The organism is Pseudoalteromonas sp. MBR-15 (genome assembly GCF_053628915.1).
In genome coordinates, this window is the sequence record NZ_JBRJHH010000001.1 from 288,358 (window position 1) to 403,700 (window position 115,343).

Below are 115,343 nucleotides of genomic sequence, written 5' to 3' on the forward strand. Positions count from 1 at the left end.
AATCGTGCATGGGGTCACTTTAAGAAAGAGCTGGGTGAGTCGGTTGAAATCTTGCCAGCGTCACAGCGTTATGGTGATGAATGGTATTGTGGTACAGCTGATGCTGTGTTTCAAAATATGGATATTATTCGTCATGAGCTGCCAAAATACGTCATGATATTATCGGGCGACCATGTATATCGGATGGATTACGGTGGTTTACTCGCAAAGCATGTTGAAAATGGTGCAGACATGACCGTATGTTGTATCGAGGTACCGTGTGAGGAGGCCGCGAATACCTTTGGTGTCATGACTGTGGATGAAAGTAAGCGCGTTCGCCGGTTTGATGAAAAACCTGCGTCGCCAACCTCAGTCCCCGGCAAACCTGGCACGTGCCTAGCTTCAATGGGGAACTATATTTTTAATACTGAGTTTTTATTTGAGCAACTGAAAAAAGACGCCGAAACAGAGGGATCTGGCCGTGACTTTGGTCATGATATCATTCCAGCCATTATTGAAGAGCATAACGTTTTTGCGTATCCGTTTAGAGACCCAGGCTATGATGGACAACCTTATTGGCGTGATGTAGGAACACTTGATTCGTTCTGGGAAGCGAACATGGAGCTGGTTATGCCAGAACCGCAGCTAGATTTATACGACCCTAGCTGGCCTATTTGGACTTACCAAGAGCAACTTCCACCGGCTAAATTTATTTTTGATAATGATGACAGACGAGGTATGGCGGTCGATTCAACAGTGTCTGGCGGGTGTATTATTTCGGGGTCTTTGGTGAGAAAATCGCTATTGTTCTCTAATGTACATGTCCATTCTTATTGTCAAATAGAAGAGTCAGTTATATTACCAGGGGCTAAAATTCAACGTAATTGTCGCATAAAACGCGCGATTATTGATCGTAGCTGCGAGATACCCGCAGGTCTTGAAATAGGCTATGATCATAAAGTTGATAAAGAAAATGGTTTTAGAGTCTCGAAAAAAGGGATTGTCTTAGTGACGCGTGATATGTTGAATGAACTGGCAAAAAAGTTAAAACAACAAGAGCAAGATAACAAACGCCTTGCTTAAATATGGGTGGGGTGGAAGGTACTAATATCACCCCCCAGCACAAAAAATAGAAGTAAAAAGGAGTACGGCAAAGCATGCATGTATTGATGGTTGCTGCAGAGAATGATGCATTACCGAATGCAAAAGTAGGTGGTGTTGCCGATGTCGTAAGAGATTGTCCTAAAGCCCTTGTTGAAAAGGGGCTGACAGTTGATGTGGTGATCCCCGATTATGGTTTTCACGATTTAGAGCGTCATAGCCTAGGTGTGGTCAATGTGGCGTTTGCCGGACACATGCAACAACTCGAAGTGTGGCAACTTGCTCACTCTCAGAAAGGGGTTAGACAGCTGGTTATTTCTCATTGGGAATTTAGCCGTCACCATGGCGCTGTTTATTGTAATGACGAGGCAGGTCGCCCATTTGCAACCGATGCCAGTAAATTTGCCTTATTTAATGCCGCTGTGTGCGAAGCCTTATTACAAGGACTCATTTGTAAGCCTGATGTTATTCATTTACATGATTGGCATAGTGCGTGTGTTGCGTTGTTACTTAAAACAGATAGTCGCTATAACGATTTCTCCACCTTATTTTTAGCTTACACCGTACATAACCTTGCTCTGCAAGGGATCCGTCCTTTTAAAGGGGATACTTCGAGTTTAGAAGCGTGGTTTCCAAGCTTGGGTTATGATGGCCAAAAGTTATGCGATCCACGTTACCCTGACTGTTTCAACCCAATGCGCACAGCGATTAACTTGGTTGATAAAATACATTTAGTATCACCCACATATTGCCAAGAGGTGCTAAAACCAAGCGATCCTGTTAATGGCTTTTTTGGCGGAGAAGGGCTCGAACTTGATTTACAAGCTGCATATCAGCAAGGCCGTGTAGTAGGCATTCTAAACGGGTGTGAGTATCCAGGTGATGAACTATCCGATGTCAGTTTTGCTCATTTATATCAGCACGCTGAGTCGGCACTTTTTCAGTGGATGGCAAAAACGTCTGAGCTTGACCCAGCGCATTATATAGCACATCAGCGTGTGCTTAAGTTTAAAACACAGCCTTTCTCTGGCCCTTTAGTGACGAGTGTTGGGCGATTAACAGATCAAAAAGTGCTCCTGCTTTGTCAGCCGTATGATAAAGCATTAGTGCTAGATGAATTATGCCAGCGTTTAAAGCAACATGATGGGTATATGATTATTCTTGGCTCAGGTGATACTGAACTTGAAAAAGTGATGACCACAGTCATGGCCCGACAAGATAACTTATTATTTTTGAAAGGATACGCTCATTTTGTTGGCGAGTACTTGTATCATTTAGGCGATCTGTTTTTAATGCCCAGTTCATTTGAACCCTGTGGTATTAGTCAAATGCTCGCCATGCGCGCAGGTCAACCGTGTCTAGTGCATGGTGTCGGTGGACTTCGTGATACTGTGCAGCACCTTGAAACGGGATTTAGTTTTAAAGGTGAGAGTTTAACCGCTCAAAGTTACGAACTTATTACTGGTTTTACTGAAGCGCTTGCGCTAAAAAATGCAGATCCTAAAAAGTGGCAAGGAATTTGTGAACAGGCTAAAAATGCGCGTTTCTCGTGGCAATCAGTCGCAGATGGTTATTTATCGTACTTATATCAATAAAAACACCCTGATTCATGGCAATTAAGTGACTTTTATGTCAATTTCCGCTATTAATTACTTAGTGTTATATAAATGATAAAAAGTAGGTAAAGTGGCTGTATTTGTTGCTAGGCAAGCGGTCTTTAATCGTCGTCAACAAGTTGTCGCCTATGAGCTACTATTTCGCGATAGTGAAAAAAACAGTTTTCCAAACGTGTCAGAAAGCACCGCAACGGCACGTCTCATTATGGAAAATCAGCTCAATTTAGGTACCCGGCATATCACGTCGGGCAAAAAAGCATTAATTAATATAGGTCCAGAGTCTTTAAAACTGGATCTATGTGCTTTTTTGCCAACGAAAGATGTCGTTATCGAGCTGCTAGAAACGATGGAGCCTACCGATGAAAACTATGCGTTTTGTCGTGAGTTATTTCATAACAATTATAAACTTGCCTTAGATGACTTTGTGTACCAGCCCGAGTGGGACCGCTTTTTAAAGCTTGTTCGACTTATCAAGTTTGATGTAAAACAAACCCCATTTGAAGAAATTCTACCCGTAGTTAAAAAATTAAAAAAACACAAAAAAATAAAGTTATTAGCAGAAAAGCTCGAGACGGCAGATGATTTTGAAAAAGCCTACGAAATGGGGTTTGACTTTTTTCAAGGCTATTTCTTTGCCAAACCAACCATGATCCAACAGCGTGATATTGATTATAACTACGCATTGGTTTTATCAATTTATGCTGAAGTCATGCGTCCAGACCCCGATATTAGCGAAATAGCGGGGTTATTCTCGCTAGATACTGCTTTAGCTTATAAGCTCTTACGCTTAATAAACAGTGGTGTATTCCCTATAAAAAGTAAAATAGGTTCGTTAAAACAAGCGCTTGTTTATCTTGGTCATGAACGACTGAAAAAGTTTGTTAGCTTAATTATTACTGCACATAGCGCACAAACTAAACCTGCCGAGCTCACGCGGCTTTGTGTTGTAAGAGCTCGATTTTGTGAGCTAATAGCACAGCGTGTGGCTAAGCAGCAAACCGGAGAAGCGTTTTTAACAGGGTTGTTTTCATTACTCGATGCTATTCTTGACCAACCAATGGAAAAGTTGCTTGAACGTTTACCATTTCCAGATGAAATACACAGTGCATTAATGCAAGAAAAGAATATTCTTTATTATATTCTCGAAACAGTTAAAGCCTACGAAACTGGAAGCTGGTGGGCATTAGAACAAGCAGTGGCTTTTTTAACAATAGAAAGCGCAGACCTTCCCAAAATATATGAAAATGCTGTAAATTGGAGCGATAGCTGCAGACAAAATTTATAAGTGATATATGCGCAATATTAATATGGATGTGTTAAGAGGGATTGCGGTACTGGGTTTAATGTTCATGAATGCCTATTACTTTGGTATTTTTGAGTATGGCTATGTAACAAGTGCAACACCTTCTGTGGCGGATAAGTTTATAAATATTATTAATTTAGTCTTTATTGATGGCCGGTTTCGAACCCTCTTTTGTTTATTGTTTGGCGCAGCACTTACAATTCAATTACAGCGCTGGCAAAGCATAGATGCATTGCATAAGCGTTTAAAAGTATTAGCGTTTATAGGGTTGGCCCATGGGTTTTTACTTTGGGCTGGTGATATTTTATTCATTTATGCATGTGCAGGGTGGTTGGCACTCAAGTTCAGCCATGAACCGAATGATAAAATAGTAAGAATGGGCATGCTATTTCTGCTACTCGGTGCACTCTCCTCTTTTTTATTGGCATTTATTGAACCTGAACTGCTTCCTGTTACGCGTGACTCTGCGGCTTTTTTAGAGGCATACAATGCGGCATTTTCATCCTATTTAGCGGGCTTTATGAGTAATGTGTTGATGTTTATCATCATGATTATAGCTGTTCCGCTTATTACGCTGTGGATGGCTGGCGGGCTCATGCTGATTGGGATGTATTTGTATAAACAAAAGATCTTCGAAAATGGCCTTACTAGAGAACAGTTAAACTTTATTGTGCCTGCAGCGCTGGGCTTTACCGTTTTACGATTAGCGGTTGAACCAAATACACATGTACTTATGGTCGCATTGGCTGAGCCTTTCTCTTGGTTTGCAGCACTTGCGATGGCAACGTTGTATATTCATATACTCGTAAAATACGTTAAGAATAACCCCGAAAAGTGTTTAGTATTACAACAAGCAGGGCGTATGTCTTTAACCCTTTACTTAATGCAAACCGTGATATTTTTAGTGTGTTTTAAAGTCATGTTCCCTGAGTGGGTGTTGAGTTTTGATCGCATTAATTATTGGCTTCTTATTGCGGGTGTGGTTGTCTTTCAGCTGGTATTTTGCAAAGTATATACTCAACTGTTTCGATACGGTCCGTGTGAGACTGTGTGGCGAAAACTGTCACGATAATTACCCGTATACTACACTTTTAAAAAATAACGTGCTGGAATGAACATGCGGGTTATATTGAGTGTTTTAATACTGCTTTGCTCTTTACCACTTTTTGCTGTAGAGCAATTTTCGGTGCTATTTGTAAATCCCTCGGTAAAAGCGGAGCCTTTTTGGCAAAAAGTCACAGCAGTAATGCAAGCTGCGGCAACACACAGTAACGTCAAGCTTGATATTATTTACGGTGGTGGCAATCGGCATATTCAGCTAGAAGAGCTTAGACACTATCTTAAATACAACGCCACTCCCGACTATGTTGTACTGATTAATTACCCTGGGGGAGCAGATCAATCAATGAGCTTACTTGAAAGTCACAAGATAAAGTTCATCACATTAGAAGAAACCACCCTCGGCGCAGAGCGCCAGCAAATTGGTAAACCCTCAGAGCATTTTAAATATTGGCTCGGAGAGGTTTATCACGATAATTTTGAAGCGGGTATACAATTAGGAAAAGCATTGTTTGATAATGCTAAACAAGCAAAACAAGAACCCAAATTTGTGGCCATTAACGGTCACTATGGGACTGAATCAGATACTCGCAGTAATGGTTTAAGTCACTATTTACGAACCCAACATGTCGAGCTTGAGCAAGTTGTTTATGCAAATTGGAATAAAACCGAAGCCACTGAAAAAGTGCGCCGTCTATTGCACCGTTACCCACAAACGAATGTTATTTGGTGTGCATCGGATTTAATGGCACTGGGCGCACTTGATGCAGTTAAAGAAAAGTCAGGCAAACGCTATTTTATCGGCGGCATAGACTGGCTTGATGACAACTTAAGGTTAATTGAACAAGGGCGCTTAACAGCCAGTGTAGGCGGGCACTTTATGATGGGGGCGTGGGCGTTAATTAGTTTGGTCGATCATCATAATGGTCATCCATATTGGCAAACTCATCATGAAATTAAATTTAAATTAGGCGTGATCACGAACCAAAATGTGACAAGTTACCATTGGCTCAGTGATATCACGGACTGGTCAGTTATTCCATTCGATGCTTTTTTGCTGCGCAATACTCGCAATGCAGAGTATCGGTTTGATTTTGACACATTGCAGACGTTGCTCACCGAAAAACCTGCACTGCATTAAAGCGAGCCGTTAAACGAAGATTAATCTGCCTAGCGTGCTATAGGGTTCTGGTATAAACTAGCGGCTTTAAAATTAAGACAGAAGTGTGCCATGACAGAGTTAAAGCGATTAAATAAATTTATCAGTGAAACAGGGTTTTGTTCGCGCAGAGAGGCTGATAAATATATTGAGGAAGGTCGTGTTACTGTTAATGGTAATTTGCCAGAAATGGGTGTTAAAGTCAGTGATGCTGATGAAGTACTTATTGATGGTAAACCACTCAAAGCCAAACCGAAACGTGTTTATATTGCATATAATAAACCCGTTGGTATTACCTGTACCACTGAGCGAAAAATTCAAAGTAACATTGTAAAAGCGGTTAATTATCCTGAGCGTATTTTCCCAATTGGTCGATTAGACCGCCCATCTGAAGGCTTAATCTTTTTAACCAACGAAGGCGATATCGTTAATAAGATTTTACGAGCGGGCAATAACCACGAAAAAGAATATGTAGTCACTGTCGATAAGCCACTTAATCGTCAGTTTGTAAACAAAATGGCAAATGGTATTCCAATTTTAGATACCGTTACGAAAAAGTGCAAAGTGAAACAAACTGGCCCACAGCAGTTTACTATTGTGTTAACGCAAGGGCTAAATCGTCAAATTCGCCGTATGTGTGAATACCTCGGCTACGAAGTGGTCACGCTTAAACGTACACGTATTATGAATGTGACGTTAAAAGGCTTAAAAGTGGGGCAATGGCGCCATTTAACTGAGCAAGAGATGGCTGAAATTAATAACTCAATTGCCGACTCGGGTAAAACAGAGGAACGTTCAATTGACGATAATAAACAGCCAACTAAGCCAAGAACGCCTCAACCACGTTCAGAAGGCGAGAAAAAACGCGACTTTTCTAGCTATGTTAAAAAAGGCCGCACAGACTCAAAACCAGGCTCGAATAAAGCGAATCAAGGTAAACCTAGGTCAAACCAAATAAAGCGAAGTAGCACAAAACGCACTGGCACATTGAGCTTGAAAAAGTAAACGCTATAACGGCGTTTTGCTCAATTTTATCTTCAACTATTATGTGTTGTTGGTGCTCGCTTCACCAACAACACTGTACTTATCGCTTAACCCCCAATTTTGTACCAGGTATTGCTTCTTATATAGTTTTAAGTCGATTTAGATTACTTTCTCGATAACATAGCTGGTGGCAATACCTTAAAACCAGTAGTTGATGACTTTGCTTGCCAAGCTATTTTAGATAACTGGGATAGCACTGACTTAACTGAAGTTACCGCTTTTCTAAATCAGTTATGTGATGATCAAGTCGCTCAGGTTGCATCGCAACCAAGTAAGATGTTTTTTGAGTTCGACAATATGAACTGGCAATTTACACCTTATGCTGCACTTATGCTGTTAACGCTAAGAGCACATCATGGCCTTGAGAATCCTGATTTTGAGCATCCTGGGTTTGGTAATCTTACTTCTTTGCTATTAACGCAGCCTGTAGCGCCTCAAAAAGATGACGTGCTTGAACAGCTCGTAGCTAAATTACATGAGCAAGGCTTTGATGAATTACTTCAACACCGTGAATCTTTGGGAACTGTTGTCAGAAGCTAGTAAACTAGAAAAAGTATCGTTTACATAAAAGCAATCTACCTGATTTACATGGGTAGATTGCGTATCGCTTTTATCATTTTTAATGATGAGCAGGCATTAGAATAGCGTGTGTGATATCTTCGAAACGAATGACATGCCCGCCAAATTCATTTTGAAAGTTTATCGCATCTTGTTCAGTTGCAAAACTGGCCAATGTATTCCCCATAGCGCCTTGTTGAGATGAGCCCGCAACATACCAAGCTTTTCGCGCATTTATAAAGTAATTATCGGCGGGTTTATGCCAGGGTGTTTTACTCATGTCATGTACAAAAATATCGCTTACATTACGTGTGTTTTCAGGTTCTAGGTAGTAACTGAACATATCTCGTGTTGAACAAAACTTATGTATTTTTTTGCCCGAGCCCGAGTTTGTATCAGTTTGCAGTAGTTCAGCCTTCGGGCCTGGAAATTCTGAAATCAACATACCGCATAAATGACATTCATCGGTTGCTTCAATTGCAACTGCTTGGCTGGGTGTTTGTTTAATTTCACTCTCCCCACAGGCACAAAGCATGAATAGAAGTGGCAGTATCGGCAGTAAGGTTTTAACGTTCATTACATTCTCTTTTTAGTAAATAGTGTGATGGCTAAAATTAATGGCAAGATAACCCAGGCGACGAGCACGCAAAGCAACTGAGTAAGCGACAGGCTTGAGCGTATTGCAATAGCAAGAGCCCCGTTTACATCTGCGCTGTCTAAGCCTGCTAGATTCACTAATCTAAAAATATCAGCGGGATTCAACATCATCAGAAACGTGAGTGATTGTTGGCTTATACCATCTTCTGTGCCTACGAGAAGAGCGAGTAAACCGAGATCAAATATGAGTGCGAAAATAAACCAGACGATTAAAGCAGCACCGGCAGCTTTCGACTTTTCACTCACCGAGATGCTAATTATAAAGGCAATAGCAATGAAGCTAAGGCCTAACATAACGGCACTGGCTATGAATAATGAAAATACAGTAATAATTTCAGTTTGCTGAGTATGGGCATATAAAATGACACCAGATGCACCAAAGCCAATTAAAATTGCCAGTGCAATGATACTTCCTTGCCCTATAAATTTTCCCATTAGTAATTGGGTTTTGTTGATAGGGTAGGTAAGTAATAAGAGTAAGGTGCCACTTTCTAGCTCACCTACAAAGCTGTCGTAACTGAGTAACAAGGCGATTAAAGGAATAAGAAAAACAGCTAAACTTGCTAAGCTTGCTACAGTGGTCGAGGTTGAGGTTAACCCTGTTTCACCTGCGACCGCTGAGCCAAAATAGGTCAGCCCTACTGATAATAAGGCAAAAATAATTGTAATTGAGAGCAACCAACGGTTGCGAAGACCATCGCTAAACTCTTTTGCAGCAACAGTGAAGACTGATTTCATATGCTTCCCTTTTGTGGCGCTTGAGATAAAATTTGTTGATAAACCTGATTTAAATCGGGTTGTTCAATGTGTATATCATCTAAATGACGGTATTTAACGAGCTCGCGGAGAACATTCATTTTATTCTCGTCTTTTACCAATAAATCGGTATCGTGACAGAGTTCAACATGGGTCATTAATTGTGAGTCATTAACGAGCTCAGAGGGGGAAACACCGCGAGTTTTAATGCGTATATCTAAGTTTGCATGTGCGCGTAGACTGGCTAAATTACCGCAAGCAAGTTGTTGCCCTTTACTCAGAATAATCGCACGGTCAATATGGCGCTCAACCCCTGGTAACACATGAGAGCACAGGATAATACTGGTGCCGTGTGCTTTAAGGTTGTCAACTTGTTGGTAAAATTCAGTTGTTGCAACCGGGTCAAGCCCAACCGTTGGTTCATCTAGTAATAGTAATTTAGGTTTACCTAAAAATGCCTGGGCAAGTCCTAAACGTTGACGCATTCCTTTGGAATATGTTTTAACCGCGCGGTTCATTGCCTCTGTTAATCCTACTTGCGCTATTAAATCTTTTGCGTGTTGTTTGTTAAAACCTTTCAGTTTTGCAAAGTAATTGAGTACTTCTATTCCTGTTAAATGCTCATAAAAACTGACATTTTCAGGCAAGTAACCGACTTGGGATCGAATATGCCATGCGGCTTTGGAGTCTGGTTTAGCACCGAGTACATCGACACTGCCATTTGTTGGCGATGTGATACCCAGAATGAGTTTCATCATGGTTGTTTTGCCAGCACCATTATGACCAAAAAGGCCGAGCACTTCACCGGGCGCGAGCTCGCAGCTAAGGTTATTGACTGCTGTGAGACTGCCATAGCTTTTTGTTACTTGGTTCATTGAAACCACGGGCGTGTTAGTCATGTTGTTTGTCCTTGATATCACTCTGCGATTTAATAACTTGAGGTGAGTGTGGGGAGCGCATTAATGGGTAGCTGTCTTTAACACCAGCAGGCTTTAATACAGGAAATTGGCGTTGTACCCAGCGCAGTGTTAATACCGATGGACTATCCATTAGCATTTTCATTTCTGGGTATTGCCAAACCAATTTATCAATTCCGTCGTTGGGTTCAAAGGCAACATCACCCACGCCATCATTATTCATATCCCAGCCTAAATAATTGCTCCAATAGTTACCGCGGCTATCGTGACTCCATTCTTGTTTTTTATTGGAAACGTATTTGACTTGCGTGGGGTTATTTATAAAGCTGTTGCCATACACTTGCGTATGCTCAGAGCCTGCAGTGAGGTGAATACCAATTTCTGTGGTATCAACCACGTTATCGACAATGTTGTTATACGCTGAGTTGTATACAAAAAAACCTTTTCCGTCTCGCCCTAATACTTTGTTTTCGGGCTTGGTCCACACATTAGAAATGTGATTGTTTAGGATGTCTGACGAGGTAATAAAATTCATTAGTAACCCATAATCTTCACTGTTAGTCGTTCGATTACCTTGGATCACTAAATTGCGCGAGCTCATTAAGGCATAACCAGCCCGCGTATTGTATGCGTTATTATTGAGTACTTTATTGTCGTGGGAATACATGTAATGAACGCCATAGCGTAGATCATGAAGCGTGTTATTTTCTAATACGTTATCTTGGCTTGATATTATGTACAGGCCATCGCGCGTGTAAGAGACATCATTTCCTTTAACCAGTACATGTTGCACATTGGAGAGCTGAATACCATTGCCGCGATCTGCTGAACGCAGGGCTTTATTGCCAACAATCACGTTATTTAAAACCTGTACATGCTGGCCTTTTTGTAACCAAATACCAAAACCATCGCCTTTAAGGTGGTTATTGGCAATCATTAGTTGCTCTGCTTTTTGATCTGAATAAATACCGGAATGTTGTTCGGTTAAGTTATTTCCCCAATTCACTATCTCGAGATTTTTAATCGAAATATGTGAACTTTTTAACAGTAATGCGTGGCCTTCGCCTAAAGCATCAATGACAGCACCTGTTTCACCAATAAGGTGGATGGCTTTATTGACAACAAAATTTCCTTGGTAAATACCCTTCGTTAAAACAATTGTGTCGCCTGCTTTTGCGCTATCTAACTGCGCTTGTAAATCATCAGCTGCAGAGAGTCGCGTACTCACTGCCAACGAATAACATGAAAAACAGAGCAGTATTGCTCCACATAAACGGTGTAACCAAATTAACTGCACTCAATAAACCTTCTATTTGTAACGATAAAGGGTATGGGAAAGTCCCATACCCAAATACGAAGCTTACGCTTCAACTAACATGCGGCCTCGCATTTCCATATGCAGTGCATGACAGAACCAGTTACAGTAGTACCACTGCACACCCGGTTTATCAGCGATAAACGTTATGGATGCCGTTGCTTGCGGTGCAACTTCCATCTGCACACCATGATTGGTCATACAGAAACCGTGTGTCACGTCTTCAACTTGGTCTAAGTTAGTAATAACCACAGTGACTTCGTCACCTAGTTTCACTCTAAACTCAGTCATGCCAAAGCTAGGTGCAATTGAGGTCATGTAGACACGTACTTTTTTGCCGTCTCTCACCACTTTGTTATCAGCGTAAACATTAACACCGTCTGCTTTTGCCATTGCGATAGTATCGGCAAAGAAAGGATCGTTTCGCTCCCACAGTTTATTTGGCTTCACCTTAGAGCGGTGAACAATGATACAGTCGTGAGGTTCAGCGAAAGTTGGGCCATCGTGAACCAACTTCATTTCATCACCTGAAATATCTATGAGCTGATCATTTTCTGCACGTAATGGCCCGACAGGTAAGAACCTATCTTTTGAGAACTTACACAGTGCAATAAGCCATTTACCATCTGCATCACGGGTTTCACCTTGAGAAGTATGGTTGTGCCCCGGCTGATAGTGAACATCTAACTTCTGACGTATGTAGTTCACTTTCTCACCATTGTATGCCTTGATAGCATCTTCAACGCTCCACTTCGCAATTTGGCTGTCGATAAACAGCGTGGTGTAAGCGTTACCACGGTTATCAAATGCGGTATGAAGTGGCCCTAAGCCTAGTTCAGGTTCTGCAACGATGGTGTCGCGAGGCTTAATTTTGTTATCAAATAGGTCATCTAGTTTCTTAATTGAAATCACAGAAACAGTCGGTGATAACTTACCATTAGCAACAAAATAGTCGCCATTGGGTGAGGTATTTAAACCATGTGGTGATTTAGGAACCGGAATGTACGCTGTGAGTGTTGACCCTTTACGGCCATCTAACACTGGTACATTATTGCCATTGTAGGTTTTAAATTTGCCTGCTTTAATGGCGGCTTCGCATCGCGGTAAGTTAAATACAACAACATGGTCACGTTCAGATGAGATCATATCACCGAGTGTGACTCCCATTTCTGAGTTATAACAGGTTGATGCAAAATACTTTCCGTCAAAATCGGCGTCGGTGTTATCTAAATTACCATCCACCATTACTTGGAATGCGACTTCCATGGTTTCGGCATTAATCACATTAAACAATGAACGATAGGTGCTAATGTCGTCCATTGATGCTTTGCCATCGTTGTTCATGGGAATTTCGAATTCGCCATTACAAATCACATATTTAGTGTATGGAACCTTTTGCACACGCAAGCCATGGATTGCTTGAACATTAGGAACGGTTAGCATTTTATCGGTCTTCATAACATCACAGCGAATACGTGCTACACGACTGTTGGCCTTGTCGTTAATGAACACATATTTACCGTCGTAACGGCCATCAGTCATACTCATATGCGGATGGTGTGAGTCACCACATTGCAGATGTGCGCTGTCGCCTTTGATGCGTTTAGATTCATTCGTCAGACCCCAGCCTGTTGCGCTGTCGGTATTAAAAACAGGAATACGCATGAGTTCCCGCATTGACGGAATACCTAAAATACGCACTTCCCCCGAGTGGCCTCCACTCCAAAAACCATAATATTCATCTAGTTCACCTGGGTGAACAGTGGCACTGTTACTGCCTGCTTCTGCGGCTTGTGCCTTAGCCATTGATGCGAACATAGTAGCTGACATAGGCGCTGCAACTACACCTGCACCTAATAAAGCACTTTTAGCAAAAAACTTACGTCTGCTTTCGTCTTTCAGCTGTTTTTGTTCTGGGAGCTTTTTCCTATCACTCATGGACTTCCTCCGGTTATTTCATTGTGCTTGGTGATGGGCGTAGTTAGCTAACGTCCACCGTGGGTATTTCTTTTTCCTGAAATTTATTCTTCTTCCTGGCAAGTTTCTTTAGTGGTGGACATTTCTGTTCATTAAAATAGGTGACTTGACAGTCAAGACAGTAGTGACACTCGCGCATATTGATTGAACCATCAGGGTGAATAGCTTGTATTTCGCATTCTTTAGCGCAGGTTTTACATGGCTGACCACACTCAGGCCGACGTTTTAACCAACTAAACAAGCGTAAATTAGAGCCCACAGAGAGCGCTGCGCCTAATGGACATAAGTAGCGACAAAAGAATTTTCGGTTAAATAAATTAATTACCAGCAAAGACACGGCATACAACACAAATGGCCATTGCCTATCAAACTTGAGTAAGAAGGTGGTTTTAAATGGTTCAACTTCAGCCATTTGCTCTGCAACAGCCATAGAGTCAAGAGACATGCCGAATAAAGCCAGTAAAATAAGGTACTTAATGGCCCATAAACGTTCATGCACTGCAAAAGGGGGCTCTATTTGCGGCAGCTTCACATAGCGTGCAAATACATTTAGTAGCTCTTGCAAAGCGCCAAATGGACATAACCAACCACAGTATACGGCGCGCCCGAACATCATAATGGTCACCGCAGCAGCACACCAAAGAATGAAAATAACGGGGTCGAGTAAAAATAAATCCCACGAAAAATCAGACATCAATGCTTGTAAAAAAGTGAATACGTTCACTACAGAGAGTTGTCCGCCCCAGCTCCAGCCGATAAACACCACCACCACGATAAGGAATATGTGTCGGAAATTGTGTAAAAAGGTTGGGTGACGCACCAGAATATCCTGAAATATTAAGGTAGCGCCTAATAGAAGCATGAGGAACAGCAGAATAATCACTTCCACTTGCTTGTCTTGCCATACTTGTTGCGTCAGTGATAATTCAGCTTCTGGTTCAGGCATAGCGGGGCGACTGACATATTTATCTAAAGTATGATAATCGCCTTTAAAACTCGTGAATGTGCTGTCGATAGCGCCCATTTGACGGCGTACTAATAGCTCTAGTTGCCAATCGGCTCCGGGGTTAAACTCATCGTGAGCGCGTGCGATAAAAATAGACATTTCTTTGAATTTGGGTGCGCCTGTGGCGTAAATATCAGTGACGCGAAAGTGGTCTAAATCGTGGAACGAAATGGTATCGCCATTTTGCAAAAGTTGAATACGGTCAAAAATACCGCCACGAACGTAGCCTGAGCCTTTAAAAGAATAGCCATTTCCTAGCACAATAAAGGCATGCTCACCGGGGGCTAATTGCGCCATAAGCCATTGGTACTCACTCTCACCAAGTAAGTTTATGCCTATGTGAGGAATATTAGCTTGTGCGTAATAAAGTTCAGCGAACATAGCGCTTTTTTGTTCAGGAGCAGCTGCATCAATGTGTTCTGCTTCTGTGCCTACAAACGCCTCATCAACGGCCTCTCGACTTAGGTACAAGCGGCGAATAGACCCGTCACCCGTTAACGCTTGCCAACTTGCTGGTTGATAAACATCGTGCTTTATAGTGGCCATTGGTAAGCGATTTAAAGCTTCAAGATCAATTATGTTTAAACGTGCGGCGATTTTTTTTGCTGACTTAGTTACCGCATCATTCATGACCATGACCGTGACTGTGGCACCAGAAAGTCCATCAATGTTGACGATATTATCTGAGCTGCTGCCTCCTACTTTAAGGCGATCGCTAACATGTAAGCCCGTGTATTGATCAGTAAACTCCCATAGTTTTGATTCTGGGATACCCGTTAAAATAATCGGCTCGTGATGCTCTAATACCTTCACCCCTAAATAATTACCTTGGGGGTCAATGGTAACGAGCATATTCACTGGCTCGCCCGAATAAGCTGGAATTTTGGCAATATCATTGGTTTCAAAAGCGTAGCCCAGTACGTTTTTGTCTTGATAAACGACCCATGCGAAAGGCGCACTTTCGTCGTTAGATATCCGCTGTTTTTCACCAATATGTGTCGCTTGGGGAAAAATTTCCTCAATGAATGGCATGGGATCTTTTGGTGGGCTTACAAACACCGCCTCGCAGGGTAATGTAAGTATAATTAACATCATCGCGCAGAGGTACAAAAGCCAGGTTGATTTTATATTCATAACAGCACCAACAATTCCTTATAAATGGCTTTATTTAGGAAAGTTATATTGTTTTATTTTTCTCATTAATAACCTTACTCTTCTTTACAATGATTTTAGTGACCTTGATCAATTTTTGACTAGATAACATTTAACTACATGTGTTTTTTCGAGTGGGGTTAATGTGTTACAGAAAATTTAATAATTAATTTAAGTATAAATTTTAGAGAGATGATATACCTAGTAAGGAGTACCTAACTAAGAGTAGTGTAAGGAATATTTTTTAGTGCGTTAGGCTTAGTCTTGATTTTATAAATAAACTGGTAAAGAAGGATTAATCGGTTTTGAATTTGGTTTTTTTATTCATGCCTTTGTATTTTTAATCGCATGTAAATAGCGGTTGCATGGTTTTTATTGTTCATTTAAATACAATTATTTGGTGTGTTTAACCCAATGTATGGCGTTTTATATTGGTGTAAAAATCACTGTTTAAGAGTGTTTAAAATACATTCGTACATACCATGTATATACACTTTTAGGTAATTAAATACAGTCGTACCGCATGACTAAAAAGGGGGTGGTGATGAACACCAAAAAGCGGTTTATTTCACCGTCAGCCATGCTCTTTAACAGCCTGCGGCCAGATAACCTGCTTGAACAATAAGAAACTGCATGCCTTGGTGGCAGTGATTACAAGATTAAAGAGGGGCTGATTGTTTCGCTCTTTAAGATTCAAGGGTTGGTAAAAAGAGAGAGCGGAACTTATTACTAGCTATAGTATTAGAGCTAGTATAAGCCCATGCATTAATAATGATGAGCTTGAAAGGTTTTATGGTAACTTAAAAACAACCTTGCAAAGTACCATAATCAACGCGTTAGCATATGATAAATGATGTAATAGTGTATATCTGTTATCACAGTTTAGAACGTTAGTTTCTTAAGAAATTGGTCTGATTCGGTTGCGCAAAATACAATCAAAAGTTAATGTATTTGAGAACATAAAGAGCGGCAAGTTTCATAATAGACCAAATGTAGCTGATAGCGCTTGACGATGTTTTAGAACGTGGTGTCCATCTCTATGCAATCGTTAAACAACTTCGGTATTAAGAAAGCAGTGAATAGCGTGGCTATAAGTAATAATGGGTCTATCAAGAAATAAATAAAGCGCTTCGAGAATAAAAAGCAAGGATATTTTTCGCCGCACAGACGTTATGTATATATGTTCTAAGTAAGAGGATGTTTATCGTAATGTGCTTGAGCAACATGCTCTTATTCAGCGTGTTAGCCATATTTGAAACTTCTGGGAAAACGTCTGTCGAAAGATTTTCCATTCAATGATAATTGCATTAATTTAATACAAGCTAATCATGAATCGCGAAAACATACATCAGAATATCTGCTCTTTATATTTGTTTTGAAATTGCGCTAATTTTTATTGACGAATAAAAATATTTTACTAATTCATGCTACAAGGGATGGTGTTTATTATGAAGAAAATCAGTGTTTTATTTATTTTATTTAACTTTTTCACATCCGCATTATACGCGTCTGAAAAACCACAAATTATCTCTGTTAATTTGGTTAAGTGTAACGGTTGTTCTGATCAAACAATCAGTTCTCATGCTGCATCAATGTATTCACTTTCAGGTGTTGGTGTTTACGAGGTTAATTATCTGGATATTACTGGGGGCATTTTATCGGTTACAACCGTCAATGTGACGCCAGTGAATGTTGGTAAGGATCGTTCCGAAACAGAGGTTAATGCTCATGTTGATTCTAGTGATAGTGAGATAAGTGGCAAATTAAAATCGGTCAGGGAATCGTATGAAAAGATAAATGATATCTTTAGACGAGGATACACGTTAGATAGTCGTTTTGCTTTTAAAGATGTATACCAAGCTTTGCTTGCCAAAGAAGCATTCAAGCAAGAAGTTGAGTTCTATATCCGAAATGCTGCTAACATTCTTAGAAACTTAGATAATGCTAAAGCAGCTGCAGCTATTATTGCAGGTAAAACAAGTGCCCAATCAAGAGCCGTTTTGGCAAGTGTTGCATCACATTCAATCAATAATACAAAAGTAACGTTTACTCTTTCTGATGGTACAAAAATTGAGGTCAAAATTGCTTTTCAATTCGTAGATGGGGAACTTACATTTGAAGTTGTTGATTTAGGGTTGGCATATACTGCTGATGGTCAATTAGTCCCTACGTCTAGTTTTCAAATGCAGAATCATGATGCGTCAGGCGTATACTCTTCGTCTTATATCCAATACCTTGGCACTTTGAATATAGATGTTACAGTAAATGGAAGTTTTGGTGGAGGTAGTACTTGCCCAACAAAATTAACTTGTAACGAAAATGGAACTGAGTGTGTTGCTGCGACTGTAAGTTGCGAATGAGTTATCCTTCAAAATTAAGGGTCATTCTGCCACTTATGAGACTGTAACTAATTTCTGTAATTGCCTATCTCAAATTAACCTCTAGATTGGGTAAGAGTAGGTAAGTGGTAACAATTGGGTCAGATATTACTTTTTGCATTGTAAATGTTCATTAAAATGAAGAGTGAATACACAACAAAACCAGCTAGATAGGAATCATTAGGTGCGTTGATAAAATACTTGGCGTGTTTATTTTGTATTTACTATAAAGGTGTGTAAAAACGTGACAAAAAGAAAGACCTGATAACAGCCTTCAATTGAACGAAACGATGATTAAATGAAGGCTTTAAATAAGAGTAACCTAATTGATTTGCCCAAATATCGGTAAACGAAAGGAGTGTGTTGGAGAACTCTATCTGATCATCAAAGTCGGCCTGCGGCTCAGATAACCTGCTTGAACAATAAGAAACGGCATGCCTTGGCGGCAGTGATTACAACATAGTGCCTGTTTCATCAATACCACAGGCTATAGACTCAATTTTCTTCGTGAGAATATTTAACGTGATGGCTATGAGCAAGCGCTGATTGAAAATGCTGCTTTGTAACTGACGCGATTGACGTTAAATTAAAAGATAAGCAGTGCATGCCCAATATCGCTGATTTGACTAAAACACTCATTTAGCACCGTGTACCTTCGTCGGGCTAGACTATTAAACAGTATGGGTATTTGGTGCTGGTAATGGGCAAGAGAACGCTCAGTGTTTAATCCATTGTGTAGTAAAGAAATAGCAATTTTTGATAAAAGTATGGGTAAATACCGATTTTAAAATAACAATCAACAACACTCTATAAAACAGGAACGACAAATGTATACAGGAATTAGTCAGGTTATTCGTGCTTTACCTGCATTCGCATTAAGTGTTTTTTTAGCCGCTTTATGCTTTACAGTTAACGTGTCTGCAAAAGAAAATACCCCACTCTCTGAACAAAGAAATCAACAACTAAAAAACCTTGTTCAACAAAGTACAATCCCGCAATTAATTCAGGCAATGAAAGAAAAACAGCTCACAGCAACTGAATTAACACAGTTTTTTATTCAGCAAATCGATGAGCTCAATCCTCAATTAAATGCTGTGGTTGCAATGAACCCCGATGCTATAAGCATAGCTATGCAACTTGATGAAGCGCTTAGTCATGGTAAGTTACGCGGCCCTTTGCATGGCATACCAATTTTAGTAAAAGATAATATCGAAACTGAGACTATGCCTACAACGGCAGGCTCGTTAGCATTAAAAGATAATTTTACGCACAGAGATGCGCCAATTATTGCCAAACTTAAACGTGCAGGGGCCATTATTTTAGGCAAAACAAATTTAAGTGAATGGGCCAATATGCGCTCTGAACGTTCATCGTCTGGGTGGAGTGCGATTGGGGGGCAAACGCGTAATCCCCATGATTTAAATCGTTCTACGTGCGGGTCTAGTTCAGGCTCTGGTGCTGCTGTTGCCGCCTTTTTAAGTGTTGCTGCGATTGGAACTGAAACAAATGGCTCTATTACGTGTCCGTCTTCTGCAAATGGTATTGTGGGTATAAAGCCCACGGTAGGTTTATTGAGCCGCCATGGCATTGTGCCTATTTCTCATACGCAAGATACAGCGGGGCCTATGACACGCTCGGTAATTGACGCGGCCATTTTACTGTCAGTTATGCAAGGTTTTGATGAAAAAGATCCCGCAACAAACATCGCAAAAGGGCACCTTAATTATGACTATACGCCAGAGCAAAGTGCCATCTCATTAAAAGGCAAGCGTTTAGGTGTACTGTATGCTGCGCCACTTGCTCATGAGCAAGTTGAGTCACTTTTTAACCAGACTAAACAGATGCTCGAACAAGAAGGTGCTTTATTAGTTGAGGGGTTATCGACAGAGCCATATGATCATTTTTATCAAGATAGTTATGATGTTTTACTCTATGAGTTTAAAGCGACTTTAAATGACTACCTTGCTCAACTGCCAAACGAATATAAATCGCTGACACTAGAAAAGTTGATCCAGTTTAATCAAGCTCACGCTACTAAGGAGATGCCTTACTTTCAACAAGAAATATTTGAAAAGTCGCAGCAAAAAGCAACGTTAACCGACGAGAAGTATCTAACAGCATTACAAAAAGTGCATCAAGCAACCAGAGCAGATGGCTTAGATAGAATGCTTAAAGAACACAATCTTGATGCAATTATTACTGTGACTTTAACACCCGCGTGGTCAATAGACCGTATCAATGGGGATCACTTCACGGGCAGCTTTTCTACTTACCCGGCTGTATCTGGCTACCCTCATTTAACGCTGCCTATGGGTAAAGTGCATCATATGCCCGTTGGACTTTCTATTACGGGGGGTGCATTGAGTGAAAAAGAGTTGATTGCAATTGCGCATCGGTTAGAGCAATTGATTGGATACAAATACAATTAATTTGTAGTGCCTCCCCTGAAAATATCCTTTCAGGGGAGGCACAAATACAAGAGTACTTAATTACTGTGGCGTTGTTTAGGTACTTTAATTTTAAACAACAGTGTATAAAGCACTGGCACGACAATAAGCGTCAGTACTGTCGCAAAACCAAGCCCAAACATGATTGTGACCGCCATTGATTGGAAGAATACGTCAAATAAAAGTGGGATCATTCCTAAAATAGTCGTGATCGCTGCCATAGCGACTGGGCGCACACGACTAACGCCTGAATCAAACACGGCTTGATAGGGCTCTTTTCCGCTATCGAGTTCGAGGTTAATTTGATCCACTAATACGATGCCGTTTTTAATCAACATGCCACTTAAGCTCAGTAAACCAAGCAGTGCCATAAAGCTAAACGCTGCATTCATTAATAACAAACCTGCCGATACACCAATGATTGCCAGAGGCACTGTGGCCCAAATAACCAGTGGTTTTTTAACTGAGTTAAACAGCAATACAGTAATTGCAAACATTGCCAAGTAACCAAGCGGTAATGAGCCAAAAATCGCTTTTTGTGCTTTGCTTGCTGATTCAAACTCACCGCCCCATTGCAACTCGTAGCCGTGTGGCAGGTCAATCGCTTCAATATCTTTGCGGACACGGGCAAACAGCTTCGCAGGTGTTTCATCACCAATCACATCATGGTCTGCCATGACAGTGATAGTGCGTTTTCGGTCACGGCGCATAATTAAACTGTCTTCCCATTCAACAACAAAGTCATCAACTACTTGCGTAACTGGCACAAAGACTCCCAATACAGGGCTGTATATTTGTAAGTCGCGCAGGCTTTCGACATTTAACCGCTCTTCTGCAGGCGAGCGTGCAATAATGGGCAGCATTTGCGTGCCGTCTTTATACACGCCGACCTGTTTACCCGATAAGCTTGTTAATAAAAGCTGATCAAGATCAGACTTAGCAATCCCTAAACGGCGTGCTTTTTGTTCGTTGAACTGCGGACGAATAAGTTTAGAGCGAGCACGCCAATCATCACGAATATTAAAGGCACCAGCGTCTTGATGAAGAATGTCTTTTGCTTGCTTAGCGAGCTGACGCAGTACGACAGGATCAGCGCCTGAAAAGCGCGCTTCAATTTTTGCATCGGTCGATGGCCCAATTTCCATGCGTTTAACTTTAAGCTGCGCATCGAGAACATGTTCATGTTGGTAGTCGCGCACTTTTTTGATCATGGCTGTCACGGCCTCACGATCTTGTACACGAATAATCAACTGTCCATAAGCTGGGTATGACTTTTCTGGCGCGTATGTCAGCATAAAGCGAGGAGCACCTTGGCCAACCGTGGTGGTCACTTCTTCAACGAGAGGGTCGGCTTGTAGAAACGCTTCAAGTTTTGCTACCCCGTCCATCGTGGTATGAATATCGGCACCTTGAGTATGCCAGTAATCGACATAAAACATGGGGGTGTTCGAGGCCGGAAAGAATGATTGCTTAATAAACTTAAAGCCAAATACCGCACTAACGAGCATGATCACCATGAGCAATAAGGTGGTTTTACGGTAACGCATTGCGTAATGCAAAACACCTTTATACACATTGAATATGATACCTTGATAAGGGTCTTCATCGTGGTGAGGCTGTTTTTCCGTAGCTTGTTTAAACATTAAGTCAGCAAAGAAAGGCGTGAGTGTAATCGCCGTAATCCAACTGAGTAATAACGAAATAAACAACACCCAAAATAAGCTACCTGCAAACTCACCACTGGCATCCGAGCTTAAACCAATTGGGGCAAATGCAGTAACCGCAATCACGGTTGCACCCAATAATGGCCATTTAGTTTGATCAACAATATTGGTTGCAGCTTGTAGTTTAGTTTGCCCGCGCTTTAAATTAATAAGAATACCTTCGGTAACAACAATCGCGTTATCAACCAGCATACCGAGCGCAATGATCAGAGCGCCGAGCGAAATCCGCTGTAAATCAATGGCAAACAGCTTCATAAAGATAAAGGTGCCGAGTACGGTTAGGAGTAAAATGACACCTATTAGTACACCGCTTTTAAAGCCCATAAATACCAGCAACACCACAATGACGATAGCAACGGCTTCAAGTAAGCTAATAATAAAACCACTGACAGACTTTTCGACTTCTGCTGGCTGATTATAAACACTATTAATTTCTATACCGTGTGGGCGTTGATATTCTAACGATGCTAAATGCGCGTCTATTTTAGCGCCCACATCAACCACGTTTACACCTGTGCTGAACGACACGCCTACAAGGAGTGCTTGCTGCTGATTAAAGCGAATAATGTTGTTTGGTACTTCTGCATACTCTCTAAATACCGTTGCAACATCACCTAAATATATAAGCTCGTTTTCACCCGGCTTTGAAATTAATAAGTTTTCAAGCTCTTTAACGTCTTTAAATTCACCGGTGGGGTGTAAACGAATTGATTCATCGCCAACCCGTACTTTCCCCGCGTTAGAGACACTATTTTGGGTTTGCAAAAGCTGGTAAATACGGTCTGGCGAAATACCTAATTGTGCTAATTTTCGGGTTGAAATTTCAACCATTACCTGTGCTTGTTGCTCACCGCCAACGGTTACTTTGCTTACGCCCTCAACCAGCACTAACTCACGTTTTAAATAATCAACGTAGTCTTTTAACTCATCATACGAATAGCCATCACCCGTCACGGCATACATCACACCGTAAACATCACCAAAATCATCCATAATTTTACTTGGGTAAACACCCGAAGGCATTGCGGCGGCTTGGTCGTTAATTTTACGACGCAATTCATCCCAAATTTGGCGAAGGTCTTGTTTGCGGTAATTACTTTTCATCTCAACGGTAATTTGTGATTTACCGGGCGACGAAATACTGGTGACATAATCAACATAGGGTAATTGTTGAATTGCATTTTCAATTGGAAAAGTAACTTCTTCTTCAACTTGTTGTGGTGAGGCACCTGGGTACAGAGTGATCACCATTGCTTTTTTCAAGGTGAACTCAGGGTCTTCAAGTTGCCCTAAACCAAAATAAGCCACGGTGCCGCCTATTAGCAAAAACAGTGCGAACATCCAGCTTATAACTTTTCGCTCAATAGCAAGTGCAGCAAAGCTCATTATAAGCCTCGCTCTTTTTGCCATGGACGTACTTTCATGCCTTCCTCTAAGGAATGCACACCTGCAGCAACCACCATTTGACCTTGCTCAATACCTGAAAGCACTTCAATACCGTTGCGGTGTAATTGGCCCACTTTAACCGCTTTTTTATGAACTAAACCGGTGTTTTCGTCATACAGCCATACATAGCTATTATTTTTTTCAGACTCTGTTGGCTCTGAAAACACTGCCTCAACAGGCAGCAGAATATACGCTGATTGTGAGTGGGTGATTTTGCTTAAATCAATATCAACACGGCCTGTCATTCCCGCAAGAAGATTAAAGTCTTCAGGCACTGGCAGCGAAAACACCACTTTGTATGTAAGGGTGGTTGGGTCAGCTTGGGTATCAAATTCTTTTACGGTGAGTTGGTACGACTTGTCTGGGTAGCCATCAAAAATAACATCAGGTTGGTAGTTAACGTCTTTATCAATGCGTGCAATGAGTTTTTCAGGCACTTGGATAACCACATCCATTAAGTCGCGGGTTTCAAGACGTAATATGTTTTGCTTTGCTTGGATATTTTCAAAGTTCTTCACAAAAACTTTTGCCACAGTCCCCGCAAAAGGGGCGCGAAGTTCACTGTTATCTAAATTGGTTTTTGCAATTTTTAAAGCAGACTCTGCCACTTGCTTATTTGCCAGTGCTTGGTCTAGCTCTGCTTGGCTTGCGATGGAGCGATCAAATAGTTTTTGAACGCGTTCAAGTTGCGAGTCAGCAAGCTCAAAACGTGCTTTTCGCTCTTCGTACTGAAGCTGAAAATCTTCTGGATCAAGTTTGGCAAGAAGTTGGCCTTTTTCAACATGTTGGCCAGCAAGTGCAGGAAACTCAAGTAATTCCCCATTAACCCTAAAGGCCAAGTAAGACCCTTGGTTGGCAACGACTTCTGCAGGAAAACTACGAATAGCCTGATCTGACTGACTGTTGGTATTGAAAAGTTTAACAGGGCGTATGACCGGCTCAGCGTTGCTTTGCGCAGTTTGCTCTGTACATGCCGCAAGTGACCATAATACAGTGGTGAATAACACGGCGGATGCCAATCTCATTGTCTTCTCCATAGATATGAAAGCATAAATTTGCTGCAGGATACGCTGCAAAGATATAAAATAAAAATTATTAAATTTTAGAAACATCATTAATTTTATTAATAGGGTTTGCGGTTAATGAATTTAAATCAATTAATTATTTTAGATGCTATCGTGCAAAGCTCTAGTTTGAGCCAAGCGGCGGTAAAGCTTCATAAAACACAACCCGCCCTTACAATTGCCATCAAGAAGCTAGAGTCTGAACTAGGCTTTGAGTTATTAGACCGTGCACACTACCGATTACATTTGACTGAAAAAGGGCGTATTTTTTATCGAGAGGCGCGTCAGTTGCTTAATGCTAACAGTGAGTTAAGTTCGTTAGCTAAAGAGCTTGCACTCGGTAATGAAGCTAATTACCGAATTTGTTATGAGCAGCTGTGTCATCAACATAGTTATAACCAAGTCATTAGCCACACTTTCAAGCGCTTTTCGAGCACCGAGTTTAGTATTTCGTCTGGTAAACGCTTTGTTTCGCTAGAGCAAGTAAATAGCCATCAAGCAGATTTAGGAATTGGCCCATGGTTTGATTTGTTTCATGCGACGGGTGATCTAGAAAGTTTACCCATTGGTAAATTTGACATTGGAATTGTGAGTGCGCCAGGTGTCGTGCCAGCTGAAATTAGCTTTGCCGACATTCAAAATTACCCGTGTCTGGCAATGTTTGAGAGTGACTTAAGTTTTGATAGCGACAGACTCTCTTATACGCTAGGGTCTGCCTTGATGAAAATTGATGATATAACCAGTGTTAAATCGTTTTTGCTTTCTGGGGCAGGGTGGGCAATGATCAGTTTACAGCACTGTCAAAGTGAAATAGAAGCAGGTCTTTTACAGCAAATAAAAATTACAGATCGAGAGCACCAATTTGGTGCAGAAATTCGTGTATTTAGACAGCACTCCGTGCACCATGGCCCGGTTGCGAGGGCTATTTGGCAGGCATTTAGTGAAGTAAGTAAACAGTATTTGGATTCAATTCGTGCAACAAGCAACTAAAGAAGAACTCATTTATACGGTTATAGCCTCTATTCCAGAGGGAAAAGTAGCCAGCTACGGGCTGGTAGCTGGTCTTGCTGGTTATCCTAATAATGCAAGACTGGTGGGACGATTATTAAAAATGATGCCAAGCGATTCTAAAATTCCATGGCATCGGGTGGTCAATAGTCAGGGCAAAATATCCTTCCCTGAAGGCACACCTAAACACCGTGAGCAACGTCAAAAACTGATAATAGAGGGTGTCACCTTTAACAAGTCAAAAATTAATATGCGTATACATCAATTGGACTAAGCCACTACGCCTGCTATAAATATATAAACCCGCCTCAATACACGTATAAACTAATAGATAGGTAGTGGCATACGCAGCCGATAAGTACAAATACATGCCATATAGCGTGACTGTAATGTCGCGTTTTAGCGCTGTAAAAGAAAGTTCCCAAGCTATAAGCAATGCCGCCTGCGAGTAACCACCACAACGCATTTGGGTCAAGATTCAAATATAAAGGGTAAACAAGAGCAAGTGCAAACCAACCCATCAATAAGTATGTTGTGAGCGATATTTTTTTATTGGTATGCTTTACAAGCAACTTATAAATTACCCCGCCAATGGCTAAAGACCAAATAAACACTAATGCGGCCACTGCCCACGCGCCCGACAACGAAATAACTAAATAAGGCGTGTAGGTACCCGCAATCAGTAAGTAAATTGCACAGTGGTCACACTTTTTATAAATAGCACGCAGGCGCTCTTTTGTACTTGCGTGGTAGAGCGTTGAGGCTAAAAAAAGTACCAATAAGCTTGAGCCATACACAACAGCACTCACGGTGGCTGATATTGCGTTTGATTGTGACACTAAGTCCCACAGTACATACACAGAAAATAGGACACCTAAGCCATGTGTGAGCACATTAAGTTGTTCTTCTTGGCGTGAATAAGGAAACGCAGTTGTCATAGACCATCTAATAAAAATGAATTAAAAAACAATTTAAGTGTACAAGTGTACGCTGAAATTATCAACGCTTATTTTTTCACTAAAAGTTGGTTAAAAAAGTAAATTTCATTGGTTTTATTAACCAATGCTGAATAAGTGTAAAAATAAATAATCTATAAAATTTATTTAAAAACAAGTTCTTATAAATTATTTTCATGATGGCACAACCTTTGATTATGTAATTACGACTAATTACTTAAAGAGACAAGGAATATCATTATGAATAACTCACTAAAACTTACGACTGCTGCGTTACTTGTATTAGGGTCTGCTCAAGCAAGTGCTACTGACTTTGAATTAGACATTAGTAACACCATCACACAAACCATTAAGAGCTATGTTCAACAAGCAAGTATAGAGCTTAAGCAAAGTGTGAATAAAAGCATTGAGTTTGATGCTCAAAAATTACTTGAAAGTTACATGGGTGATGCGGATACCGCTTCAAAAGAAGCCGTAACGTTGGCTGCAAAAACATCTGAAGTAACTAACAAGCAGTAAGGAGGCAGGACAATGAGTAGTGAAATCAGCTTATTTTTACTAATGGTTGCACCTGTGTTGAGTTTACTCAGTGCGTATGCATCAATCGAGTTATTTCGTAATGTTGCACAATGGTTCAACTTTTAGGATAGGAAATAGAATTAAGATTTCATGAAATATTGATCGGCGGACTAAAAGCGCACGTAACTAAAGGCATGTGGTTTTTTGATAGTAGACTTTATGAAGCGTGCGATTTTTCCTTTACCGGTTTTTATTTTACCTGAAGGGTACACAAAGCTAAGAATCTTTGAACAGCGTTACTTAACCATGGTAAAAGAAGCTGTTAAAGACAACACCGGATTTGTGCTTTGCACATACCAACACGACACAGAGCTTAATCTGCCTGAGTTCGGTTGTATGATGCAAATAACCGATTTTAATCAAGATGATAGCGGGCAGTTACTCATTGATGTGTATGCAGAGCATGCCGTGTCTATCAATCAACCATTTTATGATAAACAAGAACTTCGTCATGCTGATGTTGAGCGCGTGTCGAAACCGAGCTGGTATGTAAAATCAGTCGTCACCGATGAAAACTTATTGCTAAGCCATACGTTGCAAGCTGTATTTGCGAATCAACCTGATTTAGCTGCACTCTATAAAGCCCCTCAATTTGATAACCTTGCGTGGGTTGCTGCGCGTTGGCTCGAAATATTACCCATTTCACTAGTTAAAAAACAACAACTTGCCTTTAAATCTAACTTTGAAAATTTGCTAAGTTTCCTCCATACTTTGATTAATACCGAATTTACTGATTAATGTGATCTGTTTGTTGTCGATCTGCGTAATGTACGTAACGACAATAATTGGATGACATTAAAATGGTAAGTCAACAACTTCAAACAGGTTGTAAACCTAACACAGGTCAATTCACTGCCATGCCAGATACACCAAGCAAAGAGCTTGCAGATGCATTATTTGCAGTTGCAACGCACCGCGATAAACGGGCGTTTGCGCTGTTGTTCCAATATTTTTCGCCAAAAATAAAGCGCTTTGGAATTAAACAATTTGGCTCTGAAGCGCAAGCGATGGAGCTTGTGCAAGAAACGCTTACTTCAGTTTGGCGCAAGGCACATCTCTATCACAAGGACAAAGGGGCCGCAACGACATGGGTTTATACCGTGATGCGCAATGCTTCTTTCGACATGCTAAGAAAAATGAAAAGCAGTAGAGAAGAGTGTATCAGCGAAGATATTTGGCCACTTATTGATGAAGCGACTCCGGGTCAACACGAATTTAGCGACCATTTAGAAGACAAACAAATTAAGCAGTACCTTAACAAGCTGCCTCAGGCGCAACGTGAAGTTGTACGTGGGGTGTATTTTCAAGATATGTCGCAAGAACAACTTGCAGAGCATTTAAATATTCCCGTAGGTACAGTGAAGTCTCGTCTTCGCTTGGCCTTGCAGAAGTTACGCAACGAAATGGGAGACCAACATGATTAAGCACCATCCTTCTAACGACATTCTCATGCAGTTCTGCGAAGGCAATTTGCCAGCATCGTTGAGTATCGCTGTCGCTATTCATGTTGAAATGTGCCCCGTGTGTAAAAAAGAGATTGCAGCACTCGAAGCCAAACAGGCTGATAATGTATTTGCAGGATTTGATGCTGATAGTGAAGATTCATTTGATGCAGGCTTATTCGATGCAATTACGGCAGACGATGCAATCGACGAAATTTACGAGCAAGCCCCCATTACGGTTGATGTTAAAGACAAAACTTACACATTGCCTCGCGCCTTAACACGTATTGGTCACAGTAACTTTATGCAACTTGGTAAGTTGGCGCGCTCACGCATTGACATAGACGACGGTGCTTTAAGAGCCAGTCTTTTACATATTGATGCAGGGGGTGAAATTCCAGAGCACACACATACTGGATTTGAGCTAACCTTACTACTAGAGGGTGAGTTTAGTGATGAAGAAGGCAGTTACGTACCTGGAGATTTTATGATGCTTGATGGGCGTCATAATCATACGCCTAAAACGGCGCAAGGGTGCTTATGTTTTACGGTGGTGAGCAGTGCTCTACACTTTAACAAGGGTATCAGCAAATTACTTAATCCAATTGGTAATTTGATTTATTAGTAGGAACTTTATGCTGCAATCGACAATAAAAATAGGTATTAGTGCTTGCTTAGCAGGCGATAAAGTGCGTTTTGATAGTGGTCACAAAAAATCAAACTTTTGCATGGATGAGTTAGCTAATCATGTCGAGTATAAAAAGTTTTGCCCTGAAGTCGCGGTTGGTTTGCCAATACCGCGACCGACCATTCGCCAAGTGCGTGTTGGTGACACGATAAAAGTATGTCGACCAGATGGCACGGGCGATGTTGGCCCTAAACTGACCGAGTATGGTAAGCGCGTGGCAACAGAACAAACTGCTGAGTTAAGCGGTTTTGTGTTTTGTGCTAAAAGCCCAAGCTGTGGCATGGAACGGATTAAAATTTACAATGAAGCGGGTACCGGAAATACTTCTGAGGGCGTTGGTTTTTTTGCTGAGCAAATTATGGCTCACAACCCGCTACTACCCTGTGAAGAAAACGGTCGCTTAAACGATATGCACCTGCGTGAAAACTTTGTCATGCGGGTCTACACCTACAAACATTGGCAAACGCTTAATGAGCAACCCATTACTGTGCACCGTTTAACGCAGTTTCATGCGCAATATAAATATTTGCTGATGGCTCATAATTACGAGGCGTATCGAAACTTGGGTAACTTACTGGGCACGTTTGATGGCGAAGATATTAATGCGCTTGCGAATGAGTACATTTTGGGACTAATGACCGCATTAAAGAAACCTGCTTCGCGAAAAAACAATGCCAATACCTTAATGCACTTGCAGGGGTATTTTAAAAAGTCGCTCACCAAAATTGAAAAGCAAGAGCTTCGCGATGCGATTGATGAGTATCGAAAAGGACTTGTTCCTTTGTACGTACCGCTTACCTTAATTAAGCACCATCTAAAAATACATCCCAATGAATACCTTGCAAAGCAAGTCTATTTTGACCCTTACCCGAACGAACTAAAATTACGCTACGGAATTTAATGAAGACATTATTTTGGTTTAGGCGCGATTTGCGCCTTTTTAATAACGACGCTTTATATCGCGCTATCGACAATGGATGCCAAGATGCGGTGTTTTTTATAACCGAAAAACAATGGCAACAACATGATGTAGCACCTATTCAGATTGATTTATTAAAGCGCCGTTTAGCATTTTTAGGGCAACTTTTAGCAGACAAAGGCATTACATTACACCTTATTGATGCACACGATTATTCGGGGTGTGTTGATAAGCTCTCTGCGTTTTGCCAACAGCATTCTATTGAAAGTGTTTATGCAAATAATGAATACGAACTCAATGAAGTTGAACGAGATAATGCATTTTTAGCTAAAGCTGATGCGCTAGATGTACATTTTTACAGCTATGATGGTGATGTTATTGCCCCACCAGGCAGTATTAAAAACCAAAGTGGCGAGATGTTTAAAGTGTTCACGCCTTTCAAAAATGCGTGGTTAAAGCAGTTTCAAGATACGCATTTTTATTTTGCCGAGCCTCCTAATATGCCATCTGCAGTTCAGTGGCAAGAAAATGAATTATTAACCTCTGACGGCAGCTCCGAAAAATGGCCGGTTGATGATGAAACGCTAAGCCATGTATGTGCACGCTTTATCGACGAAAAGCTTGGTACGTATCAGGAACAACGTGATATCCCAAGTATTAAAGGCACCTCAGGTTTAAGCCCTTATTTAGCGCTGGGCATTATTAGTGTTCATCAGTTGCTGGCGCTCATTCAGCAGCGTCATCCCGATGTATTGAAAAATGCTAAAAGTAGTCTGTTTTGCTGGGTAAACGAGTTGATTTGGCGCGAGTTCTATCGTCACCTGATCGCGATTTATCCAAATTTGAGTAAATACGCCAACTTTAACGATAAATACGATGCGGTAGCATGGCGCGACGACGAACATGACTTTAATGCGTGGTGTGAAGGTAAAACCGGCTATCCGCTTGTGGATGCAGCAATGCGACAATTATTGCAAACCGGCTGGATGCATAACCGGTTGCGAATGGTGGTTGCTAGTTTCTTAACTAAGCACCTCCTTATTGATTGGCGCAAAGGCGAACGCTTTTTTATGAAACACTTGATTGATGGCGATCTGGCGTCAAACAATGGTGGATGGCAATGGGCTGCTAGCACAGGGTGTGATGCACAACCTTATTTTCGTATTTTTAATCCAATTACCCAAAGCGAGCGCTTTGATCCAGATGGTGAGTTTATCCGTAAATATCTACCAGAGTTGGAAAAAATACCTGCGAAACACATTCACTTCCCACATGACTACTTAGCTAAACAGGGAAGTAAAAGCAGTTATTGGTCTCCAATAGTTGATCATAAAGCGGCGCGAGAGCGTGCGTTGAACGCGTTTAAGGTGTGATATGGACAAGGCGACCCTTGACAGATTTATTAATGTTTATCAAACACTCAATAAAGACAATTTGCATCTGCTTGATGAAATCTACCATCAAGATATCCAGTTTTCAGACCCCCTTCATGCAGTGGATGGTTTAGCCGCTTTACACGGCTATTTTAAAAATTTGTACGCTAATGTTATTTCCTGTGAATTTAACATCACTGATGTCGAGCACACGACCAACAAAGCCTTTATTTATTGGACAATGTTTTACCGTCATCCAAAATTAAACAAAGGTAAAAAAATAGCGGTGGAAGGGCACAGTCGGCTCGTTTTTTCTAACGAAAAAATTATCCAACATCGCGATTATTTCGATGCGGGTGCCTTACTGTACAGACACATTCCGTTACTTGGTTCAGCAGTTCGTTTCATTGATAAAAGAGCGAGTGCATAATGACAACACTAATTACAGGCGCGACATCTGGCATAGGTGAAGCGCTTGCGTATAAATACGCAGATGCTGGCGAGCAGGTTATAGCCTGTGGTCGTAACACCGACAAGCTTGCTAAATTAAGTGCCCACAGCAACATTGAACGTTGTGAGTTTGATGCCACAAACTTGCAAGACATTCGTTCAAGCACCGTGGCCTACACACAATTTGATCGCGTTATATTAAACGCAGGAAATTGTGAATATATTGATGATGCGCGTAATTTCGACAGTGCATTATTTACCCGCGTTGTAACAACAAACTTATTAAGCATGGGCTACTGCTTAGAGGCCTTGCTGCCAAAAATTAAGCCGGGTGGCCAGTTGGTCATTGTCAGTTCAAGCGTTACATATTTACCCTTGCCACGAAGCCAAGCCTATGGCGCCTCTAAGGCGGGAGTCAGTTATTTGGCCAACAGCCTTGCTGTTGATTTAAATGATGTAGACGTGACCTTGGTTCATCCCGGATTTGTGAAAACGCCTTTAACAGATAAAAACGACTTTCCTATGCCCATGGCGGTTAGCGCAGAAAAAGCAGCTAATTACATATACAAAGGGGTTGAAAAACGACGTAAGGAAGTGCATTTCCCTTATCGATTTACCCTCATTTTAAAATTATTACGAATGCTTCCTACGCCATTATGGCTGAAGCTTGCAAAAGGATTATCACGTTGAAAAAAGTGGCCGTAATTGGGTCGGGTATAGCTGGTTTAAGCTGTGCTCACCTACTTCATAAACATTATGATGTAACAGTGTTCGAAAAAAATGACTATATAGGCGGTCACACTGCCACAATTGATGTCAACGTTGACGGTGTTGATTATGCCGTTGATACAGGCTTTATTGTGTTTAATGATAGAACCTATCCATACTTTGAAAAATTGCTCGACCGATTGGGTGTGCAACGACAAAAAACGCAAATGAGTTTTAGTGTGCATAACGAACAAACAGGCTTTGAATACAATGGCCACACTTTTTTTAGTTTATTTGCACAAAAGCGAAATATCTTTCGTCCTAAGTTTTGGAAACTACTCAAAGACATCGTGCGTTTTAATGATGTGTGTAAGGCGTTACATGCAGAGCAAAATTATCAACCTAACCAAACGCTAGGCGAGTTTTTAGATGAGCATGATTTTAACGAATTTTTTCGTTACCACTACATCCTGCCTATGGGAGCTGCAATTTGGTCGACCAGTATTAAAGAAATGACCAAAGTGGGAACAGAGTTCTTCGTTAAGTTCTTTTATAACCATGGCCTTTTAGATATTACCAACCGCCCTCAGTGGTATGTTATTCCGGGAGGGTCTCGTGAATATATCAAGCCAATGATTAAAGGTTTTGCAGACAAAATTCGTCTTAACAGTAATATTAGTTCTGTATCGCGTGGTGAAGAGTGTGCCCATGTTCATTTTGATGACGGTCACAGCGAAACGTTTGATAAAGTTGTTTTTGCGTGTCACTCAGACCAAGCTTTAAAGCTCTTGTTAGACCCAACTGAGGATGAAAAAGCGGTACTTTCTGCGATTCCATACACAGCGAATTCGGTGGTATTGCATACCGATATCTCTTTGCTTCCTAAACGTAAGGCTGCCTGGGCAAGTTGGAATTATTTGCTTAATAACAACACAGACAAAGCTGCTGTGGTTACTTACCAAATGAATATTTTGCAAGGAATTGAAAGTAAACCACAATTCTGTGTGACCTTGAACCACTTAGAGGGAATTAACAAAGACAAAATCTTACGCGAATTTATCTATCACCATCCTGTCTTTAACAAAGAATCTATTGCTGCCCAGCAGAAAAAAGCGCTGATAGATGGCCATAAAAACAGCTATTTCTGCGGTGCCTATTGGTACAATGGTTTTCATGAAGATGGTGTAAGAAGTGCCGTGAATGTTGCTAAACAACTCGGAGTTGAGTTTGAATAGTGCTATTTACATTGGTGATGTTCGACATCGGCGTTTTGCAGTAAAAGAGCATCACTTTAAATACCCGCTCTACATGATGTGGGTCGATTTAGCCAAGCCAGAGGAGCTGAATAATATTCATCCTTGGCTTGGTTGTAATGGCTTTAAACTATTAAAGTTTAAACAAAACGATTATTTTAACTATCAAACCAACATGCAGTTATCATTGCAGCAACGCGCACTGGATAAGCTTGCAGAACTGGGGGTTAACACAACGTTTAGCCATGTTTATATGCTGGGGCAAATGCGCTGTTTTGGCATTTACTTCAGCCCCGTAAATTTTTTCTTTTATCAAACCCCCGATGGCAATTTTACACACATGCTTGCAGAAGTGAGTAACACGCCGTGGAATGAACGTCATTATTATGTCGTACCTTTAGAAAAAAAAGTGAACTTTAAAAAGGTTTTCTCCGTATCACCTTTCATGAACTTAGATATGAACTATCATTGGAATGTCAGACTTAATTCTGATAACGCTATGATTCATATTGAAAATAAAAAAGACGACACTCTTTTGTTTGATGCAACACTTCGTTTGCAAAGGCAAGCCCTGACTAAAGAGCAGGTTAGTGCCGTGCTGAAACAGTTTCCAGCGATGACGTTGAGTATTTTTAAAGGTATTTACATTCATGCGCTGAAACTATTTTGCAAACGTGTGCCCTTTATTGGTCACTCAGGCAAGCAAGAGAATTAAAATTAGGTGATGTGATGGAAAAAGTATCAAATTTAACGCAATCCTCTACAACAGGTTGGTTGTCAAAAATTTATAAGAAACTGGTGACAGGTGCGTTCAGCAGTATCGACATAGGCTGCATCACATTAATTGATGGCAACGAGCGCGAACAGTTTGGTAATCCACACAGTTCGCTCAGTGTTACGGTGACAGTAAATGACGCCGCAATGTATAAAATGTTTGCCATGTCGGGCAGTGTGGGGGCTGGTGAAGCGTATATTTTAGGGTATTGGGATTGTGATAACTTAACGCAACTCATCGAAATATTTGCCCTCAACCAAGACAAACTAGACGCTTTTGAAAAAAAATTCGCTTTTTTAAGTGGCATTGCTCACCGAGTCAATCACTTAAAAAACAAAAACTCTGCATCGGGTTCTAAAAAGAACATCGCAGCGCATTACGATTTAGGCAATGATTTATACAGCGCATTTTTAAGTGACGAAATGCTTTATTCATGCGCGGTGTATCCATCGAAAGCAGCGACGCTAGAACAAGCACAAACACACAAACTCGCACTTATATGTGAGCAAGTCGACTTGCAACCTGGCGATAAGGTCATTGAGATTGGAACCGGGTGGGGGGCATTTGCTATCTATGCTGCAACGCATTTTGATTGCCATGTCACAACCACCACTATTTCTGATGAGCAGCATGATTATGTTGCAGAAAAAATAAAAGAATTAAATTTAGAGCACAAAATAACGTTGCTTAAACACGATTATCGTCTCCTTGAAGGCCGCTACGATAAGCTTGTCTCTATTGAGATGATTGAAGCTGTGGGTCACGAGTATTTGCCTGGCTTTTTTGCTAAGTGTCAGTCACTGTTAAAAGCTAATGGGGCAATGCTAATACAAGCGATCACAATTGCGGATCAACGCTATAGCCATTACTTAAAGAACTCAGATTTTATACAGCAGTATATTTTCCCCGGCGGTTGTTTGCCATGCTTAGATGAAATGAACAAGCAAATTAAACAGCAAACTGACATGGTTGTTCACAGTGTTAAAGACATTGGGGTGCATTACGCCAGAACGTTGGCTGACTGGCGTGAACGCTTTGTGGCAAGCTGGCCTGAAATCGATAAAGTAAAATTTGATCAACGCTTCTATCGTTTGTGGCTATTTTATTTGGCTTATTGCGAAGGCGCGTTCAGAACGCGTTCGATTAGCACGGTTCATTTGGTTGCTCGTCGACCTCGTTTTGTTCACTCAGGCGATGACATTGCGCTCAATTATTAATTTCGTGTTGTTTCAGGGAGTGTGGTTTATGGCCTTACTCCTTGAGCAACAAGCCATTATTCCAGCTTTAGGCGTTGTTGGATTGATGATCTATCTTTCCGAGCAACGCAAGCAAGACCTTTTGCTTCTAGTGTGTGGCCTGCCCCTTGCGTTAGGCTTTGAATGGCTTGCGACATCCTTAAACTTACTGAGTTTTAAAGTCTACCCCTTTCCATTTTGGCTGGTACTCCTTTGGGGAGCATTGCTTTTAACCATCAATACTTCAATGCAGTTTCTACAAAAGCTTCCATGGTATTTAGGGTGGCTTGTATGCGCTCTTTTTGCACCGGGTAGCTATTATGCAGGGGCGCGTTTTGGTGTTTTAAACATCGATATATCGCTTTGGATGTTCTGGTTGTGTTATGGCATTAGTTGGGCCTCGATGTTCATGGCACTTATTGTCATAAACAAACGCTATTTAACCTCAAAATGATCACTTAGCCCCTGTGATGCGTAGTGTCTACAAGATATGTTTTAAGGTATAGAACAATGAAATACAGACTCGCATTACTCCTATTTTCCTCACTGGTATTAATGACAAACGCTAACGCTACAGGTTTCAAAACTGTAGGCCAAGCAAAAATGGAATACTTGTTTTGGGATGTGTATAACGCAAAACTAGAAACGCCCACAGGACACTATGTTTTTGGCCAGCACCCAACCAAACTCACTTTAACGTATCTGCGAGATTTTTCGGCAAAAGATATTGTTAAGGCCACTAATGAGCAATGGCAGCATTTGGGCTTTGATGAAATGGTTGGTGCCTTTGATACTCAATTACTTGATTTATGGCCAGATATAAAAGAAAACGATTCCTTGTCATTTGAAACAAACCAACAGGGAATCGGAACTTTTTACTTCAACAACGAAAAACTCGGTGCTATTGAAGATGAAAGGTTTGCTGATAATTTTTTAGCAATTTGGCTTAGTGCCGACACAACAGAGCCTTCACTCAGAAAACAGCTTATAGGAGGGAAACATGATTAAGCTCAAAGCAATGTTCATTTCAGCTATGGTATTTTTAGTCGCGAGTTGTTCAGCCCCTGATGTTGATTATTATAAAGGGACAGAGCCAGAATTTAACTTTAAACGTTTCTTCAGTGGTGAACTTAAAGCGTACGGCGTTGTTCAAGACCACAAGGGCGAGTTAACGCGTAAGTTAGTTGTTGATATGCAAGCAAGCTGGCAAGGCAATCAAGGGGTGATTGATGAGCAGTTTGTTTATGACGATGGGGAAACGCAAACTCGCACTTGGTATATCACTCTAAATGATGACGGGAGTATTTCAGGTACCGCTTCAGATGTAGTGGGTGAAGCGAAAGGGGATAGTAACGGCAGTGTGTTTCATTGGACTTACTCGGTAGAACTTCCTTATAACGATAGTACTTTAGTTGTAAACTTCGATGATTGGATGTACTTGGTAACACAATCGCGCTTGATTAACCGTACCGCTATTGATAAGTTTGGTGTCGAGGTTGGGGAAGTAACCTTGGTTATCGAGAAAATCGAATGATCGTTTAGCTGTCATAAAACCTTTTGGAAGATGGTTAAATTCAGTCTTTATTAATCCTGATGTCACTAAGTTAGTGATAGACAGTTAAAATGTAGCCATTTTTGAATAATTTACGTAAAAATAGCAATTTGCTGTTGCTAACTTTTCAAAAATGCATAAAGATAGGTTTTGCGAAGGCAAAATAATAACGAATAGGAATCTAACAATGAATAAAGCTCAATTAGTTGAAAAAATCGCTACTGATGCAGAAATCTCAAAAGCGGCAGCAACGCGTGCACTAGATGCATTCACTGGCGCAGTTACTAACTCTCTTAAAGAAGGTAACTCAGTAGCATTAGTTGGTTTCGGCACATTCTCGGTAAAAGAGCGTGCAGCGCGTACTGGCCGTAACCCACAAACTGGTGCAGAAATCCAAATCGCAGCAGCAACTATCCCAAGCTTTAAAGCGGGTAAAGGTCTTAAAGACCAAGTTAATCCTTAATAAGAATAAGTACTTATTAATTAAAAAAAGGGCTAGTAGCCCTTTTTTTGTGTCTGTAATAAAGCGGTAAAGGCTTATGCCTTTAACGCCTTATCACCTCGACCAATGCCGACCGCACCCGAACGCACGACTTCAATTAAGTCTGTTTCATGGCGAAGCGTGTCCAAGAACGATTCTATTTTCTCGGTACTTGCGACAAGCTGTAATGTATAGCTGTGGCGGCCCATATCGAGTATGGCACCTTGAAACACATCGACAACGCGCGTGACTGCGGCACGGGTGTTTTCATCTTGAGCAAAGACTTTAACTAACAATAACTCACGCTCGATGTGTGCCATTTCTGTTAAATCAATGATTTTAAGTACATCCACAAGTTTATTTACTTGCTTTGTGATTTGCTCAACAATGCGGTCATCACCCATTGTGGTGATAGTGATACGTGAAAGTGAGTGGTCATCAGTGGTGCCCACTGTCAGGCTATCAATGTTGTAAGCGCGCTGTGAAAATAAGCCAACAATGCGAGACAGTGAACCTGGTTCGTTTTCTAATAAAATCGATAAAATACGGCGCATTATGCTTTTACTCCTTTACGTAACCACATGTCATCCACAGCCCCTAGCTTTATTTGCATTGGGTAAACATGCTCTTTTTCATCAACACAAATATCTAAGAATACTAATCGGTCGTTAATCGACATCGCTTTGTCAATGGCTGGTTGTAGTTCATCAATATGATCTACGCGAATACCGACATGGCCATAGCTTTCAACCAGTTTTACAAAATCAGGTAATGATTCCATGTACGATGATGAGTGACGCCCTGAATACATCATGTCTTGCCATTGGCGAACCATGCCTAGTGAACGGTTATTAAGTGACACGACTTTCACAGCAAGGTTATATTGCAAGCAAGTCGAAAGCTCTTGAATATTCATTTGAATCGAGCCATCACCGGTAACACAAATTGATTCTTTGTCTGGGAAAGCCAGTTTTACACCCATAGCCGCAGGCAAGCCAAAGCCCATCGTGCCAAGGCCTCCAGAGTTAATCCATTGGCGCGGGTGTTTAAACGGGTAGTACTGAGCTGCAAACATTTGATGTTGGCCTACGTCAGAGCTGACATACGCATCGCCATTGGTTGCTTTGTAAATTGCTTCTATAACCGCTTGCGGTTTAATTTTATCGCCATCGGTGCTGTAGCTCAGACACTTTTGCTCTCGCCAGCTAATAATTTGTCGCCACCAATCCTCTTGTGCAGAACGGTCAATCGCAATGGAGCTTTTATCTATTGCGCTTTGTAATTGTTCAAGTACCGTTTGTAAGCAACCAACGACAGGAATATGTGCTTTTATGGTTTTTGAAATCGATGTAGGGTCAACATCAACATGAACAATAGTGGCGTTCGGGCAGAATTTTTTTACATTATTGGTTACCCGATCATCGAATCGTGCCCCTAACGCTAAAATAACGTCGGCATGGGCCATCGCTTTATTTGCCTCTAGACTGCCGTGCATACCCAACATACCGATAAAGTTAGGGTGTGTGCCGCTAATACCACCTAGTCCCATTAATGTATTTGTAATGGGGGCATTAAGTGACTCTACAAGATGGGTTAATTGCTCTGATGTATTCGAGAGAATAATGCCGCCACCAGAATAAATAACAAGCTTTTTCGCTTCTAGAATGGCAGTGACAGCTTTACGAATTTGCTTTGAATGACCCTTGGTATTTGGGTTGTATGTGCGAAGCTCTGTTGTTTTTGGAAAATCAAATGGAAATTTAATGGCTGGGTTTAGCATGTCTTTTGGCAATTCAACCACAACAGGACCAGGACGCCCTGTGCTGGCTATGTAGAATGCTTTGGCAAGAATGGCCGGGATTTCCTTTGCGCTTCGACAGTTAAAGCTGTGCTTTACAATCGGACGAGAGCAGCCAACGATATCGGTCTCTTGAAAGGCGTCATCGCCAATCAGTCCTGTGGGTACTTGACCAGACAACACAACCATAGGAATGGAGTCCATATAAGCGGTAGCAATACCGGTAATGCAGTTTGTTGCTCCAGGACCCGAAGTTGCAAGCACCACACCGACATCGCCCGTTGCTCGGGCATAACCATCGGCCATATGCGTGGCTGCTTGTTCATGACGTACTAAGATATGTTCGATATCATCTTGTTGAAAAAGTGCGTCGTATAAATCCAGCACTGACCCGCCTGGGTAGCCAAAGATATATTTAACCTTTAATTCTTTAAGTGCCCGAACAACAAGTTCGGATCCATTATATTCTGCTGTACTCATCCTCATTCCTCTGTGTGCTAGCTACAAGAGCATAAAAAAACCCCCGCAAATGGCGGGGGTTTTTAAAAGCGTGCTTTCATCTTTTAATACGTCCCCGCTGGGCTTTTTACTAAGACCAGTACGAGTACATTGACGACTAAAAGATGGCTGCGAAAATTCATTGTTTTTTTCTTTATAAAAAATAACAGCCGACTAGACGGCTACTGTTTAAAATTTGTTAGGGTTATTTTTAAGCCTTTTGGAAACTGATGTCAACCGCAAAAGCATCTTTTTGCATTAATTTTTCTTTTTTGACGCGGTAATTTGTATTTATTGCATCTAAATTCATTTTTAGCACGTATATTAAGGTGTAACTATGCATTAAATTGTTCGTGTGGCAAGCGTTAAGTGTCTGTAATAAATAACCTAAGGTCATGTTATTTATGCATAACTTAGCTATGATTAGCCATATACGAAACTGGGGTAGGGTATTAATTGTGAGATTTATTAATTATTTAGCAGGCGTGTGTTTGTTGTCGAGCTTTTCGGTGTTTGCAAAGCCTGTAGCGACTCATGATATTGGCTTGATCAATAAAGAACAAATAGTGTATTGGCTGAAAAAACGCGGTGAACTTAATCAGCGCGACGAGCAAGCTGCTTTAGAAGACTATATTGGGCAAGTGAATACAGCTCAACGCGTTGCGATTAAACCCAGAGTGTTAGACCCCGCAAAGGTGCACAATAAAGCAGTGCTTGATAATAAGTTCACAAATTTTGTATCGTTAATCCCAACCGATGACAAAACAAACGTTAAAGTATTGGCAATCTTAATCGACTTTCCTGACTTGCCTTACGACAATAATCAACTCACTGCTGAAGATACACCCATGTACTACAGCGATTACAGCCAAGCTCACTATCAACAAATGCTCTTTAATGACACATCGTACCCGGGACCATCGGGTCAATCGTTAAACACGGTTCATCATTATTATCAACAAGCATCAGGTGAAAGCTTTGCATTTACAGGAGATGTTTATGGGTGGGTGAGTGCAGATAAGCCGGCTAAGTTTTACGGTGAGCGAGAAGGTGACATTCGTGATCTAAACGCCCCAGATCTTATATTAGAAGCGGTAGAAAAAGCCGTTGCAACCTTTAATATTAATTTACAAGACTACGATTTAACTGATCTCGATGATATTGATGGTGACGGTATTACAAACGAACCTAATGGGATTATCGATCATGTAATGGTGTTTCACTCTAGTATTGGGGAAGAAGCGGGTGGTGGAGTACTGGGCACCGATGCTATTTGGTCACACCGTTTTTTCGTTACAAACAATGCGAACCAACCCGCTGCTGTTGCTGGCAGTAATGTGAAATTATTTGGCTACACGATTAATCCCATCGATGCGGGAATTGGGGTTGTTGCTCATGAGTTTGGTCACGATCTTGGATTGCCTGATGAATATGACTTAATGGGCAGCGCAATTGGTGAACCTGTTGCGTCTTGGTCTATTATGGCCGGCGGGAGTTGGGCTGGGTCGCCAAGAGGTTCAGCGCCAGTGATGTTTAGTGCGTACGCGCTTGACTACTTGCAAACACGTTACAAAGGAAATTGGCTACATCAAACCGAAATTGACTTAGCCGACGTAAATACAGACTCTGAACATAATTTAAAAGCGTCGAGTAGCTTTAGTTCTGGCGTAAATCAGTTAAAGGTCACCTTACCCGCTAAATTAGAAAGCTTTAAAGCACCGTTACAAGGGCGCTATCAGTATTACTCAGGTAAAGGGAATGAGCTTGTACACAGTTACAAGCAACGCATTACATTACCCTCTACTGCTGGCAGTACCGAGCTTGCGTTGTTATCACATTTTAGCATTGAACAAGACTACGACTATGCACAAATTAAAGTAAATGGTGTTGCACTTGCTAATAGCTATACCAAGGCGATAAACCCACACTATGGTGACATTGGTCCTTATTTAAGTGGCGACTCGCAATTTAAAGATGGCGCAAAGTTGCCGCACGGTCACCTTGATATGCGATTTGATTTGTCTGCTTATGAAGGGCAAACAATCGAGCTTGAAATTACGTATGTCACCGATGTGAACATACACTTTTATGGCATTGTGGTTGACGACTTAACTATCACACAGGGGAATACCGTTGTATTTAAAGATGATGCAGAGCAATCATCAATCGCTCAACTAGCAGGTTTCTCACGTATTGGTGAGTACGTTTATCAGCAACCAACACATTACTTTTTACAGCTAAGAGATTATGCCGGCATTGACAGTGGCCTCCAGTTTGAGTCTTACTCTCCAGGGGTATTGTTGTGGTATGTTGACCCTGCTGAGCAAAATAACAACACAGCTTCTCACCCAGGTGAAGGCTTTGCACTTGTGGTTGATGCTGACCAAAATACGATTCGTAAGGGCACAACATCAGGCCCTGCCAATACTGATATTCAAGTGCGCGATGCGGCATTTAGTTTGTATGATCAACGCCAGGGCTTGGGAGATGAGCACCTATTAGCAATTAGCTCATTTTCAGATGCTCAAGATTACAGCTTCCCTATTCAGCCTGCGTCGGGGGTTAATGTACCTTCATTGGGCTTCGGTTGGCGCATTGTGTCGCAAGCAACGGATAGCAGTGAAGTGAATGTAGAGCTTAACTATGATGCAACTTCTGGTATTAGTGCCCAACGTAGCGACCGAGATGTGTCGTTTAGTATCAACGGTCTTATTTTAAATGAAACCGATACTTTTCTGTGGTCGTTTGGTGATGGCGAGCAGTCAACGGTGCTCGCGCCAACCCATCAATATGCAGAATATGGCCGCTATACTGTCGTTTTTGAGCGTACGACTGAGTCAGGAGAGGTTACGCGGTTAAACAAAGAAATTATTGTTAGTGAGCCGCTAACACTTAGCCTTTCGGTTACAGCGAATGAAAATGGTTTACTGGTTGCGACAGCCACTGCACAAGGGGGCATTGCACCGTATCAGTATAGCTGGGATTTTGCCGACGGAGGTGCTGCATCAACGGCAACGGTCAGTTATCAATATGCGTTGTCGGGTAGCTTTGATGTGAATGTCACGGTGGTTGATGCCAACATGGAGTCAACATCTTCGCAATTTGCAGTCACTGTGGATGTGCCTTTAAATGCCAGTGCTCGGTTTAATGCACAAGGTTTAAACGTGCAGTTTTCAAGTCAAATAAGTGGTGGTACAGGGCAATATCGCTATCAGTGGGACTTTGCCGATGGCAGTACAAGTACCTCAGCATCGCCGACACACCAATACACAAATGAGGGGACGTACGCAGTCACGTTAACAGTAACAGACACCCAAACGCAGGCTGTAAAACAAACAAGCTTATCAGTCACGGTTGTTAAAACACAGAGTAATTCGGGATCAAGTGGCGGGGCTATCTGGTGGTTATTACTGATTTTTAGTCCGCTGATTATACGCAGGTACGGCAAATTTTAAGCATTAAAAAGCCAGTTAAAAAACTGGCTTTTTTATTAGTTAGCATACAGCTAATTATAGACGTTCAATCACTGCTTGTGTGAAGTCTGTTGTACCGTGGCTGCCGCCAAGGTCACGCGTTGTTCGGTCACCTGTTTTGATAACGTCAGCGACTGCACTGCGAATACGTTCTGCTGTGTCAGCCATACCTAAGTGCTCAAGCATTTGGATTGATGCTAAGATAACTGACGTCGGGTTAGCAAGGTTTTTGCCTGCGATGTCTGGCGCACTACCGTGTACTGCTTCAAAGATAGCGGCATCTTCGCCGATGTTTGCACCTGGAGCCATACCAAGACCACCAACAAGACCAGCACATAAGTCAGATAAAATGTCGCCGAATAAGTTAGTTGTAACGATAACGTCAAACTCATCTGGGGTCATGACTAGTTTCATACATGTTGCGTCAACAATCATCTCTGTTGATTCGATTTGTGGGTAACGTTCTGCTACTTCACGTGCAACTTTCAAGAATAAACCCGATGTTGATTTAAGGATATTTGCTTTGTGAACAGCGGTTACTTTTTTACGGCCTTCACGGACTGCAAGTTCGTATGCGAATGTAACAATTTTTTCAGCGCCTTCACGGGTGATTTTTGATAATGCTTCAGCTTCGTTACCGTCTTCAGATACTACTTGACCAAGACCTGAGTACATACCTTGCGTGTTTTCACGAACAGTGATGATATCGATATTATCGTAACGCGCTTTAGTACCCTCAAATGATTTAACTGGGCGTACGTTAGCATAAAGGCCAAATTGTTTACGAAGTGTCACGTTGATAGACGTAAAACCTTCACCTACTGGCGTCGTTAATGGGCCTTTTAAAGTGATCTTGTTACGTGCGATAGTGTCGATTGTTTCTTGAGGAAGCAACTCACCAGTTTTCTCTAGGGCAGCAAGGCCAGCATCAACGAATTCATAATCAAAATCGCAACCTGCGGCATTTAGGATCTCAAGTGCTGAATCAATAATGCTAGGACCAATGCCGTCGCCTTTGATCACTGTGATGGTTTGTTTAGCCATTTACTTTTCCTATTTATGAGTAGATATACACGTAAATACATCGCGAAAATGAGCGCGATTTACTTGTTAGAGGATTTACGTGGATGTGTTTGAAAATTTAAGCGGCTTTTATAGCAATTTATTCAGCTTTTTGCCAGTTTATACTGTGAATACTGACTATAAATAGACGAAAGTTCATATTTTCTTAACGACTTCGAACGTTTTAGCACCATTTTTTAAAAATTATCAGCAAACTCGCATGTACGAAGGTATGAATAAAAATCCGCTTTTGACTGCCAACCGACCGTCGTTAATGTTTCAGCGATAATGTTTTCTTGCCAACTACTAAACATAGCCTTAGGTTGAAATACATAATAACTGAACAATTTTACTGCTATCCAAAGCTTTTCATTCTGTTGTAATTGTTGTTTTTTTAATTGCTCACTGTTAAGTAAATGCTGTGTCCAAGGATTATCGCCGATTAACTGGGTAAGGTATTCGCTCAGGGGAGCCAAATCAAGCGTGTTAATCCCAAACAAGCACGCAAGTGGAGGGCTTACCGTATGCTCTTCTGCGTGTTCAAACACGGTTTTGCGTGACATACTTGTTGCCTGATTCTCACACAGATACAAGACATAGGCATATAAGGGCAAGGTGACTTGCTCAAATTGCTGAATAGGTGAGTGTTTAAACAGTGCTTGAATAATCCGTACTATGTTTTCAAGGCGTTTGGCTATGTGCGGATATAAAGGGTGCGATGTGGTGGCAACTAAGCGCTGAAACAATACTTTCTGGATAATCGCTGGCGCATTGTCATAGCCCACCATCGATAAGCAATGGCGTAAATCTTTTGCGCGTTGGTGCTCTTTATTATAAGGCTTAACAGCGTACGTAAGCTGGTGAATAAGTTCAGGGTATGGACTCAGTAATTTGTTTAACGCCCGATAACTGTACTCTTTTGCTATTTTAAGTTCGCTGATCAGTGTTAGATACTGTTGCTGGCGACGCTGATTTGCTGGGGGAGGCAGCACAAAATTGATGTTTTCACTAAACCAAACGGTATAAAGCAAGCGTGAATCATTGCAAACACGTTGTTTATCAATAATTGACAGGGGGGCTTTAAATCGATGCCAACGAATTTTTTCAGGTTGAGACACATCAATTAAAATATGCCGATGTTGCTCGTCAGTCGTTAGGTATATTAAGGTTTGCTCGGCATACTTCACTTCGCTTGCGGGAATGTACGGACCGATATGTGCAATAAAGGCTTTAATTGCATTTTGCGCAAACTCATTAGGTGTACGAAGGTAAATATCGGCCAATGCTTTATGCACACTAATATGGCCACCGGACTCTCGGTAGGTAGTATTCATCGCGATGATATTAGCGAGTGCAACAAGGGTTGTCGCACCATCGTAAATCATCACTTTTGGTGCGCTGAGTAAGGCTTGCTTATATTTATTTAAACGCGCTAATAAGTGCTGAATTGAAACCGTATTTGGGCCCGCTGCATGGAGCAATTTTACAGCAAGTTGATGACGACAATGCCACAGTTTTTTGTCTTGCTCGGTCAGTGTTTGCCCTGATGCGAGCTTATTACTTTGTGATTGCACACATAAATAATTAGCAAGACAGCAACTTATAATTTGCTCACTTACTGCTTTATTATAATTGAGGCTATGGCACATTATGCACGCAATGACACACTGGTTAACAACCAGGTTCGTTGTGTAACCATGGGCTGCGACGTATAAGTTAAGTTGTGCCTGCAGACTTTTAGGGTATGTTTGGTATACCAGGTAATAACGCTCAGCAAGATTACTGAGTAATGGGTAAATTTGTGACCATTTACGTTTTTGATAATACAGGTTAAGTAGCTGATGTGTGCTATCGAATAAGCGTGCCAATTCCCGCGGCGTCACAGTGTCCATCATTGTGTGCTAACTTTCTTGCTGATAACTTTCATAGGCACTGGGCCCCCATAATACAAGTTGGCCATTTTTAAACAGTAAGCCTGTACACTCATCAATCGTGGTTATGCCATCTGATTTAACATGTTGAGTGCGATAAAAAATAATTTGCCATACATTGTCTTCAACGCGTTTTGCATAGGTTAAATCGGGGCTACCTAAATAATCAAGCACGGCATTGAGGTTTTCGGGTTTTTCTATTGAAAGCTTGGCGATGTAGCGTTTGTTGAAGGCTTCACGGTCTTGCCAGATCATGGCTTGCGGATCATCTTTATAAAAAGTGATCACTAGGGCTGCTATAAGTGCGTAAACACCTAACCCTAATACCAGATATTGGAAAACCTTTTTAATCATGTGTAACTCTATAAAACAAACACGAATTTTCAGTATACGCGCAGTTGATAAACTGTGCTACGAGATTGCGACTAATTGAGCCTTAACTGCTTTAAACTAAAGCCTAAGTTTATATCTGTTCGTAACATTACTAAATTTCTAGAGATAATCAGCTTATCCATATCAGCGGTTAACTTACGTTTTAAAGTGGCATTGAGTGCGTCGTCCATCATGGCCGTTTCAATCGACTCATAGTCATTAATTAATTGCTCAGCCGATTTATTACCAATTCCTTTAACGCCCGGTATATCATTGGTTTTATCACCTGCAAGTGCCCAAAAGTCAATAAGTCGATGCTGGGGGACATTAAACCGCTGTTTAATGTCTTGATGCTCAATATAGTGTTTTTTAAAGTAATCGAATATGGCGATATGCGCTGATAAAAACGGTAAAAAGCCTTTATCGGTAGACACAATAGTGGACGAGACATTATTTGATGCTGCTTTGTAGGCAAGCGTGGCAATGATATCGTCTGCTTCGTCGTTCTCAGGCGAGAACACCACGATACCGGTCTCTTCGATAGCGTGTTTAAAACGCGCTAAATTGTTTTTTAGTGTATCAGGCATGGGGGAACGCGTGCTTTTGTAAGCAGCGTAGTAATGATATCGCCAGCTTTTATCGCCATCAAACACCGCAATTGCATGGGTGGCGTTGCATTGACTTAGTAATTTTTTACAAGCATGTGCCACGCGGGCACAGCTTGCTTTAATCATATGCTCTTCACTGTGATGACTCTGATTACTATCAACGGCATAGATGCGCCGAATAAGGTTTAACGCATCTATTAAAAGTAATTGGGTTGTCACATGTTCTCCAGTTATGCTTTGATTTCATAGCAAGGGATATACTTGCTGCCAGGTAACTTCATACGACCTTGCTCAACAAAAGCGGCAAGCAGTTTATCCATATCGGCCATTAATGCAGGCTCGCCACTGAGTACAAAGCGGCCGTACTGTTTAATCGCCTGTAAGCCTTCATCTTTTACATTGCCAGCAACAATACCCGAAAATGCGCGTCGTAGATTAGCTGCAAGTTGTTGAGTAGGTTGATCTAAATGTAAATCTAAGCTTGCCATATTAGCATGTGTCGGCGCGAACGGCTGCTGAAAATCGTTATCAATTTTTAATGTCCAGTTAAAGTAGTAGGCATCACCTTGGCTTTTACGGTATTCGCGTACGTCTGCCATTTTAGCTTTAAGGGTTCTGCCAACACGTTCAGGGTCATCAATTATGACGTCAAATTTATCAAGGGCTTTTTTGCCGAGTGTGTTTTCAACAAATTTACAAAGCTCAATAAAGTAGTTTTCACTTTGTTTAGGCCCTGTGAGAATAACGGGTAAACATTGCTTCTCGTTTTCAGGGTGCAATAAGATGCCTAATAAATAGAGCAACTCTTCAGCAGTGCCCGCGCCACCAGGGAAAATAATAATACCATGCGCAGAACGTACAAAAGCCTCTAAACGTTTTTCGATGTCAGGCAGTATAACCAGCTCATTCACGATAGGGTTAGGTGGCTCAGCGGCAATGATACTAGGCTCCGTTAAGCCTAAATATCGGTTGTCGGTAATACGCTGTTTAGCATGGCCAATGGTCGCCCCTTTCATGGGGCCTTTCATTGCACCTGGGCCGCAACCGGTGCAAATATTTAAACCACGCAAGCCTAACTCGTAACCCACCTGTTTGGTGTATTTATATTCGACTTCGTTAATAGAGTGGCCTCCCCAGCATACAATCATACTAGGATCGCTATTAACTCTGAGTGCTCCTGCGTTTCTGAGCATGTCGAATACCATATGGGTAATGGCCTTTTGCTCTGTTAGATCTTTTTCGTATTTTTGGCAAATAAACAGGATGTCACGGATCACTGAGAAAATATGTTCGTGAATACCCGTGATTATTTCGCCATCGACAAACGCGGATTCTGGTGGATTCTCTAATTCAATTTTAATACCGCGCTCACGGCTTAATAAGCGAATGTCGAAATTTTCATATTTGTCGTAAATTTCAGAACTTGAGTCTGTGTGGCTACCCACATTGAGAACAGCGAGCACGCAGTTCCTAAATAATTTATAACGCTCGCTGGTGGATGATTGTTCGAGTAGATCAACTTCTAGTTGTGATAGTAAATCCAGTACACCGGTAGGATTCAGTTGTTTTAACATAAGCACTCTCCTAGCTCGTCAATGAGCCTGTCTAATATGTATTAAAGACCCTAAGTAAGGTATACATGAGGTCTTTATTTGCTAATGCAAACTCTATTTCGTCCTTCATTTTTAGCTGTATAAAGCGCTTCATCAGCTCGGTCAAAGGCAATCAATTGCGTATCGCCTTTTTTTAGTTGAGTCGCGCCAATTGAAATCGTAATTTCAACTTGCGTATCTTTAAATTTGAATGGGATACTTTGAATTGTTTTTCGTAGTTTTTCTAAGGGGGCTACGGCTTTTTCAAGCGGCATGCCGGTCATTAAAAGTACAAACTCTTCACCGCCGTAACGGGCTATAAAGTCAGACTTTCTAATTGATTTTTGCAGCGCTTTAGCGAGCACCTGAAGTGTTTTATCGCCTGCACTGTGGCCATATCTGTCGTTGATTGATTTAAAATGATCGACATCAATAACGACTAAAGTAAGCTCAGAACCTTGCGATAAAAACAACTGGTATTCATGTTCAAAGCGCTCATCAAATGCGGCACGGTTCGGAAGTTTCGTTAAGCCATCAAGCAAACTTTTAAAACGTTGTTCGTTTAAACGTTGCTTATAAGTTGTCAGTTTACTCTCTAGACTACTTACCCGATTATTAATGTCTTTAAAGCTTGCAAGTAAGTTTTCACGCTCAGCGTGTTCAAGTTTTTCTTTGGTGATTAAATCATCGCTCAATGACTTGAGCTCTTCTTCCACTAATTCTTTAAGCGCCGAAATTGATGTTGCTTGTTGAGTTTGCTGATTAAGATTTTTAATTTTGCTTTCGATTCTTTTATTAAGTGAATCGTATTCTGCACTCAGTGACTCAGAGTGTTTAGTGGTTGAGACGATAGAATGATGCAGCTCTTCAATTGTTTGATTTAACGAAATTAAAAAGCTCTGCGCCGACTGGCGTTCTTTACTTATATTTTGTGAAATAATGGTAATGATGCCAATCGCAGCATCAAGTAGCTCATCAACGCTGTCGTTGCGCGTAATTTGGTTTCTGATATTTTTTATTTGTTCAGCACTTTCGTCTTCAAATAACAGTCCATTAGCCAATGTCATTAGCTCAGAGGCAAGCTCGGGTTTAATTAAAGCTTCGCCGGTATCACTTTCAGCTAGCTTTGCTTGCAGGGCTTGGTGATAAATAACAACCAGCTTGGATAAAATGGGCACAAAATCATGGTTCGATTGAATGTTATCAAGCTCACGGTCAAGCAAGTTGCGCAGCGAGCGGCGCGCATCATCAGGTAACCCTTTTACTTTTTGTAACTGCTTGCCCGCATCTAATACGCTTTTATTAAGATCGCGCTGCAAGGCAATTTGTTTTGCTTCTTGGTGTTTGAGTAAACCGAGTACATCGTCAATAAAGGGGGCTAGTAGGTTAAAATCAACGCCTTTTTTTAGAGCACTTCGGTATTTGGCAAGGCGGTTATCAAGCTCCATGTCTAGGCCTTTACAGCTCAGCGATAACTTAGCCGCAAACTGTGAAAGTACTTCAACTTGATGTTTGCGCGCATCCTCGACAACCATCCTTGCGTCGATCGCTTGCTTTAACTTTTTATTAAGAACATCATGCTGTTGCTGCACTTACTTACACCGCCATCAAGTTTTATATTTATGTACCTTAAGTCTACAACAATTTAATGTGAAATGTAGGTGATAAGTCAAAAACTTAACTATTTTGTCTATCAGGCTTATTGCTACGGCAGTTTATCGGTTTTTAATTCACATTTTATATCTCAGTTGATAGGCTAATTCGCAATTATCGATAGTAATAAAAAAGAGTTGTTATGAAAAAGTTTTTGGCTATGTCAATTTTGGCCGCATGCTCTAGCAGTGTGTTTGCAGATGTAAACTATTCACTGGCGATCACTGAACCTGAACATCACTTAGGTAATGTTAGTGTGGAGTTTCCTGAGACAGCCCAAGCGCATTTAGACGTAAAACTTCCTGCATGGCGCACTGGACGCTACGAAATTTTAAACCTTGCGAATGGGGTACGTTTTTTCGATGCGAAAGATGATAATGGTAAGCCGTTAAAATGGGAAAAAATTGACCACAGCACATGGCGTGTTCACTTAAATGAGCCAACACACGTTAATATTGATTATCAAGTCTATGCCAATGAACTAGGTAAACGCGCGCGTCACATCGATGACAGCCATGCGTTTATTGATGCATCGGGCTTTTTCATGTTCAGTGAATCATTTCGCCAAGATCCTGTGACGGTAAAGCTTGATGTGCCTAAAGCATGGCGCTCTGTTTCGGGTATGGAAAATGCAGGTTCAAAACACAGTTTTAAAGCGGCTGATTACGATATTTTGGTCGACTCGCCAATTGAAACAGGCATTAACGAGTTACATAAATTCACGGTGGATGGCCGAGACTACGAGCTGGTTATTTGGGGCGACGGTAACTACGACGTTGAGCAAATGCTAACGGACCTTAAAAAACTAGTGGCTACAGGTAATGTAATTTGGGATAGTTATCCGTATGAGCGTTATGTATTTATGGTACATGCAACGTCTGGTGCAGGAGGAGCTACAGAGCATTTAAATTCAACAATTATTCAGCGCCCACGTGACCGTTTTGGCTCTCGTAAAGACTACTTAGCGTTCATTAGTACTGCTGCCCATGAGTTTATTCATACATGGAATGTAAAGGCGTATCGTCCGAAAGGCATCGCTCCTTACGATTACACAAATATTAACTACGCGAAAACACTGTGGATTGCAGAGGGTTCTACAAGTTACTTTGAAGATCATTTGTTAGTGCGCTCTGGTATTGCAAAAACGGATGAGTTTTTTGATACCCTAACTAAAACTATTAACCGCCACTTGCAAACCCCAGGTCGTGAAGTACAAAGCGCCGCTGAAACCAGCTTTGATAAGTGGATCAATCAAGGTGGTGACCATGCTCGCAACTACAGCACTAATATCTACCTTGAAGGCTCGTTAATTTCAATGGCACTTGATATCGACTTGCTAGAAAAAAGTGATGGCAAAATCAGTTATCGTGATGTGCACCGTGCGCTTTACAATAAGCATCGTTTGCCTGATGGTTTTACACCTGATGATGTAAAAGCCATTTTAAAAGAGCTAACGGGTCGTGATTACAGCGCATGGTGGCAAGCTAATGTGGATGAGCCAGCAGCCATTGATTTTGATGCCTTGCTAGCAAAAGTTGGCTTAGGTTTGACTCGTCCTGAAGGCGCAAAATCAGTACCGAGTATTGATTCATTCGCTAAAAATAGCGGTGAGTTACTAACACTTACACATGTTCGTCGTGGTGGTGCAGCATGGCAAGCAGGTTTAACAACAGACGATAAAATCGTTGCCTTCAACAAAAAGCATGTTGGCAAAGACTTAAAAGCAAGCTTAGAAACGTTTAAAGCGGGCGACACAGTGACTGTTGACTTTATCCGCCGTGATGCGCTGCAAAGCACAACGCTCACACTTGGCGAAGACTTTGATAAAGAGAAAAAAGTAACAGCATTAAAAGATGCTACACCTGCTCAAATGGCGTTGTTTAAAGCATGGATGGGTGTTGACCACCCAAACCAAGCTAAGTAAACATTTAATGATTTTTGATTGGTAAGAGAGGAGCTGCGGCTCCTTTCTTTTTGTCGGGCGTTTGTTGGGCTTTTACAAACTGTTTGGTGTATTTTGCGTTTAAAATTGCACTGTGGATCTGCTGCTTTTTACGTCGCCAAAATGACTTTTTAACCTGACAAGACCTATCACGAATATCGCTTTGCGCACTGTCAGGTTGTATAACAGGGTAAGGCAGGAGTGAAAAGCCATAAACGCCGGTTTCCCACACGTGTTGCAAATCGCAGTCTACAGGGCGCGCAAATGTGTCTGTGGCCTTAAGCAGTGCTTTAGCCCCCGCTAAGCTAATAGCCGTTGCGCAGCAGCCAGACATGAGTTTTTTATGAATTGCTAAGTGCTGATCATCTGCAAGCGGTTTTGCGTATGCAATGTCACGATTGCGATTTTTATATGCGGCCAATTTAATGAGTTGCCATGGCTGTTTTAAGTGATTGATGTTCTCAATAGCACTGTGAATTGAGCGGTCGAGCACAAAATCATCTTCTAAAATAATGGCGTAGTCGAGTTGCCTATCGACGATTGTTTGCCATGCTTTTCGGTGACTCAGGTAACAGCCTATTTCACCTCGACTTAAAGGTTTGTGGTACTTTTTAAGGTTTAAACGTGCATTGTAATGCTTGGCGATATCTGCGTCTGTTAATGTTTTACCATCGACAGCATCAATGCGCTCAAATGCTAAGTTCTGTGCATTAAGCTCATCGCTTACGCGGTTTAGTCGCTCTATTGAGCTTGCTAAGTTAATTACAAAAATAGGGGGCATTATGCTTACCTGATGAGTCGTTTTAATCAGGCTAACAAGCTTTAATGACGCTTGGGTGTCAGCATTATTTCGTTTTTATGTCAGAGCGAGGGGTATTTAAAATCGCACACTTTTCTTTTTCAGATAAAATGATCCAATCAAAAATTTCATCATTCGTTCGGCCACACCCAGTGCAGTAGCCATTAAGTCGATGGCATTGCCCAATGCAGTCAGTTTTATATGTGGATTTTGGCTTTTTAGAGTCTGTCATGCGAGTTAAACGTTAAGGCCACAACAATGTGGCCTTAATGCATTCGATAGGTTATTTACCTGCAACAGGCTTACCAATTTCAAGAGTGGTTGACCAAGGCTGTTTTCGCGATAATGTTTTACCCGAATGAATAGAAATAACGGGGGTATTTTCATCAAGCACAAACGTTGTACGCAGTGATTCTGCAGACTCTTTTTGGGTTTGATGCCAGTTATTATCTGCTAAACAAGCTTGGGTGAAATTGACTGCCCGAGTGTGATCTGCAACCGCTTGCTGTTGTTGCGCGTAGTTACCTACACAACGATACGTGACATTGTCATTATCAAGCGCTGTAATTTGGCAGTTGTCGGAAATTAGGTTGTATTTTGCTGTCCATGTTTCCATGTATTTTGTGTTCACACGGCTGCGTTTTAAGCCTTCAAAGCGATTATCGTATGCGCCTAAAAGTGCATTAATCTTCTCGCAAGGTGTCAAATTATCTATGGCGGCTTGTTGCTCGGTCGTAAGGCCAGTACAACCTGTTAAAACAAGGCCAAAAAGTAAGGCGGCGAGTGGCTTTTTCATATCAGGCTATCCTTTTAAATAGCAGTTCCTTTAACGTTTCCTAAAGGATACCTAAGCCCTTGTAAAAATGCTAATAAAGATTTATTGGCGGGAGGTTTTGTGATGACAAATTGCCCCATAAAATAAGGGGCAATTGAATAACATTATTATACATACGCGTATTTATAACGTTGTTTTACCAGAAATATTCGTTACGTTAACTGAACCTGAGCCATCGCTAAGTAGTTCAAAGTTAGCTGCTTTATCAACACGAATGCTGCCAGAACCGTCAGAAATAACCACATCACCTGCGATATCGTTTAAGTCGATGCCACCAGAGCCGTCGTGAACATTTATATTACCTTGGGTGTGTGCGACATCAATGTTGCCAGAACCATCGTGAATTTTAATATCACGACTGACGTTTCTTACGTTAATGCTGCCAGAGCCATCATTGATTTCAAGTGTGCCTTGAATGTCGATTGCCTCAATGGAACCTGAACCATCGTTGATCACGGTGTTAGCAGCTTTGCGAATAATAATTTCGCCAGAGCCGTCGTGCACGTTGACATTAAATGAACGTGGAATACTGACGGTTAAATCAATGCGTGTTTGTTTATTCGTGTGGTAGTCACATTGGCCAGCAGAAAGCTCTGCATTACTGCCTTTAGCCTCAAGTCCTAAGCAGTATTCATCGTGAGGCTGATCTTGGTAAATTTCAGCTTTTACGGTTACTTCATCACTGTCACTGCCTATTATGTGTAAAAAACCTGAACCGGCTTCTACTTTTAGAGCGCTTAGTGATTTTGCGTTTAGTGTCAGGTTTTTAGTGTTTTGTAGAGGCATATCGCCCCACGCGAATGTTTGCGCTGATAGCAAACCTGCGGCAATGAGTGATAACGTTTTAACTGTGCTCAACATGACTTTCCCTTTTATATGTATGGTGTTGTTAGCTTAGTCGTAAACGTGGAGGAGAAAGGTTTAAATGGGTTTAAAATTTTTATGTAATAGCTTAAGATGCGCCATTTTAGCGGCATCTTAAGCTTTTAATGTTACTTATGGCGGCCTTGTAAGCAGCTCACGACATCAGCCAGTGAAAGGCCTTGACGCTGTAACAACACGGTTAAGTGATACAGTAAGTCAGCCGATTCATTGGTTAATTCATCGTTGTCATGCTTCATGGCTGCCAGTGCTACTTCAACACCTTCTTCACCGACTTTTTGGCAACTACGGCTTAAGTCTTTTGAAAATAAAGACGCTGTGTAGCTTTTACTTGGGTCATCGTCTTTGCGTGAAACAATCACTTGTTCAAGTTCAGCTAAAAAAGCTAGGCTGGGTTTAGCGTCATCACCAAAGCAGCTTTGCGTGCCTAAATGACAGGTTGGGCCTAATGGGTTTGCGAGTACTAAAATGGAATCGTAATCACAATCGGTGTGAACAGAGACGACTTCAAGGTAGTTTTCTGATGTTTCGCCTTTGGTCCACAAGCGCTGCTTTGAACGTGAGTAAAAGGTCACCTTTTGCTTGTCGAAGGTGGCGGCTAAGGCATCCGCATTCATAAAACCTTGCATCAAAATAATCCCAGAGCGTGCGTCTTGCACAATGGCTGGGATCAATTCGCTTTTGGCAAAATCGACTTGAGTAAGGTTATCTTTGGTTAATTGCATAGTCGTGCCGCTATATTATTATCGATTAAAAATTGTTTTAGTTCGCCAATGTTAATGACGTTCTTATGAAATACGCTGGCAGCAAGTGCACCGTCAACGTGGCTTTGCTGAAATACATCAACAAAGTCTTGCATTGTGCCGGCACCACCTGATGCAATTAGCGGAATGTCGCATAATGCGCGCATTTTAGAAAGTTGAACATTGTCGTAACCTTTACGCACACCATCTTGGTTCATGCAGTTTAACACGATTTCACCTGCGCCTAGGTCTTGCACACGCTTGACCCATTCTTCGGTTTTGTATCGTGTACGGCTTGATGCATTAGGGTCACCCGTTAATTGGTACACTAAATATTCGCCAGTGGTTTCATCGTAAAAGCTATCAATGCCGACAACCACACATTGTTTACCAAACTCATCGTGTAATTCTTTGATAAGTTCAGGGCGTGCAATGGCAGGGCTGTTGATACTGATTTTATCTGCGCCGCGCTCTAGCACACGCGCTGCGTCGGCAACTGATTTAATGCCACCAGCCACACAAAATGGAATATCAATATGGCGGGCAATACTCTCAACCCAATTTACATCAAGTAGGCGTTTTTCGACACTGGCGCTAATCTCATAAAACACCAGTTCATCAGCACCGGCATCGCTGTATGCTTTTGCAAGTGTTAAAATATCACCAACCACTTCGTGGCCTTTAAACTTAACGCCTTTTACGACTTGGCCGTCTTTGACATCTAAGCAAGGAATTATGCGTTTTGATAACATGCTAACGCCTCCTCAACATTAAAGGCACCATCAAGCAATGACTTACCTAAGATAACCCCACCCACACCGAGTTTTTTAAGCTTGGCGATATCGTCAAGCGAGCTTACGCCGCCAGATGCTTGTACTTTTATTTGGTTGTTGTGGTTTATTAAATCTTCATACAGTGCAAATGAAGGGCCTGTCATGGTGCCGTCTTTACTGATATCAGTGCACAGAAAGTCAATGACGCCCAATGCTACGTAAAAATCAACAAGTTCAAATAATCCAAACTCAGATTCACTTAACCAACCGTGAGTGGCAGGAGCCCAGCCGTTTTCGGTTTTATTTACATCAAGGGCAATCACGAAATGTTCGGCCCCAAACTTTTCAATCCATGCTTGGACTTGCTCGCGCTTTTCAACGGCCATTGAACCAATCACAACTTGGTTAGCTCCGGCTTCTAGCCAGTCGGCCACATCGTGTTCAGAGCGAATACCGCCGCCAACCTGATAAGGGACGTTTAATGCTTTGGTCGCGGTTTGAATATGTTGCCATTGCTTTTTGCTCGGGTCGCGTGCGCCCTCTAAATCTACAAGGTGCAGCTTACCTGCACCGCTGTTTGCGTACGCTTGTAAGCGTGCGCCTAGTTCGTATGGGTAAAATTGTGCTGTATCATACTTACCTTGGTATAAGCGCACAATTTGGTTTTGTAATACATCAAGTGCTGGAATAATCACGTTTTGGTCTCTTATTTTTGTGCTGCGCTTACAGCTGCCAATCTAAAAAGTTTTGTAATAATCGGGTGCCGACTTTGGCACTGCGCTCTGGGTGAAATTGCATGCCTGCATAGTTATCTTTTGCAACAATCGCAGAGAAAGTGTTTCCGTATTCACCACTGACAAGCGTGGCATCGTTGACGGTGTGAGCAAAGCTATGCACAAAGTAAACATGATCTTGCGCTGTTAAACCTTTAGTGAGCGCATGCTCTTTTAATACTGTTAGGTCGTTCCAGCCCATATGCGGTGATGTCAATGTACCTACGTCAAGTTGCTTAACAATACCCGGGATTTTACCTAGGCAATCAACATTGCCTTCTTCGGTGCTTTCGCAAAGTAATTGCATACCTAAACAAATGCCCATAAGCGGACGCTGATATTCATCAATGGCTTGTTGCCAGCCACCGTCTTTTAGGCGCTTCATTGCCACAGAAGCATGGCCTACACCGGGTAAAATAGCACGTTCAAAGCCTTTTAGTTGCTCAGGTGAAGTGATCACTTCTGGATTTTGACCGAGTCGCTCAAACGCAAAACGCACCGAGTTGATATTGGCACAACCCGTATTAATTATGGCAATCATAAACACCCCTTTGAGCTGGCAGTTTGTTGCGTGGCATCTTTTGCGATAGCAGCGCGCAGCGCTCTGGCAAAGGCTTTAAATAAGCCTTCTACTTGGTGATGACAGTTACCCTCGCTGACTGACAAAATCAGGCTCATTGCGGCGTTGTCACTTAAACTTTTAAAGAAATGCTCAACCATTTGCACATCTAAGTCGCCGACTTTTTCACGGCTAAAATCGGCATTTAACACAAACGATGCACGGCCCGATAAATCTATTTGCGCCTCGGCTTTACATTCATCCATCGGTAGTGCAAATCCATAACGGCCAATTTGCGTTTTTGTACCCAGCGCTTGTTTAAGTGCTAGCCCTAAGGCAATACCAATGTCTTCAACGAGGTGGTGTTCATCAATGTGTAAGTCGCCCGTGGCTTGAACATTAAGTCCGATATTGGCGTGGGTGCGAATTTGGTCAAGCATGTGATCAAAAAAGCCAAGGCCAGTACTAATGTCGCCATTTTTGGTTTGGTCTAAATTAACCTGCACATCGATTTGCGTTTCTTTGGTGTTGCGGGTTATGCGACCTTCACGGTTTTGTGTTGTTAGCTGAGTGACAATGGCATCCCAACTGCCGGTGTATAAAATGCCTTCGCAGCATAAGTTAGCAGCAAGACCTATATCTGTTTGGCGGTCACCGATGACAAATGAACGGGCTAAATCTACTTTGCCTGAGCGCATAAGTTCAGTCAGCAACCCTGTTTTAGGTTTACGGCAGTTGCAATTGTCTGCATCAAAGTGGGGGCAAATCAGTACTTCGTCAAATTGAATACCTTGGCTGTTGAGGATATTCATCATTTTGTCTTGCGCAATGTCAAAATCAGCCGTTGGGAAGCTATCTGTACCTAGTCCATCTTGGTTCGATACCATAACTAAGCGGTATCCCGCTGCTTGAAGTTGCAGTAGAGCAGGGATCACATTGGGTAAAAATACTAATTTCTCGAGGCTATCTACCTGTTTATCGGTGATTGGCTCTTCGATAATGGTGCCATCGCGGTCAATAAATAAATACGGGTTACTCATTATACTTCCTGTTCTACTGTGTTACTGGCAAGTGATAAACCATCTAGCCAAATTTTTACTTGTTCTAATTCTTGTTCATTACCGATTGAAATGCGCAGCCAATCATTTTCACCATAAAGAGTGAATGCGCGCATCACAAGACCTTGTGCCAATGCAATATTAAATGACTGTCTATCTTTTAGCTTTAAGGTTACAAAGTTACCTTCACCACTAAGCACCTTAACCACGGCCGATGATTGTTCAAGCCAGTCTTTTAGTTTGGCTTTTAAACAATTTAATATAGTAACTTGGCGACGCATTGAGGCGATGTTATCGCTACTGAGTGCATCAGCCGCAATGCGTGCGACTACAGTTGATACTGGATAAGGCGCAATTACTTTACGGATCGGTGCCAGTAAATCACTGTTTGCAAGTGTGAAGCCTGTACGCAAACCTGCTAATGCAAACGCTTTAGATAAGGTTCTTAGCACCACAAGATTATTAAATTCATTAATTAAGCTTGCTGCAGTGTGTTCTGGACAAAACTCTATATAAGCTTCATCTACCACGACGATGGCTTTACCCGCAAGTTGTTGGGTAATCTTTCTGATCTTGTCTAGGCTCGTCATGCTGCCTGTTGGATTATTAGGATTACAAATGAAAACTAATTTCGAGTCAGCTATCGCAGCAACAATTTCATCCACCGTGCCTTTTAACAGTAACTCTTGGGTGAGACCGTTAATGCTCACGTTGTGAGTGTCGGCAGTGACTTTGTACATACCATAGGTTGGTAAAAATAGCGCGATACTGTCTTTTGCTGGGCGGCAAAATGTACGCACCAATAGCTCAATGCCTTCATCGGCACCGCGTGTCATCAGCACTTGCTCTGGCTCTAAGTTGGCATAACATGCGTAACGGTTAATAACCTGTGTTGGCTGTGGATCGGGGTAGCGATTTAAATCGGCCAAACTCACAGTAGGCGTGCGAGAGTAGGGACTTTCGTTGGCATTTAGCCACGTTGTTCCAGTCAGTTTCTCGCTCTTTGCTGAGCTATAAGCTGTTAGGGCTGCAATGTTGTCTGGCAACTGTGTGGTAAGTGTTGAGTTATCGCTCATTATTTAGTGCCTCAAGACGAATTGAAACAGCATTAGCGTGAGCATCAAGCCCTTCTGCTGCGGCCAAAGGTAAAATTGCTTTAGATAATTCACGTAACCCATTTTTGCTAATGGTTTGTACTGTGTAAGTTCTAAAAAAGTCCAGTAAGTTTAAGCTCGAATAGGTGGCACTGTAACCATACGTTGGTAGTACGTGGTTAGTACCTGACGCATAATCGCCTGCAGATTCCGGTGTATAGTCGCCCACAAAGACAGAGCCAGCATTTTTAACTAAGCCTAAATAAGGCTGAGCATCAGCAAGTTGTAAAATTAGGTGTTCAGGACCATATTGTGCTGATACTTCAAATGCCTGCTCAATAGAGTCGACTAAAATCAAGCTTGAATTTGCAAGGGCTTGTTCAGCGGTTTCTTTACGGCTTAATTTTGCAAGCTGCGTTGTTAATGCTTGCTGCGTAAGTTCAATAATGCGCTCACTATTACACAGTAAGATTACTTGTGAATCAGCACCGTGTTCTGCCTGCGATAATAAATCGGCAGCAATAAATTCAGGATTTGCACGTTCATCAGCAATCACCAGTACCTCAGAAGGACCTGCAGGCATATCAATTGCCATGCCCGGAATCGTCTGGGCGACAAGCTGTTTTGCCATTGTCACAAAACTGTTGCCTGGGCCAAATACTTTATTGACCTTCGGTACAGACTCAGTGCCGTAAGCCATCGCTGCAATTGCCCCTGCGCCGCCACTTTCAACAATTGTTTTAATACCGCATAGCTTAGCTGCATAGAGAATTGCAGGGTTAATGCTTTCATCGCCCTTAACAGGTGTTGCAAGCACAACAGTTTTTGCACCGCTTAATTGTGCAAGGACACCTTGCATAATAACCGACGAAGGTAATGGCGCACTGCCACCGGGTACGTATATACCCACTGCTTCAATCGCTTGGTATTTAAGCTCACATAACACCCCAGGTTGAGTTGTTAGTTTAATGTCTTTTGGTAATTGTGCTTGGTGAAAGCGTTTTACATTAGCGTAAGCTGTTTCAATCGCGGCTTTTAATTCGCTCGATAAAAACTGTTCTGCTTGATCAATTTCTTCAACGGGCACTAATAAACGCGGTGTTTCGCGCTTATCAAATTGTTTTGCCATGTTTAAAAGCGCAGCGTCACCTTGCTCTTTGACTGCCGCTAAGATATCGATGCATATTGATTCGATCTCTTTGCTTGCCGTGACAGCAGGGCGGGTAAGTACCGCTTGCTGTGCGAGTTGGTTTTCCTCATTCCAGCGAAACATGGATACTTACTCCATCATTTTTTCAATTGGCATAACGAGGATCGAGTTTGCACCGAGTGCTTTCAACTCTTCCATCGTTTCCCAGAATAAGGTTTCGCTGCTCACCATGTGCAGTGCCACATAATCATCACTACCGGCTAAAGCAAGTAATGTTGGTTGACCTGTGCCAGGCAGTAAATCACACACTTCATCGAGTTTTGCTTTTGGCGCGTGTAGCATGATGTACTTACTTTCTTTAGCTTGGCGTACACCCCGTAAACGCGGCATTAGGGTGTTGATTAAATCAAGTTTGCTTTGATCTGTCAGGTCTTTGTTTTGGATTAAACAGGCATTTGATTCGAGGATAGTATCGCCTTGCATTAAGCCGTTGGCTTCAAGTGTTGCACCGGTAGACACTAAATCACAGATAGCATCGGCAAGGCCTGCACGCGGAGCCACTTCTACAGAGCCTGTTAGCATAACTGTGCTTGCGTTGATGCCTTCACGTTTTAGATATTGACCTAGAATTTCAGGGTAGGTAGTGGCAATGCGCTTGCCTTCAAACCAGCTCTTCTTTTGCACACCAAGCTCTTGTGGCCAAGCTAGTGCTAAGCGGCAATAGCCGAAATCAAGTTTTGACAGTTTATTTACTTCAAATGCAGCGCCTTGGCGCTCGCGCTCGGCTTGTACTTCAACAAGCACGTTTTCGCCAACGATACCTAAGTCACACACACCGTCCATAACTAGGCCTGGAATATCGTCATCACGTACACGAAGTACATCAATGGGCATGTTAGTAGAGTGTGCTATTAGGCGTTGTTCACGAAGATTCAATTTAACGCCTAGCTGTTTTAAAAGCTCTTGGCAGTCTTTTGATAGTCGGCCGCCTTTCTGGATGGCGATACGTAAACGGTTGTTATTACTCATTATTCATTTTCCTTTAATTCAAAAACTAAAAACCCCGAGGAAACCTCAGGGCGAAAATAAATAATGTGGTTGATTACTCGCCAGAGGTTCCTTTTAGGAATAACCTCTCAGCGAAAAACCTGACAGGCTATTCCGGTGAATGATGGTGATGATGGATAGTTGTCAAGTTGAAGCGCATAATCTTTCCTGTGTTGCACTCGTTTGTGTAAACCAGTGCGTTAATCTGTTTAAATAATTTACGCATATAGATAAACATGTTTTTAATATTTTTGGCAAGCACTTTTTTTTGCAATTAAAGAATATGCTATAACGGTCGATAATAAGTGGATGGGTAGGAGGTACAAATGGATATCATGATCCCCTTTTTAGGACGCATCACGCGTTTACAACTTGAGAGTAAAGGTGCATTCCACATTGCGGGTGTAAAAGATGCGAACGTGCAGAGAATTGAACTCGAAAAGCGGCAAAGACGCGAAATTGAACGGCGTAAAAAAGCAGCCGAAAGTGCTAATAAAAGTGCTGATAAAAAGGATAAAGATATTATCGAAGAAGATGAAGACGGCAATAAGCACCTCGATACATGGGCTTAATGCTTAAGAAAATAAAATTATTTTTATCTCGTTTTCTAGCACTTTGTGCTAGGTTTATAGAGTAAAATTAATTTTCAGATTCAAGGCGATATTATGGATAAGCCAGCAGTACCATTTAGTGAAAAAGCGCGCCTTGAAGAGCTTCGTGCACTCGAAATTTTAGATACCCCAAATGATCCAGCGCTGGATAGAATAACGCGCCTTGTTCAGCAGTTCTTTTCGGTCCCTATTTGTTTAATCAGTCTTGTTGATGAACACCGGCAGTGGTTCAAGTCATGCATTGGGGTCAGCGTAAAACAAACACCGCGTGATATCTCTTTTTGTGCCCATGCGATTTTAGATAATGGTCCATTGGTAGTCTGTGATGCATTGCTAGACCCTAGGTTTGCTGATAATCCCTTGGTGACAGGTGAGCCCAATATCCGTTTTTATGCTGGTAGCCCTATTACATTGCAGTCAGGCAATCGTATTGGCACTTTATGCATAATTGACCATCAGCCTCGGTCGTTCACCCAAGAACAAGCGAATGTGTTAAAAGACTTTACCGCCATTATTGAACGAGAGCTCGCAGTGATGCAATTGGCAACAACTGATGAGTTAACATTATTGCCTAATCGACGAAGTTTCAGCAGTACGGCTGAGCGTTATTTAGATTTATGTATCAGACAAAATTTAAAAGCGAAGTTGGTCTTTATTGATCTCGATAATTTTAAACCGATTAACGATACGTTTGGTCATGCTACTGGCGATGAGGTATTGAAAGGCTTCGCCAATGTTCTAGCATCGTGTTGCAGAAAAGCAGATTTGTTTGCCCGATTGAGTGGCGATGAATTTGTTATTTTGTTTACTGATTTGAGTACCCAAGAATGCGAAGTCATTATGCAGCGATTAGCTGAATCATTTAGTGAATTGTCAGGCCAATTTAAGCATAAATTTAACCTTAGTTTTTCGCATGGGATTGCCAATTTTTCAAGGCAAAAACCATGCTCACTGTCACACCTATTGGCGCTAGCAGATAGCCGAATGTACAAAACAAAAGTGATAAAAAAGAACCTATTAATACCAACCTAGTCAAATGTTTAACTTTTATTAGGTTCAACAATTAACTCAATTGGTATAACGCACATGCAGCGATACTATTTCCCAGTTACGTGTTTGGCAGATTGAATACTGCTTTGAATAAGTGGTGAAATAGTTAAGCCTTGCACAATAATAGAAAAAATGACGACGACGTAAGTCACAATGACAATTAAATCATGAAGGTCTGAGCCCGCAATCATTACTTGGTCGCGAGGTATTGCCGCAGCCATTGCCAGTGCTAACCCGCCTCTTAGGCCACCCCATGTTAGAATCTTCACAGAATGTTTGTCGTATTGCCTATACTTCTTGAAGAACATAAATGGCGTCCCCACGCTGATAAAACGCGCAAGTAATACAACAGGTACCATGAGTAAGCCAAGACCAATTTCTTGAATGGTGATAGGCATAGTGACAATTAGCATACCGATAATCAAAAATAGTAAGGCATTTAAGAAGCTGTCGGTTGCATGCCAAAAGTCTTTTACATAGCGAGTATCTTCAGGACCGGTTCGTTCAGTCGCTTTTGAGCGGGTAATATTACCCAACAAAATACCACTTGTGACCATTGCCAGAGCACCTGATATTTCCCAAATGTTAGCAGCTGCAAAGCCCGCAGTAGGAATGGTGAGTGTTAGTAATAAGCGAATATTAACATCGCGGCTATTAATGATTAAAAAGTGCCCGACTAATGCGATTACTAAACCAAACACAATGCCGCCGATTGCATCGACTAAAAATAACTCTGCTACGTCAGTAAACGTTGCCTCTGTACCATAAAAAGCCACCGAGAAAATAGTGGTAAAGATCACCAAACCAATACCATCATTAAACAAAGACTCACCTTCCACTTGCACAGAAATACCCTCTGGGGCTCGCATTTGTTTAATAATGGCTAACACGGCAATAGGGTCAGTAGGGCTAATTAATGCTCCAAATAACAAACAGTAAATGAAAGGGACAGGCCAGCCCACAAAAGCAAATAAATAATAGCTCAAGTACCCTACAATCACGGTTGAAGTAATGGTTGAAAATAGCACTAATGCGGTTATTTCCCACCGCTGTTTACGCAGCGCTGCTAAATTAATTTCAAGCGCACCTGCAAACAGCAAAAACCCTAGCATGCCCTTTAACAATAACTGATTAAAGTTAATACTTGAAACCACCTGAGTCATTTCGAGGGCTGTGGAATCACCGAGCATTTTAACGGCGAGAATAAGGAGTAAAGAAATAACAACAGAGCCTGTTGTTATAGCAATTGTTGTTTGCATTTTGAGGATGAACTGGTTAGCAAAAGCAATAAAAATAGCTAATGCTGAAAGAAAACAAATGAGGTACCAAGCATTCATTGTTTGACCTTAAATATTTTATAAACAAGACACAGAAAGCAGTCACTTTCTGGGCGCATATGGTACGCCTGTATCATACGTATGTCACAGTGTTTATGCGATTTTCATTAAATTTTAGAGTAAAAATTCAAGGTGCTGATTGCATTTGTATAATTGCTGTTAAAATTGTCTCAAAAGAGACAAATCCAACCTGTTGGAAAGTGCAATTATCATAAATTTAGCTAGGTCAATGTGAGTCTTTAAACGACGCAGACTCTTGTGTCGTGTTTATAGCACGAATAGGGTAAGGAATCACAATACCTTCTTGGGCGTAGCGTTTATGTAATGCTTTGATAAAAGCCGATTTCACCCAAAAACGATTAAAGTACTCTTTCACTCTTAGCATCACAGTAAAATTAATACTTGATTGATCAAAGGTGTGAAACACGACAAACGTGTCGTAGTCATCAATTCCCCATTCATGGCTTTTTAGAACTTGTCTTGCTACATCAAGTGTTATTTGCTCGACCTTTTCAAGATCGGAACCATAATGTACCCCCACTTCCACTGGCACACTGAGCTCTTTTTCAGGGTAAAAATAATTGATGATTCGCGATTTAGACAACTGACTATTGGGGATCACTATCATGTTATTGGGCAACATTTTCACCCACGTTGATCGCCAGCCTATTTTTTCAACAAACCCTTGGTCACCACTCTCAAGCTCGATAAAGTCGCCGACTCTAATAGGTTTATCGATAACCAGTTGAACCCCAGAGAAAAAATTTTCTAATGTCGGCTGTAAGGCAAGAGCAACGGCGAGGGAAGTGATCCCTAGCGACGCGATAATAGGCGTGATTGAAATACCTAATGTGCCTAATAAAACCAGTAGTCCAACACTGACAATGGCACAGCGGATCACTCCTTTAATAATGCTGCGGCTGTTAGACACCACTAACGAGCGCGAACTGTAATAGTCAACGGTACCGAATAAGAAGTCATCTAAAAATAGCACTAAAGCAAAAATTAATATTGATTTCGCAGTCGCTGCGATAGGAAGCGGGTAGTCAGTTAGAAAATCAGTCATGTTTAATAAATGACCAAAAATGATCACAAGCACCATCATTGTGCATAAAGTAAGTGGCGTGGAAATTGAGTCGACGAGCAAAGAGTCAAACACAAAGTCTGTGCGCTGGGTCCACGTTTTTAAACAGTAAATAATTATAAACTTTATTAAAAACAAGATAATAGCAGCTATAAATGTGCCACCAATTACGAGTAGCCATGGCTCGTTTACCCACACATTTTGTGCCAATTCAGAAAACATCTTCAATCCTTACGCCTGAAGTTCTTGCTGTCACCTGCAATATATGTACCTAGCTATTGAGGAGGAAAAACCTGCTGATATGGTTTTTATCAACAGAGCATACGAGTAATCAGTTGGTGAAAAAATAAAAGGTACAAATGTATAATTAATGTTATAAAAATGTATGAAATAATTTACAGTATACCGTTAATTGTTAACATTTCAGTTACCTTCAAATTTCCAATACATTGTAATATATGAACTTTATTTTTAGAGCTAACACTTTATTTGTAAATTTTTTGTTTCATTTTCATTTTTGCGTTTACCCATCTAGGCTGGTCACTAATCGGGAACATGTGCAGTCCGGTTACTAAAAAAACATTAAATACATAACAATCTAACGGAGCGTAAACGTGAATTTATCTAAAATCACACTAGCAACTCTTGCTGCTTTTGCTTTGACTCAAGCAACAAGTGCAGTAGCTGCGAATAAGCAATACTTAAATCAACAAATGGGGATTAACCAAGCTTTGCAAACTAATGCTGCATCGGTATTGATGGCAAGCCCTAATCAGTTAGTTGGTCTGGGTGCAGGGAATGATTTAGTTGTATTAAAAGAAATCAAAACAAATAACGGCCATACAACCCGCCGTTATCAGCAAATGTATCAAGGTCTACCTGTCATCGGCGACACGGTTAGCCTTACATTTGATAGTAATGGCCAGTTAAAACGCGCACATGGTGCGGCGGTGTATGATATTGCAGCAGACATTAGTTCAGTATCTCCTGTACTTAGCAAGAAAAAAGCCGTTGCTAAAGGGCTTGCAAATTCACCGGCAGCAATTAAATCGGTTGGCTTAAAAAAGCATAATGAACTGTCTCGTTTAGCTATTTGGTTAGATGAAAATAGTGTGGCACATCTGGTGTATGAAGTGTCTTATGTCACGTATGGCGATAACCCATCTCGTCCGTACCAAATTATTGATGCAAACAGCGGTGAAGTTTTATTTAGCTTTGATAACCTTCAACATGCCAGTGCAACAGGCCCAGGCGGAAATTTAAAAACGGGTAAGTATATTTATGGCACTGACTTTGACAGTCTAGATGTGGCTCAGTCGGGCAGCACTTGTACGATGGATAATGCCAATGTAAAAACCATTAATCTTAATGGTAGTACCAGTGGCTCAACGGCATATTCGTTTACTTGTCCAGAAAATACATTTAAAGAAATCAATGGTGCGTATTCGCCATTAAACGACGCTCATTACTTTGGCAATGTTATTTTTAATATGTATAACGATTGGGTCGGCACAGCCCCCTTAACCTTCCAATTAAAAATGCGTGTTCACTACGGAAATAACTACGAAAACGCGTTTTGGGATGGAAGTGCTATGACCTTTGGCGATGGTCAAAACACGTTTTATCCTTTAGTCAGTCTTGATGTTTCAGCGCATGAAGTAAGTCATGGCTTTACCGAGCAAAACTCTGGTCTGGTGTATTCTGGTAAATCAGGTGGTTTGAATGAAGCTTTCTCTGATATGGCAGGTGAAGCCGCCGAATTTTATATGAAAGGCTCAAACGACTGGTTAGTTGGTCAAGAGATCTTTAAAGGCAATGGTGCGTTGCGCTATATGAATAATCCAACGCAAGATGGCAGCTCGATTGATCATCAGAATGACTATTACTCGGGTATGGATGTTCACTACAGCTCAGGTGTATTCAATAAGGCATTCTACAACCTTGCAACAACACCAGGTTGGGATACGCAAAAAGCCTTTGTGGTTATGGCTCGTGCGAACCAACTTTATTGGACTGCTAGCACAAACTGGGATCTTGCGGGTAACGGTGTTATGGATGCTGCCTGTGACTTAAGCTATGAACCCGCTGATGTTCAAGCTGCACTTGCGGCTGTGGGTGTAACGTCAAACCTCAGTGCAGGTAGCAGCTGTGGTGGCACAACAGAACCACCTACAGGCGATGAAGAACTAACAAATGGGGTTGCTCGCACAGGCATAAGTGGTGCAGCAAAAGAGCAGCTGTTCTTTACCCTTGAAGTGCCTGACTATGCAACTAACTTGCAGTTTAATACTACAGGTGGCAGCGGCGATGCCGATCTGTATGTGATGTATGGTTCAAAACCAACACTTAGCAACTTCGATTGCAAAAGTACGTCATCTACGAGTACGGAAAGCTGTGCAATCAGTAATGTGCAAGCGGGTACTTACTTTGTGATGGTGGAAGCATGGAATCAAATTTCAGGTGTATCACTAACAGGAAGTTTTGATACGAACACCGGGGGAGGTGCCACACCAATTAACCGTACTGAATCTAACGTGAGTGTTGCCTCAGGTGGGTGGACTCGTTTCACGCAAGACCTCGATGCGGGATACTCATCGCTTGATGTGACTATTTCGGGTGGATCAGGTGATGCGGATTTGTATGTTAACTTTGGTTCTCAATCTACTACGTCAAGCTATGATTGCCGCCCTTATAAAAACGGTAATAGCGAAACGTGTACATTCTCAAATCCACAAGCGGGTACATGGTATATCGACCTTCGCGGCTACCGTGCTGCAAGCGGTGTAACACTGACCATTTCGGCTAACTAGCCTATTCTTCGGGAGCTTCGGCTCCCTTTTTTCTCACAGATAAAAAGGATTGATTATGACAACCCTCCTTACGCGGTGCTTAATAGGCATTGCCACACTCTCCGTTAGCCAACTAAGTCATGCCGGGTCAAACGAAACTATTTGGGTGACTATTGATGCGCTTGCAGCAGAGCACTTTAAAAAAGAGACAATGAGTCAACGTAAGCAAGATAACAATTTTGCCATGCAATCATCAACGCTAAACCAAGTAAATTTTATGCGCTTGAATAAGCAAGAGATCGCTGGGTTAAGTGAGTTCATGCATGATAATTACCATCGATGTGGTGGTTTTGTTGCTCATGATTCATTAGCAGACGCCGAGCTTTACACTCAACAGTTAAAGGGTGTTTCGCAGTTAGCTGCGAGCTCAAGTTTAGTTAATTATAGTCTTGATAATGCCGCTACAGTCAACGCGCTACTTTCATCTATTAACAGCAGTGAGCTCACTGATACCGTTAACAGCATGATGAACTTTCATAATCGATATTACTCGGCACAAAGTGGTGTTGATGCTGCCCAGTGGTTAAAAGGGCATTGGCAACAAATAGCCAGTAGTCGTAGCGATATCAGTGTTGATTATTTTAGCCATAGTTTTTCACAATCGTCGGTGATTGTAACGATACCCGGTGCAGAAAAATCGAACGAAATAGTGATCATCGGTGGCCATTTAGATTCAATTAATCAGTCAAACCCAAGTAATGGTAGGGCTCCTGGCGCAGATGATAATGCATCGGGTATTGCCGTGCTCACCCAAGCGCTTAAAGCGATAGTCCAGAATAATTATCAGCCACAACGAACCATTCAAATTATGGGCTTTGCTGCTGAAGAAGTTGGGCTTAGAGGCTCAAAAGAAATAGCTGCCAATTACAAAGCACAAGGGAAAAATGTGGTAGGCATGGTGCAATTTGACATGACCGGTAATCATGGCAGTAGCACCGACATTGTTATGATGACAGACTATACAAACGCAGCACAAAACCAGTACTTATCACAGCTTTTAGATGCGTATCAACCAAACGTTAGTTACGGGTTTGATCAATGTGGTTATGGTTGTTCAGATCATGCGTCGTGGTATCAACAAGGTTTTGCTGCTTCAATGCCTTTTGAATCGCGTATGAGTGATATTAACCCGTTGATTCATACCTCCAACGATTTACAGTTTGACCCACAACATGCCAGTAAATTTGCAAAACTTGCCGTGAGTTATTTGGCTGAGATAGCTAAAAATGCCGGAGATGTTGTTCAAGAGCCAAGTAATGAACTTGAAAATGGCATTGCCACAACGAACATTGCAGGGGCAGCCAAAGAACAGTTATTTTTTACCCTTGAAGTACCCTCAATGAGCAGTAATCTTGAGTTTGTTACTCAAGGTGGCACGGGGGATGCCGACTTATATATAAAATTTGGCAGCAAACCAACATTGCAAGATTTTGACTGTAAGAGTACAACATCATCAAGTAACGAGCGTTGTGTAATAGCGACCATTAAAGCAGGCACTTATCATGTGATGGTTGAAGCTTGGAATGAAATTTCAGGTGTCTCCCTAACGGGTCGTTTCAACGAGACGGGGAGTGTCGGTAGTATCGACCGTACAGAAAGTAATATTAGTGTCGGTGCTGGAAGTTGGCAACGCTTTACACAGCAAATACCGGCGGGTTTGAGTCGTTTAACCGTGACAACTTCAGGTGGCAGCGGTGATGCCGACTTGTATGTGAATTATGGCTCAGCTTCCACAGCTTCAAATTATCAGTGTCGCCCCTATAAAAATGGCAACGAAGAAACATGCCAAATTGATAACCCGCAAAGTGGTACTTGGTACATAGATATACAGGGATACCGTGCTGCGTCGGGAATAACGTTAACGATTCAAGCACAGTAATCGTCCTTTTTGCTAATGAGGAAGCCCGCCTTCCTCATTTAGTCTTGCCCTTGGCAAGTCAGTTACGTAAAATCTGGCCATCACTTTTAATCTATTGGCGAAGTTTATCAAACAACTTTTCAGTGCCACTGGCCCTCTTGCGCTTTCTCTTGATGGATACACACCTCGACAGCCACAAATTGATATGGCTGTTGCGGTTGATGATGCCTTGCAAAAACGTCATCAATTAGTGGTTGAGGCAGGAACGGGGACGGGTAAAACTTATGCTTACTTGGCTCCTGCATTAAAATCAAAAGGTAAGACAATTATTTCTACTGGGTCAAAAGCCCTGCAAGAGCAGTTGTTTCATCGTGATTTGCCAAACTTAGTAAAAGCATTAAGCGCGACAAAAAAAGTGGCCTTGTTAAAAGGCCGTGCAAACTATTTATGTACATATCGGTTAAGTCAGCATGTAGCGCACGTGCCAACAGATGACCCGGATGTCATGCATCAATTAGCAATGGTCGCAAAATTTGCCAGCGAAACACGTTCTGGCGATTTAGCCGATTGTATTGGTATTGAAGAAGATGCAAAAGTGCTGCCCTATGTCAGTTCAACGGCCGATAATTGCTTAGGGAAAGAGTGCCCTGACTTTCAAGATTGTTATATACGTAAAGCACGATTAAATGCGATGGAAGCGGATGTTGTGGTGATTAATCACCACTTATTCTTCGCTGATATGGCGGTAAAAGACACCGGTTTTGCTGAATTAATGCCAACAGCCGATGCCTATATTTTTGATGAAGCACACCAATTAAGTGAGATTGCCAGTGATTACTTTGGTGAAAGTGTCAGTACAAAAAAGCTGGTGGATTTAATTAATGATCTGCGGGCAATTTACCGTGCCGATATCCCCGATATGTTGCAGCTGGGTAAAACGCTCAATAAACTAGAAACCAGTGTGGCTGACTTACGCTTGCAGTTTGGTATTGATGGCAGTCGCGGAGATTGGCGAGAAAAGCTGGCCGATAAAGATATCTGCGCGGCACTGCATCGGGTGATAAGCGATCTCGACTTTTTATATCAAGTACTAAAACTATGCTTAGACCGCAGTGAAAAAATAGAGCACCCCTTTGAACGCACGTTGGCCTTTAAAGGGCAGCTTGAACGCGTATTCGATACAGCACAAACAGGTTATAGCTATTGGTACGAAACCACGCGTCGCTATTTAACGGTGAACATTACGCCGCTGAACGTGTCGGCAAAATTTGCACAGATGATGAAAGACACTGGGGCTGGATTTGTTTTTACCTCAGCCACGTTGTCGGTAGATAATGATCTTGGCCACTTTAACGCCAGCCTTGGTTTAAAACCCGCGCAAAGCATGATTGTTGAAAGCCCATTTGACTATGAACAACAGGCCTTGCTGTGTTTACCTCGCTATTTACCTGAGTCGCACGCTAACAACATGCCACATGCCATTATTAAGTTAACGCTTGAGCTTATTAAATCAGCCAAAGGGCGTTGCTTTGTACTGTTTACAAGTTACCGTATGATGCATTTGGTGGCGGAAGGGTTAACCACACAATTAGATTACCCGGTGTACATGCAAGGGCAAATGTCAAAACGCATTATTCTTGAAAAATTCACTCGCCACGGTAATGCTGTTTTACTTGGCACTGCCTCTTTTTGGGAAGGGGTGGATGTTAGAGGCAGTACATTAAGTTGTGTTATTATTGATAAATTGCCGTTTGCTGCACCAGACGACCCCCTGCTTCAAGCGCGCATGCAAGATTGCCAACTGCAAGGTAAAGACCCTTTTGCGCATATTCAATTACCTCAAGCGGTAATTGCCCTGAAGCAAGGAGTAGGGCGCCTTATTCGTGATAACAAAGATAAAGGTGTATTGGTTATTTGTGATAATCGATTAGTGACACGCCAATACGGCCAAGTATTTTTAAAAAGTTTGCCACCCATGCGACGTACGCGTGATTTAGCAATGGCAAACGCCTTTTTAGAACAGATCAATTAGAGTAATGTAGATGATTAAACAAAATATTCTTGCCCTCGATGCATCAACAGAAGCCTTATCAATTGTGCTTCATTATCAAGGGCAAACATTTCATCATTTTGAAGAGTGCCCGCAACAGCACAGTCAAAAAATCTTGCCTTTAATTGATGAATTATTAACCAAAGCGCAATGTAAATTAACGCAGTTAGACGTGATTGGTTTTGGTCAAGGCCCCGGCAGTTTTACGGGGGTACGTATTAGCGTAGCCATCGCACAAGGTTTGGCCTATGCGGCCAAATTACCGCTTGTGGGTGTATCAACGCTGCAAATGATGGCTCAGCAAGCACATGAACAACATCATGTTTCAGATGTGTTCTCAGCAATTGATGCACGTATGGGGGAAATATACTTTGCTCAATATCAAGCAAATGAGCACGGTTTAATGACACTTGTGAATGAAGAACAAGTGATTAAACCAGAACTACTTACCCTGCCAGATAACTCCGCAACGGCGGTAGGTACAGGCTGGAAAACGTACCCAGAACTTGTCAGTGAAATGGCAAATATAAGCGTAAGTCCAGATATTTTATTGCCTGATGCTCAGTACATGTTGGCATCGGTTGCCAGTGCCTTTGAAAAAGGTGATACGGTAAGTGCTGCAAATGCTCAACCTAAATATGTGCGAGATACCGTAACGTGGAAAAAGCTTCCCGGGCGTGAATAACGAGAACATGTTGACCTTTCATAATTAAAATGTGTTCAGGCTAGAAGGGATTTAATCGCGGTGCGAGGTTTGTTACCTAGTGCGCTGAGTAATAACCGAGCTAAGTAATAATTGATCTGAGTAATAATCGAGCAAAGCTGCCGCGTGCTGCACATACTCTCACCTATATTATGTAGGCAACCAAGAGTTAATCGCCCCTAGGAAGAACCCGAAGGGCAGCGCATGTTTGGTATGTGTGCTGCGTTATAGCCTATTTATGGGTAATAACCACACCCTAAACTTGCAGCGTTGGCATTTATGACACATAATTTAAGCATCTTTAAATTGGGATTAAGACCTTGACGTTACCGATTGGCTCAGGCTTTTTCACTGGCGATATACCGGGTCAGTATAGCCGTAAAAATACCGTAACTGATGCGCCTAAGGCGATATCAGACCAATCGGCTGAGCAAAAATCGTCAACGGAATACGTTAAAACGAGCCCTCAAGGTGTTGCGCTCGCAGCCGAATTTAAAACAGAGTCACAAAACTATCAGCAAACCATTTACGATAAGCCAAATAACCCGAAAATTAGCCGTGCTATTTCGACGTATACCGAGTTTGCTAATTTAGAGCGACGTGCTGAGGTGCAAAGCCTGATAGGTGTAGATGTGTACGCTTAATGTGAAAACGATAAACATAAAAAAAGCCTAAACACTTGTTTAGGCTTTTTTCGTTTAAAACGATTACTGTTTAATAAAATCAATCAACTTATCAGCAATGTCTGTGTTGTTTTGCGAACCGTAAAAGTCTTTTGCGCGCTGACCGTAAGCAAAAACTTGTACGTCAATAGCTGTATGACCACCCGTTGTCCAGCCAGTAAAACTAGCGTGGTTAATGATATCTTTTACAGCAAGGAGTAACGCTTTATCACCCATTTTTTTAGCTTGCTCAAGTTTGATACTATTTTCTTCGGTAAATTCAATATTAGTATAACGTTGCCATACTGACTTTAAGTCGTCAGTTTTTTGTAACTCATCAGTAATGGTACCCGCCGTCGCTTTAACACCTTTAACGACTTCTGTTTCCCATTTATATTGACCGTGAGCACCCAGAGTTAAACCACCTGTTGAGTGATCAGCTGTGATGACAAGTAACGTGTCTGGGTTTTTATCAACATACGCTTTTGCCTGTTCGATAGACTTTGCAAAGTCGTCCATTTCACCCATTGCACACGCGATATCGTTCGCATGACCACACCAATCAATTTGACTGCCTTCGATCATGACAAAGAACCCTTTATCATTTTGACCATCAAGTAAATCAAGCGCTTTCGACGTCATTTGTGTTAAACGTGTTGGGTTTTCGTCCAGCGCAAACGGTAAACCGACTTCGGCAAATAAACCCAGAGCAGGTATTTGCTTTATCTCATTAAGGGCTGCAAAGTCATCACTGTACTGATAACCAGCCGATTTAAACTCTTCTACAAGATTGCGATCATCACGTACATAGTATTTCGTACCGCCACCTAACATAAGATCGACGGGTAATTTACCGGCGATTTTATTATCAATATAGTCGTTAGCAATTTCGTCATAGTTACGACGAGATTCATTGTGCGCTGCAAAACTCGCAGGTGTTGCATGATTAATTTGTGACGTTGCCACAAGAGCCGTTGTCATGCCACGCTCTTTAGCTATTTCGAGCATTGTTTTGACTGGCTTTTTGTCAGTATCAACGGCGATAGCGCCATTATAACTTTTTCGTCCACTGCTTAACGCTGTTGCGCCCGCAGCACTGTCTGTTACATAAGTATGGTCATCAGGGTAAGTGTGCGCCATACCACGTAAAATAGTATCGAATACAGTTGGGTCTACAACTTTGGTGTTTGGATCATCTTTAAAGTAACGATAAGCGGTGGTATATGCAGGGCCCATTCCATCACCAATCATATAAATGATATTTTTTGGTGCAGATTCAGCCATAACTGAACTTGCTGAGCATAATAATGCTAAAAGACTTAATTTAAATTTCATTGATGTAACCTTATTATTGTGCCCTTATTTATACTGCCGAGATTATTGTATACTAGCCAGACGATAAATAAACGCCTTTAAGTTGAAACGTTTAAAAAATAGGAGCAAGTGTGCAGCCTTTTTCTTATCAAACTGGCGATAAAACCTTGCATGGCCTAACCTTTGGTCATGGTGAAGAGGTTGTGATTGCTTTACACGGATGGCTAGATAACGCAAATAGTTACCTACCTATGCTACATAATGCGACCTTAAACCACACATGGTATTGCGTTGATTTTCCGGGGCACGGCTTATCAGATTGGCGTAATAAAGATGCACATTACTACTTTATAGATTACATTGATGATATCTATATGTTACTTGCGACACTCAATGTGGATCGTGTTCACTTAGTTGGTCATTCGATGGGAGCGATGGTTGCAGGCGTTTTCGCAAGTTGCTTTCCAGAAAAAGTGGCCTCGGTCAATTTTATAGAAGGGATAGGCTGTGTGACTACACCCAGTTCAGATACAGCGAGTCAACTTCGAAAAGCCATTTTGAACCGGGCACGTGTAAACAGTAAACAGCCACGCGCATTTGAGTCAAAGGCGCACATCATTAGTGCAAGACTCGCCAGTGGCGATTTAGCGTACCCGCACGCTGCGCTCCTCATGGAGCGTAATTGTTATGAAAAGGGTGGTAAGTGGTACTTGAGAACCGATCCTAAGCTTAAAAATCATTCAGGGTTTCGTTTTAATGAGGCACAATGTGCAGCAACAATTAAACTCATTAAAGCCCCATGCCAGCTTATAATGGGCGATAAAGGATTTGAGTTCGTAAAACAAAACTTAGATGCTTATGGTAAATATTACAAGGAGTTAAAAATTCATCAGATACCAGGCGGTCACCATTGCCATATGCAAAGTCCTGCATTAACCTTAGAACACATTCATGGATTTATTAGGCACGATAAAGCAAGTTAATTGTATAATTGCACCAAATATGGGATTATCTGCACCATTAGAGTATTTACTCCATTGTGAAACGGCCTTAGTTAGATTAAGGTTATTAAAAAATATAATTATAAACAGGAGCTAAGAGTGGAAAAAATCTGGCTTAAGCGCTACCCAGAAGGTATGCCTGAAACAATCGACCCTGAGCATTATCACTCGTTACTCGACTTGTTTGAAAAAAGTTTTGCTGACTATAGTGACCTTCCAGCCTTTACTAACATGGGTAAAGTGTTGACCTACAGCGAAATCGACAGTGCAACAAAACGTGTTGCGTCGTATATTCAAAATGATCTTGGTCTAAAAAAAGGCGATAAAGTAGCGGTAATGATGCCTAACTTACTGCAAACGCCGGTAACAATTTTAGGTATTCTTCGCGCTGGTTGTGTAGTGGTTAATGTCAATCCACTTTACACGGTTCGTGAATTAGAGCATCAGTTAAATGACTCTGAGTCATCTGCAATATTTATTCTTGCTAATTTTGCTGACACCCTCGAAAAAGCATTACCGAAAACGAACGTCAAACACATTGTGGTCACACAAGTGGGCGACATGGTTGGCGGCCTCAAAAAGCATATCGTTAACTTTGTTGTTAAATATATCAAAAAAATGGTGCCAAGTTACTCACTCCCAAATGTAATCAAATTTTCTGATGCGCTTGCGGGTGATGAAGCAACCTATAAAAAGCCAGATGTCGATCTTAACGACTTAGCATTCTTACAATACACAGGTGGAACAACCGGTGTGTCAAAAGGGGCTATGTTATCGCACGGTAATATGGTTGGTAACCTTGAACAAGTATCAGGTTGCTTAGATAATGTTTTAGAGCGCGGTAAAGAAGTGGTTATTACAGCACTGCCGCTTTATCACATCTTTGCACTGACAGCTAACTGTTTAACCTTCATGAAATATGGTGGCTTAAACGTGCTGATCACAAACCCACGTGATATGCCTGGTTTCGTCAAAGAGTTAGCGCAACATAAATTTACAGCCGTGACGGGTGTAAATACGTTGTTTAATGGTTTATTGAATACTCCGGGATTTGCTGAACTTGATTTCTCAAGTTTAAAAATGTCATTAGGCGGTGGTATGGCGGTGCAACGTCCTGTTGCCGAAAAATGGCAAGCTGTCACAAAAACCAAATTGATGGAAGGCTATGGCCTAACTGAGTGTGCGCCACTTGTTACAGTGAGTCCATACGATCTAGACAGCTACAATGGCTCAATTGGTTTACCTGCGCCAAGCACTGATATTAAGCTAATGCTTGAAAACGGTGAAGAAGCAGTAAAAGGTGAACCCGGTGAACTATGGGTTAAAGGCCCACAAGTTATGCTCGGTTATTATAATCGCCCAGATGCCACAGCTGAGTGCTTAAAAGATGGCTGGTTTGCAACAGGTGATATTGCGACATACGATGATGAAGGTTTCTTCTATATTGTGGATCGTAAGAAAGACATGATCATTGTGTCGGGCTTTAATGTATTCCCAAATGAGATTGAAGAAGTGGTTGCAATGCACGAAGGTGTGCTTGAAGTCGCAGCAATCGGTATCCCGCATGAAGTAAGTGGTGAACAAGTTAAAGTTTTTGTCGTGAAAAAAGATCAATCTTTAACTGAAAAAGATATAATAAAACACTGTCGTGATAATTTAACGAACTATAAGGTGCCTAAACTGGTTGAGTTTAGGGATGAATTACCAAAAACAAACGTTGGTAAGATTCTGAGAAGAGCCTTAAAGGACGAAAAATAATAAGAGCCGGCATTAGCCGGCTTTTTTTATGGTAATTGATATTTAAAGGGGTATAAGTGCAATACCAAGTGATCGAAACGCAAAACCAATTAAATGATTTTGTAGAACAAATTACAGGCAAGTCTGTGCTTGCTATTGATACCGAATTTATGCGCCGTCGCACCTTGTACCCAGAGGTCGCACTTATTCAAGTTTTTGATGGTGAGCACTTAGCGCTAATCGATCCATTGGCAGAGTTGTCGCTTTATGATTTTTGGCAAGTGCTTAAAAACCCTGATGTTTTAAAGGTATTGCACTCTCCGTCAGAAGATATTGAGGTGTTTCAAAAGTACGCGGGTTTTGTTCCAACCCCCTTGTTTGATACCCAGTTTGCACTGCAAATTTTAGGGCATGGCAACTGCATGGGGTTCGCCCACATGGTCAAAGAATTACTTGATATCGAAATAGATAAAAGCGAATCAAGAACAAACTGGCTACAACGCCCATTAACCAAAAAACAGCTAGATTACGCAGCAGCCGATACTTTTCATTTATTACCTTGTTTCGAAATAATTAAAAAGCAAATTGTTGAAGCTGGCTTTTTTGATATCGTCATTAGTGAAAGTGAGTTGGTTGCGCAAAAACGGGCTTATCAAACGCCTTATGATCAGCTTTATAAAGATATTAAAAATGCATGGCAATTGCGTCCTCATGACTTAGCTGTATTACGAGAGCTTGCTGCATGGCGCCGTGAAAAAGCTGAGCGAAAAAACCTCGCGCTTAACTTTGTAGTGAAAGAGCACAATATGGTTGAAATTGCCAAACGTAAACCCGCAAGCTTAAACTCTTTACGCCGTGTACCGGGTATTGAGCCGATGGAAGTAAATCGTTCGGGGGTTGAAATATTACAGTGCATCGAGCGAGGAAAAGCGATTGACGTTAGTGAGCATCCGCAGCAATTAAAGCGTCTTATTGATTTTCCAGCTTATAAAAAGGCGGCGAAAGATATTAAGCAAAAGATCACTAAAGTAGCAAAAGAGCAGGGTATTCCAGAAGATGTCTTAGCGTCTAAAAAGCAAATTAACCAATTAATAAGTTGGAACTGGAAGCTCGATAACGAAGAACGAAAAACGTCATCTAAGCCTGACTTATTCAATTCTTGGCGCTATGAATATGTTAAAGATGCTCTTAAAGAATGGGATAACTAAGAGCCCACTTTTTAAACAGAGCCTGACTGTGGTTTGACTATATTTTTCACTAAATAGTCAAACCGCCTGGTGGCTGCTTCTATAAAGTGCATTAAAATTCAATGTCTTAAATAACACCCTTAAATAGTATGATTTAATAAATATAAGCATGGTGCGTTTTCACAACATGTTTTTATTAAAGCATCTTTCCTTTGCTTAAGCGGTTAGAGCAGTTTTCTGTGTTTACTTTTTTCGTGTAGCCAATTTAATAAATTGGAATTATAGCGTTTTAGTCCTTGTGTTTGCCGTGAGGTTAACGTGTAGAAGGGGGCAAAAAGAAAGAACCTATCACCAAACATAATGACACAGTGAAAACCACATTTTGAATAGTGACGGAGCAATTTGACCCGACTGGCTTCAATGTGAAAGTTGCCGAACATAGAACGATAAAATACACCGTGATGGCATATTGTTAATTCACTTTTGGAGCTAATAACTAAGACGATAATTATTGCAGATATGCAAACGGTTGTTAGCAACGTTAATTGATAAATGAGATACTTTTCAGGTAAATATTCTAAAAGAATCAACAGGGTAAATAGTATAAAAGCGAGTATTAATAACACGCTTTTCTCTGAATTTTTCTTCAGCGTTAGGACTTTCATGCTCTATCCTTGAGATGTTTTTCTTTATATTACGATCCTTTTAATATATGACAACCAGCCTAAAAGAGGGTATTCCGTCCCTTTTTTGATTATATTGTATTATTTAATATGAAATTCCTTTTTTGAATCAGTATGTAACATAATGCGGTTTAAATTTATTGGGTGAAGAAATTAACGAGAATTTTACCGATTATATGCTGAATAACGCTCGTTATTTTTCTATATAACGCCATTAGCAGGGATTTACATCCCCACTAAAATTTTATCTAAGTTCTTTTTCGATTTTGCCACACTTTGCAGTGGCGTTAACCCCTCAGGGTATTCCTCTTGCTCAAGCACTAACCATTGGGTATTACCATCTGTTTCTAAGGTGTCGATGATTTCTGGCCAATCTATGCTGTTTTCACCAATAATGGGGCTCAGTATGCTGCCATTTTTAGTACGAACTTTTATGTGTGTTGAGAGCGTTCGCTTGGGGTATTTTTTTATGAAATAAAGAGGGTCTTTACCCGCGTAATTAACCCAGCCAATGTCTAGTTGTAATGGCATGCTATTTGGGGTGTTGCTAGCGATGTAATCCCAAAATGTTGCGTTATTAAATGCATTAAACTCTTTATTATGATTGTGAAAACCGATCTTCATATTATAGCGGCTTGCATAATTACTGACTTTAGTCAGCTCTTTAACCAATGATTTAACGCCTTCTGGGTGCCATGCTCGCTCATCCCAAGGGACATACAGTGTTGTTACCCCAAGTGTTTTGTAAAAAAGGAGTGTGCTATCAATATTGCTTTCATTGAGTGCATCAAAGCCGACGTGAGCACTACTGGCAAGTAAGCCCAATTCAGTTAGTTTTGCTTTGAGGCCGGCAGGGTTATCACTGTAAGGGCCAAAGTCTGCGGCAAACTCAACGCCATCAAAGCCCATTTCAGAGAGTGATTTTAAAGTATTATGGAAATCTTTTTTAAGGGAGTCCTTAACCGACCATAATTGCACACTGACTGGAATAGTCGCCAATAACTGACTGCTAAATACAAAGCAAATTAAAAATAATAAATAACGAGAGTTAAACATATTTAAATCCTAAAAAAGCAGGGGAGTTAACCCCCTGCATTGCAGTGTGTTATAAAACAACACAAGGGGGGAAGCTAATCGGTATAGGCGTATTCGCTTAAGCCTAGGTCTACTAAAATCTGATCTAAATGCGCTTTTGCCTCGTCAGACGGTCCCGGATAATCGCCTGCAATAGGCACATTTCCTAAGTAGCCAATGTCTTTACAGCCCTCAGGCGTGCAGAAGAAAGCGGCTAACACCAACTCTTTAAAGCGTAAAAATGCTTTACCAATACGTTGAAATTGGGCAGGTGTTTGTTCATTAAAATAAGCAATATCATCTAAAATTGCGCGATGCTGTTGCTCACTTAAGGCGGTAAATGGCTTCTTAAAGCGCAACTTAGATTCGTCGTTTATCCACGCAAGTGAATTTAAAATTTTAATGCGGTCACGTTGTTGTCCTTCATAAGGTGCGCTAACCCATTCATTGATAACCGCCGGTACGTGCAACTCACTTGCCGATGGAATAGTGCCTTCGCGCGGCACAATGTAATCGGATAATAACGCCACTAAGGTTATTTCGTCCGCCGTTAATGTCAATGGCCATGGTGATTGTGGTGGGATCACTAAATTGGGATCTTGCCCATAACCTTTTGCGGTAATAGGTTTAATATCTAAGTCCGGCCAATGCCCCTCAGTTGAGGATGCTGCACCGATTTCAAGTGCTTTTGTACACCCTGCGGTTAGCCCGACCGCTGAGCCTGCGGCTAATAAGCCTAGCCACTTTAAAGAGTCTCGTCGACTCATTCCTGAAACATAGTTATAGGTTTCGTGTTCGTTACGATGATGCATAATTAAAGTACCCCATTATCAATTTGTTGAGCAAGCCAAGTTGAATTACGCATTGCCAGCGTCATGATGGTGAGCGTACAGTTTTTATGTGGGTTTGAGGCAAACACCCCTGCATCCATGACGAACAAGTTATTACAATCCCACGTTTGACCCCATTGATTAGTCACAGAGTCTTTCTTTGAGCTGCCCATGCGTGTGGTACCTACCTCATGGATAATCTCGCCACCTTTTGAAATAGCTTTTTCGGCAGGCGGGAGTTCACCAACCTCTGCGCCCATGTTTTCAAGGATTTGTTTGGCCGTTTTTAAGCCATGCTCAATTTGCTTTAATTCACGATCAGACCACTTAAAGTGGAATTTCGAAACCGGAATACCCCATTTATCTCTAACGTTTTCGTCAATTTCCATGTAAGTATCTTTATTTGGTAACATTTCACCGCGTAGCGCAAATCCTACATAAGAGCCGTACGCATCGCGAATTTGTTGTTTTAAGGCGGGGCCATACCCTTGTTTATCGCCAGACACACCTGAACCGGGTTGTCTGAAGCCGCCACCAATTTCAAAGTGATAACCACGTGGGAAATCTAACTCATTGTTAGCTTGGGCTTGATGGCCCCACCAAGGAATGAATAAGTGGTTTGCGGTATGACCATCTTCGTTATAACGCGGGCGGCCTTTTAGTGCTGGAATTTGTGCTCCTAGCCATGCACCTGTTGAATCCATTAAATTACGACCAACCTGACCACTCGAATTAGCAAGACCTTTAGGGTGTGTTTTGTGTTTAGAGTTTAATAAAATACGTGCTGATTCGCAGGCACTGGCCGCAAGAATGACCACATCAGCTTCAAGAGCGTGCTCTGTGACTGTTTTCTTATCAACATAGGTTACACCCGTTACTTTACCTTGATCATTAACAGCCACCGATTTTACCATTGCATCAGTAATCACTTTTAAATTACCCGTTGCTTTTGCCATAGGTAACAGCGATGTTGTTGTTTGGAATGCGGCACCAATTGAGCAACCAGAGCCACATGGTGTTGCATAGAAGCATGCTAAACGGTCGTCTTTTGGACGGGTTAAAACCGCACGATGCATTGGCACAGCTTGAATGCCCAATTTCTTTGCAGAAGCAGCAATTAATAACTCTGGTACGCGGGGTTTTGGTGGTGGCTGCAAAATACCCGGCGATGAATCTGGCATATCTTCATGGCCAGTGTTAGTGCCACACACTCCAACGAGCTCTTCAGTTTTGTCGTACCAAGGTGCTAAGTCGGCATACTCGAAAGGCCAGTCCGCACCGTGACCATCACGGCTTTTACCTTTAAAGTCGTGTTCACTAAAGCGCAGAGAGTAACGACCCCAGTGATTAGTCCGGCCGCCTAACATGCGAGCACGCCACCAATAAAAGTCGCTGCCTTTTGCACTGGTGTATGGCTCATCGGGCACTTGCCAACCGCCATCGACCGTTGCATCGTAGAAACCAAAGTTTTTATCTTTGTTGCCTGCCCCCATTAATGGAGCCTCGCTATTGCGGCGAAACATTGGGCTTTCTGTTTTTGGATCATAATGTCGACCTGCTTCTAACAGCAGTACTTTATGACCTAGTTTTGTAAGTGTGTAAGCAGCCATTGCGCCACCCGCACCAGAGCCAACAACCAATACCTTATGTTTAAATTCAGACATCTTAAAGCTCCTTAATTTTTATATTTTTAAACCACACTTTATCGCCGTGATCTTGAAGCCCGATATGGCCTTGCTTAGCCGTTGCAAAGTTTTGCCAATTGGCAAACTTACTGCCTTTTACAAGCGTGTTCCATGTTGTACTACCAATAACGATGCTTGTCGTACTAATGCCGTTTTGCCAAACTTGTAGATGGTTGTCTTGCATTTTTATACGCACATGGTTCCAGCTATTGGCGGGTTTATGTGCAGCAGCAGGGGCAGCGAATAAATCATAAATTGAGCCAGCTAAATGAGAGTCAATTTTGTTATCTGGGTGCTCTTTGTTATCAATAATTTGAATCTCTGGCGCATGTGAATAAATCATTTGTCCTGTTTCATCGGCCAGCACAAAAATACCACTGTTGCCCTTGGTTGAAATTTTCCAATCAATGTGCAGTTCAAAGTTTTGATATTGTTTCTTGGTTAGTAGGTCGCCACCTCCTTTTGTTAAGGTCATGGCGCCATCTTCAATAACCCAAGCTGGATTTAAAGAGTCACTTTTAAAATTACGCCACTGTGACATGTCTTTGCCATCAAACAGTAACTGCCATCCGGCGTTTTTTTCTTGTTGTGTTAGCTGATTATCAGTCGCATTAGCGAGTGCACAGCTACTAACTGTGAGCACTAAAGTCAGTGCTTTGAGAGATTTAAACATGGTGTTCCTCGACGATTTACTTGCTTAAGATGCGCACTTTTCAGCGCGTTTGTTGTTATTAATAACTAAATGCAACCCTATGAATGCCACAATTAAAATAATCGGGAATATCAACAGGTTTTGTAATACAGCCTGTCCGGCCAAAATTTCGATTTGTTCCGCGCTGGCACCTGATGCTTTTGCAGACAAACGGGCACTGTCTATCCAACTTCCTATGACTGGATTCCAAATACTCATTGCGAACATGCCCGCGCCTCCCATTAACGACATACCTAGCGCGCCCGATTTCGGAATGTATTCGGCAACACAACCAAGCATGGTAGGCCAAAAGTAAGTTACACCAATGGCGAATAAAATAGCGGCTAAATAAATCATGGTGCCTTGTGCTTGGCTCATCATAAAGATACCTAAGCTTGCACAAAGCGCAGAGCCAAGTAATACACCTGTAGGGTTAAGCTTGTGGACAATAGGGCCTGCAAAAAAACGACCTACCGCCATGAGCCCTGTTATAAGTGCTAAAATGACCATGGGTGATGCCCCCGATGAACCTAAAATACGTTCAATCCATTGCTGAGTACCAAACTCCGTAGTGGCGGTCAGTGTCATACACGCTATAAGAAATAAATACAGCGGGGTAAATAAATGACGAATGTTGCTGCTGGTCGAGTGGATACGTGTATCAAAGGTCGGAAATTTTGCTTTAATTAGCATGGCACCATAAATAATGGTCGGAACTAATATTAAAGCGACTTGCCACTGCCAGTTAAGGCCGGCAGCCGACATGAAATTAGACGCTAATGCACCAATTACAATCCCGCCAGGGAACCAAACATGAAAGCGGTTAAGCATAGTGGTGGTGTTTTTAGGGTACATTTCAGCTATTAATGGGTTACAACCTGCTTCAACAGAGCCGTTTGCAAAGCCTATTAGAAAAGTCGATACCAGCAAGCCCCAAAAGCCATCTGCGGTGATGGTTAAGGCAAGGCCAAGTAAGTGACAAATAAATGCCAACGCGACCAGCTTTTTAGCACCAATAGCGTTGTAGATTATACCACCGAGCATGGTCGCAACGGGGAAACCTAAAAACGCCATTGCATTGACCCAACCGAGTTCGGTGTCAGTTAAACCAAAGTCACCACCAAGTTGACCCAAAATACCAGCGCGAATGGCAAAGGTCATCGAGGTCACAATCAGTGCTATACAGCAAAGCCGAAAGACAATGCGATTATAATTATTGTTGTCCATATTGTGTGTCCTGTGTGTTCAATTGTTGTCGGTTTTATAAACCTAAAATTCGATTATTACGCTCAGTGTTTGTTGCGCCACTGGCAAAATCGTCAAAGGCTTTGTCGGTGGGGTTTATTAAATGTGCGTTAATAAACTCAGCGCCTTCTCGTGCCCCATCTTCTGGGTGTTTTAAACAACACTCCCATTCAAGCACTGCCCAGCCATCGAAGCCATATTGGGTTAATTTGCTGAAAATTTGCTTAAAATCGACTTGCCCATCACCTAAAGATCGAAAACGGCCCGGTCGGTCTTGCCAGTTTTGAAAGCCGCCGTATACCCCAGAGCGGCCATTTGCAATAAACTCAGCGTCCTTGACATGAAACGCTTTTATGCGTGAATGATAAATATCGATAAATGCTAAGTAGTCTAATTGTTGCAATACGAAGTGACTCGGATCATATAGAATGTTCACACGAGGGTGATTATTTGTGGCGGCTAAAAAGCGCTCAAATGTTACCCCGTCGTGCAAGTCTTCGCCCGGATGTAATTCATAGCAAACATCAACACCGTGTTCATCAAAACAATCTAAAATTGGTAACCAACGTTTAGCGAGTTCGTTAAAACCTTGTTCAACAAGTCCCTGTGGACGTTGTGGCCACGGGTAAAAGGTATGCCATAAAAAAGACCCCGAGAACGTCGCATGCGTTGTTAAACCAAGGCGTTTACTCGCTTTTGCGGCAAACATTAGCTGCTCCGTTGCCCATTGTGTGCGTGCCGCTGGGTTGCCTTTTACGTGGTCTGCAGCAAAATTATCAAACATTTCATCGTATGCAGGGTGTACCGCAATCAGCTGACCTTGCAAGTGGGTTGATAGCTCTGAAATTGTAAGGCCTGACTCGGCTGCAATACCAGTGACTTCATCGCAGTATTGCTGGCTTTCGGCGGCTTTTTCTAAATCGAAAATAGCGGGGTTAGAGGTAGGGACTTGAATGGCCTTGTAACCTAAACCACTGGCCCATTTACATAATCCACGAAAGCTATTAAAAGGGGCTTCATTGCCAATAAATTGCGCCAGAAAAATCGCTGGCCCTTTGATTTTTTTCATTATGTATTATCCAATCTGTAAACTGTGCCACTTAGTATCGCGCTCTGACGAGGCTACAACATGCTCAATAAATGCCATACCGCGAACTGCCTCTTTGATACCGGGTACATCAAACTCTTGATTTGTGGCGCTGTCGCCTTGTTTAAATGCGTGAATTTGCTTTGCAAAATTACTGTAAATGTTGGCAAAGGCTTCAAGGTATCCTTCAGGATGACCCGCCGGTGTGCGCAGTGCATTTTGCGTATCAGTGTGAAGTACGCCTACACCCGCTCTTAGCAAGATAGCTGCTTGGTTATGCGCACGCAGCCATAAGCTATTCGGCTCTAGTTGCGACCATTCAAGGCTGGCTTTATCACCATAAATACGCAGGCGTAGATTGTTTTCGTCACCAATAGCGACTTGGCTTGCGAGTAATACGCCTTTGCTACCGTTGTTAAAACGCAGTAGCACCGTGCCATCATCATCGAGGCTGCGGCCATCAACTACATGGTTCAAATCGGCACACAGTTGGGTTATTTCGAGGCCCGATACATACTCAGCCAAATTTGCTGCATGCACACCAATGTCGCCCATGCAGCAACTTATTCCCGATTTACTCGTATCAAGACGCCAGCTTGCTTGCTTAGAGCTTTCATCTTCACTTTGTGCAAGCCAGCCTTGGGTGTATTCAACAATGACTTTACGAATACAGCCAAGCTCACCCGCTTTAATGCGCTGCTTAGCCTCTTTGACCATCGGGTAGCCGGTGTAGGTGTGTGTTAATCCATACAAAAGACCCTGTTTGGTAATGATTTCTTGTAATTGCTGTGCTTCGACAAGTGAAAGAGTTGCAGGCTTGTCTGATAAAACATGAAAACCGTGCTCTAGAGCCATTTTTGCCACCGGAAAGTGCAAGTGGTTAGGCGTTACAATTGCCACAAAATCAACGCGCTCTTCAGCAGGTAATTTTGCTTCTTCTGCAAATAGGGTGAGGTAACTGTCGTAGCAACGGCTGCTATCGAGGCCAAGTAATTCGCCAGTTGCTTTACATTTGTTGGCATCCGAGCTGAATGCACCAGCCACAAGCTCTATCATGCCATCTAATCGCGCTGCAATGCGATGAATTGCGCCTATAAAGGCACCTTCGCCACCGCCGATCATAGCCATGCGGATTTTAGCTTTGCTCATCTTAAGCGCTCCTAATCAAAGTAGCGTTTGCTACTGTTAATGTCATGTTATTGATAATAGGTAAGCTTGGGCAATAAGCGATAATAAAAATTCGGTTGACAATGCAACAAAATCGGCGTTTAAAATATAATGGCAATGACATTTTTTAGGGGTGTTTTAGTTATGAATATTCAAGAAATAATAAAAAAAGCGGGAGTCAATCAGCTCATTGCTGCATTTGATCTATTACCCGATATCCTCTTTTGGGTGAAAGATACGGATAGTAGAATATTACATTGTAATCAGCATTTTATTGAACATCAGGGTTATAAAACTCTAGAGCAAATTTTACTAAAAACAGATTTTGACTTTTCGCCTAAACACTTAGCGTTTCAATATGTGAATGACGATAAGCGAGTGATGGAAGGCTTTATCGTGACAGACCGTCTTGAGCTTAACCAAACCCTGCAAGGTGAGCTTGGCTGGTTTTCAACATCTAAGCACGCACTCAAAGATCACGATGGTAATGTGATTGGCACCTATGGTGTGACGCGCCATTTACAAAAAACATCTAAAGCCCTTTCACACGTGCGTGCAATTGAAGAACCTGTTAAGTATATTCGCGAACATTATCATCGCCAAATTAGTATTGATGAACTGGCAGAACTCGCACACTTATCGATTAGCGCTCTAGAAAGGCGATTTAAAAAGCACTTAGCAAAGACTCCAAATCAGTTTATAAACGAAGTGCGTCTCGAAAACGCACGTAAATTATTAATTGAAACACGCATACCAATATCACAAGTAGCGTATCAATGCGGTTTTTCTGAACCAAGCTATTTCAGCAAACAATTTCGGCGTTTGTTTGGTGAAATACCATCACAAATGCGTGCTCAATTAGGCGACTAACATGACTGTTTTGCCAATAAAATAGCGCCTTCTTCAGCACTAGCTTGCGCTAACGTTAACTGAGATTGACTTGACGGGCTTAACCAAGGAGTAATGGCTGAGGCAATACCGCCTACCAAGGTAACACGGTGTATATTTTGAGCTCTAAAGTAAGCGATATAGCGGTCTATAAAAGAGCCTGCCTCGGTGAGTAATTGTTGGCAGAAACTATCGTTAGGATGCGCGAAAACGAGCGGCGCAAACTTGGCGAGCTCCCCAGGGGAGGCCGTTATTAACTGTTGGCTTAAAGCTTGACTCGACTTGCAATCGAGCTCATCTAGCAGAGTATTTATAACACTTGAGCGCTGTGTAACGCCATCGAGTACTTCAAATGCTTTTCGGCATAGCTGTAAGCCTAGCCAGCCCCCACTTGCACCATCGCTTAGTAATAAGCCATATCCGCCTAACTCGGTGATGTGCTGATGACGTTGGAAACCGGCGCAAAAACCCGTCCCAAGAATAATGACCGCACCATCATGATGCTGATGAGCGCCTTTACACGCAATCACTAAATCGGTTGACACAGTAAACTGAGCAAAAGGGTGCTGCCACTGCGCCATTGCTTTGCTTGCTGACTCGATATTAGCCCCTGCAAGACCTGCATGCGCAGAGGTTTTTTTCAGCTCAGTGAGAGGTAAGCCAGCATATTCAAATGCACGTTTAGTTGCATCCAATAGAGATGCTTGGCTTTGCACAGCGCTGGTAGCGACATTGGCTGAGCCGCTAATTGCTTCACTCAATAGATGACCGTCTTGGTTTTCTAAGCGAACTTTACATTTACTGCCACCGCCGTCGATACCTAGATAATACAGGTGCTTTGTAGTCATATTTAATCCTTTTTGAGCAATGAACAAATTGCATCTATGTCGATATCACCAATCGAATTATGCACACATGAGTGAACATGCAGAGACGCCTTCGCTGAATGATGGTTTATTAATTGCCACAGTGTTGGCGCACTATCTAACGTTATGCCGCCACCAATTACAATTTCTGGCTTAGCATTAGCATGCGCGAGTAAGGTGTTAAGTTGAGTTTGTCCATCGACTGCATTACGCCCACTTTGCCATGGTGTGCCTGATGTTAAAATGCGATCGACGTTTAATGCAGTGAGTGAGTCAAGGGCTTTTATTGGTGATTCAAGCGTGTCGAAGGCACGGTGAAAAGTAACCGTTAAATTAAAATACTTTGCAGTATTAACCAACGAATGGGTTATGTCTTCATCGACTTGCTGATGTTTAATTGCACCAAATACTACACCATGTGCACCGGATTCTGCTGCGTACTTGATCTGTTCACACATTATTTTATGACACTGAGAATCGACTTCGAATTGATCATTGTACGGACGTATCATCACTAATAATTCTGCATTATTCTTTAAATTTTTCACTGCACATTCAATGGCTGACACACTCGGAGTTAAACCGCCAAGATGCAAATTACAGCACAGTTCAAAGCGTTTCACGCCTAATTGGCTCGCTGATGAGATATTGTTTGCGAGCTGCTTTAAATGACTTTCGTTTAAGCAGACTTCAAGAATTTTACCATTACTCATTGCTGTTTTTTTGTCTTATATATTTTGGGTCGTTAAATTTGCTAAACATAATGTAATGTCGGTACTAACTTGTATTTATATTTTGTTATTTAAAATCAATTGGTTGGTTTTGTTTTTTTAGTTGGTTTTGTTCATGGAATCACTATAGAAACTATGGGGTTACTATAAAGCAGAATATAAAAAAAAGAATATAAAATATTCCATACGCCGATTTTGTCATATCTGTCACCGAATTTTTATTATCACTTTTTAATCACTCACCCTATTCTGAGTTTGAGTTTTACAAGCTGTTAACTCCCAATAATCAGTTTCAAAACGACAACAATAAAGTGCTTTTGTAAGCAGTTTAGTCTTACAAGCATAAGCAGAACACACAACTGGAGAAAGGCATGGGCACGCAAAGAGCAATAAAAAGAAAAGGGCAAGGACGGCATTTTAAACGCAATGCAATTTTGCTTTCATTACTCGCGGCGGTTAATACAACTTACGCAGCAGAGCAAGCTGAAGAGGATGTTGAAGTAATTGAAGTGCGAGGTATACGATCTTCAACGGCAGAAAATTTAGCAATTAAACGTTTATCAGCTGCCACGGTTGATGCAATTACAGCCGAAGATATTGGTAAGTTTCCTGACAAAAACGTCGCGGACTCATTACAGCGTGTATCGGGCGTGCTGATTGACCGTGATGGCGGGGAAGGCAGTCGAGTGAGTATTCGTGGTACTTCACCTGATTGGACACTCACGCAATTAAACGGTAATTACATTGCATCATCTGGCTCGGGTACGCCCACGCGAAGTTTTAATTACACATTACTGCCTTCGAGTATGATCAAAAGCGTTGAAGTATATAAAAGTGCAGAGGCACGAATCGATGAAGGTGGCATAGGTGGTACTGTCATTTTACACACACGTAAGCCACTCGAAATGGAAGCAAACTCGGGCGCATTAAGCGCTGAATTAACTTACGATGATGTTTCCGAAGATACTAAGCCGCAAGTAAATGTGCTGTATTCATGGAAAAATGATGACGAAAACATAGGTGTATTAGCAGGCTTTACACGTCAAGACCGCACCGTGACAACAATCACCAACAATGCCTCACACTGGCGTTTTCACTCAGATACTGTTGAAGGTGCAGAACGCCCTGCGTTGGTCGACCAGGCAACTGGTGAAGTGTACAACAATGTCTGGGCACCTCGTGCTATGAGTGTGAATAACTCAAATCAAGACCGCACTCGGGATGGTTATCAAGTCGCAGTACAATGGGCTCCAAGTGACAGACTTGATCTAAACTTTAACTATTTTGGTGCCAAGTTAGGCTACGACCAAACAGGGCAAAGCATTACATTTGCGGAGTGGAATGATAACCATAATCCGTATTACGGTATTGTTCTTGATGGCGATACAGTTATCGCGTACGGCAATGGCGACAACGGCTTACTCAATGATAATAACTGGGGTGATGCTGATGTAAACGGGGGTGTGCCTGTTCGTCGTGGTTTGTTGTCGCCACAATTAACTGGGCGTGAGCGTTTTGGCGAGTCAAAATCAAACACCTACGATTTCGAAGGCACTTATTATGGTGATACTTACAGCGTTACAGTTAAGCTTGGACACACAGAAGCTGAAGGCGGAACGTCAAAAGAAACGTACGCAAATATTGATGCGCGCCAAGGCTCTGTAAATAGCTGGTTATGGTCAATTGAGAATGGTAAGCCGCATTATGAGGTATCCACTGATTTGGCAACCGATAAAGAAGCATACCAATACTATGATTGGTTTGATTCATATTCATCAGAAAATGAAGATTCAGAAGATTACCTTCAAAGCGATGTAAAATTTGATCTTGATGGCAGCTTTTTCACTCGTTTCTATGTGGGTGCGAAATACAGAGATCACGAGATTAAAGGGATTCGTAATGACTTTCGTTGGGATGACGGCATAGCTGATAATGGTGGTTACCGTGGCTATTTACCAGGAACAGAGTGGTTTCATAACCCAGATTTTCATCCAGATCCGGCGACGCTTGTAAGTGACCATGTTGTTGATAATAGTGCTGGTGATACAGGTGCATTCAACTTTTTAGCGTTTGATTTTAATGCGCTTGATGATTATCTAAAGCAAAATTTCAGTCAAACAGTGATGCCAAGTCTATCAGGCACCTATGCGCTTGAAGAAAAAATATGGTCTGTTTACTCTCAAGCTGATTTCGAGTGGCAAAACTTTCGAGGTAATGTAGGGGTCCGCTATGTAAACACTAAGCTTAGCACCCTTACATACGACGACGTCATTGGCCAAGATGATGATGATACAGATCCAAATGAGCGCAGTAGTGATGGCAGTGAAGTATTACCTAGCTTTAACTTAGCATGGGATGCAACCGAAGACCTCGTCGTTCGTTTTGCGGCCGCACGGACTATGGCAAGGGTAAGTTATTCTGACTTAAGTCAAGCGGAGTCATACGGACCACCCGTTAACATTAACTCACCAGATTCATGGACTGGTAGAGGTACAGGAACCTCTGTAAATACCGGCCTTGAGCCAATGCTTTCTGATCAATTCGACTTAGGAATTGAGTGGTATTACGGTGATGGTTCGGCGCTTGGTGCTACTTTGTTCTCTAAAGATATCTCTAACTTACCTATTTCGACTGTTGAAATTGTAGAACGTGAACACGATTGCTGTAATGGGCCGATCGAAGTAGAAATGAACACCAAAGTGGGTGGTGGGGATGCGAAATCTGAAGGTTTAGAGCTGTTCTTCCAACACTCGTTTGATAACGGCTTTGGTATTTTAACTAACTATACCTACACAGATACTAGCACTAGCGAAGTATCGACGGATGGGCAAAAAACAGAGGCTGAAATTCCGGGTACAGCTAAGCACCAATATAATGTTTCTGTGTACTTTGAAAATGACGACTTTAGCGTTCGAGCTTCGTATAACTGGAAAGATGATCGTGCAAACGGTATTCACCAGGGCTACAACTTATACACTAAAGACTATGGTCAGTTAGATGTGAATGCATCTTACAACCTGACTGATGCGTTGTCATTTACAGCGTCGGTGGTAAACCTAACAGAAGAAATTGAAGAAGGTTATTGGAAGCAAAGTAATCGATTTACCTATAACCAATATTCAGGTCGCCGTTTTTACCTGGGTGCAAACTATAACTTCTAGCAGAAAGTTGTTTGTTAAACGCCAAAAAGGTACCTTACTTAAGGTACCTTTTTTGTTGTAAGGATATGCAGTGATAAAATTTATAAAAGCGACAGTTCTAGACAAGCCTTACTTGCTCACCTTACGCTTAAATACCATGGTTGAGCATTTAGAAAAGCAAGGTTTGTTCTTATCTCTTGGGCAACATCAAGCACGCGTAGCAGAGCATTTTGAGCACAGTCATTTAGTCTTTGCAGAGGCACAATGTGTAGGTCTTGCTAAGTTTACTAGAGAACAAGGTCACATAAACCTACTGCAGTTACAAATAGAGCCAACAGAGCAAGGGAAGGGGTTAGGAACAAAGGTGTTACATGCGCTAAAAAATGAAGCGAATGTAATTAACTTAACCGTTCTTAAAGCAAATCCCGCATATGGGCTTTATCAACGGGCAGGTTTTAAAACCATAGGCGAGGACGACTACGAGTTTCATATGCAGTGGCAGAAATAAAAAAGGGCGCTGTTATCTATAACATGGCGCCCAATTTTGACTATTTCTTTTCTTCGTCAGGTAAAGTGACGTTAAGCTCAAGGACCGCTAAATCATCTTCGTTTTGGTCAAATTGAACCTGAACTGCATCAGTGCTTACGTTCACGTATTTACGAATAACATCAAGGATGTCTTGTTTTAGCTGTGGTAGGTAATCAGGCGTACCACGTTGTGAACGTTCGTGTGCGACAATGATCTGCAATCGCTCTTTTGCAAGTGACGCACTGCTTTTCTTTTCTGAGCGGAAGTAGTCAAGTAAAGACACATTAACCTCCAAAAATCCGTTTGAACAAGCCTTTTTTCTCTACATCTAAAAAGCGAAAATCAACTGTTTCACCTAGCAGGCGATTAATTGCATCTGTGTACGCTTGGCCCGCATCAGATTCAGAATCTAAGATCACAGGTTGACCAGAGTTCGATGCACTTAATACCGCTTGTGATTCAGGAATAACACCTAATAGTTTAATTGCAAGAATTTCTTGTACATCTTCAACTGATAGCATCTCGCCTTTTTCAACACGCTCTGGGTTGTAACGCGTTAATAGTAAGTGTTCTTTTACGCTTTCAAGGCCTTCTTCAGCACGCTTAGACTTGCTGTGTAAGATACCTAAGATACGGTCTGAATCTCGAACCGACGATACCTCTGGGTTGGTAGTAACAATTGCTTCATCAGCAAAGTACATTGCCATCATGGCACCCGCTTCGATACCCGCAGGTGAATCACAGACAATGTAATCAAAATCTTTTTTCAGCTCGTTTAGAACGCGTTCAACACCTTCACGGGTCAGGGCGTCTTTATCACGGGTTTGTGAAGCAGGTAAGATAAAGAGTTTATCAACACGTTTATCTTTAATTAGAGCCTGATTTAGGTTTGACTCGCCATTAATAACGTTTACAAAGTCATAAACAACACGGCGCTCACAACCCATGATAAGGTCTAGATTACGCAAACCAATATCAAAGTCGATAATAACGGTTTTAAAGCCTTTAAGTGCTAAACCTGTGCCAATTGCAGCACTCGATGTGGTTTTACCAACACCACCTTTACCAGAAGTAACGACAATTACTTTTGCCATGAGATTTATCCTTTAACCAAAGCTGAAATTTCTAATGAATCATTTTTTTGTTGGATTTGTACGGCATTACCCCAGTGTTCACCTTGTAGGGAGTCGCTGATCCAATAACTGCCATTAATAGAAACAAGTTCTGCTTCTAATTTTTGGCAAAATATTTGTGCCTCGTTGTAACCTTTTGCACCCGCAATTGCACGGCCGCGTAATGTGCCATAAATGTGCACATTACCATCGCTTATGACTTCAGCGCCGTGGCTTACAGCCCCAATAACAATAAGGTCGCGGTCTTTTGCATACACTTGCTGCCCTGAGCGCACCGTGCCATGAATGACTTGTGCTGGTAGGTGAACGGTTTTTTCAACGATAGACGTATTTGTTTGTTGTTTAGCGGTTGCTCCCTTAACGTCCTGTGAATAGTTCAAGACCGATAAGCCCGCTGCTTTTGCGTTTTCGTTTTGTTCTTGCGTGCCATTACACACACCGACAGGGTTAAACGATAAGCTTGTTAACATAGACTTTAAAAACGAGAAATCAAGCGCTTCATCTTGTACGTCGCTTAAGTTGATTACGATAGGCGCACCGGCAAAAAACTTAGGTGCTTGGGCGATTTTCTCATCTAACTGCTTACTTAAAAGAGAGGTATCTGCTGTAAATAAATGTAAAACAGATAATGTAAAGAGGTTCCCTTTTAATTCAAAAATTTGTTCCGACATACACGCTCAATTGAATTTTCTTGGTTAGTCGTATTTACAGATAAACGCAGGCTGAACAAGGCTTATACAGTAAAAATCTAACCTAATTTTTATAACTTATTATTTGACTCATGTTATAGTGTGCGCCTTCGTTAAGCAAGATATTATAGGGTCATAATGCTAACTGCGGTGTATAAAAGTAAGAAAAAAGCGGATACCTACCTTTTTGTAGAGAAAAGAGAGGATTTTAGTCGAGTCCCAGACGCTTTATTAGCGACATTTGGCCAGCCTCATTATGTGATGATGATCAATCTTGCTAGCCGTAAAAAGTTAGGTGTTGCAGATTTAGAGGCGGTTAAGCAAGCGTTAATTGAGCACGGTTTCTACTTACAACTACCTCCGCCGGAAGAAAACCTGCTGACCGAATTTAAAAAAGACAAGGGAGCTGATAGTGATTAAAAAACTTGCCGTTATTTTATTAAGTGCCTCGTTGAGCACATCTGTACTGGCAGAACAAAAAACACAAGCCGATTTTGATTTATATGTTGCCGCATTAAAAAAAGAAGCGCTTGAAAAAGGTTACGACCAAGCACTGCTTGACCAAGCCTTTGCAACGGCTAAATTCAAAGAAAAAGTAATCTCGGCAGATAAAAATCAGCCAGAAGTAAAAGAAACACTAGAAACCTATCTACCAAAACGTGTGCCGCAATGGAAAATTGATCGCGCACGTAAATTGTATAAAGAAAACCAAGACGTTCTTGAAAAAGTAGCGAAAGAATATGGCGTTCAAGCACGCTTTATTGTTGCACTTTGGGGCCTTGAAAGTAATTTCGGTAAAATTCAAGGTGGACACAGCGTGATTGCATCACTCGTGACACTTGCATTTGATGGCCGCCGCGAAACCATGTACAAAAACCAACTTTGGGCTGCACTTGATATCTTAAAAGAGGGGCATATTACCCTTGATAAGTTCAAAGGCTCTTGGGCAGGTGCAATGGGGCAAACGCAGTTTATGCCAACCTCATTTAATTCTTATGCGGTTGATTACAATGGTGATGGTCGCAAGGATATTTGGACAACCGAAGAAGATGCCTTCGCCTCTATTGCAAATTACCTTAAGCAAGCAGGGTGGAACGATGACTTAACGTGGGGTCGCCAAGTTAAATTACCGGAAGACTTTGATAACGCAAATATTCTTAAACGTGGCACTAAAACGCGCAGTCAATGGCTTGAATATTGGAAAGAGTCAGAGCGCAGTCTAGCTGACTGGCAAGCATTAGGTGTTCGTAAAATGGATGGTAGTGACTTACCAAACGTTGACATTACTGCCGCGATGGTGATGCCGGATGACGTGAACGGCCGTATGTATCTAGCCTACGATAACTACAAAGCACTCATGCATTGGAATCGCTCGTATTACTTTGCAACCAGTGTGGGTTACTTATCAGATCGCATCGGTTACCCAGCGATTAAGTAACTTATTGTTATTAACTGTTAGGCTTAGTTTTAACTGAGCCTGACGGTTTATTGCCTCCTTATTAGATTACTCCCTGTGCAATGTAAGAACATTAAGTGCAGTTTTGATTATTCGTTCAAAACCCACTAAAACATGACCTGCAAAAGAACGCCCGAAACAAGTATCACGCCTACAATATTAAACCCGTAGGAACGGCTTCAGCCGTGAATCTCAAATGTTCGGCGTTAAAACGCCTCCTACAAACTGGCAAATTTTACTCTTTTCCAGGCTTTTTCAAAATCTTATCTTTAAAATCCAGTACCTTACCAATACCAGATCCTAGCTTCATGAGACTTTGTAGTTGCTCTGGACTTAAGCGTTGTAACTCTGCTGACCATTTAGTAACGGTTTCGAGTAGATCGTGGATTTCTTGCATTTGCTGTTGCGCAAAGCGTTCATCATCGGTGTGGGCTTGTTCGAGTAGGTTATCGCGAAGCAAGCTTAGAGTTGGATCAATTTCGCGCTTTTTGCGCTCTTCAAATACACGGTTTGCCATATCCCAAATACTGCCAGCTGGGCCATAGTATTCTTTACGGTCGCCCGGAATATGGTGCACTTTAATTAAGCGCCAAGACTGAAGCTCTTTTATGCCCATGCTTACGTTTCCGCGTGAGATACTTAACGTATCGGCAATTTCGTTGGCGGTCATCGGCTCTTTTGTAATGGTTAATAAACCACACATTTGGCCAATAGTGCGATTAAAGCCCCAACGGCTTCCCATTTCACCACAGTGCATTACAAAGGCTACGTTTTTTTCAGATAGGCTCATAATTTTCATTGTTCAAAAACTTCAGAAATTAAATGCTAGCACGCCATGGGTATAACTAAAAGAAATAGCCACTATTGATTGTATTGCGACTAAAGTTTGAGTTGTCACCAATGCAGGTATATCTAGCTGAATGTATTAATTTATTTTTATAACTCCAGTAAAAATGTATGGCTTGATGTGGATCAATAACAGTGACAATTAATCTGTTTATCGTATACGCTGAAACCCAATAATACCATGGAGGAACGTTATGAAAGCCGCAGTAAATAAAGAGTACAAAGGTAAATTAAGCATTGAAGATATCCCATGTCCAGACATTGGTGTCAACGATGTACTTGTCAAAATTGCCGCGTGTGGTGTGTGCCACACTGATTTACATGCATGTCATGGGGATTGGCCTGTAAAACCTAAAATGCCATTGGTGCCTGGTCACGAAGGGGTCGGGACTATCGAAAAAGTGGGTGACAATATTAAACATTTAGCCGTGGGTGACCGTGTTGGGGTGCCTTGGCTTTACAGTGCCTGTGGCCACTGTGAGTTTTGCTTAGAAGGCAAAGAAACCTTATGTCTTGAGCAGCACAACACAGGTTATTCGGTAGATGGTGGTTACGCCGAGTACTGTGTAGCTCATGGCGATTATGTGGTTAAAATTCCTGAAGGATTAGGTTTTTCAGAAGCAGCACCTTTGTTTTGTGCAGGGGTCACAACCTATAAAGCACTCAAAGTAACAGGTGCTAAAGCCGGTGACTGGGTGGCCATTGTTGGTGTGGGCGGTTTAGGTCATTTAGCCGTGCAATATGCAAAAGCAATGGGCTTTAATGTGATTGCAGTTGATACGGGTGAAAGCAAACTGAATCTTGCCAAAGAACTCGGTGCAGACATTACCATTGATTTTATGAAGCAAGTACCAAGCGAGACTATCTTTGAGCAAGTCGGTGGTGCGCATGGAGTAGTGTGCACTGCGGTATCAAAACCAGGTTTTGAGCAAGCTTATAAAAGTGTGCGCCGTGGCGGTAAATGCGTGCTTGTAGGCTTACCCCCGGAAGACATGCCATTGCCTATTTTTGATACGGTACTGAACGGTGTGTCGGTAGTTGGCTCAATAGTGGGCACGCGTAAAGATTTACAAGAGTGTCTCGACTTTGCCGCAAAAGGCAAAGTTAAAGCCATTATTGAAGAAAAACGCCTTGAAGATATCAATGAGATTTTTGACGACATGCTAAAAGGCGATATTACGGGTCGTATCGTGATGACGTTTTAATAACGAGTGAGCGGTTATTAAACAAGCGCGACGACGTTGGGTCGCGCTTGTTTAGTTTTACCGGTAACTACTTATAACGTATAGCTAAACGTTAATTTAGCATTGCGCTCTTCACCTGGCATACCGCCTAAGAACATTGCTTTTGAGTAATACGTTTTGTTAAACAAATTGTTTAAGTTTAACTGTAGTTTCCACTCATCTGTTTGGTATTGAATTGCGGCGTCGTAAACTGTGTAGCTAGGTACGTAACCATCTGGAATACCAAACGAGGTTGAATGTGTACTGCGGTCATCAACATATTGAATCCCCGCACTTATCGTTAGTGGCTGAGCTAAATTAAACCACTGAGCATCGTAGCTTAACCAACTACTTGCCGTGACATAAGGTACCCCTTTTTGACGCGAATCAAAGCTTGATGAATTTGGGTTTTGTTTATCACGGGCATCCTGATAGACACCATTGATGTTAAGTTGCCATTGCTCATTTAAATCCGCATTTAAATCAAGCTCAACACCTTTTGTTTGCTCTTCACCATCATAAAAGCTCTTTGGTATAGAAGCATCAGACACGCCGGCTTCATAATCTGGGTTTGCATACTCTAGGTTGGTACGGGCACTGTCAAAAATGACCAATGATGCCAATAGTTGATCATCAAAGGCCTTTACACGCATGCCAATATCGTTACTGATAGACTCGGCATCATCACGGTCAGCTTCGTTACCCGTTACACTACCTAACACGCTATACGCTGTGCGGCCTTTCGAGTGATTTACAAAGAACGAAATATCGTCGTTTAGTTTATATGTCGCACCTAGGTTGTAGGTCATACCGCTGTCTGAAGTATCTGCTTCTGGTGTTGGCTCTGCGGCGCTTGCTCGGTAACGAGGGTCAACGCCAAAATGCTGATAACTTTGTTTAATGCGATTAAACGCGACACCCACACGCGTGGTAAAGGAGTCATGAATATAGGCAACATGCTGAATACCGACTCCCCACGCTTGCACTTCTTTGTTGTAGTCGCTGGTCTTTAGAGGATCGTAATCAGCAAAACTTCCCGCGCCCCAATTTGGTGTTCGAATATCAAAAATATACGGGAGTTGGCCTTGGTAAATAACCTCGCCTTGTTTATTTTTAATGACCTGATCGGCATCATAAATAGAGTATTGTTTAAAACGAATATCACGGTCTTCGTAGTTGGCGTTTACCAGTAGCTCGTTATCGATACCCGCAAAACTAAAGTCATAACGAAGATCTGCAAAGTATTGCCATGATTTTTCGTCTGCTTGCACTTGGCGATACTCTTGGCGACGCGCAGCAAAGGGATAAAGCACGTCATCAACAACTAACGGGGCGCGAGGGTCGGCATTGATCACACCATTACGATTCCAATACACATAGTTATACGCTCCAGTTTGACGCGCAAAACTTGATTCATAATTTCGGTATTGTAATTGCTGATTTAAAAATAAATTATCAGTAATAAAGTAGTTATGCGTTAACTTAAAACGCAGTTCTTCGCCTTCGTTATCATTGGCCATCGGCGAAATAATGCCATTATGACCAAAGGTATACGGTGTTAGGCCATCATTTGCTGCGAGTGAATCTGCTAATTGCTGGCGTTGCTGATCTGTTAGTTGCAGTCCTTTTGCCGTTGCATCGTTAACTAAATCAGCAGCGGTGACTTCGCCAGCCGTTTTACCATTCACAGAGTCACTGTTAAAAATACGAATAGGGTGGCCAATCGAGTCGACAGCAATGGCGTCTTTGATATAAGCACCTGAAAGCATTATGTCTTGTTTGTCGCTAAGCACATATTTCAACGCCGCATAAATTTCGTCACGGTCATCTTTTAAATCGCGATAGCCGTCACTGCGCGCTGTTTTTGCATTCACTCGGTACGCTAAATTATCCGTTAAAGCAGCTGTGCTATCAAAGCCCAACGCATAGCTGTCCCACTGGCCAAGTTCGGCACTAACGGTGTGTTTTTCAGTGAATTGTGGTTTCTTTTCAATAAGGTTGATAACACCACCGGCACTGCCCATTCCATACAAGCCTGTGGCAGGGCCTTTAAGTACTTCAACCGATTCTACGTTAGTCATTGAGCGGGTAGGGTTAAAGGTGTTACCAAGGCCAGCACCACCGTACATGCCATCGTAGGTGTAGTTTGCGCCTAAACCACGGATCACTAAGTTATCACCAATGCCATAATTATTACCCGCCTGCGTTACACCGCTGATGTTACGTACCAAATCTTGTAAATTTGTGGCGCCTTGTGAATTTATAAGCGCTTGATCAACCACCACCACGGGGGCTGGTGTTTCCATTAAGGTCATGTTTGATTTTGTCGCAAGACCAGACTCAAGCACCACGCGATTTTGTTTGTCGTAGACGGTAATCCGTTCAACATCGTTTAAATCATTAGCGTTAACTGAAAAAGCGCTGATACAAGCAAGGGTTAAAACAGAGTATTTGTAAGTTGTCATTATAGAAAAGAAGTTAAAAATTTTCGGTAATGATAATGCGAGTGGTTTTCATTTCAAGTGTTATTTATCTAAAATGGGTAAATAATCAGTTTAGGTATAATCTAATAACATTTTATAAATGGTTGGTTAACTTTTTACTGGTAACAAGGAGAGGTGCTGGTTTCAATAAAATGAAACCAGCAAATTGGTGATTACTTATAAACAATGCCGTCTTTCATAACAAATTGCACGTTTTCAAGTACGGCAATGTTTTCAAGAGGATTTCCTTTTACGGCAATAATATCGGCTAAAAAGCCATTTTTAATTTGGCCAAGTTTATCATCAACTTTCAGTAGCTTAGCACTATTAATGGTTGCTGATTGCAGTGCTTGCAATGGTGTCATACCAAATTCAACCATACGTGAAAATTGCTTCGCGTTATCGCCATGTGGGTAAATTGCAGCGTCGGTGCCGAACACCATGTTCACACCCGCTTTAACGGCGCGACTAAAGCTCTCACGTTGTTTTTTAGATACTTGACGCTCTTTATTTAGGTTTTCTTCATCAACACCGTTTTGCTCGCCAAAGGTCAGCGTGTATTCGGTATTATAAATATCCATTGAGAACCACGTACCGTGTTTTTTTGCAAGCTTAATTGCTTCGTCATCCACAAAGCTTACGTGTTCTACACTATCAACACCCGCTACAATGGCAGCTTTAATACCACTGGTGCCGTGAGCATGGGCAGCTACGGTTAAACCGCGCAAATGAGCTTCATCAACAATTGCATTCATTTCATCTTGCGTATATTGCTGAATACCCACTTTAGTACCTTTAGAGAAAACACCACCTGTGGCACAAAATTTAATGGCATTCGCACCGTATTTAATGTTTTCACGTACCTTAGCTCGGGCAGACCAAGGACCATCTGCAACACCTTCTGCGGTGTATTTCATTTCAGGTGGTAAACGGTTGTTATCACAATGGCCGCCAGTAACCCCGAGTGATGGGCCCGCAGCCCAAATACGTGGACCGACAATATCACCTTCGTTAATACCGTCGCGCACCGCAATAACGCTATACCCTTCTGCGCCTAAGTTACGTAATGAAGTAAAACCAGCATACAGTGTTTTTTCGGCAAAATGGGCGGCTTTAATCGCTTTGCGCGGCACTGATTGACCAATTCGTGCACTACGAGGCACTGTAGGGTCGCTGGTCAAATGTACATGCATGTCCATTAAACCAGGCACAAGTGTGAGTTCTAATAATTGAATATGCTTATCGCCATCTTTTAAGCTAGGCTGTGTATTCGTCTGTATAGCCGTTATCTGACCATTTTCTATACTGATTAGTGGTGATTTAATCAATTTTCCTGAATTTACATCGACCATGGCTTTTGCCGATACGTAGGTTGTGGCGTAGGTATTTACAGAGGCTAAGCAGGCAAGACCTAAGCTAATCGCGAGAACAGTTTTTTTCATTTTTATTCAATATTGGTAAGTCGAAGTTTCACTTTACCAATCACGTTAGTGTGTGTAAATAAAGTGCGATAAGTTGCAGCGATACTTGCTAAACAGGGCGCTAAACCCGCATAATTTACGGGTACTTAATTTAAGGGCAGGGAAAGAATGAAAAACATAAAATTAGCACTACTTAGTTCAGCAGTGATGCTCGCATTAATGGGTTGTAATGAGTCAACGCCAAAAAGCGAAACAACACCTACAACAGCAGCACAACCATCTGTAAAAACAGAATCAGCCAGCGCACAGCTGGATACATTACTGACCAATTATTTTGAAGACGGTTTACAATTCAACCCGATTGGTGGCACTTATATTGGCCGAAACGAGTTTAACGACGATTTTATTGCTCCGATCAATGAAGCCAATCGCAATGAGCAGCTTAACTTCATTAAAGAATATAAAAACAAACTGGCAAATATTGATAAGGCACAATTAACAGGCCAGTCTTTACTAAGCTATGAAATACTCGCTCGAGACTTGGATTTGGCTATTGAAGGGTCACAATTCCCAAGTCACTTAATGCCCATAAATCAAATGGGCGGCGCGCATAACACTTTTGCCGCGTTAGGGTCTGGGCAAAGCGCACAGCCTTTTAATACCGTTGAAGACTATAAAGCATTTGAAAAACGTGCAGATGGCTTTATCGCTTGGTTAGAGAGCGTTGAGCAATCAATGCGCCAAGGCATGAAAGACAAAGTGGTACTTCCTAAACCGCTTGCTGAAAAACTATTACCACAATTTCAAACTCATATCGTAGAAAAACCAGAAGAGTCATTATTCTGGGGGCCGATTGCTCAGTTACCTGAGTCATTCAGCGACGAACAAAAAGCAGAGCTGACAAGTGCATACACCGCGATGATCAGTGAGCGTTTAGTGCCTGCGTATCAAAAAATGGCTGACTTTTTAGCCAACGAATACATACCAAATGCCCGCGAAAGTATTGGTTACAGTGAGCTGCCAAATGGTAAAGCATGGTATGAGTATCAAATTAAACAGCATACAACGCTGAGCCTAAACGCCGATGAAATTCATGACATTGGCTTAAGCGAAGTATCGCGTATTTTATCTGAAATGAAAAAAGTAAAAGAAACCGTTGGTTTTGAAGGGGATTTAAAAGCGTTTTTTGAACACCTTCGAACCTCTGATGAGTTTTACTACGACACCCCAGAAGCGCTGATTGCGGCTTATGAAGAAGTGAAAGAAAAAATTGACGCAAAGCTGCCGCAAATGTTTGATATTGCGCCGAAAGCGCCTTACGTTGTAAAAGCCGTTGAAGATTTCCGCGCAGAATCTGCTGCGGGGGCATCGTATCAATCACCTGCACCAGATGGCTCACGTCCGGGTATTTTTTACATCAATACGTTTAACTTAAAAGCACAGCCTAAGTTTTTACTTGAAACCTTATCAATTCATGAAGCGGCACCAGGACATCATTTCCAAATTGCGCTGCAACAAGAAATTGAAGGCTTACCGCTGTTTCGTAAATTTGGTGGGTACACCGTATTTGCTGAGGGCTGGGCACTTTATGCAGAAAGCCTAGGTAAAGAGTTAGGTTTATTTACCGACCCTTACATGTGGTATGGCCGTTTATCTGACGAACAACTGCGAGCAATGCGCTTAGTACTCGACACGGGTTTCCACGCAAAAGGCTGGACTCGTCAGCAAGGTATTGATTACATGCTTGCGAATTCGTCGATGGCTGAAAGTGATATTATCGCTGAGGTTGAGCGCTATATCGCATGGCCAGGCCAAGCACTGTCTTACAAGTTAGGTCAGTTTAAAATTCAAGAACTACGCGATTATTGTAAGAAAGAACTGGGTGAGAAGTTCGATATTAAAGCGTTCCACACGCAAATTCTGATCGATGGTGCATTACCTATGCCGATTCTTGAAGAGAAAATTAAGCGTTGGGTTAGCGAGCAAAAGTAATAGCTCTAGCACTCTAAACTTTGCGCGCATGCTGGCTTTAAGCTAGAATGCGCGCTGTTAGGGGCTTTGAGTAATACCATGTTAGAAGATAAATTTTGGCTTAAGCGCTCGCTTGAGCAAATGTCACGAGAAGAATGGGAAGCCATTTGTGACGGCTGTGGTAAATGTTGTTTAAACACATTTATTGACAGCGAAGACGAAGATGAATTCGCCGCAACAGATCAACTTCGCGAAGGTGAAGAGCTTATTTTCACGAATATCGTATGCCAATACCTTGATAACGATAGCTGTGGCTGTAGTGAGTATGCTAATCGTCAAACTCTCGTGCCTTCATGTGTAAAGCTCACCAAAGAAAACCTAAAAGATATCTTCTTTATGCCACAAAGTTGCAGCTACCGTCGTTTGCATGAAGGCCGTGGTCTTGCGTCTTGGCACCCACTGCTCCATGGTGGTAGCAAAGAAATGATGCACCAATTAGGTATTTCGGTGCGTGATAAAACGATAAAAGACTGTCATGTTGACCTCGACGACTTTGATTTATATGTTGCTGAATGGCCAACCATGGACATCGATTAATGACTACGCTAAAAGCATCGATTGGCCTTATAAACCCCAAAAGCCCAACCAACGTTGGCGGTGTATTACGCGCCGCAGGATGTTACGACGCCCAGCAGGTTTTTTTTACCGGCAGCCGTTATCTGCGTGCGAATAAGTACCACACTGATACCAAAAATGTGCTTGAGCATATCCCACTGACGCAAGTTGAAAGCCTTGAGCAAGCGAAGCCAGAAGGCGCAACAACGGTAGTGATAGAGCTTGTAGAAGGCGCCACGCCATTACCCGAATTTAAGCACCCAGAAAATGCGTTTTATGTGTTTGGCCCCGAAGATGGTTCGGTCAGTAAAGACGTGCTGACATGGTGTGATGAAGTGGTTTATGTGCCTACCATTGGCTGCATGAATTTAGCTGCTACGTGTAATGTTGTGCTGTATGACAGGTTAGCCAAACTGGGTGGCATTGAAAGCTCAGACACGACTATTTTTAGCAGCCGCGATACTAATAACTCTTTAAAATGGCAGCAACAAAAAGAGCGCTAATGCGCTCTTCTCATTTATCAGTTTAAGCGATTACTTTTTAGTAATTTGTACGTTACTTTCAAGTCCTATGCCGTTGTCAGTAATGTCTGTGGCAAAATAGACACCTACGGGTTGGTCACGCAGGGCTTCAAGTTCAGCCATTTCTTCATTGGTTAACTGACCTGTTGCAGCAATCGTATCAAGTAACGGTAAAAGGATTTTTTGGATATCAAACGCCATATTCACAAACCCATTTTTTGTGACACTTTGCGCGTCTAATTCGTTTGCAATACGTGCAGATTGATCACCCGTAAAAATCACGATGTGATTACCTTTCATCGCCATTTTAATGTCAAAATTAAGCGGGACTGGCGAAGGAATATAATCATTAATGACTACAGCATCACCATTGGCCGGCAGTTTTATATTTGCAAGTGGTGGAACAAACCCCTGCGCAATTGAATATAAACCGTGTGCATCAGTGGCTGATAAAGTCACTAGAGCATCGAAGCTTTCAACTTGTGGGCCTTGAGTGTCATCAAGCGTAAATTTGGCATCTTGTACGCTTAAACTCATTCCTTGAACGCCATTTGCAAAACCCGAGACCATAGCAAGCCCTGCAGTGCTGACATCACGCATTTCATTTTGTAGAGCGACAATCGGGCCACAGTTAAATTCGGCTGACTTCAATGCGCCAGTCAATGTATTGGCGAGTGGCAGTACTTTTGCAACATCAATCCCGTAAGCAACACTGAGCATTTGACCATCAAGCTGTGTGGTGTGTTTTGGCACAAAGCCACGCACGGCCTGCAGAGTATTTAGTAAGTCTTGGTCGGTACTTTGTAATACGGCTTTAACATCGAAATCGGCATAATCAGCTGTAATACGTGATTTTGTGGTACCCGATACGGTTGCGGGCCATTTTTGAGCAATGTAAGCGATATCTGCTTGACACTCGGGTGTTGAAATTGCGTCTAATGCATTGGCTTGTTGGGCTTTGTTGAGTAGTTCTGTGAGCATTTGGTGCAAACGCGAGTCTTCTTTACCCGTAATTGCATTGGCAATATGTTGGTGATCAACATAGCCAACTGAGTTGCCATCAAGTGAAAAAGTGCTAATTAACTCAGGCAGTTTTTTAGTATCAGCGAGTGACTTAGCTGGTTTTTCTATTCCAAGGGCAATGCGTAAGTCTTGATTGTTCGAAAGAGGGGTTGCTAGAGTTAATGTCGCCCAGTTGTTATGCGTTGACGCAATCAGGTCGATATTATCTAAGCCTTCAAGGCTAATGTTAAACCGTGTGTAGCCTACACCATCAAGTGTTTCGCTTGTGTAAGCAATACCTGCTTCGTCGGCAGATTGCTTAATGCTATTAATAATACTGCTTTGGTCAGCGACTTCAAAACGAACAATTGGCATCAAACCTTGCGCATACATCATTCCTTTATAGTCATCGCCAAACCCCCACATTGATTTAAACGCATCATAAGAGCTTAAAGACTGTTGATACTTTTCCATTAACGAAGCAAGAAACACAGCGTTTGGATCGCTGGTTTGTTTTAGCTCAGCAATAATAGGGGTGAAGTCGTTGGTGCCTTTCATTGCATCAGGCATAAGTGCAAAGTATTTGCTATACGGGAATGGCTTTAATTGCCCGTAAAACACGGCAGTGTCTGCTGGCACATAGGCAAGCTCAGGTAAATCTACATCAACACTGGCTTTATTTTGTGAATACAACACCGCACCTGCAACAATTGCAACAGCACCTACAGCAAGAAGCTTATTATTCATAGCTTGAATTCCTTTTTCTTTAATTAGTTAAAAAACATACCATGATTACAAACCCTTCACCATATTTGCTTAATCAACAATGATAAGATTTTTGTAACAGGGTAATTCAACGCAAATCGCTGTATTACCTATAAAGCTATGCGATAAATGAAATAATAAAAATAATGAATGGAGAAGGTGTTTTGCAGGGTATTAATTTAATTAAATCAACAGCTGCTGCTGTTATAAGTGCAATTTTAGTGGGGTGCAGTACAAACCCATTACCCCTAGACCCTGTTATTGGTGACACAGGACAAGCGCTATCAGAGATTGCTATTAAGACTGATGTTACACATTACGATTTAGCACTTGAAGTCATACCAAATAAGAAACGATTAAAGGGGCTATCAAAAACCGACTTTACAATTTTAGCACCCACTCGGTTTGTCGAACTTAAACTGGATAGCCGATTTACTATTACCGCGATTACCTCACAAGATAAGCCACTTAACTTTAAACGCAATCAAGGTGTGATCACCATTGATTTAGGTGAACAAAAAGCGCCAGGGAGTGTCGCTACGGTGTCCGTTGCTTATGAAGGGCAACCACATATTGCTAAAAATGCACCATGGGATGGGGGTTTTGTTTTTTCACAAACCGAATCGGGTGAGCCATGGATTGCAACGGCAGTGCAAGGGGAAGGGTGTGACTTGTTCTGGCCTTGCAAAGATCATTTTGCAGACAAAGCCGATAATATGCGTATTCGTTTAACTGTGCCAAATGGTTTAAGTGCAGTGAGTAATGGTGTACTGCAAACTATCACGCAACTGAGTGATAATAAGCAACAATTCGATTGGTTATTATCGGTGCCAGCAAGTGATTACAATATTGCGATTAATATTGGGCCCTATACGCGTATTCAAACAGAGTATACCAGTGTTAATGGCGCGACGGTGCCTATTGAGTTTTGGTCTCTCACACAAAATGAGCAAAAAGCACGCGAGCTTATCGACAATGATTTACGCCAGCAGGTGACGTTTTTTGAGCAAATGCTCGGACCCTATCCTTGGGGCGGTGAAAAGTTAGGCTTTGTTGAAACGCCACACTTAGGCATGGAGCATCAAACAGTCAACGCGTATGGTAAAAAATACAAACGTGATCCAAATGGTTATGATTGGTTACTGCAACATGAATTGGCTCATGAATGGTTTGGCAACTTAATGACCCATGAAAAGCTCAATGATGCATGGCTTCATGAGGGATTTGGTTTTTATATGCAACCCAGTTACAGCTTATATAAATTTGGTGACGCAGCCTACAATCACAGTATGTATAAAGCGTATTTAGGTCTTAAAAACTGTGCGCCAGTTGTGCTTGAAGGTCAAATTACATCTGACCAAGCGTTTAACTCTGATATTTATGGTAAGGGTGGCTGGACACTGCATACTCTTCGCTGGCTTATCGGTGAAGACGTATTTTGGCAAGCAACACGAGAGCTGCTTTACGGTGTGAATAACACCGCATCGTTAACCTACCCAATTGCGCCTCGTTATCGCAACACCGACGAGTTTATTAGCATTGTTAATCGTTTAACAGGTAAAGACTATCAATGGTTTTTTGATGTGTATCTAAAGCAGGCTGAATTACCTGAGCTTGAAGTAACACAAACACCCCATAGCATTACGTTAAGTTGGAATACAGCCTCGTTAAAAGGGAATAAGTTTCCGATGCCGATCCCTGTGGAAATTAATGGAGAGTCGAACACCTATTACCCTAAAGAGGGTCGTATAAATATTGCTATTCAGCAAGGAGACCATGTTGTTATTGATCCGCAAATGAAAGTGCTTAGATATTTACCGATTATAGACAAATGCTCGAATGAAGAGTTAAAGTTGTAACGAAGAAAATGAACACGGCATGTGTGATTGCCGTGTTCACTGTTAATTTAGGCTAAGTCTGCTGCACTTGGCAATGACGCAAATGCGCCATAGCGACTCACTGCAAAAGCGCCCGCTTTGGCGGCGTAAGCAATGGTCTGTTCTATATTCGCTTGTGTTTGGCAAAACTCTTTAAAACGTTGCTTATTTTCACAGTGCTGGCCAATCTTTGACAGCATACCACCAATAAAGGCATCGCCTGCGGCAGTGGTATCAACAACGTTTGTGGCTGGTGGGCTTACTTGGCCTTTAAAATCAGCGTGATAAACGTTAATTGCTTCACCGCCATTGGTAACGAGCAAACAGGTTACACCTGCCTTTAAAATGGTATCAATGGTATGTTCAAGTGGCATTGCCTGATGACTTTTTTGATTTAGAAACTCAAGTTCTTCAAATGAAAGTTTTACGATATCTGACAAAGAGATAACATGCCACATTCTATCTAGCGTATGGCGCATGCTTGGCCACAGGTTTTCGCGCAGATTCATGTCAAAACTACAAATTGCACCGGCTTTTTTCGCCTGAGTAAGGCCGTAAATTGTTGTTTGATAGATGTTGTGCTCAGTAAGGCTGTTACTACATACATGCATAATGGCATGTTCAGCAAACATCGAACTGTTAAAGTCATCTACCCGATAAAGTAAATCGGCCGCGGGTGGGCGATAAAAGCTAAATGAACGTTCGCCGCTTTCATCTAGTGAAACAAAGGCGAGTGCTGTTTTAGCGGCATCGGTAAATTGGCAATAATCGGTGTTAACGCCATGCTGTGCCAGCTCATCTTTTATAAAGTGTCCAAACATATCATCGCCAAGCATGCCACAAAAACTGGTTTTTAATCCTAGCTTTGCTGCTGCAACAGCCACGTTAGCAGGCGCACCACCTGCATATTTGGTAAATGATTCAGGCTGTTTGCCGTCAGACAAAAAGTCAATTAGCGCTTCGCCAAAACACACTAAGCTCATTATGTATTCCTCAATGTTATTACTTTTAATACTTCGTAGCAGGCACCCATTGTGTGGTAATCGGTTTTTCCCGCAGGTGATTTTTCGTCACTGTATGCCTGATTGTTTGCTGATAAAATTCTAAACCATGCCCCATACTGATGATCTACCATATGTTGCCAACTGTATTGCCAAATTTTCTCATACCAAAGCCAATATGTATCATCGTGTGTAGCATCAGCGAGTAGGGCGGCAGCGGCCAATGATTCGGCCTGAACCCAAAAGTATTTATCGCTGTCGCAAATTTGTTTATCGGGTGAAAAACCATAAAAAATACCGCCATGCTCGTTATCCCATGCAATAGCCAATGTGTCATCAAATAACGTTTTAGCCCGCTCAACTAGCCAAGGTAATTCAACATGGCGATTTAAAATCAGTAACAGTTTAGCCCATTCAGTTTGATGGCCTGGTTGAAAGCCCCACGGTCTAAATAAATGGCGAGGGTCATCTTTATTGTAATCAAAGTCGAGCTGCCAATCTTGATGGTAATGCTCCCACACAAACTGCTGACTTTTTGCCGCCAACTTTAGTGTGAATGTCTGTGCTAACAGCAGCGCGCGGTCTAAATAGTGGTGCTGATTAGTGGCTTCAAAACACATCAAAAGCGCTTCGCATAGGTGCATATTGGCATTTTGACCGCGGTAAGTGTCGGCTTGACTAAAATCGGCAGTGTATTCGTCTAAATAGGCATTATTTTTGGCATCAAAATAATGGGTTTCAAGTAAATTCCATACTTGCGAAATGGTATTTTCACACTCGCTGATGCCAGCTTTTAATGCGACTGCATTTGCAAGCAATACAAACGCAAGGCCATAGCAATGATTCGTGTCATCTAAAATGGTGACCTTGCCTTCGTTGGTTTGTTTTAACAGCCACGCATACCCCCCAGATTTTTGCTTATGCACACGCTCAAGGTGGGCTAAGCCATGGTGTGTTAGTCTGAGGTATTCAGGCTCTTTAAAATGCAAATAGGCCATTGCATAATTAAAAACAAAGCGAGTACTGGACACCAAATGACGGGTTTCTTTGTCATAAATCTGACCGTCATCTTTAAAAAATTGATAGAAGCCACCGCAACCATTTGCTGAATTATCAACACAATGCGGATGATAAAAAGCGAGCGTGTCTTTTATGTGCTGCTTTAAGAAATCAGGGCTTTTAAAATCGACAGTATGCATGCTGCCTCCGGTGGTTTTCTTGATTAAAGCAACTATAGCAGGAAATAAATATTTTGGAACGTTCCTATTAAATCTTTGTGCTATTTTTACTTCAATGTGTAGAATCAAGCGTAACTTGTTAACGGAGTGAAAACCACGTGAGTGAAATTAATACAAACCAATCGTTTGTCGCTGAGGGGTCGCAGCAAAATAAAAACTACCTGCTTCCCTTAACGGCAATGACGACCCTGTTCTTTTTATGGGGTTTTATTACAGTTTTAAATGATGTGTTGATCCCGCGCTTAAAAGGCGTCTTTGATTTAACCTATACCGAAGCAATGCTGGTACAGTTTTGCTTTTTTGGCGCCTACTTTATAGTGTCGTTACCAGCCGGTATGTTGGTGAAAAAATTGGGTTATAAGAACGGGGTTCTAACCGGTTTAATCGTTGCGTCAATTGGCTGTATGTTGTTTTACCCTGCTGTTGTAGTGCATGAGTATTGGCTATTTTTGGGTGCGCTTTTTGTACTAGCTGCAGGCATTACAGTGTTACAAGTATCAGCAAATCCTTATGTTGTCGCATTGGGACCTGAGAAAACAGCATCATCTCGCTTAAACCTTGCGCAAGCGCTCAATTCATTAGGCACAACGGTTGGCCCTTATGTTGGCGGGATCTTATTTTTTGGTACCGCGGGCTCATTGGCGGCAAACGCTGCAACGGCTGAGTCTGTTAAGGTTCCATATTTAATGCTAGCAGCAGCGCTGTTAACGATTGCTGTGGTATTTGCGTTCTTTAAATTACCTGTCATTGCCGAGCACACAGAAGAGCAAGACTGCAAAGCAAAAAATCATAGCCTAAAAGAAGCCCCTCATTTAATTATGGGAGTCGTGGGAATTTTTTGTTACGTGGGTGCAGAGGTTTCAATTGGTAGTTTCTTAGTTAATTACTTTGGTGAAGCACATATTGCGGGGCTTGAAGAGCATGCAGCCGCAAGTTTAATTGCGTACTACTGGGGTGGTGCGATGGTGGGCCGCTTTATCGGTTCTGCGGCATTGCAAAAAATAGCCCCTTCTAAAGCGCTGTTCTTTAACGCCATGATGGTTATTGTATTGTTACTTGTGACAATTTTCACAGAAGGTAATGTGGCACTGTACTCTGTGTTGGCGATTGGTTTATTTAACTCAATTATGTTCCCAACCATATTTTCAGTTGCCATTGAAAGCCTAGGTTCATTAACGAGTAAAGGCTCTGGTTGGTTATGTTTAGCTATTGTTGGTGGAGCGCTTGTGCCTTTAGTGCAAGGTGTTGTTGCCGATACCGTTAGTATTCAACAAAGCTTCTTCGTTCCAGTGATTTGCTATGCGTTTATTGCCTGGTATGGCTTGAATGTTGTGCGTCTTGCCGACACGTGGAAAAAACGAATAGGTTAAAGCGGCCTCTTTTTAATGAAAACCCTGCGTTTAAGACGCGGGGTTTTTTTATGCCTGATTACCTTAGCCGCATGACTTTATGAATACGTATTCAGTGATACGTGAACACTCACAGCGTAGGAACGTTCCAATAAAAGTGCTGAACTGTGCTGTTGCAATTTGATGTTTGGTTTTCATTATGAGTACACAGAAAGTAATCGATTTTCGTGAAGAAGTGGTTTTAAAAAGCGACGTTTTTATGGTTTTAAGCTAAATTTATAAGACAAAGTGATTTTATTTTGTTAAAAATAAACGGCTAACAACGAAAATAACAACAAATAGGGTTGCCATGCAAAGCACGCTTAAATTTACCACCAAAGTCACCGTAGCTGCGTCATTAGTATTAGTGATAGTGCTGGGTTTATTCACAATTAATAATTTTATCTCAATGCGAAGCCAAACGCAGGAGCAGCTATCTTTAGTTCTGCAAGAGATCTCTCAATCGGTGTCACAAAATATTGCTAACTGGCTTAATGCCAAACTAGCCATCGTGTCTTCTGTGGCTGATACCTACCAATTAGGTGACAGCAAAGCGTTGACCTTAACCCAGCTTAGTACGGCAGACAAAGCGGGCAATTTTAAAAATACGTACATTGGTATTTCAGATGGAACGTTTGTACTTAATGACCAATCGGTTGTATTACCGCCAGACTACGACGCAACAACACGCCCTTGGTATAAGCTTGTTGAAAACAAAACGAATACGGCTTTCACCGCGCCATATATTGATGTAACCACAAACGAATTAACTATTTCGGCTGTCGCGCCAATGCAATCAAATGGTGTATTTAGTGGTGTTGCTGGCGCTGATATCGATATGAAAACCATCACTAAAATCGTTAACGAAATTGACTTTTTAGGGTTTGGTTATGGCTTTTTACTGGATAGTGAAGGACGTATTTTAAGTCATCCCGA

100 protein-coding genes (2 of these 100 only partly in view) are annotated in these 115,343 nt (G+C 41.8%); 50 read left to right on the plus strand and 50 right to left on the minus strand.

What is annotated here, in order from left to right:
* The 7 genes from glgC to ACSSVW_RS01190 form a co-directional block, all read left to right on the plus strand.
* Window positions 1–1,062, plus strand: the 3' portion of a protein-coding gene (gene glgC / locus ACSSVW_RS01160; protein WP_036972054.1) for a glucose-1-phosphate adenylyltransferase. Its footprint begins 240 nt before the window's first position; only the last 1,062 of its 1,302 coding nucleotides appear in the window; the start codon falls outside the window, past its left edge; the stop codon is at window positions 1,060–1,062.
* A 74-nt stretch (window positions 1,063–1,136) separates the two neighbouring features.
* Complete coding sequence (locus tag ACSSVW_RS01165) at window positions 1,137–2,675, plus strand: glycogen synthase (RefSeq protein WP_454178659.1); 1,539 nt, start codon at window positions 1,137–1,139, stop codon at window positions 2,673–2,675.
* 91 nt (window positions 2,676–2,766) lie between these two features.
* Entirely contained in the window at window positions 2,767–3,981 is a 1,215-nt protein-coding gene (locus ACSSVW_RS01170) for an EAL and HDOD domain-containing protein (RefSeq protein WP_036972050.1), read from the plus strand.
* Window positions 3,982–3,988: 7 nt separating this feature from the next.
* Window positions 3,989–5,071, plus strand: coding sequence for a DUF418 domain-containing protein (locus ACSSVW_RS01175; protein WP_454178660.1), 1,083 nt, complete (start codon window positions 3,989–3,991; stop codon window positions 5,069–5,071).
* Window positions 5,072–5,116: 45 nt separating this feature from the next.
* Complete coding sequence (locus ACSSVW_RS01180) at window positions 5,117–6,199, plus strand: ABC transporter substrate-binding protein (protein WP_454178661.1); 1,083 nt, start codon at window positions 5,117–5,119, stop codon at window positions 6,197–6,199.
* 90 nt (window positions 6,200–6,289) lie between these two features.
* Window positions 6,290–7,222 carry a 23S rRNA pseudouridine(2604) synthase RluF gene (gene rluF / locus ACSSVW_RS01185; RefSeq protein ID WP_075593245.1) on the plus strand — a complete coding sequence of 311 codons (933 nt, stop codon included), beginning with the start codon at window positions 6,290–6,292 and terminating at the stop codon, window positions 7,220–7,222.
* Between the two features lie 315 nt (window positions 7,223–7,537).
* Window positions 7,538–7,801: a hypothetical protein gene (locus ACSSVW_RS01190; RefSeq protein ID WP_454178662.1), complete on the plus strand. Its 264-nt coding sequence runs from the start codon at window positions 7,538–7,540 to the stop codon at window positions 7,799–7,801.
* Between the two features lie 79 nt (window positions 7,802–7,880).
* Here ACSSVW_RS01190 and ACSSVW_RS01195 read toward each other — a convergent pair whose 3' ends face one another.
* From ACSSVW_RS01195 to nosR, 6 genes are all read right to left on the minus strand, one after another.
* On the minus strand, window positions 7,881–8,396 hold the full coding sequence (locus ACSSVW_RS01195) for a nitrous oxide reductase accessory protein NosL (RefSeq protein ID WP_199524404.1): 516 nt from the start codon (window positions 8,394–8,396) through the stop codon (window positions 7,881–7,883).
* Window positions 8,396–9,214: an ABC transporter permease gene (locus tag ACSSVW_RS01200; protein WP_036972040.1), complete on the minus strand. Its 819-nt coding sequence runs from the start codon at window positions 9,212–9,214 to the stop codon at window positions 8,396–8,398. Before ACSSVW_RS01200 ends, ACSSVW_RS01195 begins: the two co-directional genes overlap by 1 nt.
* Window positions 9,211–10,131, minus strand: a complete 921-nt coding sequence (locus ACSSVW_RS01205) for an ABC transporter ATP-binding protein (RefSeq protein ID WP_036972038.1) — start codon at window positions 10,129–10,131, stop codon at window positions 9,211–9,213. The genes ACSSVW_RS01200 and ACSSVW_RS01205 overlap by 4 nt, the downstream gene beginning before the upstream one ends.
* Window positions 10,124–11,437 (minus strand): nitrous oxide reductase family maturation protein NosD, encoded by a 1,314-nt coding sequence (locus ACSSVW_RS01210; RefSeq protein WP_454178809.1) that lies wholly within the window; start codon window positions 11,435–11,437, stop codon window positions 10,124–10,126. Before ACSSVW_RS01210 ends, ACSSVW_RS01205 begins: the two co-directional genes overlap by 8 nt.
* 72 nt (window positions 11,438–11,509) lie before the next feature.
* Window positions 11,510–13,402, minus strand: coding sequence for a TAT-dependent nitrous-oxide reductase (gene nosZ / locus ACSSVW_RS01215; RefSeq protein WP_454178663.1), 1,893 nt, complete (start codon window positions 13,400–13,402; stop codon window positions 11,510–11,512).
* 43 nt (window positions 13,403–13,445) lie between these two features.
* Window positions 13,446–15,581, minus strand: coding sequence for a transcriptional regulator NosR (nosR, locus tag ACSSVW_RS01220; protein ID WP_454178664.1), 2,136 nt, complete (start codon window positions 15,579–15,581; stop codon window positions 13,446–13,448).
* A 1,466-nt stretch (window positions 15,582–17,047) separates the two neighbouring features.
* Between nosR and ACSSVW_RS01225 the strand changes: the two genes are divergently transcribed.
* Together ACSSVW_RS01225 and ACSSVW_RS01230 are read left to right on the plus strand one after the other, a co-directional pair.
* Window positions 17,048–17,959 carry a hypothetical protein gene (locus ACSSVW_RS01225; RefSeq protein ID WP_454178665.1) on the plus strand — a complete coding sequence of 304 codons (912 nt, stop codon included), beginning with the start codon at window positions 17,048–17,050 and terminating at the stop codon, window positions 17,957–17,959.
* 845 nt (window positions 17,960–18,804) lie between these two features.
* On the plus strand, window positions 18,805–20,406 hold the full coding sequence (locus ACSSVW_RS01230) for an amidase (protein WP_454178666.1): 1,602 nt from the start codon (window positions 18,805–18,807) through the stop codon (window positions 20,404–20,406).
* 56 nt (window positions 20,407–20,462) lie between these two features.
* Here the strand turns inward: ACSSVW_RS01230 and ACSSVW_RS01235 are convergent, their stop codons facing one another.
* Together ACSSVW_RS01235 and ACSSVW_RS01240 are read right to left on the minus strand one after the other, a co-directional pair.
* Window positions 20,463–23,534 carry an efflux RND transporter permease subunit gene (locus tag ACSSVW_RS01235; RefSeq protein WP_454178667.1) on the minus strand — a complete coding sequence of 1,024 codons (3,072 nt, stop codon included), beginning with the start codon at window positions 23,532–23,534 and terminating at the stop codon, window positions 20,463–20,465.
* The gene (locus tag ACSSVW_RS01240) at window positions 23,534–24,619 is read right to left on the minus strand and encodes an efflux RND transporter periplasmic adaptor subunit (RefSeq protein ID WP_118844866.1); all 1,086 of its coding nucleotides are present in this window, start codon (window positions 24,617–24,619) and stop codon (window positions 23,534–23,536) included. Before ACSSVW_RS01240 ends, ACSSVW_RS01235 begins: the two co-directional genes overlap by 1 nt.
* 117 nt (window positions 24,620–24,736) lie before the next feature.
* Between ACSSVW_RS01240 and ACSSVW_RS01245 the strand changes: the two genes are divergently transcribed.
* Window positions 24,737–25,648: a LysR family transcriptional regulator gene (locus ACSSVW_RS01245; protein WP_065979037.1), complete on the plus strand. Its 912-nt coding sequence runs from the start codon at window positions 24,737–24,739 to the stop codon at window positions 25,646–25,648.
* Window positions 25,632–25,940 (plus strand): MGMT family protein, encoded by a 309-nt coding sequence (locus ACSSVW_RS01250; protein WP_454178668.1) that lies wholly within the window; start codon window positions 25,632–25,634, stop codon window positions 25,938–25,940. Before ACSSVW_RS01245 ends, ACSSVW_RS01250 begins: the two co-directional genes overlap by 17 nt.
* Before the next feature lie 34 nt (window positions 25,941–25,974).
* Here the strand turns inward: ACSSVW_RS01250 and trhA are convergent, their stop codons facing one another.
* Window positions 25,975–26,604, minus strand: coding sequence for a PAQR family membrane homeostasis protein TrhA (gene trhA / locus ACSSVW_RS01255; protein ID WP_454178669.1), 630 nt, complete (start codon window positions 26,602–26,604; stop codon window positions 25,975–25,977).
* Window positions 26,605–26,862: 258 nt separating this feature from the next.
* On the opposite strand from trhA, the gene ACSSVW_RS01260 reads away from it, so the two are divergent.
* The 15 genes from ACSSVW_RS01260 to ACSSVW_RS01330 all read left to right on the plus strand — a co-directional run bounded on the left by ACSSVW_RS01260 (window position 26,863) and on the right by ACSSVW_RS01330 (window position 38,059).
* Window positions 26,863–27,141: a hypothetical protein gene (locus tag ACSSVW_RS01260; RefSeq protein WP_051501856.1), complete on the plus strand. Its 279-nt coding sequence runs from the start codon at window positions 26,863–26,865 to the stop codon at window positions 27,139–27,141.
* Between the two features lie 219 nt (window positions 27,142–27,360).
* Entirely contained in the window at window positions 27,361–27,939 is a 579-nt protein-coding gene (locus ACSSVW_RS01265; protein ID WP_182396522.1) for an LON peptidase substrate-binding domain-containing protein, read from the plus strand.
* 62 nt (window positions 27,940–28,001) lie between these two features.
* Entirely contained in the window at window positions 28,002–28,625 is a 624-nt protein-coding gene (locus ACSSVW_RS01270; RefSeq protein ID WP_036972027.1) for a sigma-70 family RNA polymerase sigma factor, read from the plus strand.
* On the plus strand, window positions 28,618–29,268 hold the full coding sequence (locus tag ACSSVW_RS01275) for a ChrR family anti-sigma-E factor (RefSeq protein WP_454178670.1): 651 nt from the start codon (window positions 28,618–28,620) through the stop codon (window positions 29,266–29,268). Before ACSSVW_RS01270 ends, ACSSVW_RS01275 begins: the two co-directional genes overlap by 8 nt.
* Window positions 29,269–29,278: 10 nt before the next feature.
* Entirely contained in the window at window positions 29,279–30,232 is a 954-nt protein-coding gene (locus tag ACSSVW_RS01280) for a YbgA family protein (RefSeq protein ID WP_036972023.1), read from the plus strand.
* Window positions 30,232–31,623, plus strand: coding sequence for a deoxyribodipyrimidine photo-lyase (phrB, locus tag ACSSVW_RS01285; RefSeq protein WP_454178671.1), 1,392 nt, complete (start codon window positions 30,232–30,234; stop codon window positions 31,621–31,623). Before ACSSVW_RS01280 ends, phrB begins: the two co-directional genes overlap by 1 nt.
* A gap of 1 nt (window position 31,624) precedes the next feature.
* On the plus strand, window positions 31,625–32,053 hold the full coding sequence (locus tag ACSSVW_RS01290; RefSeq protein ID WP_036972020.1) for a nuclear transport factor 2 family protein: 429 nt from the start codon (window positions 31,625–31,627) through the stop codon (window positions 32,051–32,053).
* The gene (locus tag ACSSVW_RS01295) at window positions 32,053–32,763 is read left to right on the plus strand and encodes an SDR family NAD(P)-dependent oxidoreductase (protein WP_182396524.1); all 711 of its coding nucleotides are present in this window, start codon (window positions 32,053–32,055) and stop codon (window positions 32,761–32,763) included. Before ACSSVW_RS01290 ends, ACSSVW_RS01295 begins: the two co-directional genes overlap by 1 nt.
* Complete coding sequence (locus tag ACSSVW_RS01300; protein ID WP_454178672.1) at window positions 32,760–34,016, plus strand: NAD(P)/FAD-dependent oxidoreductase; 1,257 nt, start codon at window positions 32,760–32,762, stop codon at window positions 34,014–34,016. The genes ACSSVW_RS01295 and ACSSVW_RS01300 overlap by 4 nt, the downstream gene beginning before the upstream one ends.
* Window positions 34,009–34,749, plus strand: coding sequence for a DUF1365 domain-containing protein (locus ACSSVW_RS01305; protein ID WP_454178673.1), 741 nt, complete (start codon window positions 34,009–34,011; stop codon window positions 34,747–34,749). The genes ACSSVW_RS01300 and ACSSVW_RS01305 overlap by 8 nt, the downstream gene beginning before the upstream one ends.
* 14 nt (window positions 34,750–34,763) lie before the next feature.
* A complete protein-coding gene (locus tag ACSSVW_RS01310; RefSeq protein WP_075593257.1) occupies window positions 34,764–36,026 on the plus strand; it encodes an SAM-dependent methyltransferase in 1,263 nt (420 codons plus the stop codon).
* Window positions 36,027–36,054: 28 nt separating this feature from the next.
* Window positions 36,055–36,498, plus strand: coding sequence for a DUF2878 family protein (locus ACSSVW_RS01315; protein ID WP_454178674.1), 444 nt, complete (start codon window positions 36,055–36,057; stop codon window positions 36,496–36,498).
* 56 nt (window positions 36,499–36,554) lie between these two features.
* Window positions 36,555–37,052: a chalcone isomerase family protein gene (locus ACSSVW_RS01320; RefSeq protein ID WP_421420334.1), complete on the plus strand. Its 498-nt coding sequence runs from the start codon at window positions 36,555–36,557 to the stop codon at window positions 37,050–37,052.
* Window positions 37,045–37,578, plus strand: coding sequence for a DUF3833 domain-containing protein (locus ACSSVW_RS01325; RefSeq protein ID WP_036972006.1), 534 nt, complete (start codon window positions 37,045–37,047; stop codon window positions 37,576–37,578). Before ACSSVW_RS01320 ends, ACSSVW_RS01325 begins: the two co-directional genes overlap by 8 nt.
* A 205-nt stretch (window positions 37,579–37,783) precedes the next feature.
* On the plus strand, window positions 37,784–38,059 hold the full coding sequence (locus ACSSVW_RS01330; RefSeq protein ID WP_036972004.1) for an HU family DNA-binding protein: 276 nt from the start codon (window positions 37,784–37,786) through the stop codon (window positions 38,057–38,059).
* Between the two features lie 74 nt (window positions 38,060–38,133).
* Here ACSSVW_RS01330 and ilvN read toward each other — a convergent pair whose 3' ends face one another.
* A complete protein-coding gene (gene ilvN, locus ACSSVW_RS01335) occupies window positions 38,134–38,631 on the minus strand; it encodes an acetolactate synthase small subunit (protein WP_036972002.1) in 498 nt (165 codons plus the stop codon).
* Complete coding sequence (locus ACSSVW_RS01340) at window positions 38,631–40,355, minus strand: acetolactate synthase 3 large subunit (protein ID WP_075593260.1); 1,725 nt, start codon at window positions 40,353–40,355, stop codon at window positions 38,631–38,633. The genes ilvN and ACSSVW_RS01340 overlap by 1 nt, the downstream gene beginning before the upstream one ends.
* A 476-nt stretch (window positions 40,356–40,831) precedes the next feature.
* Here ACSSVW_RS01340 and ACSSVW_RS01345 point away from each other — a divergent pair, with 476 nt between their 5' ends.
* Entirely contained in the window at window positions 40,832–43,828 is a 2,997-nt protein-coding gene (locus tag ACSSVW_RS01345) for an immune inhibitor A domain-containing protein (protein ID WP_454178675.1), read from the plus strand.
* A gap of 54 nt (window positions 43,829–43,882) precedes the next feature.
* Here the strand turns inward: ACSSVW_RS01345 and ACSSVW_RS01350 are convergent, their stop codons facing one another.
* The 6 genes from ACSSVW_RS01350 to ACSSVW_RS01375 all read right to left on the minus strand — a co-directional run bounded on the left by ACSSVW_RS01350 (window position 43,883) and on the right by ACSSVW_RS01375 (window position 51,003).
* Window positions 43,883–44,890 (minus strand): isocitrate dehydrogenase, encoded by a 1,008-nt coding sequence (locus tag ACSSVW_RS01350; protein ID WP_036971995.1) that lies wholly within the window; start codon window positions 44,888–44,890, stop codon window positions 43,883–43,885.
* Between the two features lie 215 nt (window positions 44,891–45,105).
* A complete protein-coding gene (locus ACSSVW_RS01355) occupies window positions 45,106–46,803 on the minus strand; it encodes a hypothetical protein (protein ID WP_454178676.1) in 1,698 nt (565 codons plus the stop codon).
* Between the two features lie 6 nt (window positions 46,804–46,809).
* Window positions 46,810–47,193 (minus strand): DUF3192 domain-containing protein, encoded by a 384-nt coding sequence (locus tag ACSSVW_RS01360; protein WP_036971993.1) that lies wholly within the window; start codon window positions 47,191–47,193, stop codon window positions 46,810–46,812.
* A 71-nt stretch (window positions 47,194–47,264) separates the two neighbouring features.
* Window positions 47,265–48,038 (minus strand): flap endonuclease Xni, encoded by a 774-nt coding sequence (xni, locus tag ACSSVW_RS01365; RefSeq protein WP_454178677.1) that lies wholly within the window; start codon window positions 48,036–48,038, stop codon window positions 47,265–47,267.
* 11 nt (window positions 48,039–48,049) lie between these two features.
* Window positions 48,050–49,393 (minus strand): nucleotide 5'-monophosphate nucleosidase PpnN, encoded by a 1,344-nt coding sequence (gene ppnN, locus ACSSVW_RS01370; protein ID WP_036971989.1) that lies wholly within the window; start codon window positions 49,391–49,393, stop codon window positions 48,050–48,052.
* A 74-nt stretch (window positions 49,394–49,467) separates the two neighbouring features.
* Window positions 49,468–51,003: a diguanylate cyclase gene (locus tag ACSSVW_RS01375; RefSeq protein WP_339612161.1), complete on the minus strand. Its 1,536-nt coding sequence runs from the start codon at window positions 51,001–51,003 to the stop codon at window positions 49,468–49,470.
* 203 nt (window positions 51,004–51,206) lie between these two features.
* On the opposite strand from ACSSVW_RS01375, the gene ACSSVW_RS01380 reads away from it, so the two are divergent.
* Complete coding sequence (locus ACSSVW_RS01380; RefSeq protein WP_118844877.1) at window positions 51,207–52,988, plus strand: M61 family metallopeptidase; 1,782 nt, start codon at window positions 51,207–51,209, stop codon at window positions 52,986–52,988.
* A 4-nt stretch (window positions 52,989–52,992) separates the two neighbouring features.
* Here the strand turns inward: ACSSVW_RS01380 and ACSSVW_RS01385 are convergent, their stop codons facing one another.
* The 12 genes from ACSSVW_RS01385 to hisG all read right to left on the minus strand — a co-directional run bounded on the left by ACSSVW_RS01385 (window position 52,993) and on the right by hisG (window position 62,701).
* Window positions 52,993–53,787 carry a glycosyltransferase family 25 protein gene (locus ACSSVW_RS01385; RefSeq protein ID WP_454178678.1) on the minus strand — a complete coding sequence of 265 codons (795 nt, stop codon included), beginning with the start codon at window positions 53,785–53,787 and terminating at the stop codon, window positions 52,993–52,995.
* A 64-nt stretch (window positions 53,788–53,851) separates the two neighbouring features.
* Window positions 53,852–54,037, minus strand: a complete 186-nt coding sequence (locus ACSSVW_RS01390) for a DUF1289 domain-containing protein (protein ID WP_083633614.1) — start codon at window positions 54,035–54,037, stop codon at window positions 53,852–53,854.
* A 51-nt stretch (window positions 54,038–54,088) separates the two neighbouring features.
* A complete protein-coding gene (locus ACSSVW_RS01395; RefSeq protein ID WP_075593264.1) occupies window positions 54,089–54,601 on the minus strand; it encodes a hypothetical protein in 513 nt (170 codons plus the stop codon).
* 162 nt (window positions 54,602–54,763) lie between these two features.
* Window positions 54,764–55,501 carry a hypothetical protein gene (locus tag ACSSVW_RS01400; RefSeq protein ID WP_454178679.1) on the minus strand — a complete coding sequence of 246 codons (738 nt, stop codon included), beginning with the start codon at window positions 55,499–55,501 and terminating at the stop codon, window positions 54,764–54,766.
* 131 nt (window positions 55,502–55,632) lie between these two features.
* Window positions 55,633–56,247 carry a bifunctional phosphoribosyl-AMP cyclohydrolase/phosphoribosyl-ATP diphosphatase HisIE gene (gene hisIE / locus ACSSVW_RS01405; protein ID WP_036971977.1) on the minus strand — a complete coding sequence of 205 codons (615 nt, stop codon included), beginning with the start codon at window positions 56,245–56,247 and terminating at the stop codon, window positions 55,633–55,635.
* The gene (hisF, locus tag ACSSVW_RS01410) at window positions 56,238–57,017 is read right to left on the minus strand and encodes an imidazole glycerol phosphate synthase subunit HisF (RefSeq protein WP_036971975.1); all 780 of its coding nucleotides are present in this window, start codon (window positions 57,015–57,017) and stop codon (window positions 56,238–56,240) included. Before hisF ends, hisIE begins: the two co-directional genes overlap by 10 nt.
* Window positions 56,999–57,733: a 1-(5-phosphoribosyl)-5-[(5-phosphoribosylamino)methylideneamino] imidazole-4-carboxamide isomerase gene (locus tag ACSSVW_RS01415; protein WP_278369371.1), complete on the minus strand. Its 735-nt coding sequence runs from the start codon at window positions 57,731–57,733 to the stop codon at window positions 56,999–57,001. Before ACSSVW_RS01415 ends, hisF begins: the two co-directional genes overlap by 19 nt.
* A 28-nt stretch (window positions 57,734–57,761) precedes the next feature.
* The gene (hisH, locus tag ACSSVW_RS01420; RefSeq protein ID WP_036971972.1) at window positions 57,762–58,352 is read right to left on the minus strand and encodes an imidazole glycerol phosphate synthase subunit HisH; all 591 of its coding nucleotides are present in this window, start codon (window positions 58,350–58,352) and stop codon (window positions 57,762–57,764) included.
* A complete protein-coding gene (gene hisB / locus ACSSVW_RS01425; RefSeq protein WP_036971969.1) occupies window positions 58,349–59,410 on the minus strand; it encodes a bifunctional histidinol-phosphatase/imidazoleglycerol-phosphate dehydratase HisB in 1,062 nt (353 codons plus the stop codon). The genes hisH and hisB overlap by 4 nt, the downstream gene beginning before the upstream one ends.
* A complete protein-coding gene (gene hisC, locus ACSSVW_RS01430) occupies window positions 59,410–60,504 on the minus strand; it encodes a histidinol-phosphate transaminase (RefSeq protein WP_454178680.1) in 1,095 nt (364 codons plus the stop codon). The genes hisB and hisC overlap by 1 nt, the downstream gene beginning before the upstream one ends.
* Window positions 60,494–61,795 (minus strand): histidinol dehydrogenase, encoded by a 1,302-nt coding sequence (gene hisD / locus ACSSVW_RS01435; protein ID WP_065979047.1) that lies wholly within the window; start codon window positions 61,793–61,795, stop codon window positions 60,494–60,496. The genes hisC and hisD overlap by 11 nt, the downstream gene beginning before the upstream one ends.
* A gap of 6 nt (window positions 61,796–61,801) precedes the next feature.
* Window positions 61,802–62,701 (minus strand): ATP phosphoribosyltransferase, encoded by a 900-nt coding sequence (gene hisG, locus ACSSVW_RS01440; protein WP_036971963.1) that lies wholly within the window; start codon window positions 62,699–62,701, stop codon window positions 61,802–61,804.
* 344 nt (window positions 62,702–63,045) lie between these two features.
* Here hisG and ACSSVW_RS01445 point away from each other — a divergent pair, with 344 nt between their 5' ends.
* Both ACSSVW_RS01445 and ACSSVW_RS01450 read left to right on the plus strand, forming a co-directional pair.
* Window positions 63,046–63,291, plus strand: coding sequence for a hypothetical protein (locus ACSSVW_RS01445; protein ID WP_454178681.1), 246 nt, complete (start codon window positions 63,046–63,048; stop codon window positions 63,289–63,291).
* A gap of 93 nt (window positions 63,292–63,384) precedes the next feature.
* Window positions 63,385–64,362, plus strand: a complete 978-nt coding sequence (locus ACSSVW_RS01450) for a sensor domain-containing diguanylate cyclase (protein ID WP_454178682.1) — start codon at window positions 63,385–63,387, stop codon at window positions 64,360–64,362.
* 65 nt (window positions 64,363–64,427) lie between these two features.
* Here ACSSVW_RS01450 and ACSSVW_RS01455 read toward each other — a convergent pair whose 3' ends face one another.
* Together ACSSVW_RS01455 and ACSSVW_RS01460 are read right to left on the minus strand one after the other, a co-directional pair.
* Window positions 64,428–65,717, minus strand: coding sequence for a cation:proton antiporter (locus ACSSVW_RS01455; RefSeq protein WP_118844883.1), 1,290 nt, complete (start codon window positions 65,715–65,717; stop codon window positions 64,428–64,430).
* Window positions 65,718–65,943: 226 nt separating this feature from the next.
* Complete coding sequence (locus tag ACSSVW_RS01460; RefSeq protein ID WP_454178683.1) at window positions 65,944–67,023, minus strand: mechanosensitive ion channel family protein; 1,080 nt, start codon at window positions 67,021–67,023, stop codon at window positions 65,944–65,946.
* Window positions 67,024–67,415: 392 nt separating this feature from the next.
* Here ACSSVW_RS01460 and ACSSVW_RS01465 point away from each other — a divergent pair, with 392 nt between their 5' ends.
* The 5 genes from ACSSVW_RS01465 (at window position 67,416) to ACSSVW_RS01485 (ending at window position 74,905) form a co-directional block, all read left to right on the plus strand.
* Entirely contained in the window at window positions 67,416–69,611 is a 2,196-nt protein-coding gene (locus ACSSVW_RS01465) for a M4 family metallopeptidase (protein ID WP_454178684.1), read from the plus strand.
* A 55-nt stretch (window positions 69,612–69,666) separates the two neighbouring features.
* Window positions 69,667–71,529: a M28 family metallopeptidase gene (locus ACSSVW_RS01470; RefSeq protein ID WP_454178685.1), complete on the plus strand. Its 1,863-nt coding sequence runs from the start codon at window positions 69,667–69,669 to the stop codon at window positions 71,527–71,529.
* A gap of 94 nt (window positions 71,530–71,623) precedes the next feature.
* Window positions 71,624–73,540 (plus strand): ATP-dependent DNA helicase, encoded by a 1,917-nt coding sequence (locus ACSSVW_RS01475; protein ID WP_036971947.1) that lies wholly within the window; start codon window positions 71,624–71,626, stop codon window positions 73,538–73,540.
* 10 nt (window positions 73,541–73,550) lie between these two features.
* Window positions 73,551–74,243, plus strand: coding sequence for a tRNA (adenosine(37)-N6)-threonylcarbamoyltransferase complex dimerization subunit type 1 TsaB (tsaB, locus tag ACSSVW_RS01480; RefSeq protein WP_036971946.1), 693 nt, complete (start codon window positions 73,551–73,553; stop codon window positions 74,241–74,243).
* A gap of 338 nt (window positions 74,244–74,581) precedes the next feature.
* Window positions 74,582–74,905, plus strand: a complete 324-nt coding sequence (locus ACSSVW_RS01485; RefSeq protein ID WP_065979051.1) for a hypothetical protein — start codon at window positions 74,582–74,584, stop codon at window positions 74,903–74,905.
* Window positions 74,906–74,968: 63 nt separating this feature from the next.
* Here ACSSVW_RS01485 and ACSSVW_RS01490 read toward each other — a convergent pair whose 3' ends face one another.
* Window positions 74,969–76,258, minus strand: a complete 1,290-nt coding sequence (locus tag ACSSVW_RS01490) for an alkaline phosphatase (protein WP_036971942.1) — start codon at window positions 76,256–76,258, stop codon at window positions 74,969–74,971.
* Between the two features lie 110 nt (window positions 76,259–76,368).
* Here ACSSVW_RS01490 and ACSSVW_RS01495 point away from each other — a divergent pair, with 110 nt between their 5' ends.
* The 3 genes from ACSSVW_RS01495 (at window position 76,369) to rnd (ending at window position 80,183) form a co-directional block, all read left to right on the plus strand.
* A complete protein-coding gene (locus ACSSVW_RS01495) occupies window positions 76,369–77,220 on the plus strand; it encodes an alpha/beta fold hydrolase (RefSeq protein ID WP_421420361.1) in 852 nt (283 codons plus the stop codon).
* Window positions 77,221–77,337: 117 nt separating this feature from the next.
* Complete coding sequence (gene fadD, locus ACSSVW_RS01500; RefSeq protein WP_454178686.1) at window positions 77,338–78,996, plus strand: long-chain-fatty-acid--CoA ligase FadD; 1,659 nt, start codon at window positions 77,338–77,340, stop codon at window positions 78,994–78,996.
* A gap of 56 nt (window positions 78,997–79,052) precedes the next feature.
* Window positions 79,053–80,183 (plus strand): ribonuclease D, encoded by a 1,131-nt coding sequence (gene rnd, locus ACSSVW_RS01505; protein ID WP_454178687.1) that lies wholly within the window; start codon window positions 79,053–79,055, stop codon window positions 80,181–80,183.
* A gap of 887 nt (window positions 80,184–81,070) precedes the next feature.
* Here rnd and ACSSVW_RS01510 read toward each other — a convergent pair.
* From ACSSVW_RS01510 to ACSSVW_RS01540, 7 genes are all read right to left on the minus strand, one after another.
* The gene (locus tag ACSSVW_RS01510; RefSeq protein ID WP_074989075.1) at window positions 81,071–81,901 is read right to left on the minus strand and encodes a sugar phosphate isomerase/epimerase family protein; all 831 of its coding nucleotides are present in this window, start codon (window positions 81,899–81,901) and stop codon (window positions 81,071–81,073) included.
* 74 nt (window positions 81,902–81,975) lie between these two features.
* Window positions 81,976–82,731: a gluconate 2-dehydrogenase subunit 3 family protein gene (locus tag ACSSVW_RS01515; RefSeq protein ID WP_421420364.1), complete on the minus strand. Its 756-nt coding sequence runs from the start codon at window positions 82,729–82,731 to the stop codon at window positions 81,976–81,978.
* Between the two features lie 2 nt (window positions 82,732–82,733).
* Window positions 82,734–84,413: a GMC family oxidoreductase gene (locus ACSSVW_RS01520; RefSeq protein WP_454178688.1), complete on the minus strand. Its 1,680-nt coding sequence runs from the start codon at window positions 84,411–84,413 to the stop codon at window positions 82,734–82,736.
* 1 nt (window position 84,414) lies between these two features.
* Window positions 84,415–85,107 carry a 3-keto-disaccharide hydrolase gene (locus tag ACSSVW_RS01525; RefSeq protein WP_065979059.1) on the minus strand — a complete coding sequence of 231 codons (693 nt, stop codon included), beginning with the start codon at window positions 85,105–85,107 and terminating at the stop codon, window positions 84,415–84,417.
* A 24-nt stretch (window positions 85,108–85,131) separates the two neighbouring features.
* Window positions 85,132–86,352 carry an MFS transporter gene (locus ACSSVW_RS01530; RefSeq protein WP_454178689.1) on the minus strand — a complete coding sequence of 407 codons (1,221 nt, stop codon included), beginning with the start codon at window positions 86,350–86,352 and terminating at the stop codon, window positions 85,132–85,134.
* A 34-nt stretch (window positions 86,353–86,386) separates the two neighbouring features.
* Entirely contained in the window at window positions 86,387–87,439 is a 1,053-nt protein-coding gene (locus tag ACSSVW_RS01535; protein WP_065979061.1) for a sugar phosphate isomerase/epimerase family protein, read from the minus strand.
* Between the two features lie 6 nt (window positions 87,440–87,445).
* The gene (locus tag ACSSVW_RS01540) at window positions 87,446–88,606 is read right to left on the minus strand and encodes a Gfo/Idh/MocA family protein (protein WP_036971931.1); all 1,161 of its coding nucleotides are present in this window, start codon (window positions 88,604–88,606) and stop codon (window positions 87,446–87,448) included.
* Between the two features lie 162 nt (window positions 88,607–88,768).
* Between ACSSVW_RS01540 and ACSSVW_RS01545 the strand changes: the two genes are divergently transcribed.
* Window positions 88,769–89,494, plus strand: coding sequence for an AraC family transcriptional regulator (locus ACSSVW_RS01545; RefSeq protein WP_075593275.1), 726 nt, complete (start codon window positions 88,769–88,771; stop codon window positions 89,492–89,494).
* Here the strand turns inward: ACSSVW_RS01545 and ACSSVW_RS01550 are convergent.
* Window positions 89,491–90,360 (minus strand): BadF/BadG/BcrA/BcrD ATPase family protein, encoded by an 870-nt coding sequence (locus ACSSVW_RS01550; RefSeq protein ID WP_454178690.1) that lies wholly within the window; start codon window positions 90,358–90,360, stop codon window positions 89,491–89,493. The two genes, ACSSVW_RS01545 and ACSSVW_RS01550, sit on opposite strands and share 4 nt — an antisense overlap.
* Window positions 90,361–90,362: 2 nt before the next feature.
* The gene (locus ACSSVW_RS01555) at window positions 90,363–91,091 is read right to left on the minus strand and encodes a copper homeostasis protein CutC (protein ID WP_454178691.1); all 729 of its coding nucleotides are present in this window, start codon (window positions 91,089–91,091) and stop codon (window positions 90,363–90,365) included.
* A gap of 389 nt (window positions 91,092–91,480) precedes the next feature.
* On the opposite strand from ACSSVW_RS01555, the gene ACSSVW_RS01560 reads away from it, so the two are divergent.
* Both ACSSVW_RS01560 and ACSSVW_RS01565 read left to right on the plus strand, forming a co-directional pair.
* Window positions 91,481–94,270 (plus strand): TonB-dependent receptor, encoded by a 2,790-nt coding sequence (locus tag ACSSVW_RS01560; protein ID WP_051501852.1) that lies wholly within the window; start codon window positions 91,481–91,483, stop codon window positions 94,268–94,270.
* A 70-nt stretch (window positions 94,271–94,340) separates the two neighbouring features.
* Window positions 94,341–94,757, plus strand: a complete 417-nt coding sequence (locus tag ACSSVW_RS01565; RefSeq protein ID WP_454178692.1) for a GNAT family N-acetyltransferase — start codon at window positions 94,341–94,343, stop codon at window positions 94,755–94,757.
* Window positions 94,758–94,797: 40 nt separating this feature from the next.
* On the opposite strand, the gene minE is transcribed toward ACSSVW_RS01565, so the two are convergent.
* From minE to minC, 3 genes are read right to left on the minus strand one after another with little or no spacing between them, the layout of a single operon-like run.
* Window positions 94,798–95,061: a cell division topological specificity factor MinE gene (minE, locus tag ACSSVW_RS01570; protein WP_036971927.1), complete on the minus strand. Its 264-nt coding sequence runs from the start codon at window positions 95,059–95,061 to the stop codon at window positions 94,798–94,800.
* A 1-nt stretch (window position 95,062) separates the two neighbouring features.
* Complete coding sequence (gene minD, locus ACSSVW_RS01575) at window positions 95,063–95,872, minus strand: septum site-determining protein MinD (RefSeq protein WP_036971926.1); 810 nt, start codon at window positions 95,870–95,872, stop codon at window positions 95,063–95,065.
* 5 nt (window positions 95,873–95,877) lie between these two features.
* Window positions 95,878–96,582: a septum site-determining protein MinC gene (minC, locus tag ACSSVW_RS01580; protein WP_454178693.1), complete on the minus strand. Its 705-nt coding sequence runs from the start codon at window positions 96,580–96,582 to the stop codon at window positions 95,878–95,880.
* A gap of 156 nt (window positions 96,583–96,738) precedes the next feature.
* Here minC and ACSSVW_RS01585 point away from each other — a divergent pair, with 156 nt between their 5' ends.
* Both ACSSVW_RS01585 and ACSSVW_RS01590 read left to right on the plus strand, forming a co-directional pair.
* The gene (locus ACSSVW_RS01585) at window positions 96,739–97,020 is read left to right on the plus strand and encodes a YcgL domain-containing protein (protein ID WP_036971922.1); all 282 of its coding nucleotides are present in this window, start codon (window positions 96,739–96,741) and stop codon (window positions 97,018–97,020) included.
* Window positions 97,013–98,038 (plus strand): lytic murein transglycosylase, encoded by a 1,026-nt coding sequence (locus ACSSVW_RS01590; RefSeq protein ID WP_118844898.1) that lies wholly within the window; start codon window positions 97,013–97,015, stop codon window positions 98,036–98,038. The genes ACSSVW_RS01585 and ACSSVW_RS01590 overlap by 8 nt, the downstream gene beginning before the upstream one ends.
* Window positions 98,039–98,291: 253 nt before the next feature.
* On the opposite strand, the gene ACSSVW_RS01595 is transcribed toward ACSSVW_RS01590, so the two are convergent.
* On the minus strand, window positions 98,292–98,846 hold the full coding sequence (locus ACSSVW_RS01595; protein ID WP_118845272.1) for a GbsR/MarR family transcriptional regulator: 555 nt from the start codon (window positions 98,844–98,846) through the stop codon (window positions 98,292–98,294).
* A gap of 250 nt (window positions 98,847–99,096) precedes the next feature.
* Between ACSSVW_RS01595 and adhP the strand changes: the two genes are divergently transcribed.
* Window positions 99,097–100,107, plus strand: coding sequence for an alcohol dehydrogenase AdhP (gene adhP, locus ACSSVW_RS01600; RefSeq protein ID WP_036971919.1), 1,011 nt, complete (start codon window positions 99,097–99,099; stop codon window positions 100,105–100,107).
* A gap of 71 nt (window positions 100,108–100,178) precedes the next feature.
* On the opposite strand, the gene ACSSVW_RS01605 is transcribed toward adhP, so the two are convergent.
* Window positions 100,179–102,590 (minus strand): TonB-dependent receptor, encoded by a 2,412-nt coding sequence (locus ACSSVW_RS01605; RefSeq protein ID WP_421420382.1) that lies wholly within the window; start codon window positions 102,588–102,590, stop codon window positions 100,179–100,181.
* Window positions 102,591–102,781: 191 nt separating this feature from the next.
* Window positions 102,782–104,050: a Xaa-Pro dipeptidase gene (locus ACSSVW_RS01610; RefSeq protein ID WP_454178694.1), complete on the minus strand. Its 1,269-nt coding sequence runs from the start codon at window positions 104,048–104,050 to the stop codon at window positions 102,782–102,784.
* Between the two features lie 147 nt (window positions 104,051–104,197).
* Between ACSSVW_RS01610 and ACSSVW_RS01615 the strand changes: the two genes are divergently transcribed.
* From ACSSVW_RS01615 to ACSSVW_RS01625, 3 genes are all read left to right on the plus strand, one after another.
* Window positions 104,198–106,021, plus strand: coding sequence for a DUF885 domain-containing protein (locus tag ACSSVW_RS01615; RefSeq protein ID WP_421420386.1), 1,824 nt, complete (start codon window positions 104,198–104,200; stop codon window positions 106,019–106,021).
* 78 nt (window positions 106,022–106,099) lie between these two features.
* Window positions 106,100–106,597, plus strand: a complete 498-nt coding sequence (locus tag ACSSVW_RS01620; RefSeq protein ID WP_065979069.1) for a YcgN family cysteine cluster protein — start codon at window positions 106,100–106,102, stop codon at window positions 106,595–106,597.
* Complete coding sequence (locus tag ACSSVW_RS01625) at window positions 106,597–107,118, plus strand: RNA methyltransferase (protein ID WP_036971908.1); 522 nt, start codon at window positions 106,597–106,599, stop codon at window positions 107,116–107,118. The genes ACSSVW_RS01620 and ACSSVW_RS01625 overlap by 1 nt, the downstream gene beginning before the upstream one ends.
* Before the next feature lie 30 nt (window positions 107,119–107,148).
* Here ACSSVW_RS01625 and ACSSVW_RS01630 read toward each other — a convergent pair whose 3' ends face one another.
* Window positions 107,149–108,885 carry a hypothetical protein gene (locus tag ACSSVW_RS01630; protein ID WP_454178695.1) on the minus strand — a complete coding sequence of 579 codons (1,737 nt, stop codon included), beginning with the start codon at window positions 108,883–108,885 and terminating at the stop codon, window positions 107,149–107,151.
* 182 nt (window positions 108,886–109,067) lie between these two features.
* On the opposite strand from ACSSVW_RS01630, the gene ACSSVW_RS01635 reads away from it, so the two are divergent.
* A complete protein-coding gene (locus ACSSVW_RS01635; protein ID WP_454178696.1) occupies window positions 109,068–110,762 on the plus strand; it encodes a M1 family metallopeptidase in 1,695 nt (564 codons plus the stop codon).
* A gap of 47 nt (window positions 110,763–110,809) precedes the next feature.
* On the opposite strand, the gene ACSSVW_RS01640 is transcribed toward ACSSVW_RS01635, so the two are convergent.
* Together ACSSVW_RS01640 and ACSSVW_RS01645 are read right to left on the minus strand one after the other, a co-directional pair.
* A complete protein-coding gene (locus ACSSVW_RS01640) occupies window positions 110,810–111,763 on the minus strand; it encodes a carbohydrate kinase family protein (protein WP_065979072.1) in 954 nt (317 codons plus the stop codon).
* Window positions 111,763–112,980, minus strand: coding sequence for an AGE family epimerase/isomerase (locus ACSSVW_RS01645; RefSeq protein WP_454178697.1), 1,218 nt, complete (start codon window positions 112,978–112,980; stop codon window positions 111,763–111,765). Before ACSSVW_RS01645 ends, ACSSVW_RS01640 begins: the two co-directional genes overlap by 1 nt.
* Window positions 112,981–113,117: 137 nt before the next feature.
* On the opposite strand from ACSSVW_RS01645, the gene ACSSVW_RS01650 reads away from it, so the two are divergent.
* Window positions 113,118–114,389 (plus strand): sugar MFS transporter, encoded by a 1,272-nt coding sequence (locus ACSSVW_RS01650; protein ID WP_065979074.1) that lies wholly within the window; start codon window positions 113,118–113,120, stop codon window positions 114,387–114,389.
* 328 nt (window positions 114,390–114,717) lie between these two features.
* Window positions 114,718–115,343: the beginning of a methyl-accepting chemotaxis protein gene (locus ACSSVW_RS01655; RefSeq protein WP_454178698.1), read on the plus strand. The gene runs 1,264 nt beyond the window's last position; the window shows 626 of its 1,890 coding nt (coding positions 1–626); its start codon is at window positions 114,718–114,720; its stop codon lies beyond the right edge, outside the window.

Excerpts from the sequence above, each read along its gene's own strand:
- ACSSVW_RS01165 (WP_454178659.1), top strand. The coding sequence starts at position 1,137 with ATGCATGTATTGATGGTTGCTGCAGAGAATGATGCATTACCGAATGCA.
- ACSSVW_RS01175 (WP_454178660.1), top strand. The coding sequence starts at position 3,989 with ATGCGCAATATTAATATGGATGTGTTAAGAGGGATTGCGGTACTGGGT.
- ACSSVW_RS01180 (WP_454178661.1), top strand. The coding sequence starts at position 5,117 with ATGCGGGTTATATTGAGTGTTTTAATACTGCTTTGCTCTTTACCACTT.
- rluF (WP_075593245.1), top strand. The coding sequence starts at position 6,290 with ATGACAGAGTTAAAGCGATTAAATAAATTTATCAGTGAAACAGGGTTT.
- ACSSVW_RS01190 (WP_454178662.1), top strand. The coding sequence starts at position 7,538 with ATGTTTTTTGAGTTCGACAATATGAACTGGCAATTTACACCTTATGCT.
- ACSSVW_RS01195 (WP_199524404.1), bottom strand. The coding sequence starts at position 8,396 with ATGAACGTTAAAACCTTACTGCCGATACTGCCACTTCTATTCATGCTT.
- ACSSVW_RS01200 (WP_036972040.1), bottom strand. The coding sequence starts at position 9,214 with ATGAAATCAGTCTTCACTGTTGCTGCAAAAGAGTTTAGCGATGGTCTT.
- ACSSVW_RS01205 (WP_036972038.1), bottom strand. The coding sequence starts at position 10,131 with ATGACTAACACGCCCGTGGTTTCAATGAACCAAGTAACAAAAAGCTAT.
- nosZ (WP_454178663.1), bottom strand. The coding sequence starts at position 13,402 with ATGAGTGATAGGAAAAAGCTCCCAGAACAAAAACAGCTGAAAGACGAA.
- nosR (WP_454178664.1), bottom strand. The coding sequence starts at position 15,581 with ATGAATATAAAATCAACCTGGCTTTTGTACCTCTGCGCGATGATGTTA.
- ACSSVW_RS01225 (WP_454178665.1), top strand. The coding sequence starts at position 17,048 with ATGAAGAAAATCAGTGTTTTATTTATTTTATTTAACTTTTTCACATCC.
- ACSSVW_RS01230 (WP_454178666.1), top strand. The coding sequence starts at position 18,805 with ATGTATACAGGAATTAGTCAGGTTATTCGTGCTTTACCTGCATTCGCA.
- ACSSVW_RS01235 (WP_454178667.1), bottom strand. The coding sequence starts at position 23,534 with ATGAGCTTTGCTGCACTTGCTATTGAGCGAAAAGTTATAAGCTGGATG.
- ACSSVW_RS01240 (WP_118844866.1), bottom strand. The coding sequence starts at position 24,619 with ATGAGATTGGCATCCGCCGTGTTATTCACCACTGTATTATGGTCACTT.
- ACSSVW_RS01245 (WP_065979037.1), top strand. The coding sequence starts at position 24,737 with ATGAATTTAAATCAATTAATTATTTTAGATGCTATCGTGCAAAGCTCT.
- trhA (WP_454178669.1), bottom strand. The coding sequence starts at position 26,604 with ATGACAACTGCGTTTCCTTATTCACGCCAAGAAGAACAACTTAATGTG.
- ACSSVW_RS01260 (WP_051501856.1), top strand. The coding sequence starts at position 26,863 with ATGAATAACTCACTAAAACTTACGACTGCTGCGTTACTTGTATTAGGG.
- ACSSVW_RS01265 (WP_182396522.1), top strand. The coding sequence starts at position 27,361 with ATGAAGCGTGCGATTTTTCCTTTACCGGTTTTTATTTTACCTGAAGGG.
- ACSSVW_RS01270 (WP_036972027.1), top strand. The coding sequence starts at position 28,002 with ATGGTAAGTCAACAACTTCAAACAGGTTGTAAACCTAACACAGGTCAA.
- ACSSVW_RS01275 (WP_454178670.1), top strand. The coding sequence starts at position 28,618 with ATGATTAAGCACCATCCTTCTAACGACATTCTCATGCAGTTCTGCGAA.
- ACSSVW_RS01280 (WP_036972023.1), top strand. The coding sequence starts at position 29,279 with ATGCTGCAATCGACAATAAAAATAGGTATTAGTGCTTGCTTAGCAGGC.
- phrB (WP_454178671.1), top strand. The coding sequence starts at position 30,232 with ATGAAGACATTATTTTGGTTTAGGCGCGATTTGCGCCTTTTTAATAAC.
- ACSSVW_RS01290 (WP_036972020.1), top strand. The coding sequence starts at position 31,625 with ATGGACAAGGCGACCCTTGACAGATTTATTAATGTTTATCAAACACTC.
- ACSSVW_RS01295 (WP_182396524.1), top strand. The coding sequence starts at position 32,053 with ATGACAACACTAATTACAGGCGCGACATCTGGCATAGGTGAAGCGCTT.
- ACSSVW_RS01310 (WP_075593257.1), top strand. The coding sequence starts at position 34,764 with ATGGAAAAAGTATCAAATTTAACGCAATCCTCTACAACAGGTTGGTTG.
- ACSSVW_RS01315 (WP_454178674.1), top strand. The coding sequence starts at position 36,055 with ATGGCCTTACTCCTTGAGCAACAAGCCATTATTCCAGCTTTAGGCGTT.
- ACSSVW_RS01320 (WP_421420334.1), top strand. The coding sequence starts at position 36,555 with ATGAAATACAGACTCGCATTACTCCTATTTTCCTCACTGGTATTAATG.
- ACSSVW_RS01325 (WP_036972006.1), top strand. The coding sequence starts at position 37,045 with ATGATTAAGCTCAAAGCAATGTTCATTTCAGCTATGGTATTTTTAGTC.
- ACSSVW_RS01330 (WP_036972004.1), top strand. The coding sequence starts at position 37,784 with ATGAATAAAGCTCAATTAGTTGAAAAAATCGCTACTGATGCAGAAATC.
- ilvN (WP_036972002.1), bottom strand. The coding sequence starts at position 38,631 with ATGCGCCGTATTTTATCGATTTTATTAGAAAACGAACCAGGTTCACTG.
- ACSSVW_RS01340 (WP_075593260.1), bottom strand. The coding sequence starts at position 40,355 with ATGAGTACAGCAGAATATAATGGATCCGAACTTGTTGTTCGGGCACTT.
- ACSSVW_RS01350 (WP_036971995.1), bottom strand. The coding sequence starts at position 44,890 with ATGGCTAAACAAACCATCACAGTGATCAAAGGCGACGGCATTGGTCCT.
- ACSSVW_RS01355 (WP_454178676.1), bottom strand. The coding sequence starts at position 46,803 with ATGATGGACACTGTGACGCCGCGGGAATTGGCACGCTTATTCGATAGC.
- ACSSVW_RS01360 (WP_036971993.1), bottom strand. The coding sequence starts at position 47,193 with ATGATTAAAAAGGTTTTCCAATATCTGGTATTAGGGTTAGGTGTTTAC.
- ppnN (WP_036971989.1), bottom strand. The coding sequence starts at position 49,393 with ATGTTAAAACAACTGAATCCTACCGGTGTACTGGATTTACTATCACAA.
- ACSSVW_RS01380 (WP_118844877.1), top strand. The coding sequence starts at position 51,207 with ATGAAAAAGTTTTTGGCTATGTCAATTTTGGCCGCATGCTCTAGCAGT.
- ACSSVW_RS01385 (WP_454178678.1), bottom strand. The coding sequence starts at position 53,787 with ATGCCCCCTATTTTTGTAATTAACTTAGCAAGCTCAATAGAGCGACTA.
- ACSSVW_RS01390 (WP_083633614.1), bottom strand. The coding sequence starts at position 54,037 with ATGACAGACTCTAAAAAGCCAAAATCCACATATAAAACTGACTGCATT.
- ACSSVW_RS01395 (WP_075593264.1), bottom strand. The coding sequence starts at position 54,601 with ATGAAAAAGCCACTCGCCGCCTTACTTTTTGGCCTTGTTTTAACAGGT.
- ACSSVW_RS01400 (WP_454178679.1), bottom strand. The coding sequence starts at position 55,501 with ATGTTGAGCACAGTTAAAACGTTATCACTCATTGCCGCAGGTTTGCTA.
- hisIE (WP_036971977.1), bottom strand. The coding sequence starts at position 56,247 with ATGCAATTAACCAAAGATAACCTTACTCAAGTCGATTTTGCCAAAAGC.
- hisF (WP_036971975.1), bottom strand. The coding sequence starts at position 57,017 with ATGTTATCAAAACGCATAATTCCTTGCTTAGATGTCAAAGACGGCCAA.
- hisH (WP_036971972.1), bottom strand. The coding sequence starts at position 58,352 with ATGATTGCCATAATTAATACGGGTTGTGCCAATATCAACTCGGTGCGT.
- hisB (WP_036971969.1), bottom strand. The coding sequence starts at position 59,410 with ATGAGTAACCCGTATTTATTTATTGACCGCGATGGCACCATTATCGAA.
- hisC (WP_454178680.1), bottom strand. The coding sequence starts at position 60,504 with ATGAGCGATAACTCAACACTTACCACACAGTTGCCAGACAACATTGCA.
- hisD (WP_065979047.1), bottom strand. The coding sequence starts at position 61,795 with ATGTTTCGCTGGAATGAGGAAAACCAACTCGCACAGCAAGCGGTACTT.
- hisG (WP_036971963.1), bottom strand. The coding sequence starts at position 62,701 with ATGAGTAATAACAACCGTTTACGTATCGCCATCCAGAAAGGCGGCCGA.
- ACSSVW_RS01445 (WP_454178681.1), top strand. The coding sequence starts at position 63,046 with ATGGATATCATGATCCCCTTTTTAGGACGCATCACGCGTTTACAACTT.
- ACSSVW_RS01450 (WP_454178682.1), top strand. The coding sequence starts at position 63,385 with ATGGATAAGCCAGCAGTACCATTTAGTGAAAAAGCGCGCCTTGAAGAG.
- ACSSVW_RS01455 (WP_118844883.1), bottom strand. The coding sequence starts at position 65,717 with ATGAATGCTTGGTACCTCATTTGTTTTCTTTCAGCATTAGCTATTTTT.
- ACSSVW_RS01460 (WP_454178683.1), bottom strand. The coding sequence starts at position 67,023 with ATGTTTTCTGAATTGGCACAAAATGTGTGGGTAAACGAGCCATGGCTA.
- ACSSVW_RS01470 (WP_454178685.1), top strand. The coding sequence starts at position 69,667 with ATGACAACCCTCCTTACGCGGTGCTTAATAGGCATTGCCACACTCTCC.
- tsaB (WP_036971946.1), top strand. The coding sequence starts at position 73,551 with ATGATTAAACAAAATATTCTTGCCCTCGATGCATCAACAGAAGCCTTA.
- ACSSVW_RS01490 (WP_036971942.1), bottom strand. The coding sequence starts at position 76,258 with ATGAAATTTAAATTAAGTCTTTTAGCATTATTATGCTCAGCAAGTTCA.
- ACSSVW_RS01510 (WP_074989075.1), bottom strand. The coding sequence starts at position 81,901 with ATGTTTAACTCTCGTTATTTATTATTTTTAATTTGCTTTGTATTTAGC.
- ACSSVW_RS01515 (WP_421420364.1), bottom strand. The coding sequence starts at position 82,731 with ATGCATCATCGTAACGAACACGAAACCTATAACTATGTTTCAGGAATG.
- ACSSVW_RS01520 (WP_454178688.1), bottom strand. The coding sequence starts at position 84,413 with ATGTCTGAATTTAAACATAAGGTATTGGTTGTTGGCTCTGGTGCGGGT.
- ACSSVW_RS01525 (WP_065979059.1), bottom strand. The coding sequence starts at position 85,107 with ATGTTTAAATCTCTCAAAGCACTGACTTTAGTGCTCACAGTTAGTAGC.
- ACSSVW_RS01530 (WP_454178689.1), bottom strand. The coding sequence starts at position 86,352 with ATGGACAACAATAATTATAATCGCATTGTCTTTCGGCTTTGCTGTATA.
- ACSSVW_RS01535 (WP_065979061.1), bottom strand. The coding sequence starts at position 87,439 with ATGAAAAAAATCAAAGGGCCAGCGATTTTTCTGGCGCAATTTATTGGC.
- ACSSVW_RS01540 (WP_036971931.1), bottom strand. The coding sequence starts at position 88,606 with ATGAGCAAAGCTAAAATCCGCATGGCTATGATCGGCGGTGGCGAAGGT.
- ACSSVW_RS01545 (WP_075593275.1), top strand. The coding sequence starts at position 88,769 with ATGAATATTCAAGAAATAATAAAAAAAGCGGGAGTCAATCAGCTCATT.
- ACSSVW_RS01550 (WP_454178690.1), bottom strand. The coding sequence starts at position 90,360 with ATGACTACAAAGCACCTGTATTATCTAGGTATCGACGGCGGTGGCAGT.
- ACSSVW_RS01555 (WP_454178691.1), bottom strand. The coding sequence starts at position 91,091 with ATGAGTAATGGTAAAATTCTTGAAGTCTGCTTAAACGAAAGTCATTTA.
- ACSSVW_RS01560 (WP_051501852.1), top strand. The coding sequence starts at position 91,481 with ATGGGCACGCAAAGAGCAATAAAAAGAAAAGGGCAAGGACGGCATTTT.
- minD (WP_036971926.1), bottom strand. The coding sequence starts at position 95,872 with ATGGCAAAAGTAATTGTCGTTACTTCTGGTAAAGGTGGTGTTGGTAAA.
- minC (WP_454178693.1), bottom strand. The coding sequence starts at position 96,582 with ATGTCGGAACAAATTTTTGAATTAAAAGGGAACCTCTTTACATTATCT.
- ACSSVW_RS01585 (WP_036971922.1), top strand. The coding sequence starts at position 96,739 with ATGCTAACTGCGGTGTATAAAAGTAAGAAAAAAGCGGATACCTACCTT.
- ACSSVW_RS01595 (WP_118845272.1), bottom strand. The coding sequence starts at position 98,846 with ATGAGCCTATCTGAAAAAAACGTAGCCTTTGTAATGCACTGTGGTGAA.
- adhP (WP_036971919.1), top strand. The coding sequence starts at position 99,097 with ATGAAAGCCGCAGTAAATAAAGAGTACAAAGGTAAATTAAGCATTGAA.
- ACSSVW_RS01605 (WP_421420382.1), bottom strand. The coding sequence starts at position 102,590 with ATGACAACTTACAAATACTCTGTTTTAACCCTTGCTTGTATCAGCGCT.
- ACSSVW_RS01610 (WP_454178694.1), bottom strand. The coding sequence starts at position 104,050 with ATGAAAAAAACTGTTCTCGCGATTAGCTTAGGTCTTGCCTGCTTAGCC.
- ACSSVW_RS01615 (WP_421420386.1), top strand. The coding sequence starts at position 104,198 with ATGAAAAACATAAAATTAGCACTACTTAGTTCAGCAGTGATGCTCGCA.
- ACSSVW_RS01620 (WP_065979069.1), top strand. The coding sequence starts at position 106,100 with ATGTTAGAAGATAAATTTTGGCTTAAGCGCTCGCTTGAGCAAATGTCA.
- ACSSVW_RS01625 (WP_036971908.1), top strand. The coding sequence starts at position 106,597 with ATGACTACGCTAAAAGCATCGATTGGCCTTATAAACCCCAAAAGCCCA.
- ACSSVW_RS01630 (WP_454178695.1), bottom strand. The coding sequence starts at position 108,885 with ATGAATAATAAGCTTCTTGCTGTAGGTGCTGTTGCAATTGTTGCAGGT.
- ACSSVW_RS01640 (WP_065979072.1), bottom strand. The coding sequence starts at position 111,763 with ATGAGCTTAGTGTGTTTTGGCGAAGCGCTAATTGACTTTTTGTCTGAC.
- ACSSVW_RS01645 (WP_454178697.1), bottom strand. The coding sequence starts at position 112,980 with ATGCATACTGTCGATTTTAAAAGCCCTGATTTCTTAAAGCAGCACATA.